This is a genomic window from Paenarthrobacter sp. NPDC089307, assembly GCF_040685055.1.
Taxonomy (GTDB): Bacteria; Actinomycetota; Actinomycetes; order Actinomycetales; family Micrococcaceae; genus Arthrobacter.
This window is the reverse complement of sequence record NZ_JBFBHE010000001.1, coordinates 749,242-859,015: the sequence shown is the minus strand read 5'-3', so window position 1 is coordinate 859,015 and position 109,774 is coordinate 749,242. Positions and strand designations below refer to the sequence as shown.

Annotated in this window: 105 protein-coding genes, 7 tRNA genes, 1 other RNA gene, 1 pseudogene and 1 riboswitch (1 of these 115 cut by a window edge); of the genes and pseudogenes, 74 read left to right on the top strand and 40 right to left on the bottom strand. The window is 62.3% G+C overall.

The genetic code is table 11. The features are described from left to right. Positions 1-493 precede the first annotated feature (493 nt). From AB0N72_RS03960 to AB0N72_RS03925, 8 genes are all read left to right on the top strand, one after another. Positions 494-913 (top strand): DUF3052 domain-containing protein, encoded by a 420-nt coding sequence (locus tag AB0N72_RS03960; protein WP_363931667.1) that lies wholly within the window; start codon positions 494-496, stop codon positions 911-913. After that, positions 910-1,413, top strand: a complete 504-nt coding sequence (locus AB0N72_RS03955) for a peroxiredoxin (protein ID WP_363931668.1) — start codon at positions 910-912, stop codon at positions 1,411-1,413. The genes AB0N72_RS03960 and AB0N72_RS03955 overlap by 4 nt, the downstream gene beginning before the upstream one ends. Next, the gene (locus AB0N72_RS03950) at positions 1,410-2,366 is read left to right on the top strand and encodes an NAD-dependent protein deacetylase (RefSeq protein WP_363931669.1); all 957 of its coding nucleotides are present in this window, start codon (positions 1,410-1,412) and stop codon (positions 2,364-2,366) included. The genes AB0N72_RS03955 and AB0N72_RS03950 overlap by 4 nt, the downstream gene beginning before the upstream one ends. A 66-nt stretch (positions 2,367-2,432) precedes the next feature. Then, positions 2,433-2,508 (top strand) — tRNA-Val (locus AB0N72_RS03945). Between the two features lie 103 nt (positions 2,509-2,611). Continuing rightward, on the top strand, positions 2,612-2,902 hold the full coding sequence (locus AB0N72_RS03940; protein ID WP_363931670.1) for a hypothetical protein: 291 nt from the start codon (positions 2,612-2,614) through the stop codon (positions 2,900-2,902). 208 nt (positions 2,903-3,110) lie between these two features. Then, positions 3,111-3,905 carry an IclR family transcriptional regulator gene (locus AB0N72_RS03935; protein WP_363931671.1) on the top strand — a complete coding sequence of 265 codons (795 nt, stop codon included), beginning with the start codon at positions 3,111-3,113 and terminating at the stop codon, positions 3,903-3,905. Between the two features lie 136 nt (positions 3,906-4,041). Next, the gene (locus AB0N72_RS03930; protein WP_363931672.1) at positions 4,042-5,394 is read left to right on the top strand and encodes an MFS transporter; all 1,353 of its coding nucleotides are present in this window, start codon (positions 4,042-4,044) and stop codon (positions 5,392-5,394) included. A 183-nt stretch (positions 5,395-5,577) separates the two neighbouring features. Then, positions 5,578-7,635: an acyltransferase family protein gene (locus tag AB0N72_RS03925; RefSeq protein ID WP_363931673.1), complete on the top strand. Its 2,058-nt coding sequence runs from the start codon at positions 5,578-5,580 to the stop codon at positions 7,633-7,635. Positions 7,636-7,642: 7 nt separating this feature from the next. Here the strand turns inward: AB0N72_RS03925 and AB0N72_RS03920 are convergent, their stop codons facing one another. After that, positions 7,643-8,710 (bottom strand): D-2-hydroxyacid dehydrogenase, encoded by a 1,068-nt coding sequence (locus tag AB0N72_RS03920; protein ID WP_363931674.1) that lies wholly within the window; start codon positions 8,708-8,710, stop codon positions 7,643-7,645. Positions 8,711-8,780: 70 nt separating this feature from the next. Here AB0N72_RS03920 and AB0N72_RS03915 point away from each other — a divergent pair, with 70 nt between their 5' ends. Genes AB0N72_RS03915 through AB0N72_RS03905 form a run of 3 tightly spaced genes read left to right on the top strand, consistent with a single transcriptional unit; the run spans position 8,781 to position 11,549 of the window. Then, positions 8,781-9,695: an NAD(P)-dependent oxidoreductase gene (locus tag AB0N72_RS03915; RefSeq protein ID WP_363931675.1), complete on the top strand. Its 915-nt coding sequence runs from the start codon at positions 8,781-8,783 to the stop codon at positions 9,693-9,695. Positions 9,696-9,729: 34 nt separating this feature from the next. Then, positions 9,730-10,500 (top strand): SDR family oxidoreductase, encoded by a 771-nt coding sequence (locus AB0N72_RS03910; protein WP_363931676.1) that lies wholly within the window; start codon positions 9,730-9,732, stop codon positions 10,498-10,500. Next, positions 10,500-11,549 carry an L-idonate 5-dehydrogenase gene (locus AB0N72_RS03905; protein ID WP_363931678.1) on the top strand — a complete coding sequence of 350 codons (1,050 nt, stop codon included), beginning with the start codon at positions 10,500-10,502 and terminating at the stop codon, positions 11,547-11,549. The genes AB0N72_RS03910 and AB0N72_RS03905 overlap by 1 nt, the downstream gene beginning before the upstream one ends. Here the strand turns inward: AB0N72_RS03905 and AB0N72_RS03900 are convergent, their stop codons facing one another. Next, a complete protein-coding gene (locus AB0N72_RS03900) occupies positions 11,550-12,278 on the bottom strand; it encodes an FCD domain-containing protein (protein ID WP_363931680.1) in 729 nt (242 codons plus the stop codon). Between the two features lie 253 nt (positions 12,279-12,531). Here AB0N72_RS03900 and gndA point away from each other — a divergent pair, with 253 nt between their 5' ends. Together gndA and AB0N72_RS03890 are read left to right on the top strand one after the other, a co-directional pair. Beyond that, positions 12,532-13,968: an NADP-dependent phosphogluconate dehydrogenase gene (gene gndA, locus AB0N72_RS03895; RefSeq protein ID WP_018777865.1), complete on the top strand. Its 1,437-nt coding sequence runs from the start codon at positions 12,532-12,534 to the stop codon at positions 13,966-13,968. A gap of 125 nt (positions 13,969-14,093) precedes the next feature. Then, positions 14,094-14,933, top strand: coding sequence for an oxidoreductase (locus AB0N72_RS03890; protein WP_363931681.1), 840 nt, complete (start codon positions 14,094-14,096; stop codon positions 14,931-14,933). Here AB0N72_RS03890 and epsC read toward each other — a convergent pair. From epsC to msrA, 3 genes are all read right to left on the bottom strand, one after another. Next, positions 14,930-15,514, bottom strand: a complete 585-nt coding sequence (gene epsC / locus AB0N72_RS03885) for a serine O-acetyltransferase EpsC (protein ID WP_144659071.1) — start codon at positions 15,512-15,514, stop codon at positions 14,930-14,932. The genes AB0N72_RS03890 and epsC overlap by 4 nt on opposite strands. 41 nt (positions 15,515-15,555) lie before the next feature. Further along, entirely contained in the window at positions 15,556-16,491 is a 936-nt protein-coding gene (gene cysK / locus AB0N72_RS03880; RefSeq protein WP_363931682.1) for a cysteine synthase A, read from the bottom strand. Positions 16,492-16,558: 67 nt separating this feature from the next. Continuing rightward, positions 16,559-17,083 (bottom strand): peptide-methionine (S)-S-oxide reductase MsrA, encoded by a 525-nt coding sequence (msrA, locus tag AB0N72_RS03875; RefSeq protein ID WP_018777861.1) that lies wholly within the window; start codon positions 17,081-17,083, stop codon positions 16,559-16,561. A 124-nt stretch (positions 17,084-17,207) separates the two neighbouring features. Here msrA and AB0N72_RS03870 point away from each other — a divergent pair, with 124 nt between their 5' ends. Together AB0N72_RS03870 and AB0N72_RS03865 are read left to right on the top strand one after the other, a co-directional pair. Continuing rightward, positions 17,208-18,134, top strand: a complete 927-nt coding sequence (locus AB0N72_RS03870; RefSeq protein ID WP_363931685.1) for a Nif3-like dinuclear metal center hexameric protein — start codon at positions 17,208-17,210, stop codon at positions 18,132-18,134. 57 nt (positions 18,135-18,191) lie between these two features. Continuing rightward, the gene (locus AB0N72_RS03865; protein ID WP_363931687.1) at positions 18,192-18,929 is read left to right on the top strand and encodes a C4-type zinc ribbon domain-containing protein; all 738 of its coding nucleotides are present in this window, start codon (positions 18,192-18,194) and stop codon (positions 18,927-18,929) included. Between the two features lie 13 nt (positions 18,930-18,942). On the opposite strand, the gene AB0N72_RS03860 is transcribed toward AB0N72_RS03865, so the two are convergent. Next, positions 18,943-19,707: a peroxide stress protein YaaA gene (locus AB0N72_RS03860; RefSeq protein WP_363931689.1), complete on the bottom strand. Its 765-nt coding sequence runs from the start codon at positions 19,705-19,707 to the stop codon at positions 18,943-18,945. 58 nt (positions 19,708-19,765) lie between these two features. On the opposite strand from AB0N72_RS03860, the gene rnpB reads away from it, so the two are divergent. The 4 genes from rnpB to AB0N72_RS03840 all read left to right on the top strand — a co-directional run bounded on the left by rnpB (position 19,766) and on the right by AB0N72_RS03840 (position 23,112). Next, positions 19,766-20,153, top strand: an RNA gene (gene rnpB / locus AB0N72_RS03855) — RNase P RNA component class A. A gap of 264 nt (positions 20,154-20,417) precedes the next feature. Next, complete coding sequence (locus AB0N72_RS03850) at positions 20,418-21,905, top strand: glyceraldehyde-3-phosphate dehydrogenase (protein WP_363931691.1); 1,488 nt, start codon at positions 20,418-20,420, stop codon at positions 21,903-21,905. A gap of 73 nt (positions 21,906-21,978) precedes the next feature. After that, a complete protein-coding gene (locus AB0N72_RS03845; RefSeq protein WP_363931693.1) occupies positions 21,979-22,188 on the top strand; it encodes a hypothetical protein in 210 nt (69 codons plus the stop codon). Positions 22,189-22,311: 123 nt separating this feature from the next. Further along, positions 22,312-23,112: an HNH endonuclease family protein gene (locus AB0N72_RS03840; RefSeq protein WP_363931694.1), complete on the top strand. Its 801-nt coding sequence runs from the start codon at positions 22,312-22,314 to the stop codon at positions 23,110-23,112. Here AB0N72_RS03840 and AB0N72_RS03835 read toward each other — a convergent pair. From AB0N72_RS03835 to orn, 4 genes are all read right to left on the bottom strand, one after another. Further along, the gene (locus tag AB0N72_RS03835; RefSeq protein WP_363931696.1) at positions 23,097-23,915 is read right to left on the bottom strand and encodes an acyltransferase domain-containing protein; all 819 of its coding nucleotides are present in this window, start codon (positions 23,913-23,915) and stop codon (positions 23,097-23,099) included. The genes AB0N72_RS03840 and AB0N72_RS03835 overlap by 16 nt on opposite strands. Positions 23,916-23,918: 3 nt before the next feature. Next, the gene (def, locus tag AB0N72_RS03830; protein ID WP_363931698.1) at positions 23,919-24,491 is read right to left on the bottom strand and encodes a peptide deformylase; all 573 of its coding nucleotides are present in this window, start codon (positions 24,489-24,491) and stop codon (positions 23,919-23,921) included. Between the two features lie 120 nt (positions 24,492-24,611). After that, a tRNA-His gene (locus AB0N72_RS03825) sits at positions 24,612-24,687 on the bottom strand. Between the two features lie 132 nt (positions 24,688-24,819). Beyond that, complete coding sequence (gene orn / locus AB0N72_RS03820; protein WP_363931699.1) at positions 24,820-25,455, bottom strand: oligoribonuclease; 636 nt, start codon at positions 25,453-25,455, stop codon at positions 24,820-24,822. 148 nt (positions 25,456-25,603) lie between these two features. Here orn and mptB point away from each other — a divergent pair, with 148 nt between their 5' ends. After that, positions 25,604-27,163 (top strand): polyprenol phosphomannose-dependent alpha 1,6 mannosyltransferase MptB, encoded by a 1,560-nt coding sequence (gene mptB / locus AB0N72_RS03815; RefSeq protein WP_363931700.1) that lies wholly within the window; start codon positions 25,604-25,606, stop codon positions 27,161-27,163. Here the strand turns inward: mptB and AB0N72_RS03810 are convergent. Beyond that, the gene (locus tag AB0N72_RS03810) at positions 27,156-27,839 is read right to left on the bottom strand and encodes a DNA alkylation repair protein (RefSeq protein ID WP_363931701.1); all 684 of its coding nucleotides are present in this window, start codon (positions 27,837-27,839) and stop codon (positions 27,156-27,158) included. The genes mptB and AB0N72_RS03810 overlap by 8 nt on opposite strands. A gap of 122 nt (positions 27,840-27,961) precedes the next feature. Next, complete coding sequence (ssb, locus tag AB0N72_RS03805; RefSeq protein WP_363931702.1) at positions 27,962-28,519, bottom strand: single-stranded DNA-binding protein; 558 nt, start codon at positions 28,517-28,519, stop codon at positions 27,962-27,964. A 219-nt stretch (positions 28,520-28,738) separates the two neighbouring features. Between ssb and AB0N72_RS03800 the strand changes: the two genes are divergently transcribed. After that, positions 28,739-28,814 (top strand) — tRNA-Arg (locus AB0N72_RS03800). Positions 28,815-28,859: 45 nt separating this feature from the next. Here the strand turns inward: AB0N72_RS03800 and AB0N72_RS03795 are convergent. Both AB0N72_RS03795 and AB0N72_RS03790 read right to left on the bottom strand, forming a co-directional pair. Next, complete coding sequence (locus AB0N72_RS03795) at positions 28,860-29,291, bottom strand: SRPBCC domain-containing protein (RefSeq protein WP_363931703.1); 432 nt, start codon at positions 29,289-29,291, stop codon at positions 28,860-28,862. Between the two features lie 90 nt (positions 29,292-29,381). Further along, positions 29,382-29,651, bottom strand: a complete 270-nt coding sequence (locus tag AB0N72_RS03790; RefSeq protein WP_364081173.1) for a hypothetical protein — start codon at positions 29,649-29,651, stop codon at positions 29,382-29,384. A 315-nt stretch (positions 29,652-29,966) separates the two neighbouring features. Here AB0N72_RS03790 and ettA point away from each other — a divergent pair, with 315 nt between their 5' ends. Further along, on the top strand, positions 29,967-31,649 hold the full coding sequence (gene ettA / locus AB0N72_RS03785; protein WP_363931705.1) for an energy-dependent translational throttle protein EttA: 1,683 nt from the start codon (positions 29,967-29,969) through the stop codon (positions 31,647-31,649). A gap of 77 nt (positions 31,650-31,726) precedes the next feature. Here ettA and AB0N72_RS03780 read toward each other — a convergent pair whose 3' ends face one another. After that, complete coding sequence (locus tag AB0N72_RS03780; protein ID WP_363931706.1) at positions 31,727-32,632, bottom strand: acyl-CoA thioesterase II; 906 nt, start codon at positions 32,630-32,632, stop codon at positions 31,727-31,729. Between the two features lie 63 nt (positions 32,633-32,695). Here AB0N72_RS03780 and AB0N72_RS03775 point away from each other — a divergent pair, with 63 nt between their 5' ends. Continuing rightward, positions 32,696-33,373, top strand: coding sequence for a hypothetical protein (locus tag AB0N72_RS03775; protein ID WP_363931707.1), 678 nt, complete (start codon positions 32,696-32,698; stop codon positions 33,371-33,373). Here the strand turns inward: AB0N72_RS03775 and AB0N72_RS03770 are convergent. After that, positions 33,370-33,852 carry a globin gene (locus AB0N72_RS03770; protein WP_363931708.1) on the bottom strand — a complete coding sequence of 161 codons (483 nt, stop codon included), beginning with the start codon at positions 33,850-33,852 and terminating at the stop codon, positions 33,370-33,372. The two genes, AB0N72_RS03775 and AB0N72_RS03770, sit on opposite strands and share 4 nt — an antisense overlap. Next, positions 33,845-34,543, bottom strand: coding sequence for a mechanosensitive ion channel domain-containing protein (locus AB0N72_RS03765; protein ID WP_363931709.1), 699 nt, complete (start codon positions 34,541-34,543; stop codon positions 33,845-33,847). Before AB0N72_RS03765 ends, AB0N72_RS03770 begins: the two co-directional genes overlap by 8 nt. Before the next feature lie 87 nt (positions 34,544-34,630). Here AB0N72_RS03765 and AB0N72_RS03760 point away from each other — a divergent pair. Next, positions 34,631-35,629 (top strand): annotated as a pseudogene (locus tag AB0N72_RS03760) (NAD-dependent epimerase/dehydratase family protein). Here AB0N72_RS03760 and AB0N72_RS03755 read toward each other — a convergent pair. Together AB0N72_RS03755 and pepN are read right to left on the bottom strand one after the other, a co-directional pair. Continuing rightward, complete coding sequence (locus tag AB0N72_RS03755; protein ID WP_363931710.1) at positions 35,626-36,105, bottom strand: OsmC family protein; 480 nt, start codon at positions 36,103-36,105, stop codon at positions 35,626-35,628. The pseudogene AB0N72_RS03760 and the gene AB0N72_RS03755 overlap by 4 nt on opposite strands. A gap of 66 nt (positions 36,106-36,171) precedes the next feature. Next, entirely contained in the window at positions 36,172-38,733 is a 2,562-nt protein-coding gene (gene pepN, locus AB0N72_RS03750) for an aminopeptidase N (protein WP_363931711.1), read from the bottom strand. A gap of 129 nt (positions 38,734-38,862) precedes the next feature. Between pepN and AB0N72_RS03745 the strand changes: the two genes are divergently transcribed. The 3 genes from AB0N72_RS03745 (at position 38,863) to AB0N72_RS03735 (ending at position 41,330) form a co-directional block, all read left to right on the top strand. Then, a complete protein-coding gene (locus AB0N72_RS03745; RefSeq protein WP_363931712.1) occupies positions 38,863-39,867 on the top strand; it encodes a hypothetical protein in 1,005 nt (334 codons plus the stop codon). A 93-nt stretch (positions 39,868-39,960) separates the two neighbouring features. Then, positions 39,961-40,443 carry a ribose-5-phosphate isomerase gene (locus tag AB0N72_RS03740; protein WP_363931713.1) on the top strand — a complete coding sequence of 161 codons (483 nt, stop codon included), beginning with the start codon at positions 39,961-39,963 and terminating at the stop codon, positions 40,441-40,443. Continuing rightward, positions 40,443-41,330, top strand: a complete 888-nt coding sequence (locus tag AB0N72_RS03735; protein WP_363931714.1) for a DNA-formamidopyrimidine glycosylase family protein — start codon at positions 40,443-40,445, stop codon at positions 41,328-41,330. Before AB0N72_RS03740 ends, AB0N72_RS03735 begins: the two co-directional genes overlap by 1 nt. 73 nt (positions 41,331-41,403) lie before the next feature. On the opposite strand, the gene AB0N72_RS03730 is transcribed toward AB0N72_RS03735, so the two are convergent. Then, positions 41,404-41,477: transfer RNA gene (locus tag AB0N72_RS03730), tRNA-Gly, on the bottom strand. A 128-nt stretch (positions 41,478-41,605) separates the two neighbouring features. On the opposite strand from AB0N72_RS03730, the gene AB0N72_RS03725 reads away from it, so the two are divergent. The 6 genes from AB0N72_RS03725 to AB0N72_RS03700 all read left to right on the top strand — a co-directional run bounded on the left by AB0N72_RS03725 (position 41,606) and on the right by AB0N72_RS03700 (position 46,862). Continuing rightward, positions 41,606-41,680 (top strand) — tRNA-Pro (locus tag AB0N72_RS03725). A 70-nt stretch (positions 41,681-41,750) separates the two neighbouring features. Then, positions 41,751-43,133 carry a trigger factor gene (gene tig, locus AB0N72_RS03720; RefSeq protein ID WP_363931715.1) on the top strand — a complete coding sequence of 461 codons (1,383 nt, stop codon included), beginning with the start codon at positions 41,751-41,753 and terminating at the stop codon, positions 43,131-43,133. 220 nt (positions 43,134-43,353) lie between these two features. Continuing rightward, positions 43,354-43,965, top strand: coding sequence for an ATP-dependent Clp protease proteolytic subunit (locus AB0N72_RS03715; protein WP_315973345.1), 612 nt, complete (start codon positions 43,354-43,356; stop codon positions 43,963-43,965). A 39-nt stretch (positions 43,966-44,004) separates the two neighbouring features. Then, positions 44,005-44,664: an ATP-dependent Clp protease proteolytic subunit gene (locus AB0N72_RS03710; protein WP_018777832.1), complete on the top strand. Its 660-nt coding sequence runs from the start codon at positions 44,005-44,007 to the stop codon at positions 44,662-44,664. Between the two features lie 182 nt (positions 44,665-44,846). Then, positions 44,847-46,136 (top strand): ATP-dependent Clp protease ATP-binding subunit ClpX, encoded by a 1,290-nt coding sequence (gene clpX, locus AB0N72_RS03705; protein ID WP_363931716.1) that lies wholly within the window; start codon positions 44,847-44,849, stop codon positions 46,134-46,136. Between the two features lie 81 nt (positions 46,137-46,217). After that, a complete protein-coding gene (locus AB0N72_RS03700; protein ID WP_363931717.1) occupies positions 46,218-46,862 on the top strand; it encodes a DsbA family protein in 645 nt (214 codons plus the stop codon). A 46-nt stretch (positions 46,863-46,908) separates the two neighbouring features. Here the strand turns inward: AB0N72_RS03700 and AB0N72_RS03695 are convergent, their stop codons facing one another. Both AB0N72_RS03695 and valS read right to left on the bottom strand, forming a co-directional pair. Next, positions 46,909-47,784 carry a DNA-formamidopyrimidine glycosylase family protein gene (locus AB0N72_RS03695; protein ID WP_363931718.1) on the bottom strand — a complete coding sequence of 292 codons (876 nt, stop codon included), beginning with the start codon at positions 47,782-47,784 and terminating at the stop codon, positions 46,909-46,911. Between the two features lie 337 nt (positions 47,785-48,121). Continuing rightward, on the bottom strand, positions 48,122-50,743 hold the full coding sequence (valS, locus tag AB0N72_RS03690; protein ID WP_363931719.1) for a valine--tRNA ligase: 2,622 nt from the start codon (positions 50,741-50,743) through the stop codon (positions 48,122-48,124). Positions 50,744-50,815: 72 nt separating this feature from the next. On the opposite strand from valS, the gene AB0N72_RS03685 reads away from it, so the two are divergent. After that, positions 50,816-51,595, top strand: coding sequence for an SDR family oxidoreductase (locus AB0N72_RS03685; RefSeq protein ID WP_363931720.1), 780 nt, complete (start codon positions 50,816-50,818; stop codon positions 51,593-51,595). Here the strand turns inward: AB0N72_RS03685 and AB0N72_RS03680 are convergent. Continuing rightward, the gene (locus AB0N72_RS03680) at positions 51,592-52,626 is read right to left on the bottom strand and encodes an endonuclease/exonuclease/phosphatase family protein (protein ID WP_363931722.1); all 1,035 of its coding nucleotides are present in this window, start codon (positions 52,624-52,626) and stop codon (positions 51,592-51,594) included. The genes AB0N72_RS03685 and AB0N72_RS03680 overlap by 4 nt on opposite strands. A gap of 330 nt (positions 52,627-52,956) precedes the next feature. Here AB0N72_RS03680 and ileS point away from each other — a divergent pair, with 330 nt between their 5' ends. The 4 genes from ileS to ndk are packed head-to-tail and all read left to right on the top strand — an operon-like array spanning position 52,957 to position 58,537. Beyond that, on the top strand, positions 52,957-56,256 hold the full coding sequence (gene ileS, locus AB0N72_RS03675; protein ID WP_363931723.1) for an isoleucine--tRNA ligase: 3,300 nt from the start codon (positions 52,957-52,959) through the stop codon (positions 56,254-56,256). Positions 56,257-56,259: 3 nt separating this feature from the next. Beyond that, a complete protein-coding gene (locus tag AB0N72_RS03670) occupies positions 56,260-57,621 on the top strand; it encodes a folylpolyglutamate synthase/dihydrofolate synthase family protein (RefSeq protein WP_363931724.1) in 1,362 nt (453 codons plus the stop codon). 1 nt (position 57,622) lies between these two features. After that, the gene (locus AB0N72_RS03665) at positions 57,623-58,075 is read left to right on the top strand and encodes a DUF4233 domain-containing protein (RefSeq protein ID WP_363931725.1); all 453 of its coding nucleotides are present in this window, start codon (positions 57,623-57,625) and stop codon (positions 58,073-58,075) included. Positions 58,076-58,117: 42 nt separating this feature from the next. Continuing rightward, the gene (gene ndk / locus AB0N72_RS03660) at positions 58,118-58,537 is read left to right on the top strand and encodes a nucleoside-diphosphate kinase (protein WP_363931726.1); all 420 of its coding nucleotides are present in this window, start codon (positions 58,118-58,120) and stop codon (positions 58,535-58,537) included. A 96-nt stretch (positions 58,538-58,633) separates the two neighbouring features. Here ndk and AB0N72_RS03655 read toward each other — a convergent pair whose 3' ends face one another. Next, positions 58,634-59,302, bottom strand: coding sequence for a vitamin K epoxide reductase family protein (locus AB0N72_RS03655; RefSeq protein ID WP_363931727.1), 669 nt, complete (start codon positions 59,300-59,302; stop codon positions 58,634-58,636). Between the two features lie 469 nt (positions 59,303-59,771). Here AB0N72_RS03655 and AB0N72_RS03650 point away from each other — a divergent pair, with 469 nt between their 5' ends. The 12 genes from AB0N72_RS03650 to AB0N72_RS03595 all read left to right on the top strand — a co-directional run bounded on the left by AB0N72_RS03650 (position 59,772) and on the right by AB0N72_RS03595 (position 72,860). Then, positions 59,772-62,978 carry an Rne/Rng family ribonuclease gene (locus AB0N72_RS03650; RefSeq protein WP_363931728.1) on the top strand — a complete coding sequence of 1,069 codons (3,207 nt, stop codon included), beginning with the start codon at positions 59,772-59,774 and terminating at the stop codon, positions 62,976-62,978. 88 nt (positions 62,979-63,066) lie between these two features. Continuing rightward, positions 63,067-63,165, top strand: a riboswitch (TPP riboswitch). Further along, positions 63,156-64,673, top strand: coding sequence for a bifunctional hydroxymethylpyrimidine kinase/phosphomethylpyrimidine kinase (thiD, locus tag AB0N72_RS03645; protein ID WP_363931730.1), 1,518 nt, complete (start codon positions 63,156-63,158; stop codon positions 64,671-64,673). Its footprint overlaps the riboswitch before it by 10 nt. A gap of 377 nt (positions 64,674-65,050) precedes the next feature. Beyond that, positions 65,051-65,359, top strand: a complete 309-nt coding sequence (gene rplU / locus AB0N72_RS03640; RefSeq protein WP_024816904.1) for a 50S ribosomal protein L21 — start codon at positions 65,051-65,053, stop codon at positions 65,357-65,359. A 62-nt stretch (positions 65,360-65,421) separates the two neighbouring features. Continuing rightward, the gene (gene rpmA, locus AB0N72_RS03635; protein ID WP_003803426.1) at positions 65,422-65,685 is read left to right on the top strand and encodes a 50S ribosomal protein L27; all 264 of its coding nucleotides are present in this window, start codon (positions 65,422-65,424) and stop codon (positions 65,683-65,685) included. A 135-nt stretch (positions 65,686-65,820) separates the two neighbouring features. Then, positions 65,821-67,407, top strand: coding sequence for a GTPase ObgE (gene obgE / locus AB0N72_RS03630; protein ID WP_363931731.1), 1,587 nt, complete (start codon positions 65,821-65,823; stop codon positions 67,405-67,407). Next, entirely contained in the window at positions 67,397-68,578 is a 1,182-nt protein-coding gene (proB, locus tag AB0N72_RS03625) for a glutamate 5-kinase (protein ID WP_363931732.1), read from the top strand. Before obgE ends, proB begins: the two co-directional genes overlap by 11 nt. Beyond that, positions 68,575-69,939 carry a glutamate-5-semialdehyde dehydrogenase gene (locus tag AB0N72_RS03620; protein WP_363931733.1) on the top strand — a complete coding sequence of 455 codons (1,365 nt, stop codon included), beginning with the start codon at positions 68,575-68,577 and terminating at the stop codon, positions 69,937-69,939. Before proB ends, AB0N72_RS03620 begins: the two co-directional genes overlap by 4 nt. Before the next feature lie 82 nt (positions 69,940-70,021). Then, positions 70,022-70,261: a hypothetical protein gene (locus AB0N72_RS03615; RefSeq protein WP_018777814.1), complete on the top strand. Its 240-nt coding sequence runs from the start codon at positions 70,022-70,024 to the stop codon at positions 70,259-70,261. Positions 70,262-70,265: 4 nt separating this feature from the next. Beyond that, complete coding sequence (gene nadD / locus AB0N72_RS03610) at positions 70,266-70,940, top strand: nicotinate-nucleotide adenylyltransferase (RefSeq protein WP_363932085.1); 675 nt, start codon at positions 70,266-70,268, stop codon at positions 70,938-70,940. Positions 70,941-70,949: 9 nt separating this feature from the next. Continuing rightward, positions 70,950-72,206: a hypothetical protein gene (locus AB0N72_RS03605; RefSeq protein WP_363931734.1), complete on the top strand. Its 1,257-nt coding sequence runs from the start codon at positions 70,950-70,952 to the stop codon at positions 72,204-72,206. 59 nt (positions 72,207-72,265) lie between these two features. Next, positions 72,266-72,670: a ribosome silencing factor gene (gene rsfS, locus AB0N72_RS03600; RefSeq protein WP_363931735.1), complete on the top strand. Its 405-nt coding sequence runs from the start codon at positions 72,266-72,268 to the stop codon at positions 72,668-72,670. Positions 72,671-72,787: 117 nt separating this feature from the next. After that, positions 72,788-72,860, top strand: a tRNA-Ala gene (locus tag AB0N72_RS03595). A gap of 135 nt (positions 72,861-72,995) precedes the next feature. On the opposite strand, the gene AB0N72_RS03590 is transcribed toward AB0N72_RS03595, so the two are convergent. The 3 genes from AB0N72_RS03590 to AB0N72_RS03580 form a co-directional block, all read right to left on the bottom strand. Next, positions 72,996-74,342, bottom strand: a complete 1,347-nt coding sequence (locus AB0N72_RS03590; protein WP_363931736.1) for an MFS transporter — start codon at positions 74,340-74,342, stop codon at positions 72,996-72,998. Between the two features lie 137 nt (positions 74,343-74,479). Further along, entirely contained in the window at positions 74,480-75,481 is a 1,002-nt protein-coding gene (locus AB0N72_RS03585; protein WP_363931737.1) for a PDR/VanB family oxidoreductase, read from the bottom strand. Positions 75,482-75,507: 26 nt separating this feature from the next. After that, positions 75,508-76,602: an aromatic ring-hydroxylating dioxygenase subunit alpha gene (locus AB0N72_RS03580; protein WP_363931738.1), complete on the bottom strand. Its 1,095-nt coding sequence runs from the start codon at positions 76,600-76,602 to the stop codon at positions 75,508-75,510. A gap of 165 nt (positions 76,603-76,767) precedes the next feature. Between AB0N72_RS03580 and AB0N72_RS03575 the strand changes: the two genes are divergently transcribed. Beyond that, the gene (locus AB0N72_RS03575) at positions 76,768-77,364 is read left to right on the top strand and encodes a PadR family transcriptional regulator (protein ID WP_363931739.1); all 597 of its coding nucleotides are present in this window, start codon (positions 76,768-76,770) and stop codon (positions 77,362-77,364) included. A gap of 96 nt (positions 77,365-77,460) precedes the next feature. Here AB0N72_RS03575 and AB0N72_RS03570 read toward each other — a convergent pair whose 3' ends face one another. Then, positions 77,461-78,039 carry a ScbR family autoregulator-binding transcription factor gene (locus AB0N72_RS03570; RefSeq protein ID WP_363932087.1) on the bottom strand — a complete coding sequence of 193 codons (579 nt, stop codon included), beginning with the start codon at positions 78,037-78,039 and terminating at the stop codon, positions 77,461-77,463. A gap of 361 nt (positions 78,040-78,400) precedes the next feature. On the opposite strand from AB0N72_RS03570, the gene AB0N72_RS03565 reads away from it, so the two are divergent. Further along, positions 78,401-78,473: transfer RNA gene (locus AB0N72_RS03565), tRNA-Ala, on the top strand. Positions 78,474-78,532: 59 nt separating this feature from the next. Here AB0N72_RS03565 and AB0N72_RS03560 read toward each other — a convergent pair. After that, positions 78,533-78,910 (bottom strand): cupin domain-containing protein, encoded by a 378-nt coding sequence (locus AB0N72_RS03560; protein WP_363931740.1) that lies wholly within the window; start codon positions 78,908-78,910, stop codon positions 78,533-78,535. 68 nt (positions 78,911-78,978) lie between these two features. Here AB0N72_RS03560 and AB0N72_RS03555 point away from each other — a divergent pair, with 68 nt between their 5' ends. Further along, positions 78,979-80,253 (top strand): methyltransferase, encoded by a 1,275-nt coding sequence (locus AB0N72_RS03555; RefSeq protein ID WP_363931741.1) that lies wholly within the window; start codon positions 78,979-78,981, stop codon positions 80,251-80,253. A 170-nt stretch (positions 80,254-80,423) separates the two neighbouring features. Further along, on the top strand, positions 80,424-81,674 hold the full coding sequence (locus AB0N72_RS03550; RefSeq protein WP_363931742.1) for an ROK family transcriptional regulator: 1,251 nt from the start codon (positions 80,424-80,426) through the stop codon (positions 81,672-81,674). Positions 81,675-81,709: 35 nt separating this feature from the next. On the opposite strand, the gene AB0N72_RS03545 is transcribed toward AB0N72_RS03550, so the two are convergent. Continuing rightward, entirely contained in the window at positions 81,710-81,943 is a 234-nt protein-coding gene (locus AB0N72_RS03545; protein ID WP_363931743.1) for a hypothetical protein, read from the bottom strand. Positions 81,944-82,062: 119 nt separating this feature from the next. Here AB0N72_RS03545 and AB0N72_RS03540 point away from each other — a divergent pair, with 119 nt between their 5' ends. From AB0N72_RS03540 to AB0N72_RS03515, 6 genes are read left to right on the top strand one after another with little or no spacing between them, the layout of a single operon-like run. After that, a complete protein-coding gene (locus AB0N72_RS03540; RefSeq protein ID WP_363931744.1) occupies positions 82,063-83,070 on the top strand; it encodes a MoxR family ATPase in 1,008 nt (335 codons plus the stop codon). 12 nt (positions 83,071-83,082) lie between these two features. Beyond that, complete coding sequence (locus AB0N72_RS03535; protein ID WP_363931745.1) at positions 83,083-84,015, top strand: DUF58 domain-containing protein; 933 nt, start codon at positions 83,083-83,085, stop codon at positions 84,013-84,015. Then, positions 84,005-84,466: a hypothetical protein gene (locus AB0N72_RS03530; protein ID WP_363931746.1), complete on the top strand. Its 462-nt coding sequence runs from the start codon at positions 84,005-84,007 to the stop codon at positions 84,464-84,466. Before AB0N72_RS03535 ends, AB0N72_RS03530 begins: the two co-directional genes overlap by 11 nt. Beyond that, complete coding sequence (locus AB0N72_RS03525; RefSeq protein ID WP_363931747.1) at positions 84,457-85,452, top strand: VWA domain-containing protein; 996 nt, start codon at positions 84,457-84,459, stop codon at positions 85,450-85,452. Before AB0N72_RS03530 ends, AB0N72_RS03525 begins: the two co-directional genes overlap by 10 nt. Continuing rightward, positions 85,449-86,480, top strand: a complete 1,032-nt coding sequence (locus AB0N72_RS03520) for a VWA domain-containing protein (protein WP_363931749.1) — start codon at positions 85,449-85,451, stop codon at positions 86,478-86,480. Before AB0N72_RS03525 ends, AB0N72_RS03520 begins: the two co-directional genes overlap by 4 nt. After that, positions 86,480-87,175 carry a hypothetical protein gene (locus tag AB0N72_RS03515; protein WP_363931750.1) on the top strand — a complete coding sequence of 232 codons (696 nt, stop codon included), beginning with the start codon at positions 86,480-86,482 and terminating at the stop codon, positions 87,173-87,175. Before AB0N72_RS03520 ends, AB0N72_RS03515 begins: the two co-directional genes overlap by 1 nt. A gap of 79 nt (positions 87,176-87,254) precedes the next feature. Here the strand turns inward: AB0N72_RS03515 and AB0N72_RS03510 are convergent, their stop codons facing one another. Together AB0N72_RS03510 and AB0N72_RS03505 are read right to left on the bottom strand one after the other, a co-directional pair. Further along, positions 87,255-87,758, bottom strand: coding sequence for a DUF2004 domain-containing protein (locus AB0N72_RS03510; RefSeq protein WP_363931752.1), 504 nt, complete (start codon positions 87,756-87,758; stop codon positions 87,255-87,257). A gap of 50 nt (positions 87,759-87,808) precedes the next feature. Further along, positions 87,809-88,774, bottom strand: coding sequence for a LysR family transcriptional regulator (locus AB0N72_RS03505; protein WP_363931754.1), 966 nt, complete (start codon positions 88,772-88,774; stop codon positions 87,809-87,811). A gap of 396 nt (positions 88,775-89,170) precedes the next feature. Here AB0N72_RS03505 and nrdH point away from each other — a divergent pair, with 396 nt between their 5' ends. From nrdH to AB0N72_RS03470, 7 genes are all read left to right on the top strand, one after another. After that, the gene (nrdH, locus tag AB0N72_RS03500) at positions 89,171-89,413 is read left to right on the top strand and encodes a glutaredoxin-like protein NrdH (RefSeq protein WP_363931755.1); all 243 of its coding nucleotides are present in this window, start codon (positions 89,171-89,173) and stop codon (positions 89,411-89,413) included. A 63-nt stretch (positions 89,414-89,476) separates the two neighbouring features. Next, positions 89,477-89,947 (top strand): class Ib ribonucleoside-diphosphate reductase assembly flavoprotein NrdI, encoded by a 471-nt coding sequence (gene nrdI / locus AB0N72_RS03495; protein ID WP_363931756.1) that lies wholly within the window; start codon positions 89,477-89,479, stop codon positions 89,945-89,947. A gap of 11 nt (positions 89,948-89,958) precedes the next feature. Further along, positions 89,959-92,100 (top strand): class 1b ribonucleoside-diphosphate reductase subunit alpha, encoded by a 2,142-nt coding sequence (gene nrdE / locus AB0N72_RS03490; protein ID WP_363932088.1) that lies wholly within the window; start codon positions 89,959-89,961, stop codon positions 92,098-92,100. Between the two features lie 116 nt (positions 92,101-92,216). Then, entirely contained in the window at positions 92,217-93,191 is a 975-nt protein-coding gene (gene nrdF / locus AB0N72_RS03485) for a class 1b ribonucleoside-diphosphate reductase subunit beta (protein ID WP_166840537.1), read from the top strand. A 261-nt stretch (positions 93,192-93,452) separates the two neighbouring features. Further along, a complete protein-coding gene (locus AB0N72_RS03480) occupies positions 93,453-94,511 on the top strand; it encodes an iron ABC transporter substrate-binding protein (RefSeq protein WP_363931757.1) in 1,059 nt (352 codons plus the stop codon). A gap of 49 nt (positions 94,512-94,560) precedes the next feature. Further along, positions 94,561-96,114 (top strand): iron ABC transporter permease, encoded by a 1,554-nt coding sequence (locus AB0N72_RS03475; RefSeq protein ID WP_363931758.1) that lies wholly within the window; start codon positions 94,561-94,563, stop codon positions 96,112-96,114. Beyond that, positions 96,111-97,277 (top strand): ABC transporter ATP-binding protein, encoded by a 1,167-nt coding sequence (locus AB0N72_RS03470; RefSeq protein WP_363931759.1) that lies wholly within the window; start codon positions 96,111-96,113, stop codon positions 97,275-97,277. The genes AB0N72_RS03475 and AB0N72_RS03470 overlap by 4 nt, the downstream gene beginning before the upstream one ends. Positions 97,278-97,282: 5 nt before the next feature. Here the strand turns inward: AB0N72_RS03470 and AB0N72_RS03465 are convergent, their stop codons facing one another. Continuing rightward, complete coding sequence (locus AB0N72_RS03465) at positions 97,283-98,635, bottom strand: HNH endonuclease signature motif containing protein (RefSeq protein WP_363931760.1); 1,353 nt, start codon at positions 98,633-98,635, stop codon at positions 97,283-97,285. Between the two features lie 268 nt (positions 98,636-98,903). On the opposite strand from AB0N72_RS03465, the gene AB0N72_RS03460 reads away from it, so the two are divergent. Further along, positions 98,904-99,101 carry a hypothetical protein gene (locus AB0N72_RS03460; RefSeq protein WP_363931761.1) on the top strand — a complete coding sequence of 66 codons (198 nt, stop codon included), beginning with the start codon at positions 98,904-98,906 and terminating at the stop codon, positions 99,099-99,101. A 126-nt stretch (positions 99,102-99,227) separates the two neighbouring features. Here AB0N72_RS03460 and AB0N72_RS03455 read toward each other — a convergent pair whose 3' ends face one another. Beyond that, the gene (locus AB0N72_RS03455) at positions 99,228-100,316 is read right to left on the bottom strand and encodes a PDDEXK nuclease domain-containing protein (protein WP_363931762.1); all 1,089 of its coding nucleotides are present in this window, start codon (positions 100,314-100,316) and stop codon (positions 99,228-99,230) included. Between the two features lie 61 nt (positions 100,317-100,377). Here AB0N72_RS03455 and AB0N72_RS03450 point away from each other — a divergent pair, with 61 nt between their 5' ends. Next, on the top strand, positions 100,378-100,860 hold the full coding sequence (locus AB0N72_RS03450; protein WP_363931763.1) for a DNA alkylation repair protein: 483 nt from the start codon (positions 100,378-100,380) through the stop codon (positions 100,858-100,860). 88 nt (positions 100,861-100,948) lie between these two features. Then, a complete protein-coding gene (locus tag AB0N72_RS03445; protein ID WP_363931764.1) occupies positions 100,949-102,457 on the top strand; it encodes an FAD-dependent oxidoreductase in 1,509 nt (502 codons plus the stop codon). Here the strand turns inward: AB0N72_RS03445 and AB0N72_RS03440 are convergent. Continuing rightward, positions 102,454-103,434, bottom strand: coding sequence for a hypothetical protein (locus AB0N72_RS03440; RefSeq protein ID WP_363931765.1), 981 nt, complete (start codon positions 103,432-103,434; stop codon positions 102,454-102,456). The genes AB0N72_RS03445 and AB0N72_RS03440 overlap by 4 nt on opposite strands. An 80-nt stretch (positions 103,435-103,514) precedes the next feature. Between AB0N72_RS03440 and AB0N72_RS03435 the strand changes: the two genes are divergently transcribed. From AB0N72_RS03435 to AB0N72_RS03425, 3 genes are read left to right on the top strand one after another with little or no spacing between them, the layout of a single operon-like run. Then, positions 103,515-104,003: a VTT domain-containing protein gene (locus tag AB0N72_RS03435; RefSeq protein ID WP_363931767.1), complete on the top strand. Its 489-nt coding sequence runs from the start codon at positions 103,515-103,517 to the stop codon at positions 104,001-104,003. A 31-nt stretch (positions 104,004-104,034) separates the two neighbouring features. Continuing rightward, positions 104,035-104,838 (top strand): thioesterase family protein, encoded by an 804-nt coding sequence (locus AB0N72_RS03430; protein WP_363931768.1) that lies wholly within the window; start codon positions 104,035-104,037, stop codon positions 104,836-104,838. Continuing rightward, positions 104,838-105,605 (top strand): lipoate--protein ligase family protein, encoded by a 768-nt coding sequence (locus tag AB0N72_RS03425; protein WP_363931769.1) that lies wholly within the window; start codon positions 104,838-104,840, stop codon positions 105,603-105,605. Before AB0N72_RS03430 ends, AB0N72_RS03425 begins: the two co-directional genes overlap by 1 nt. A gap of 157 nt (positions 105,606-105,762) precedes the next feature. Here AB0N72_RS03425 and AB0N72_RS03420 read toward each other — a convergent pair whose 3' ends face one another. The 3 genes from AB0N72_RS03420 to AB0N72_RS03410 form a co-directional block, all read right to left on the bottom strand. Beyond that, on the bottom strand, positions 105,763-106,401 hold the full coding sequence (locus AB0N72_RS03420; RefSeq protein WP_363931770.1) for an MBL fold metallo-hydrolase: 639 nt from the start codon (positions 106,399-106,401) through the stop codon (positions 105,763-105,765). Continuing rightward, positions 106,398-107,483, bottom strand: coding sequence for an S-(hydroxymethyl)mycothiol dehydrogenase (locus AB0N72_RS03415; protein ID WP_363931771.1), 1,086 nt, complete (start codon positions 107,481-107,483; stop codon positions 106,398-106,400). Before AB0N72_RS03415 ends, AB0N72_RS03420 begins: the two co-directional genes overlap by 4 nt. 153 nt (positions 107,484-107,636) lie before the next feature. After that, positions 107,637-107,894: a mycoredoxin gene (locus AB0N72_RS03410; RefSeq protein ID WP_018777778.1), complete on the bottom strand. Its 258-nt coding sequence runs from the start codon at positions 107,892-107,894 to the stop codon at positions 107,637-107,639. Between the two features lie 169 nt (positions 107,895-108,063). Between AB0N72_RS03410 and AB0N72_RS03405 the strand changes: the two genes are divergently transcribed. Further along, a complete protein-coding gene (locus tag AB0N72_RS03405; protein WP_363932089.1) occupies positions 108,064-108,810 on the top strand; it encodes an SOS response-associated peptidase in 747 nt (248 codons plus the stop codon). 4 nt (positions 108,811-108,814) lie between these two features. On the opposite strand, the gene AB0N72_RS03400 is transcribed toward AB0N72_RS03405, so the two are convergent. Next, positions 108,815-109,204, bottom strand: coding sequence for a hypothetical protein (locus AB0N72_RS03400; protein ID WP_363931772.1), 390 nt, complete (start codon positions 109,202-109,204; stop codon positions 108,815-108,817). A gap of 56 nt (positions 109,205-109,260) precedes the next feature. Further along, on the bottom strand, positions 109,261-109,774 hold the 3' portion of the coding sequence (locus AB0N72_RS03395) for a TetR family transcriptional regulator (protein WP_363931773.1). The gene runs 23 nt beyond the window's last position; 514 of the gene's 537 nt are visible here — the last part of the coding sequence; its start codon lies beyond the right edge, outside the window; its stop codon occupies positions 109,261-109,263.

The following is a 109,774-nucleotide window of genomic DNA, read 5'->3' as shown; positions in this document are numbered from 1 at the left end:
CACTCCGCGGTCTCTTCCGGATCACGATCAGGCAGCTGGGCAGTCAACCCGCTGAGGATGTGTGAGGTCTCTTCTCCTGCAGCCACGTCCAACCTTCCTTTTGGCGCATGCATCGGCGCCTCAGGTCCGGCAGGGTGACTGCCCGTCGTGAACGCGTCGTGTGCGACATCTCGGTTTCAACAGCCCGGTCGGATGCGCCGGGCAGGTCTTGTGAGCGCTTGGCTGCCCAGTAGAATTCTGCGGGGCGATCGCCCTGCAGCCATAGCGCTCATGGCCACTCTAGCTTTCGCGGCGCTGGTATGCGTAGCCGCGGACCCCGCAGGGCGTTGTATGTCACATCCAGAGAGCCTGCGTGACGCAAAGCACGCCAGTGGCGCGGCCCCGAAACACCCTTGGTGGTGCGGAATGGGGCCCTCTGCAGGGACAATGGCTTGAAGCAGGCGCCCAAAGGGTGTTGGCTGTTAGTAATGGAAGTCACTTCAAAGGAGGAAACGTGAGCGAGGCCGACGCCGCCACATCGGTAAATGTGGCGGAACGAATGGGTTTCAAAGATGGGGATCTGATTCAGGAGCGCGGCTACGACGACGACGTCGACTTCGACTTGCGTGACGATATTGAAGATGTCACGGGCTCCGAATTGTTGGATGAAGACGATCATGACGTCGTTGACGCAGTCATCTTCTGGTGGCGCGATGGCGACGGCGATCTTGTGGATGCCCTCATGGATTCGCTCACAACGCTGAAAGAAGGCGGAGTCGTTTGGGTCCTGACCCCCAAGTCGGGTCGGGATAACTACGTTTCTCCGGCAGACATCCAGGACGCCGCCCCCACGTCAGGCCTTCACCTGACTACATCTGCCGGGGTTTCGAAAGACTGGAGCGCCACCCGCCTGGTGCCAAAGAAGAACAAGTGACCGAAGTCCGGCAGGCTCCCGCTGCGGCGCGTGTCCCTCACGAGGGACAGGCGGCTCCGGATTTCGAACTGCTGAACCAATACGGTGAGCCTGTCCGGTTATCGGACTACAGGGGCCTCAACGTTGTCGTCGTGTTTTTCCCCTTTGCTTTTTCCGGCATCTGCACCGGGGAGCTGTGCGAGATCCGCGACAATATCGCTGAATTCCAGGACCTGAACGCCACTGTCCTGGCGATTTCGGTGGACAGTAAGTTCGCGCAGAGGGCATATGCAGAGCGCGAGGGTTTTGAGTTCGATCTCCTGGCGGACTTCTGGCCCCACGGAGCTGTGGCCCGGGACTACGGGGTGTTCGATGAAGCCAGTGGAATGGCGTTGAGGGGCACCTTCATCATCGACGCCGCTGGCATCGTCCGCTACGTTGTGGTCAATCCCCGCGGTCAGGCAAGGGACTTCGACCAGTACCGCATGGCTCTGGCGGCCTTGGGGGATCAGCGATCATGAGCAGCCACAGGCCCGGCGTTGGCATGACTGGATTTGCCAGCATGGCACCGGCGGACGAGGTCCGGCTGGACCCCCGGGAGCGGGAAGCCTTGGGGTCCGCGCTGAACATCCTCCAGGGTAAGCGCCTGGCTGTGCTCACAGGAGCTGGTTTAAGCACCGATTCCGGCATTCCCGATTACCGGGGACCGGGCTCGGCGCCAAGAAACCCCATGACCTACCAGGAATTCATCGGGAGTGAAGCCAACAGGCGGCGCTACTGGGCGCGGAACCATATCGGCTGGTCCCACCTCAGGCACGCCGACCCCAACGCCGGCCATGCCGCCGTCGCACTCATGGAACAGCGCGGCCTCATGACCGGACTGATCACCCAAAATGTGGACCGGCTCCACGAGGACGCTGGAAGCGTCAATGTTGTGGACCTGCATGGCCGCTTTGACCAGGTGATTTGCCTTTCACATGGGCATACATTCAGCAGGCAGCTGATTGCGGCCATCCTGGAGGAGATTAATCCCGGGTTCGTGGAAGCTGCTGTGGAGTCCGGGCTGGTGGAGATGGCCCCCGACGCCGACGCAACAGTGGAAGATCCCGAGCTCATCACCTCGTTCGTCATGGCCGTCTGTCCCATTTGCGGCGGGATCTTGAAGCCCGACTTTGTCTACTTTGGCGAAAATGTCCCCAAGGACCGGGTGGCACGCGCCTACGGCATGGTCGATGACGCCGAAGCGCTCCTGGTAGCGGGCTCGTCGCTGACCGTCCAGAGTGGTCTGAGGTTCGTCCGCCATGCTTCGAAAGCTGGCAAACCTGTTGTCATCATTAATCGGGGCACCACCCGTGGGGATGAATTTGCTGCGGTCAAACTCGAACTGGGGGTCAGCGGCGCATTGGACCATCTTGCCCGTACGTTGCCGGATCTCTCCGACGCCAGGGACTCGATTGGTGTTTCCGGCAGTTGATCATGTAGAGTCATTGTTCGTTGGTTGAAGCGCTCAGGAAGTCAGAAGGCGCGGAAACAGCGGTTTGGGTCTTTAGCTCAGCTGGTAGAGCGCCACGTTTACACCGTGGATGTCATCGGTTCGATCCCGGTAGGACCCACCAAACAAAACCCCGTCTCCATCCTTGGAGGCGGGGTTTTCCCTTTTCCATGTGGTCATTCCTGACGCTCCTAAAAATGTCGGGGCCGTGGCCTACGGTCTCTCCCATGGAGCACGTTTACATCCGCACAACAGCCCAGGGCGAGCCGGCCGTCGTCGTGAGGGGAGGCCGGGAGTGGCGGATTGCCGTGGAGCCTGTCCGCTGGTTCGAAAGGGTTGCCTGGTGGGAGGAATCCAGGCGAATGCCCAGGGGAGCAGGCCGAGTGGATGTTGAGGTTCTGCAGGTGCAGGTGCGCTTGGGAAACAACGCCCGTTCGGCTCTGGCCACCTGGGAACTTGTACGCGATGGGTCAGGAGGCGGCTGGTGCATCAGGGATGAGGGCGCCGTGGCAGCGTAGGCGTACCGGGCGGCGGGATCTGCTGATCGCAGGAAATGGATGAGCTCTCCACCGCGACTATTGGGGGATGCCGCGGTGGAGAGCTCGAAAATGAATATACAGCCAACTTTTGGGTTTGAAAAGCCGAACAGCCGGCGCGGACCAGCTTGCCACTATGATGGGTATTGTTCAGCGGATTGAACACCGATTTGGAAGACGAAGGAGAATCATGGCCGATTCCCGCACCACCCGCTCCGAGGGCTCGGGCGCTTCGTCGCCGGCCCCCGCCGTCACCCGCGCCGCGGCCGTTCTTGAAGCCCTGGCTGATTCCCCCTCCGGCCGCCTGACGCTAAGCGATTTGTCCCGGGAGTTGGGCATTCCGAAATCTTCCACGTCCAACTTGCTTTTGGCCCTTGAGGAAGCCCGGCTCATTACCAGGCAGGGTGCCGATTTTGCCTTGGGAAGGAAGTTGGTGGAATTGGGAGCGGCATACTTGAGCCGCCTCGATGAGGTGCAGGAGTTCTACAAGTATTGCGAGCAGGCGCCAACGCTCTCCGGAGAGACGGTACGGATTGCGATGCTCGACGGCGACCATGTGATCTATCTGGCGCGTTACGAGGGCCACCCCGCGGTCAGGCTGACCTCCAATATCGGAGACAAAATGCCGGTTTCCCTATGCAGCGTCGGTAAAGCCCTGGTGGCGCAATTGCATGATCACGACATCGAGGCCATGTTCCCTGATGGCACGGAACTGCCCACGATGACCGCCAACTCACTTCGAACTGCCGAGCAACTCAAGGCGCAGATCGCCACCATCCGCAAACAGGGCTTCGCCTTCGAGGATGAAGAGTCCACGGTGGGTGTCGTCTGCCTGGCCGTTCCAGTGCCCACCCATGGAGCCCACGGGCCCAGCCTGGGTCTTTCGGTGACAGCCCTGAAGGCAACGTATTCGGAGGAGCAGGGGGCCCTTATGGTCAAGGAACTCAAGGAGTTGGCCCGTTCCTTGGGCAACCCCATGGGGTAATCGCTCATAAATCTGATTTTAACCTTGGCAAGGCGTTCAGCGCACTGTACTCTGTTCATCATAGTGATCTTGGCGGTGATGCCATCACTATCTCACTGGGCCAACGGGGGCCCGGGGTGATTTTGAGGGAGTGCTTGTGACAACTCGTACTAAGACAAAGTTCGCGGCGGAAGCCGACGAAGCTGTCGTCGAACCGGAGCAGCTTCGGCGGGCGACGCTGGCCAGTTCCGTGGGTTCCGCCCTGGAATACTACGATTTCTACATTTACGGCCTGGCTTCTGCGCTGATTTTCGGGCCGTTGTTCTTCTCGCCACTGGGTCCGGACGGTGCTTTGATTGCTTCGTTCGCCACCTACGGCGTTGGTTTTGCGGCCAGGCCGTTCGGAGGCCTGATCTTCGGCTATATCGGGGACAGGTTCGGCCGGAAGATGGTCCTGATCCTGACAATTGCCCTGATGGGCACGGCCAGCTTCGCCATCGGCCTCTTGCCCACCTTTGAACAAGCGGGAATGCTTGGTGCGGTTTTGTTGGTCACCTTGCGCATCATCCAGGGTCTCGGCGCCGGTGCCGAGCAGGCCGGCGCTACCACGCTGATCTCCGAAGTGGCTCCGCGCCGCCGTCGTGGTTTCTTCGCTTCCTTGCCGTTCGTTGGCATCCAACTCGGCACCTTGCTTGGCGCCGGAACGTTCGCCCTGATCACTTTGGCCGACAAGTCCGTCCTGCAGGGCTGGTTGTGGCGTGTTCCGTTCCTTGCCAGCTTCGTTCTCATTGTCATTGCCGTCTTTATCCGGCTCAAGCTCAAGGAAACTCCTGCTTTCCAGGAACTGGAAAAGCACAAGAACGTGGTGAAGAATCCGATCGGCGCTTTGTGGAAGCACTCCAAGAAGAATGTCCTCATTGGTATTGGACTTCGCATGGGAGAGAACGGCAACTCGTCCATCTACTCCGCCCTGCTGGTCTCCTTCATGAGCATGCCTGCGGGAGTCTTCGCCGGCAATAACTCCATCGGCCCTGTCGGGCTCTTGATCGCCGCAGGATTTGCCGCCGTCATGGTAGTCACTTTCGGGGCTCTGTCCGACAGGTACGGCCGCGTCCCGGTCTACCGCTACGGCGCACTTTTCCAGGCAGTCATTGCAGTCCCGGCTTTCTACCTGGTCACCCTGGGCAACGTCACGTTGGTATGGGTGGTCATGGCAGTGGGAATCGCCATCGGCGTCCAATCGATGCTGGGACCCCAGTGCCCCCTCCTGCCTGAACTGTTCGGTTCGCAGTACCGCTTCACGGGTGTGGCGATGAGCCGTGAAATCTCGGCAGTCCTGGCAGGCGGGCTCGCGCCGCTGCTCGGAGCACTGATGCTGGCCGCCACGAACCACTCCTGGCTGGTGCTCGCCATATACTCCCTGGTCCTGGCCCTGATCTCATTCGTCACCACGTTCTTCACTCCTGAGACGGTGGGCCGCGATCTCGTCAGCACTGAAGACGCAAAATAACCGGCTCCCGTTCCGGGAAACCCCCAGCGCGGCGTCCCTCCACTTTGGAGGGGCGCCGCGCTGCTTTGGTTAATGCCCAGCTGGAACAGCCAATTCCGTGCTCTTCATGGTGCGTCCCGCCCAGGGTGCTGGAAATTCGGAGGGTGCGGTGCAGAATTGGTGCAGCGATAGAGGAGCGTGTCCATGACGGCAACCAAGGGCGTGGCATCGCCGGAAAGCCCCGGGCAGGTCCGTCGTGCCGGCGGTACCAGGTTCCGTCCCGAAATCCAGGGGCTCCGTTCACTGGCCGTACTCATGGTTGTCTCGTACCACATCTGGTTTGGCAGGGTTTCAGGGGGCGTGGATGTCTTCCTGCTGATCTCGGCATTCCTGATGACCCTCCAGTTCGTCAACCGTTACGAGGAGTCCCGGCCGGTATCACTGGTGCGGCACTGGCTGCACTTGTTCTGGCGGCTGCTTCCCGCCGTCGTCGTGGTTTTGACGGGTACCTTGGCGGCAACCTTCATGATCGTCCCCCGGACAAGGTGGACGGAGATCGTCAACCAGGCCTGGGCTTCGCTGTTCTATGTGCAGAACTGGCTGCTGCAAAAGCAGGTGGTCAACTACTACGCCGCCGACCACAGCCTGGCGAGTCCCATGCAGCACTTCTGGTCGCTGTCCATCCAGGGGCAGGTCTTCATCCTCTGGCCGGCGATCTTCGTCACCACCACGGCGTTGGTGTGCCGGAGGTTCGGGCTGCGCTACCGGTCAGTGTTGCTGGGAGTTTTCGGGCTGGTCTTCGTCGCGTCGCTGGGCTACTCGATCTACTTCACCGACGCCCACCAGGAACTGGCGTACTTCGATACCCTTGCGCGGCTGTGGGAGTTCGCGCTGGGCACGCTGGTGGCGTTGCTGCTTCCGTTCCTCCGTCCCGGACGGGGACTGGGCATCGTGCTGGGTTGGCTGGGCGTTGCTGCCATGCTCAGTTGCGGCATGCTGCTGCAGGTGCGGACGGCGTTCCCCGGCTACGTGGCGTTGTGGCCCACTCTGGCGGCGGTGGCTGTCATCATTGCCGGCCAGACAGGAAGCCGTTTCGGCGTAGATCGCATCCTGTCGTCCAGGCTGCTGGTGGGACTCGGGTCCACCTCCTACGCCCTTTACCTGTGGCACTGGCCACTCTTGGTCATCACACTTGTGTGGATCGGTGAAGACCATGCGGACGCGCTGACTGGCGCGGCTATCGTGGGTGTTTCCCTGCTGCTGGCTTACCTCACCACCAGGTTTGTTGAGCAGCCGTTGCGCTCATGGCGTTGGCCGGAGGCAAAGCGGCGCCGCTTGGCCGCAGCGGTCCTGGTTTGCCTTGCTGTGGGAGCGACGCCGATGACGGTGTTCGGGGTCCAGCAGCAGCAGGAGAAGAACGCCATTGCCGGCCAGGATTCCGATGACAACCCGGGTGCCAGGGCGTTGCTGCCAGGCTATGTCAACCGGGTGGGCAAGGACGCCAGGACCCTCCCAACGCCAGAGGAGCTACCGGCGGACTGGGGGAAGCTCGACGGACCGTGCACGGGCGAACTGCGGCCCAAGGACCCGGTGCTGTTCGCGGAGTGCCAGCAGAATGACGTCGGAGCAGGTGCCGGGAAGACCATCTTCGTTGTGGGCCAGTCCCATTCACTTCAATGGCTCGGGGCGATCGGTCCATTGGCCAAGGAGCACAACTGGCGGGTCCAGGCCATCACGTTTGGGGCTTGCCCTTTCATGACCCAAACGGATGAGGTGGGCGAGGAATGCAATGCCTTCAACCGGAATGTCCGTGAGCACATACGGCTCCACCGCCCGGATGCGGTCTTCCTTGTCGGCACTGCGGCCGTCCCGGATTCACCGGACGAGGACCTTACGTGGGGGCTTGATGAACTGGTCGGGGAAATGACCGATCAAGGAGTGGAGGTCATCGCGATGCGGGACAACCCGCGCTTCTCCTTCAGTCCCAGCGAATGCGCCATGGCTTCGGGCGTCGACGATCCCCGCTGTCGTCCCGCCCTGTCCTCCGTGTTGGCTGCCGACAATCCGCTCGATCAGCTGGAAGGAACCTTCACGGGGCTGTCCATCCTGGACATGACGGACTTGATCTGCGACGGTTCCTCCTGTCCCGGGATCATTGGGAACGTCTACGTGTACCTTGACGACAACCACCTCTCGAGCACGTACACCAGAAGCATGGCCGATGCATTGTCCGAGAGGTGGCTCAGCGCCACGGGGTGGTAGTCCGGTTTTAGTAGAAGTGGACCGGATCAACCAGGTGGGGGAGTTCGCCACCGGCCAGGAAGATGCGCAGGTTGCTGCAGAAGCGCTCTGCGATGAGCCTGTTCTCGGCCGCGCTCAGGGCCGAGGTGTGCGGGGAGACAAGGACGCGGGGGTGGTTCCAGAGCGGACTTTCCTGCGGCAGGGGTTCCACCGCAAAGACGTCCAGGCATGCGTAACCGACCTGGCCGTTGTCCAGGGCCTCGAGGAGGGCGTCCTCGTCTACAACTGTTCCGCGTCCGACGTTGACGAACACCGTCCCAGGCTTCATGGCCGAGAAGATGTCCCTGTTGAACAACTTTTCCGTGTAGGGCGTGCCCGGCAGGGTGTTCACCACGGCGTCAGCGTCGGCCACCAGTTCCGCGAGGCCCTCGTTGGTGGTGACCTTCCCGATTCCCTCAATAGCGCCGACGTTGCGCTTGGTTCCACTGACGTTCATGCCCAGGGCCCGGGCAAGACGGGCTGTTTCCATGCCAATCTCACCGAGGCCGGCAATGACTACCTTGGAACCGTTGGCCAGCTTGGTGGGCGTCCGGAGCTCGGGCCAGACTTTGGCGGCTTGATCCTTGGCCATTTCGGCGCTGCGCTTGAAGCCGTTGAGAATGCCGAAGACCGAGAACTCGGCCAAGGGCAATGCGTGGACTCCGGCGGAGGTGGTGACGTGGAATTTGCGGAGCGTCTCCGTGTCGAGGCCCGAGGCCTTTACCGCTCCGCCGGCCCCTGCTGCCATGGCATGGATCCACTGCAGGTGGGGGTTGCTTGTTGCGATTCGCGCCAGTCCCGCGGGGCTTTCGTTGGGGAAGCCGTACAGGATCCGGGCGCGGTTCAGCATGGCCCAATAGCGTTCTTCCTGCTCGGGCGTCCTTGCGAAGGCAGGGTCGCCGGCGTGGTCAGCAGGATAGCGCTCCGGTGGGAGCAGCTCGGGTTCGTAGAGAACTGTTACGGAAGGGTCCACAGCGCGGATCTGCTCTACGTACTCGGCTTCGAGCGGTACAGCGATGGCGATGGTAAGTTCATCGGTCGTCATAGTGTTCATCATACTGAATGGCGGCTAGGATATTGAACAGAATTTCCGTAGATGACCACAACGAAGTGAGGTGTTACCTGCCATGACCACCAAACGCGCGGGTTTCGTCGGCCTGGGACTGATGGGGGCGCCCATGGCCTCAAACATGGCCAATGCCGGATGGAGCGTCACTGCCTGGAACCGTTCAGGCACCGTTTTTGAAACACTCCCAGGCATCACCCGGGCCGCCAGCGTTGCCGCGCTGCGGGACGAAGAGGCCATCATCTTCATGCTCCCGGACCTTCCACACATAGAGGAAGCAGCGGCGGAACTGCTTGACTCCTGGCGGAACCGGCCGCCCCGCGCGGGTACCGCCGTCGTCGTGATGAGCAGTGTCTCGCCAACGGGAGTCCAGCGGTTTGGCCAAGTGGTTGATCAGGCAAGCGGCGGCAACGCCGTGGTGGTGGACGCGCCCGTCAGTGGCGGGACCGCCGGAGCGCGCAGCGGAACGCTCGCCATTATGGTCGGGGCCACCGAAAGCACCTTTGAGCAGCTTGAACCGCTCCTGGGCACGATGGGAACCACCATCCGGCGAATGGGTCCACTGGGTTCGGGGTCGCTCGCCAAGGCATGCAACCAACTGATTGTCGGAACTACGACGGCGGCCCTCGCCGAAGCTGCCGAACTCGCCGAACGTTCCGGGATGGATGTCGGGGCGCTCTTCGACGTGCTGTCCGGAGGATTGGCAGGAAGCAAGGTCCTGGACAACGTGGGCCCGCGCCTGGCCGCCAAGGACTACGAACCCACGGGCCCCGCAAAGTTCATGCACAAGGACCTTGGCTTCGTCCTGGCCAGTGCTGAGGCCACTGGCTCCGCCGTACCCATGGCAGCGGCGGCCATCGATCTTTACGCCGAGCTCAAACGCCAAGGCCTCGGCGACCAGGACCTCGCCGTCGTCCGGCAAGCCATCGCCAACCTGGGCCGGACACCGGCCGTGACACCGTCCACCAGCAACTGAACCGGCGCAGCCGAAGAAGGATTACGAACACACCATGAGTACACTTTTCGATCTCACCGGGCAGGTGGCCCTGGTCACCGGTTCCAGCCGGGGGATAGGCAACGCCCTTGCACGGGGCCTCGCGGATGCCGGCGCAACGGTAGTCCTGAACGGCATCAACCCTGAACGGCTTGAAGCAGCCCATCAAGCGATGGCCGCCGAATACCCCGAAGGAAGGGTCCACAGCCGGGCTTTCGACGTGACCGACGCAGGCTCCGCTGCTGCGGGGGTGGCCTGGATTGAAGAGAATGTTGGGCCCCTGGGCATCCTGGTGAACAACGCCGGGATCCAGCACCGGGTCCCCATGCTGGACCTCGACGTCAAGGACTGGGACCGCGTCATCACCACGGACCTCACCAGCGCCTTCCTGGTGGGCAGGGAAGCCGCGAGGCACATGATCCCGCGTGGACAAGGCAAGATCATCAACATTTGCTCCGTCCAGACCGACCTCGCGCGCCCCACCATTGCGCCCTACGTTGCCGCCAAAGGCGGGCTGCGCAACCTGACCCGTGCCATGACGGCTGAATGGGCTGCCTCCGGCTTGCAGATCAACGGAATTGCGCCCGGGTACATCCACACGGAAATGACCCAGAACCTGGTGGATGACGCCGACTTCAACTCCTGGATACTGGGGCGCACTCCGGCCAACAGGTGGGGCACCACGGCCGACCTTGCCGGCCCCACAGTGTGGCTCGCATCCCAGGCATCCAACTTCGTGAACGGCCAGACGATCTTCGTTGACGGCGGAATGACGGTGGTGGTCTGATGGGCGTCCGTCTTCCAACCTCCGGCCCTGCAGTAGTGGCCCACGGCAAGGGCGATCTTCGCATCGAAGACATCCCCCTGACCGCACCGGCCGCGGACGAATCCATCGTGGAGATCGCCTACGGTGGCATTTGCGGTTCGGACCTCCATTACTGGCTGCACGGTGCAGCCGGAGAATCCATCCTCAAGGAGCCCATGGTCCTGGGGCATGAAATCGTCGGCGTGGTCATCCAGCAAGCAGCCGACGGCACCGGCCCGGCTGCCGGAACGCCCGTGGCCGTCCACCCGGCAACGCCTGCGCCCGGCGACGTCAGATACCCCGAGGACCGGCCCAACCTTTCCCCGGGCTGCACCTACCTGGGGAGTGCGGCGCGGTATCCCCATACAGATGGCGCATTCAGCCGCTACGCCAACCTGCCCTCCAGAATGCTCCGCCCGCTGCCGGAAAGCCTGGACCTCCGCACGGCGGCGTTGGTGGAACCGGCCAGCGTGGCCTGGCACGCAGTCTCCCGTGCCAGCGATGTCAAGGGAAAGACGGCACTGGTGATCGGCAGCGGTCCGATTGGTGCGCTCGCAGTGGCGGTACTGAAGCGGGCCGGCGCCGCCCGGATTGTCGCCGTCGACATGCATGACAGGCCGTTGGAGATCGCCCTGTCCGTGGGCGCTGACGCCGTCCTCAAGGGTGACGAGGCGGATGCGATCGCGGCGGTTGACGCCGACGTCGTCATTGAATCCTCGGGGAGCCACTACGGCCTGGCGTCGGCCATCAAAGGTGCCACACGCGGCGGCAAAGTGGTGATGGTGGGGCTTTTGCCCTCCGGACCGCAGCCGGTGTTCATTTCCCTTGCGATCACGCGCGAGTTGGAGCTGCTGGGCTCGTTCCGGTTCAACGACGAGATCGACGACGTCATCGCGGCCTTGGCTGACGGCTCCCTGTTTGTAGACCCCGTGGTGACCCACGAATTCGATCTCGCCCACGGCCTGGAGGCTTTCGAGGTCGCGAAGAATTCCGCCGAATCCGGCAAAGTCCTGCTGGACTTCCGGAAATAGCTAGTTCTTTGAGACCGGGACGAAGACGCGGGGCTGGTCATCCCAGCTGGGTGCCAGCTCCGCGATCGTCTGGCGCATGATCTTGGCGGCGGCGTCGCGCGCAACGGAACCATTTCCGGCGTCAATGGCGTGGGCCACGTCCATATGCCATTGGAGTGCTTCCTTTTGCGGATGCTCGGGCATGAGGCCATGGACTGTCCGGCCGGTAAGGGTTTCGGTGACCTGGCCGATCAGGTTGGCGAACATTTCATTACCGGATCCTGACAACACGAGCGCGTGGAAGCGGATGTCGAGGTCAAGGAATTTTGCCATATCCCCGGCGTCGCCCGCCTCCTTCATGGCGAGGGAGATGCCCACCAGCTCCTGCCGGAGGCTTTCCGGTGCGTTGCCTGCGGCAAGTTCGGCGGCTACGGGCTCGACGGCGGAGCGCAACTCCGCGAGCGACCGCAGCTGCGCGCCGCGGCCATCGCCGGCGAGCCGCCAACGAATGACCAAGGGATCGAAGGGATTCCAGCGATGGGCGGGCAGTACGCGGATGCCCACCCGCTTGATCGTTTCCACGAGCCCGAGCGATTGGAGGACACGGACGGCTTCACGCACCACGGAACGGGAAACATTGAGTTCGTCTTCCAAATGCTCAGCCAGCATCACATGTCCGGTGGGAAGGGCGCCACCCACGATCCGGGTTCCCAAATGCTCAACGGCGCGGTGGTGAAGGCTGGTTGACATAGAGGCAAGCATACTGGCGCGGGTGGGCGGCTGCGCGGGTATCCGGGCCCGTGAAGGGATTCCGTGCCGCCTTTATGGAGGCTGGGCATCATAGACTGTTTATGACGCGGCAGCTTCCACAACGTGGGCGCCGCTTTCCCGTCCACCGTTTAAATACGTATGGTTTATTACAGCCCCTGGTTTTGAAATCGCTTCCTGCATGCCCCCTACGGGCACGTCGGGACTGTTTGTACACGAACGAATTGGAGTTTTGATGTCAGCACACATCGGTGTCACCGGCCTTGCGGTGATGGGCGCCAACCTGGCCCGCAACCTCGCACGCAACGGCTTCACCGTGGCTCTCCACAACCGCTCCGTGGAAAAGACTGACGCCCTGCTCGAAAAGCACGGCACGGAAGGCGACTTCATCCGAACGGAAACGCTGCAGGAACTCGTCGACTCCCTCGAAAAGCCCCGCCGAGTCCTCATCATGGTCAAGGCAGGCGCTCCTGTTGACAACGTCATCGAGCAGCTCGAACCGTTGCTCGAGGCCGGCGACATCATCATTGATGCCGGCAACTCGCACTACGAGGACACCCGCCGCCGCGAAGCCGCACTGGCCAAGAAGGACCTCCACTTCGTAGGTGTCGGTGTATCCGGCGGCGAAGAAGGCGCGCTGAACGGACCTTCCATCATGCCCGGCGGTTCACGTGAGTCCTATGACGCCCTGGGCCCGTTGCTGGAGAAAATCTCCGCCAAGGTCGACGGCGAACCCTGCTGCGCCTGGATCGGTACCGACGGCGCCGGCCACTTCGTCAAAATGGTCCACAACGGCATCGAATACGCCGACATGCAGGTCATTGGTGAAGCCTTCGACCTCCTTCGCTCGGGTGCAGGCATTGAGCCGGCTGAGCAGTCCAAGATCTTCGCAGAGTGGAACAAGGGGGATCTGTCCTCCTTCCTGATCGAAATCTCCGCCGAGGTCCTGGGGCACGTAGATGCCAAGACGGGCAAGCCGTTTGTTGACGTAGTCGTTGACGCCGCAGGCCAGAAGGGCACCGGCCGCTGGACGGTCATCTCCGCCCTGGAACTCGGATCACCGGTCTCCGGCATCGCCGAGTCGGTTTTCGCCCGCGCCCTGTCCTCCCAGACCGAGCAGCGCAAGCTGGGCCAGGAGCTGCTGGCCGGCGAAGAAGCTTCCGTGGAAATTCCCGAGACCTTCGTCGAGGACGTCCGCCAGGCACTCTACGCCTCCAAGCTCGTCTCCTACGCCCAGGGACTGGACATGCTGACCTCCGCTGCCAAGGAGTACGGCTGGGACCTCAAGCTGGACGAGATCGCTTCCCTCTGGCGCGCCGGCTGCATCATCCGCGCGGAGCTGCTCAAGGACATCACCAAGGCCTATGCTGCCGACGAGAAGCCCGCCAACCTGCTGTTCGCACCGGCCTTCACCAAGGCCATTGCCGAGGCACTTCCGGCTTGGCGCCGCGTTGTGGCAACCGCCGTGCAGCTGGGCATCCCGGTACCTGTCTTCTCATCTTCCCTGGCGTACTACGATGGCCTCCGCCGCAAGCGTGTTGCCGCTGCCCTGATCCAGGGCCAGCGCGACCTCTTCGGCGCCCACACCTACGGCCGCGTGGACACCGAGGGCACGTTCCACACGCTGTGGGGCGAAGACAAGTCTGAAATCTCGGCGGTCGACACCCACTAGCAAAAGCCCGTGGCCAAGTAACACCACCGCGCACAAGGCCGGTTCCTTCCTATTACGCTGGGAGGAACCGGCCTTTGCCGTACGGAGGTCCCGTTCACATGCCCGGCCACCACGAAGGATGATCCATGACAGCCCGCATCGCACTTGTCACCGGCGCCTCCACCGGTATTGGATTCGAAACGGCTGTTGCCCTGGCATCCGCGGGGTTCACCGTTTATGCGGGTGCGCGCCGCGTGAACAAGATGGAGCCACTGACGCGCCATGGCATAACGGTGATGCCGCTTGACGTGACGTCCGAGGCATCGATGGCTTCAGCGGTGGCACTGGTGGAGTCCTCCCACGGCCATGTCGATGTCCTGGTCAACAACGCGGGTTATGGGTCCTACGGATCCCTGGAGGAAGTGCCCCTGGCTGAGGGGAGGCGGCAGTTCGACGTCAACGTCATGGGGCTTGCGAGGATGACCCAGTTGGTTATCCCCGGAATGCGCGCGGCTGGGACAGGGCGGATCATCAATGTCACCTCCATCGGCGGCAAGATCTACGAGCCGCTGGGCGCCTGGTACCACGGCACCAAGTTCGCCGTCGAGGGAATCAGTGATTCGCTGCGCCTGGAACTGAAACCCCATGGGATCGACGTCGTCATTGTCGAGCCTTCCGGAACGGACACCGAATGGGGCACCATAGCCGGCGAGGGTCTGCTCGCAACCTCAGGTCAGGGTCCCTACGCCGACCAGGCGCATGTTGTGGCCGCAGCCCTGGCGTCAACGTCGGGGGCAGGCCACGTACTGTCCACTCCCGCAAGCGTGGTGGCAAAGACCATTGTCCGGGCCGCAACGGCAAAACGCCCCCGAACCCGTTACCCGGTGGGCAGGGGTGCGTGGGGCGTTCTGGCCATGCGCAGGATTCTTCCGGACCGCGCTTTTGACGCCGTATTCCTGAACTTCTACAAAAGACTGGCCGGCTAGATCCGGTATTCGATGTAGTACTCGGCCGGATCCACTGCCGGCTTGGTTTCAGACCTCGCATCACGGTGACGCCACGTGGCTGGGATGCCGGTGATGATCGACTCCGGTGGAGCGTCCTTGACCACAACGGCATTCGCGCCGACTGCACTGTCCGCTCCAATGGTGATTGGACCGAGTACCTTGGCGCCGGCACCAATGGTGACGCGGTCGCCAATGGTGGGGTGGCGCTTGACCTTGGCAAGTGAACGGCCGCCGAGTGTAACGCCGTGGTAGATCATCACGTCATCACCAATCTCGGACGTCTCTCCGATGACGACACCCATGCCGTGGTCGATGAAGAACCTGCGGCCAATCGTGGCGCCGGGATGGATTTCGATGCCGGTCAGGAACCTCGCGAGCTGCGAAATCAGGCGCGCAGGAAATCGAAGCGCCGGGTTTTGCCAGAGCTTGTGCGTGACGCGGTGGGCCCAGATGGCATGCAATCCGGAGTATGCGAAAAAGTTCTCGAAAGAACCTCGCGCCGCCGGGTCGTGTGACCGGGCGGCGTCGAGATCTTCCTTAAGTCTTGCGAAGAAGCTCACAAAGACCTTTCTACAGGAAATGAAGGTGCGCGGGCGTTCTGTTAGCCGCGAATGTCATCGAACAGCACGGTGGAGATGTAGCGCTCACCGAAGTCGCAAACGACAGCCACGATCAGCTTGCCGGCGTTCTCGGGACGCTTGGCCAGCTCCAGGGCGCCCCAGACGATCGCACCGGAGGAGATGCCGCCAAGGATGCCTTCACGGGCGCCAAGTTCACGGGCGACGCGGACGGAGTCTTCAAGCGTTGCGTCCAGGACTTCGTCGTAGACATTGGTGTCGAGGATTTCGGGGACGAAGTTGGCGCCGATTCCCTGGATCTTGTGGGGACCGGGAGCTCCGCCGTTGAGGATTGCTGAATCCTTGGGTTCGACGGCGACAATCTGGACGCCGGGCTTGCGCTCCTTGAGGACCTGGCCCACACCGGTGATGGTGCCGCCGGTTCCAATGCCTGCAACGAAGATGTCTACTTCGCCGTCGGTGTCTTCCCAGACTTCCTCGGCCGTGGTGGCGCGGTGGATCGCAGGGTTGGCCTCGTTGGCGAACTGCTGCGCCCAAATGGAGTTCTCCGTGTTGGCCACGATCTCCTGGGCTTTTTCGACCGCGCCGCGCATGCCTTCGGACCCGGGCGTCAAGACGATCTCGGCACCGTAGGCGCGCAGCATGACCCGACGTTCAGTGGACATGGTCTCCGGCATGGTCAGGATGACCTTGTAACCGCGTGCTGCGCCCACGAGGGCGAGGGCGATTCCTGTGTTGCCGGAGGTACCCTCAACGATCGTTCCGCCTGGCTTCAAGGCGCCCGACTTTTCTGCGGCATCAATGATGGCCACGCCGATGCGGTCCTTGACGCTGTTGGCCGGGTTGTAGAACTCAAGCTTGACTGCAACCTGGGCGTCGAGGCCTTCAGTCAACCGGTTCAAACGAACCAGCGGAGTGCGGCCTACCAGCTGCGTGACGTCGTCGTAGATCCTTGCCATGAAAATTTACGCCTATCTCTGAAGAGGGAATGCTGAGGTCAGCCTAACCAGCCGGATCGAAACCCTGCTAAGCAGTAAGCCACGCAGAGTAATATTTCCTGGCCTTTGCCAACTTGGGGTTAATGATCACTTGGCAGTATCCCTGGTACGGAAACTTTGCATAGTAGTTCTGGTGGACTTCCTCGGCTTCGTAGAAGTCCGGAAGGGGGACCACTTCAGTCACAATCGGATCGGACCACAAGGCCTGTGCGCGCTCGATCGCTTCCTCGAACAGCACCTTTTCTTCCGTGGTGGTGTAGAACATCGAGGACCGGTACTGGGTCCCGACGTCGTAGCCCTGCCTGTTCAGCGTGGTGGGGTCGTGGAGGGCGAAGAACATGTCGAGGATGACTTCTTCGGGGACAACGGTTTCATCGAATGTCACCGCCACGACTTCCGCGTGGCCCGTGGTTCCCGAGCAGACCTCGTAGTAATCAGGATTGCGGACATGGCCGCCCGTGTAGCCGGATACAACCGAGCTGACGCCGCGGGTCTTCTGGTAGACAGCATCCAGGCACCAGAAGCAGCCGCCGCCAAGTACGAAAGTTTTCATGTTCTCTTCAATGGTCGGGAAGGCCTGATGATTCCCGCTTCACCTTACGGGAGAATTACGGCCCTTGGCAGGTGGTGGACGCGCTGGGACTGCCCGAACCCGCCCGGTAGTGAAGAATAGGAATATGGAAGCAGTAAACACTGGCATTTCTGATGCGGATTCCGTCGAAGGCGACGAAATGGAAGACGAGCAAACCATGGGGGCCAGCGCGGAGCCTACTCTGGGCCAGGTGTTGCTGGCTGTCGAAGAACTATGGCCGGAGTCCCTCGCCGAGGATTGGGACGAGGTTGGCCTCGTGGTGGGGCGGCCCACGGTGCCGGTGACCAAGGTGCTCTTTGCCGTGGACCCAACTTTGGCCGTCATCGACGAGGCCATTGAATGGGGCGCTGAGCTTCTCATTACGCACCATCCCTTGCTGCTCAAGGGCGTGAACTCGGTGGCGGCGACCTCGGCAAAAGGGCTCGCCGTCCACCGGCTTATTGAGGCCGGCACCGGTCTGCTCACTGTGCATACAAATGGTGACTCAGCCGTTGGCGGGGTCTCGGATGTCCTGGCTGACGCTTTTGGATTGGAGAATGTCTCGCCCTTGACTCCGGCATCGAACGGATTGCCGGAAGAAGGCATCGGGAGGGTGGGTGACCTTCCGGAGCTGGAAACCCTGGGTGACTTCGCGGCCCGGGTTTTTGAAATGCTCCCTGCGGTTGCCGGTGGAGTGAGGGTGGCTGGCGACAAGGACGGGCTGGTGCGGCGGGTCGCCGTTTGCGGTGGTGCGGGCGACAGCTTGTTCGACGCCGTCCGGGCCAACCACGCCGACGTCTACGTCACAGCGGACATGCGGCACCATCCGGCATCGGAAGCGCGCGAAGGAGCCACCAACGGGCGGCCCTACCTGATTGACGTGTCGCACTTTGCCAGCGAATGGTTGTGGCTCCCTGCCGCCGCCGACGCCTTGGGCAATGTGCTCTCGGACCAAGGCTACGACGTCGATATCCGCGTCAGCAGTACCAACAGCGACCCCTGGGACTTCATACTGACTCCCGGCGGCGACTAGAGTCTAGGGAAGAGCCGGACCTGATCTCCAGGCCGGCGGCGACAAGCGGAGGTAAGCGTGGCGAAAGCAGCACCGGCAGAACAATTGAAATTGCTTGAACTGCAGGGGCTCGATGCCAAGCTCAAGTCGTTGGCCGGCCGCCGGAAAGTGCTGGAAAACGACCCCCGCATCACTGACCTGACGGACGCCCTCAGCGTGGCCAACGGTGAACTGGGGGCCGCCAAGGTCGCCGTCCACGACGCCGAGGCAGAACTGCGCCGCGCGGAAGCGGACGTCGAACAGGTCGCCTCGCGAATCGAGCGCGACGAAACCAGGCTTAACAGCGGAACCGGACTGTCCAAGGACCTGGTAGCGCTGCAGAACGATATTGCCTCTCTCGCCAAGCGCCGTTCGGACCTTGAAGACGTTGAGCTTGAAATTCTGGAACGGCTGGATAAGCTTCGCGAACGCCAAGCCGCCCAGCAAGCCATCGTTGATGACATCCAGGGCTCCTTTGGCAGCATCCGGGCTGAGCTGGATGAGGCCATAGCGGAGATCGCGGCTGAAGAAACGGTGGTTCGAGGACAGCGGGCAGCTTTCGCCGAAGCTCTGGACGCCGGAATGCTGGCGGTTTACGAAAAAACCATTGCCAAGAGGGGAGTCGGCGCTGCCCGGCTGTTCCACGGTAAATCCGAAGGTTCCGGGATGATGCTTAGCCCCGGAGACCTTGCCGAGGTCAAAGCCGCGGCTGACGACGACATCGTCTTTTGCCCGGACTCGGGCGTTATCCTGGTCCGTTCTGCGGAGTGGAACTGACCCGGAAAGGCTCTTAGCTGGACAGGATGATGTTCAGCGCGTGCGGCTTGCGGGCGCTGCCTTCCACCAGTTCGGCGGTCCAGATTTCGCTTGCGGCTTTCAGGAGCTGCTGCGGTGTTGCCGGCGCCTTGCCGCGCCTCGTCAGCAAGTGCCGTGCCAGTTCACCCCGTGTGTGCTTGGCGAAGTGGCTCACGACCGTTCGCTTGCCGTTGGCCTCGTTGAAGACATTGACGGTGACCGTCTGTTCCGCCGGGGGAGCCCAGGCCGCGGCGTAGGTGCTGGAGCGGCAGTCCACCAGTAGTTCACCTTCAGCCCGCTGGCGTAGGGCGGCGGCAAGTTGCGGCTTCCAGTATGAGGCGAGGCGTCCGACGTCGGGCAGTGCTGTTCCCATCGACAACCGGTAGGCGGGCACGTGGTCGCCAAAACCGATGGCGCCCCACAGCGCGGAGACTACGAGGATGGACTCGCTGGCCTTGCGTCGTTGTGCGGGAGTCATGCTCTTGTAGCCCAGCGCGTCATAAAGGACTCCCGAATACACCTGGTGCGCCGGGGCTGCAGGTTCGGCGTGCAGGCGGGTATTGCGTTCGACGTCGTCACGCAGGGAGGCGCCGACGCCCAGCAGCGCCAGGGCGTCCTCGTGCGCGCTTACCGTTCCCAGTGCTTCGAGGACCTTGGCCCGGCAGGGATTCAGTTCCGGAAAGCTCAAGGACTCCCAGTCGATGGCGGGGCCTTTGACGGCGGGGGTCTTGCCTTCGGACGGCGGCAGCAGAATCAGCACCAGTCGATATTACCGTCGGATTTTGGTGGCCCCCAACGCCGGTAGACTGGTCCGTGGATGGGTTGACCAGGCGGCCGCGCGTCACGAAAGTGGCTCGAGGAACGTCCGGGCTCCACAGAGCAGGGTGGTGGGTAACGCCCACTCGGGGTAACCCGCAGGCCAGTGCCACAGAGAACAGACCGCCTGCGTTTCCGGTGTTGCACCGGTTGCTGCAGGTAAGGGTGAAACGGTGGTGTAAGAGACCACCAGCTCCCTGGGTGACCGGGGAGGCTAGGTAAACCCCACCCGGAGCAAGGCCAGACAGGACACGTTCGAGGGCTGCTCGCCCGAGTGTCCGGGTAGGCTGCTGGAGGGCGTCGGCAACGGCGTTCGTAGATGGATGGCCGCCACTCCCTTTTCGGTAACGAGGGGGAGTACAGAACCCGGCGTATCGGTCAACCCATCCATTTATGACTCCCCGGATCGCGGGCGTGTGAGTGATTTCACGCCTCCGGGACGGCCATGCCCCCTCCTTCCGCCTTAGAATGGTTACTGAACGTAGAGGTTCTGCCGCCGGGACTGCGTTCGCAGCCGGCGGATTTTCTTTGCTCTCGTTCAAGGCGCTGTGGGTGGACCGAAGCCCGCCGGCGCATGTGCCGCAGGACTACTCCGGGCGGCCGCTGCCATCTGCATACGAGGACGTATGTGGTTGACCCAAGGAAGGTAGTTCTGTGAGCCAGACGTCAGATTCTTGTCTTGATAAGTGGATGGGCCGGGAGGCTCTCGCCGAGGCCATGATTCCGGTGATCGGCCGGTTGTACCGGGAAAACAACGTGGTCACCAGCATCCACGGCCGGAGCTTGATCAACAAGTCCACCATGAACATCCTCAAGGCCCACCGCTTTGCACGCCGGATGAGCAACCACGAGCTCCTGCTCGAAGAAACCGCACCCCTGCTGAACGCCCTTTCCGAGCTGGAGCTGGGCGCCGCAGCCATTGATATTGCACGTTTGACCGAGAAGTACCGGGCAGAAGGCAACGGCGCCTCCCTGGACGAGTACTTGCGCTCCGAGCTCGCCGAGATTGTTGGCAAGCGCGGCGCTGACGACCGGACCAGCACCGATGTCGTTCTTTACGGCTTCGGGCGCATCGGCCGTCTGCTGGCACGCATCCTGATCGAAAAGGCCGGTGGCGGCCACGGCCTCCGCCTGCGCGCCATCGTGGTCCGCAAGGGTGCCGACAACGACCTCGTCAAGCGAGCCAGCCTGCTGCGCCGCGACTCCGTCCACGGTTCCTTCGAAGGCACCATCCGCGTGGATGAAGAAGCAAACACCATCACGGCCAACGGCGTCCAGGTCCAGGTCATCTACTCGGACAACCCCGCGACAGTCGATTACACCGCATACGGCATCAAGGACGCCTTGGTTGTCGACAACACCGGTCGGTGGCGCGACGCCGAAGGCCTCTCCCAGCACCTGCAGAGCAAGGGTGTTGCCCGCGTCCTGCTCACGGCGCCGGGCAAGGGCGACCTCAAGAACATTGTTCACGGCATCAACCACCGCGACATCACCGACGACGACAAGATCGTCACCGCGGCATCCTGCACCACGAACGCGATCACCCCGGTGCTGAAGGCCATCAACGACAAATTCGGCATCATCCACGGCCACGTCGAAACGGTCCACTCGTTCACCAACGACCAGAACCTCATCGACAACTTCCACAAGGGTGACCGTCGCGGGCGCTCCGCTGCACTGAACATGGTGATCACGGAGACCGGTGCTGCAAAGGCTGTGGCCAAGGCGCTTCCCGAACTGCAGGGAAAGCTCACGGGCAACGCCATCCGCGTACCCACCCCTGACGTGTCCATGGCCATCCTGAACCTCAACCTGGAGAACGGCACCACGCGGGACGAAGTCAACGACTTCCTCCGCGAAATGTCCCTTCACTCGGATCTCCGCAAGCAGATCGACTACATTGATTCCCCTGATGTTGTCTCCACGGACTTCGTTGGTTCCCGTCGGGCCGGCATCGTGGACGGCCTTGCCACGATCTCCAACGACAAGAACCTCGTTCTCTACGTCTGGTACGACAACGAGTTCGGTTACTCCTGCCAGGTTGTCCGCGTGATGGAGGAAATGGCCGGTGTGAACCCGCCGTCGTTCCCCGCCCGGGACGTCATCGCTCCGATCGCCGTACTGGAAACTGCTGACGCGTAGGCGCAATCAGTAATCAGGGGTTTCCCGGCCGGGTCACTGGAATCGGCCGGGAAACCTGACCAGAATGGGACTCATGGACAACGAATCAACGATCGAACATGAGACCACTCTGGAACACGCCTTGGACGTCGCCAAGGCCAACCACAAGCAAGCCCAGAAGCTCCTGGACCAAGCCGTAGCTGCCAATGCTGCCGGAGACGTCACCGACGAGCGCGTGGAACAACTGCGCGGGCTTCTGGCGCTAGCTACAGAGGACCTGCAGCGCGTCATGCGCGAGCAGTAAACCCTGAAGGCTTTACGCGTATTCGCTGTGTGACTTCTCCTACACACTGTGGATATCGACTCTGACTGTCGGGGCCTTGTCTTACGCTCGTAGGACACTGCCTGCCCCAATGGATGGAGTCCCTTGAGTATCACCTGGTCCGCCTACAGGCGCGCCCGCCGCCGGTCACGCCAAGCATGGGCGGTCCTGGCCCTGGTGGCAGTTACCATCGTCGCCGGGCTCGCCTGGTTCTTCACCGCCGGCCAGTTCGAGGTCGCACAGCCGCCGCAGTCCGGGCCCAGCGAAGCCCCTGTCTACAACCCGGGGTGGATGAAGCCGGTGCGCGGCGCGGCTCCTGTAGCTGCAGAAAAGGCCGTTGATGCCTTGGAGCACTTGCAGGTCAAAGGCCGGGCGCCTAAAGCCGACTATGACAGGGCGGCATTCGGGCAAGCATGGGCCGACGCGGATCGGAACGGCTGCGACACCAGGAACGACATCCTGCGCCGTGACATGACAGCGGTGCAGTTCACGGAAGGTTCCACCTGCAAAGTGGCATCCGGAACCTTGAATGAACCCTACACAGGACGGCAAGTATCGTTTTCAAGGGGGCAGGAAACCAGCTCTGCGGTGCAAATCGATCACGTCGTGGCCCTGGCCGACGCCTGGCAGAAGGGGGCCCAGCAGCTCACGGCCCAGCAGAGGCAAACCCTCGCCAACGACCCCCTGAACTTGATCGCAGCTGATGGCCCGGCCAACGTCAAAAAGGGAGCGGGCGACGCCGCGACCTGGCTGCCGGCAAACAAGAACTTCCGCTGCCACTACGTTGCGCGGCAGATCTCCGTGAAAACCGCGTACCGCCTTTGGGTTACCCAGGCAGAGAAGGATGCGATGAAGGGCGTCTTGTCCTCATGCCCCGAACAGCAGACGATCTACAGTTCCAGGTGACCGTGCCCGAGCTGCCAGGTGCCGCCGTCGTCGATCCTCTCAAGGACCACGCGCTGAAGTGACGTATCCCGGGGGAGTTTCTCCAAGTCCTGGAGTCCACGCTGCCGGAAAGTGAAGTACACGGCATCTGACTGCGCGTCCGTGCAACCGTCCAGGGTGAAGCGTCGGGCAAAGGACGCGATGTTGCTGTTCGGGAGCCGCTCAGAAAGATACGGATCCAACATCCATGAATCGCAGGTGGCGACGGCAGCCGGCTTGTCGGGAAAGTGTCGGGGGAAGAAGGAACGGGCTTCCGCGAAACTTTCATCCACCAGGGCGGGGGAGAGGCCGCCGTCCTCAGGAATGTGTACGCCCAACGCCCATCCTGAGGCAGAAACGGAAACATCGGCTGGAACCAGATGGAACTGCAGCCTGCCAAGCCGAAACAGATTGCCGGCCATGTGGAGCGTTAGCCAACCCCAGGTGTCGAGTCCGAAACGCCCATGGACCCGTCGGTTAATCCGCAACTGCAGGCCAACATCTGCCAGGGACGCCGCAGACACCACAGGGCTGATGCCCAGCTCCAGGTGGTAGGCGTGAACCGACGGGGCGAAGCGAAGCAGGGCTTCGATCCAGCTCGCTTCCGATGCGTTCCCGTCCGTGATCCCGTCCCGCGGAAAGCTGCCAAGCCGCGCTTTCAAGGCGTCCAGTGCTTGGACCACTTCCGAGTCCGGAGGCGTGGCCAGCAGTTCGGCGCAATCGTGCGCGTCCTCGGAGCTGATGTCCAGGAGCCTGAACAGCTCGGAATGGGACCCGGTCGCCATGCCCTAGTGCCCGAAGGGGTCCGGGTCGACGCCGGGCATCCAGGTCAGGCCAGGCACGCCCCAGCCGTTCTTCTTGGCCTGCTTCATCGCTTTTTTGGAGTATCGGTCCATCAAGCGGTTCACGTAGAGCTTGCCATCGAGATGATCGAACTCATGCTGGATTATCCGGGCAAACCAACCGGTTGCCTCGAATTCCACGGGCTTGCCATCGCCATCGAAGCCTTGGACCCGCGCCCATTCGGCGCGCTGCAACGGGTAGTACTCGCCGGGGAAGGACAAGCAACCTTCCACGTCTTCGTCAGGATCCGGAAGTGCGCCCGACACCTTGGAGAGGGTCAGCACCGGGTTGACCAGTACGCCTTGCGTCGGGACGTCGTCGTCGTTCTCGTACTTGTAGACGAAGATGCGTTTGCCTACGCCCACCTGTGGAGCAGCCAGGCCCACGCCGTTCGCGGCATCGTTCGTCTCGAACATGTCAGCGATCAAGGTGCGGAGTTCGTCGTCAAAGACTTCTACTTCGCTTGCCCGGCGGTGCAAAACAGGTTCGCCCCAGATAGTGACTGGCAGGACCGTCATGTCAGTTCTTCCTTTGTTGATCGCTATGGTCCGGGGCGTTCCGGAACCGGGTTAAAAGCAAAGGCCGCACCGGATAACCGGTGCGGCCTTTGTGGAAACCGGCTCTTAAGCCAATCTCGGTGGGGTGAGCTACGGGGGTTGAACCCGCGACCTCCTGGACCACAACCAGGCGCTCTGCCAACTGAGCTAAGCCCACCATGTGCCTTTTTCGTTCAGTCCGTATGACCGGCTTTCCTCGAAGGCAACGACAAATAGCTTACCTGCTGTTTTGGGGTGCAAAGTCCACTTTTGCCGGTTTTGGCGAAAAAACCTTCAAAAATGGCGCAGATCACACCGTTTCGCTGGATCCCAGGGTTTCGGCGCTGGCCATGATGTCCTTGGAAATGCGCTGGGCGGTGGCTGTGTCGGGTCCTGGCGCGGCAACAAAGACGGCCTCGCGGTAGTAGCGGAGTTCGTCAATGGAGTCCTTGATGTCACCCAGTGCGCGGTGGCCACCGTGCTTGGCAGGTGACTGGAAGTAAGCGCGCGGGAACCAGCGCCGGGACAGTTCCTTGATGGTGCTGACATCAATAACGCGGTAGTGCAGGTGCTCGACAATGTTCGGCATGTCCCTGGCCAGGAACATGCGGTCCGTTCCTACGGAGTTTCCGCCCAAGGGGGCCTTGCGGGGATCCGGAACCCACTTCTCGATGTATTCCAGCACCTGCGCTTCGGCCTCGGCCATGGTCTTCCCAAACGGGAGCTCGTCCAGGAGCTTGGAACGGGTGTGCATGTCCCGCACAAAATCATTCATTTGTTCCAGCGCGGCATCGTCCGGCTTGATCACGACGTCGACTCCGTCACCCAGGATGTTGAGCTCGGAATCCGTCACCAGCGCGGCCACCTCGATCAGGGCGTCGTTCTTGAGGTCCAGTCCGGTCATTTCGCAGTCGATCCAGACGATTCGTTCATTAGTAATAGGCACGCGCCTAGCCTATCCTTCAGGCGGTTCCAAGTGCTCCGATGGTACGATTTTTGAGCGCGGCAGTGTCGTTTTCTTCCTGCTGCTGAAGCCCCGAAGACGCAGAACCTTTGACCCGTATTCACCGGGTGAACGATTGGATGACGACTACATGACGGTGCCCGTACCCGCCGCCCAGAAGGCAGGGACAGCAGCGCCGGCGGCGGATGCTGCTGCAGCCAGCGAGGTCGATAACGCACGTTCGCCTCTGATTGCCGGTTTCATCGGTTCGATGTTCATGGTGATCGGCTCCTTGGGTGTGGGATGGCTGGCTCCGGTGTCCGAACTGCGGCGGTTGCCGCTGTTTATCTGGATGCGGACCGAGGGCGCGGGTGTCGCCATTTCCATCGTTCTGCTGGCCATCGGCGGCATGTTGCTCGTCCGGGCCTGGCTCCGCCTGGGACAACGCGTCCGGGTGTGGGGCCTGGAAGCCCGCAAAGCAACCCTGCAGGCCGTTGTCGCTTGGGGCCTGCCCATGATGTTTACGGTTCCGCTTTTCAGCCGGGACGTTTACGCATACATCGGCCAGGGCCGGTTGATGGTCGAAGGGATGAATCCGTACAAGAACGGCATCTCAGCGCTGCCCAACTATTTCCAGCTGGGTGCGGACAAGATGTGGACCGAAGCGCCGGTTCCGTACGGGCAGCTGTTCCTGTGGATTGAACAGTTCGTTGTCTGGGTTACCAACGTCCAACCGGAAGCCAGCATCATGCTGTTCCGGCTGGTGGCCCTGGTGGGGATCGTCCTCTGCATCATCTATGTGCCCAAGCTGGCCGAGCTTCATGGCGTTAATCCCCACAGGGCGCTGTGGCTGACCGCCGCAAACCCGCTCTTCCTCACAAACTTCATCGCCAGCGTCCACAACGACGCATTGATGATCGGGCTGGCCCTGGCAGGCCTCTACTACTGCGCTACCCGCCGCGTCATCCTTGGCATCGTTCTGGTCACTTTGTCGATATCAGTCAAGCCCATCACCATTGTTTTCCTGCCGTTCATTGGCCTCCTGTGGGCGGGCAAGGGCGCATCCTGGCCCCGGAAGTTCCTTTACTGGTTCCTCACTGCCGGCCTCAGCTTCGGATTGCTGTACGCGCTGAGCCTGGTCAACGGTTTCGGTTTCGGCTGGATCAACGGCCTTTCCGCTCCCGGCAGCATCTGGATCTGGTACGCGCCCGTGGGATTGATCGGCCTCGTTGTGGCCTCAATTTTCAATGTCTTTGGCTTGGACGGCTGGGGCATGGCCAAATGGGTTTACGACGCCGGCAAGGTCCTTATGGTCGGGGCTGTCGCTTGGCAGATCTTCCGCGGCGACTACGACCGCCTGATGCGGCGGCTGACCCTTGCGTTCGCCGCCATCGTGATCCTGGCGCCGATGATCCAGTCCTGGTACGTGGTGTGGTTGATTCCACTCTTTGCCGTGACGGGCATCCGCAACGACTGGCAGGTCAAGGCCGTCTACTTCATCGTGTCGTTCTTCATGGTCTATGCCATCTCCGACCAATTGGACGTCTTCCCGTACCTGCAGAGCGAAGACCTTGGCCTCGCACTCACACTGGCCAGGAATGCCGCTGCGATCATCGCGCTCCTCTTTGCCGTGTACCTGATCTTCGTGGACCCCAAGACCAAGAGCCTGTTCCGCAAGCGTGACGAACCAGGGCTGCGTCCCATCATCTAAGCAGCAAGCGGGTTGCCTCGCGGGAGGATAACGGGCTGAGTGCCCCTGCGTTTTCTTCCACAAAGGCCTTAACCCATTCAGGATCAGTCTTGCTGTACTCCCGCAATGCCCAGCCGATGGCCTTACGGATGAAGAATTCCTTGTCCGCCAGGTTGGCTGTGATCACCCGGGCCAGCAAGGCTGTGTCCGTTGCTGATTTCGCACCGAGCTGGGCAGTGATGGCCGCCCGGCGGATCCACATGTCACCATCTACGGCCCAATCGAGCAACACCGGGGTCATCGCGTCCCTGTGGGCTGAAAGAAGCACGCAGATACGGTGCGACACGCCGTCCACGAGGTCCCACCAGGAACCAGTTCGGATGATTTCCTCGTAGACCGGCATCATCAGCAGATCGTCCCTGACCATCCGCAGGCCGGTGAGATCGATGGCTGCGTAGCGCTCCTCCCGTGCATCGGCCTCGCGCCACAGTGTCATGACGGCGTTGCGCAACTCTTCGGGCGACGACGGGGGAAACGCCTTCGCCGCAGCTTTAACAATCCTTCGCACCTCGGGCACCCTGACGCCGTGGGAAGGCATCTCGGACTTCATGTACGCCTGGGCGCCCCTTGCCCGATCGGCGTCTCCCGCCGAACGTAACGCGGAACGAATGGACTCAACGAGCTCTGCAGTGGACATGCCCCAACTTTAAGGTGGTTTCGGCGGCAAGGGCGGACCTCGTGCTCCCGAGCTGACAGGGTCCGTCCTTGTCCCGAAACGCCCCGGCATCCATCAGCAGCACGGGGATGCCAGGGGATCGTTCAAGCCCCGGCACCCACCAGCTCGCCAGTGGAGGTATTTACCAGAACGGAACTGCTGCCGTCAGCATCATCCAGCGTGGCCGGAATGGTTACATCTTCCGGGGGGACCCCGTCCTGGTCATCGGCATCCCAGTCGCTTTCACCTGGCGGACCGCTTTGTTCCTCCACCGAGGGAGCAGCCTCCACGGGCGCCGCCGAAGCTCCGTTCATGCGTGTGAAGTTGGCAGAGCCCCACATCAGGTCATGCCCGACGGATTCGGCATCGATTTCCGCCACGTGGTACACGCGGCCCTCGTGCTCCCACTGCCTCAACCGTAGCTTCCCTGACACCAGGACCCGCTGCCCTTTCTTGACGCTGCAGCCAACATGTCCGGCAAGGTACCGAAACGACTGCACCGTATACCAGTTGGTGTTGCCGTCCACCCAGGTATTGCTGGCGCGGTCGTAGCGCCGTTCAGTTGTTCCGAGGCGGAATGACGCAGTCGCTGTGCCACGGGCAGTGGTGGAACTCTTCACGTCCGAGGCCACGAAGCCCCTGACGGTGATCATGTCGTTCATTGGTGGTCCTTCACGATGTAGGGAAGTGCCTGTCCGGCCCCTTCAGCTTCATCGAGGGACGTTGGCCATGGGAGTCCTGTCCTTGGCTATGTGTATAACTTCAGCCAAAGGGCGGTTGTTGAGGAATAGAGGCAGTCAGCGTGGAGATGGCAGGGGACCCGGCGATCGCATGTAAACTCTTTGTGGCGCGAGCGGCCCACGTGGTCATCGATCCAGCGCGCCCCAGTAGCTCAGGGGATAGAGCAGCGGCCTTCTAATCCGCCGGTCGGGGGTTCGATTCCCTCCTGGGGCACCAATTCACCCTCCTTGGACCAACGTCCAGGGAGGGCGTTTTTTATGGCTATGACTCCAGGAACTCCTTCAGGTTGCCGAGTACCAGTTCCCACGTGGAGGTGGAAGAGGCAACTTCTTCTTCACTGGAGTTGTTTCCCTGGGTTATGGTCACGGTGGTTCCGGTGGGATCCCCGGCCAGGAGGTATTCCACCGTGTGGTGGTTTTCCGGCAGGTCCGGAAGCCCTGAGGCAGGGCTGAAATGGGTCGTTTTGAGCCTGGCAGGTGGATCGAAGACCAGGATCGTTCCCTTGTCTTTGTAGGCCTTGCCTTTATATTCGCCCGAGTAGGTGATCTGGTCACCCACGCGCCAGGTGGTGGTGACATTGGTCCCCAGGAAGTACTGCTTTATCAGGGCTGGATCGGTCAGGGCTTCCCAGACTTTTTCCGGGGGTGCCCCGATGGTGGTTGACGCAACGGCATCCGGGGCCTGTCCACTCATGGCGTGTACTCCCATACCTGTTCCGGCGGTTCGGAAACCCTCCGATGCACACGATACGCCGGTGGCAACCACGTGTGAATGGCACAATGGCTAGGTGATAAGCAGGGGAACCGCATCGAAACACGGCAGGCCGGCAAAGGCATCCACCACCAATGTCCGCCTGGCAGGGTGGTCGCTGATGATCGCCGCCGCCGTCATGATGACAGGCTGTACAGCGGCGTCCACTCCTCCAACGACGCCGGCGGCAGGCACGTCAACCCCGGCCGCCAGCCCTTCCAATCCGCCAGCAAGCGCAGCCGGGAGCCCCTCCACCAGTGCTGATCCCGCCGTGTCGGCAACGGCTTCGGCCGTTGAGTCCACGCTGAAGACTCTTGTGGCCGGTAACCCCAAGCCGGATAGGCAAGCCCTCCGTGCGGCGTTGGCATCTGCCGGAATACCCCAGGAAAATATCGAAGTCTCCGTCAGCCGCACGCCGACCGGCTTGGACGTTGACGCCATGGAGGCGGCCGCCCTGTCCGGGAAATCCTGCATCATGGGCCAGATACGTGACGGTGGGGTCGTTGTCAGGGTTCTGCCCGCCCTGTCAACCGGGAAATGCTTCGTAGGAGACTCCCGCTAGCTCTGCCGTGGGCCGCGAATGTGAGTTAAGTCCGCCTACCCATTAGATTTAAGGGCATGGCGGAATTCATTTACACGATGACCAAGGCTCGCAAAGCCGTTGGCGACAAACTTATTCTGGACGATGTCAGCATGTCGTTCTACCCTGGCGCGAAGATCGGCGTCGTGGGACCGAATGGTGCTGGCAAGTCCACCATCCTGAAGATCATGGCCGGCCTGGACACCCCTTCCAACGGCGAAGCCCGCCTGAGCCCCGGCTACACAGTAGGTATCCTCCTGCAGGAACCGCCGCTGAACGAGGAAAAGACCGTTCTGGGCAACGTCCAGGAAGGCGTTGGCGAGATCTACGGCAAGATCCAGCGTTTCAACGAAATCTCCGAAGAGATGGCCAACCCTGACGCGGACTACGACACTCTCCTGGATGAGATGGGCAAGCTTCAGGAAGCCATCGATGCTGCTGATGCCTGGGATATCGATTCCCAGCTCGAACAGGCCATGGACGCACTGCGTTGCCCGCCTGCAGATGCAGACGTCACGGTTCTTTCAGGTGGTGAGCGTCGCCGCGTAGCGCTGTGCAAACTCCTGCTGCAAAAGCCCGACCTCCTGCTCCTCGATGAGCCCACCAACCACCTGGACGCCGAAAGCGTGCTGTGGCTTGAGCAGCACCTCTCCCAGTACCCCGGCGCTGTCCTCGCCGTCACCCACGACCGTTACTTCCTGGATCACGTGGCTGAATGGATCGCAGAAGTGGACCGTGGCCACCTCTACCCGTACGAGGGCAACTACTCCACGTACTTGGAGAAGAAGAAGGCACGCCTTGAGGTCCAGGGCAAGAAGGACGCCAAGCTTTCCAAGCGCCTCAGCGAAGAACTTGAGTGGGTGCGCTCCAACGCCAAGGGCCGCCAGACCAAGTCCAAGGCCCGTCTGGCCCGCTACGAGGAAATGGCTGCGGAGGCCGAGCGTACCCGCAAGCTTGACTTCGAAGAGATCCAGATTCCGCCGGGACCGCGCTTGGGATCCCTGGTGATCGAGGCCAAGGACCTGAAGAAGGGCTTCGATGACCGCGTTTTGATCGAAGACCTGTCCTTCTCCCTGCCGCGCAACGGCATTGTCGGCGTTATCGGACCCAACGGCGTGGGCAAGTCCACGCTGTTCAAGACAATCGTGGGCATGGAGCCTTTGGACGGCGGTGAGCTCAAGGTCGGGGAGTCCGTGAAGATCTCCTACGTTGACCAGTCCCGCGGTGGCATCGACCCCAACAAGTCCCTCTGGGAGGTTGTTTCGGAAGGCCACGACTTCATACAGGTCGGCCAGGTCGAAATGCCGTCGCGTGCGTACGTTTCGGCGTTCGGTTTCAAGGGACCGGACCAGCAGAAGAAGGCCGGCGTCCTCTCCGGTGGTGAGCGCAACCGCCTCAACCTGGCGCTGACGCTGAAGCAGGGTGGCAACCTCCTTCTCCTCGACGAACCCACCAACGACCTCGACGTCGAAACCCTAAGCAGCCTTGAGAACGCCCTTCTCGAATTCCCGGGCTGCGCCGTGGTGGTTTCCCACGACCGATGGTTCCTGGACAGGGTTGCCACGCACATCCTTGCCTACGAAGGTGACGACGAGAACCCGTCCAAGTGGTACTGGTTCGAGGGCAACTTCGACTCGTATGAGGAGAACAAGGTGGAGCGCTTGGGCCCCGATGCTGCCAAGCCGCACCGTGTAACCCACCGTCGTCTCACCCGCGACTAATTACCGCCCCCGGGAGGTAAGAACGTAGAAAGGCCGGTCCCATGGGACCGGCCTTTCCACGTTCAGGCGCCCGCGCCCTAGGGAATCCTCACCATGCCTTCTTGCGCCACGGTCGCAACGTGCAGGCCCTCGCGGTTGAAGATCCTGCCCGTGGCCAGCCCGCGTGCTCCCTGGGCGCTTGGGGACTCCTGGACGTACAGCATCCACTCGTCCACCTTGACGGGCCGGTGCCACCACATGGCGTGGTCGAGGCTGGCTACGCTCATGCCGGGGGTCATCCAGGAGAGGCCGTGCTTGCGGAGGATGGGTTCGAGCAGCGTGTAGTCGCTGGCGTACGCCAGGGCGGCGATGTGCAGCTTGGGGTCATCCGGCAGGGGGCCCATGGTTTTCATCCATACCGCGTTGGTGGCCACGTGCTCAGTTGGTGGCGAAACGTAAAGTGCGGGGTCGATGTGACGGACGTCGAAGGGCCGCTCCGAGGACATATGCCGTGCCAAAGGGTGGTCGAAGTGGGACAACAGCTCCGCAGTGCTGGGCAGCGTTTCAGGGTCCGGAATGCCTTCGGGCATGGTTGCCTGATGGTCCAGGCCGTCATCTCCCACCTGGAACGAGGCGATCATGGAAAGGATCGGGACGCCGTCCTGGTAGGCGTGGACGCGCCGGGCGGAGAAGGACCGGCCATCGCGCAGCCTTTCCACGCCGAAGGTAATGGGCTTGTTGGCATCGCCGGGACGCAGGAAGTAGCCGTGCATGGAATGTGCCACCCTGTCCGGTTCCACGGTGCGCATTCCGGCCATCATTGACTGGGCCAGGACCTGTCCGCCAAAAACGCGGTGCCGTGGCTGTTTCTGCGACGGGCCCAGGAAGATGTCCTCGTTGGTCCGTGCTCCGTCGAAGTCACCGAGGTCCAGCAGGCCGATCAGCACTTCCGTGGGGTCTTCTGTGGGTGCTTCCACCTGGAGGCCAGTGTTCGTCTCAGTCATGGTTCGACTTTAGACGCCGCCCGGACCCCTCTCAACCGGAGACATGCCGGTAGAGTCGATGATGTGACAGACGTGCTGACCCAGTCCTTCCGCTTCGCCGATCCCCGGGACCTTGCCGACCTGCGGACCTTCGCCAACCGGGCGAAAAGCATTGACGACGGCGCCATTCGCCTCCAGGCTGCCGGTAACGTGCTGGCCGCATACGTGTGCGTTCTCAGGCCGCGGATACTCGGCGAATCAACCCCCACCATCCTTGGCCTGCGCACCATTGCCCTGGCGGAGCCGGCGCACGCCGATGTGACTGTGACGCTGGCATCCGTCACTGACCGCTTGGCACGCTCAGGTGCCGATGACGTGGAACTGCCCATCCCGCCGTCGACCGTTTCTGAATCCTGGGCCGGAGTGGGCGCACCTCGAAGCGGCTGGGAGCCGCAGGGAACAATACCCGACGCCGACCTCAAGGCAGCGGCGGAAGCCGGAATTGCGGAGGTGGCCGGCGTTATTCCGACCTCGGCGGGCGCTGCCGTGGTCAACACCGCAAGGGCCGCCGTGTGGGGCAGGGAACTGGCGGGGGAGGGCGAACTCCCAGCCGGTGCTGCGTTTGCGGCTTTCGCCCTCGGATTCCTGGGTGACGACGCCCAACAGCTCTTCCGGAACGGCCGATGGTACCGGTTGAGCGGACCCCGCGGCCACGTGCTGGTACGCACGGGCGCGGGGCTTGGGCTCGGTTTCCCGGGTTAGTTCCGGGGCCCCGTGGAGGGGCTGTTGACCATGGTCAGGGCTGCCCGTTCCATGTAGTCCCACAGCGTCCCCTCATGCAACGGGGACAGTCCCAGTGAGTCCACGGCTGTGCGCATGTGGAACAGCCACCGGTCCTTGGCCTCCGGGGTCACCTGGAAGGGCATGTGGCGCATGCGCAGGCGAGGGTGGCCGCGCTCTTCGCCGTAGGTGGTGGGGCCTCCCCAATACTGCTCCAGGAACATGAGGAAGCGGCGCTTTGCGGGGCCAAGATCCTCTTCCGGGTACATCGGACGCAGCAGCGGATCGGTTGCCACGCCGTCGTAGAACACATCGATGAGCTTCACGAACGTCTCGTGTCCGCCGACTGCGGCGTAGAAGCTGTCCGTGTAGGCCGGCTGGCTGAAGGGATCGTTCTGCATCAACTGGCGCCGGGGACCTGCCGGCAGTGACTGGGGTTCTCCGCCCGGGGTGTTATTCATTGGACTTCTCCTCGGCTTTGGCGACGCGCGGCGCGCCGGCTGTGACAGGCGCGGCTGAGGCACCTGGTTCGTTGCCGGTATCGGGTGACTCCAGCGGTACGTAGTCTCCTTGGGAACGGTTTCCAACCCGCAGGATTTCGCCGTTCCGCAGGTACCAGATGGCGCCATCTTCGGCACGGACGCGCGTGATGCGCAGGCCCACCGACTCCACGGTACCAATCACTTCACTGGTGACGATCACGTCCCCGATCCCGTACTGGTCTTCGATGGTGATGAAAATACCTGCGAGGAAGTCGCGTATCAGCTGCTGGGCGCCGAAACCTATGGCGACACCCAGGATGCCGACGCTGGTCAGCAATGGTGCAACGTCCACGTTCATGAATTTGAGGACGTAGATGATCACGATCACCACCACGATGACGCTCACCAGGCTCGTCAGCAGCGAGCCGATGGTTTCGGCGCGTTGCGAGCGGCGTTCGTGGTCCAGCGCGCGGATGGCAGGTTGCACCCATTTGAAGTGCGGCTTCTTGAAGAAGGAGCTGCCCGCGGAAACACGCCGCGTAATCCGCAGGATGATGAACCGTGCCACGATCCACACAGCCAGGCCAACGCCCATGGTGATGAGGATCGAGACGAGGTCGATCTTTTCAGGTTCGATGTTGATGGCTTCCGCAAGGGGGATAAAGGTCAAAGTGGAATAACTCCTTGTGGTCGGCCCGTGTTCGCCGGGCGCGGAACACTCTGTCCACGTTTAACCCTATCGCCGTAGCGTGTCGGTATGCGCATCCTGGTCCTCGGTGGTACCGCCTTCCTGTCGGCAGAGATCGCCCGGCAGGCCATTGCCGCCGGGCATCACGTCACCTGTTTTGCCCGGGGTACTTCGGCGGACCCGCCCGACGGCGCCACCTGGGTAAGGGGCGACCGCACCTTGGGAGCGGCGGCCTTCAAGGACGTCCGCGGCGACTGGGACGCGGTGGTGGATGTCTCCAGGGACCCCGTGCAGGCGCTGGCTGCGTTGGAAGCACTTGGATCCGCTGCCAAGCATTGGACGTTCGTTTCAAGTTGCTCCGTATATTCGGATCCTTCGACCCCCGGCGCCGATGAGGGTGCTGACCTTCTGGATCCTTTGCCCCCAGGGCAGGCCGGCACCCCGGAAACGTACGGGGAGTCGAAGTCTGCCATCGAGCAACAGACCATGGCTTTGGTGGGGGAGAAGGCGCATGTGGTTCGGGCAGGACTGATTGGCGGCCCAGGCGACGGCAGCGACCGTTACGGCTATTGGCCGGCTCGTTTCGCTCTCCAAAGCGGCGAGGTCCTGGTGCCGGCCATCGCTGATGCGGCCACCCAGGTCATCGATGTACGGGACGTGGCGGCGTGGATACTCCAGGCAGCCGAGGATGGCGTGACGGGCGCCTACAACGCGGTGGGAGATGTTGTGAGGTTCGGGGACTACATCGACGAATGCCAGGCAGCGTCAGGATGGGAGGAATCGATCATCACCCGTCCCGATGCGGGCTGGCTCGCGGACCAGGGCGTGGAGTACTGGTCCGGACCGGATTCCTTGCCGCTGTGGCTGCCGCCTGACCATGCCGGTTTCCAGGCGCGCTCCAACAGGGCGGCCCGGAGCCTTGGCATGCTATTGCGGCCTTAGCACGAAACCCTGGCGGCCACACTGGAGGATGAGCGTATCCGGGGATTGGACAGGCCCCGGAAGGCGGGCCTGGACCGGGAAACAGAGCAACGGCTCGTGGCTCTTTGGCGTGAGCAGCAGCGTTAGGCCACTGCCGCCGTCGTGATTGGTTCGTGGTGAACGGGGAAGTTGACGCTTCTGGCGATGAAACAGACCTGGTTGGCTTCATGATGCAGCTGCGGCATCAAAGACTCGTGGGCGGGATCAACAATGGTGACGCGCGGTTTGAGCGTCACGCTTTCGAATTGCCCGCTGCCGTCCCGGTTGAGCTTCATGAGGCCTTCGGCGTTGTCCTCGTACTCCGTCACCACCACCCCGTGCTTCACGGCGACGTGGAGGAAAGAGAGCATGTGGCATTGGGAGAGTGCAGCCAGCAACAGCTGCTCAGGGTTGTAGCGGGTGCGGTCTCCATGGAACGTCGGGTCCGCTGAACCCTCCAAGGTGGGGAGGCCGGGGATTTCGACGTCATGGTCCCGCGAATACGCACGGTATCCGGCTGTGCCCTCCCCGAGGTTTCCAGTCCAGCGGACAGTCAGCGCGTAGTGGTGTTCGTTGAGGGCCATGCGGACAGTTTAGCCAGAGGTGTTCAGGCCCAGGCCAGGGACTGTCCGCACGGGTCCTGTTGCGGCTTAGATGTCGGCTGCCCGTGCGCGAAGGGCGCGGGCGACGCCGTCGCGGTTTTCCAGCATCATGCGGCGCAGTGCTGCGCTTTCTTCCGGAAGTCCCGCCAGGAATTCGTCCGTACGGTCCACCGTGGCCTGCGTGGTGAGTTGGGCCGGGTAGAGGCCCACCACGATCTGCTGGGCAAGGGCGTGTGTGCGGTCCTTGACTATCCCCGGCACGGCCTGGAAGTACTTCTCCGCGTAGGGTTCCAGCAAGCTGGTGTCGGGCACCCTCATGAAGCCGGCCACGGCTGATGCCTGCAAGGCGTTGGAGAGTTCCCCCTTGACCACGATCGACTCCCAGGCCGCGGCTTTGGCTTCGGCCGTCGGGATGGCAGCCTTGGCCTGCGCCGCGGCGTTCTGCCCGGTGGAGGTGTTGTCCCGCGCGAGCTCGGCGTCAATCCGGTCCTGGCCCTCGCGTCCCCCGGCAACGAGGGCTGTCAGGAGCTCCCACCGCATGTCCTGGTCTACCGTGAGGCCGTTGAGGGTGTCCGTTCCGTCCAGCAGCGCCTGCAGGCGGTCGAACTGCGCAGCACTGCGGGCGAGCTGTGCGTAGGACTTCGCGAACTGCAACTGGGCGTCCGAGCCCGGCTCGACCGTGGAGGCAAGGTCCCACAGCCTGTCAGCAGCTGCCATTGTGGTGTCCATCTTGTGCTCGGCCGCAACGTAGTAGGTCAAGGTGGTTGCGAGCTGGCGGAGCTGGACAAGGATGACCGACGAGTCTGTCTCGTGGGCGATGTTGGCCAGGATCAGGTCAACGTAGCCGCGGGCGGGCGTTTCGCCGTCGCGGGCAGCATCCCATGCTGAACCCCATACCAAGGTGCGCGGCAGGCTCGCGGCGAAGTCCTTAAGGTGGGTCTTTGCGGTTTCGAGGGAGTGCGGGTCCAGCCGGACTTTGGCATAGGCGAGGTCGTCGTCGTTGAGCAGGATCAGGTCCGGGCGGGTGAGGCCGACCAAGGCCGGGACCTCTGTGCGCGGGCCGTCGACGTCGAGTTCTTCGCGGTGGGTGCGTTCCAGCGTGCCATCGGCGGAGAGGCTGTAGAAGCCGACGGCGAGGCGGTGCGGGCGCAGGGTGGGTTGCTCCTCGATCGCGGTCTGCAGGATCGCGAACCCGGTAATAGTGGTATCCGCGTCGACAGTCAACTCCGGTGAAAGGGTGTTCACTCCGGCTGTTTCAAGCCACAGCTTGCCCCACTGGTCAAGGTCCCGGCCCGAGGCAGCCTCCAGTTCCACCATGAGGTCGGCAAGCTCGGTGTTTTTCCAGGCGTGCTTGCTGAAGTAGGTCCGGACACCGGCCATGAACTGCTCCGGGCCTACCCATGCCACCAGCTGGCGAAGGACGGAGGCGCCTTTGGCATAGGTGATGCCGTCGAAGTTGACCTCGACGTCTTCAAGGTTGTTGATCTCGGCGAAGATCGGGTGGGTCGTGGGAAGCTGGTCCTGCTTGTAGGCCCAGGACTTCTCCACGGAGGCAAAGGTGGTCCAGGCGCGGTCGAATTCGGTGTTTTCCACTGCGGCCAGGTGGGACATGTACTCTGCGAAGGACTCATTAAGCCAGAGGTCGTTCCACCAGCGCATGGTGACGAGGTCTCCGAACCACATGTGGGCGAGCTCGTGAAGCACGGTGATAGCGCGCCGTTCGATCTGCGCACCCGTGACCTTGCCGCGGAAGACGTACCCTTCCAGGATGGTCACGGCGCCGGCGTTCTCCATGGCGCCGGCGTTGAATTCCGGGACGAACAGTTGGTCGTACTTCTCAAAGGGGTACGGGCAGCCGAACTGGGCCTCGAAGAACTCAAAGCCCTGCCGGGTGAGCTCAAAAATATTTCCGGCGTCCAGGTATTGCATCAGGGACTTGCGCGCGAACACTCCCAGCGGGATCACGCGGCCATCCGAACTGGTGACCTCGGATCGCACGGACTGGTACGGCCCGGCAATCAGGGCGGTGACATACGAGGAAATCCTGGGTGTGGGAGCGAATTCCCATACGGAGCGGGCGCTGCCATCTTCAGCCGGCGGAGCCTCAACGGGAAGCGGAGTGGGGGAGTTGGACACAACGTCCCAGTGCGACGGCGCCGTGACCCTGAACGTGAAGCTGGCCTTCAGATCGGGCTGCTCAAAAACGGCGAACATCCGGCGGGAGTCAGGAACCTCGAACTGCGTGTAAAGGTATGCCTCCCCATCCACGGGATCCACGAACCGGTGGAGTCCTTCACCGGTGTTCATGTAGGGGGCCTCCGCCACCACCGTGAGCTCGTTCTCCGCGGCAAGCCCAGGCAGCTGGATACGAACACCGTCGGACACTTCCGCTGGATCGAGTTGGGTTCCGTTGAGTGTCACGCTGTGCACCGTGTGCGTGATCGCATCAATGAAGGTCGATGATCCCGTTACGGCAGAAAACTTCACCACGGTGGTTGATCCGAAGACTTCCGGGCCCTTCGTCAGGTCAAGCGTGACGTCGTAGGAGTCGACGGTGAGCAGTTCGGCGCGGTTCGCGGCTTCATCGCGCGTGAGGTTCAGGCCTGGCAAGTGGTGCCTCCGGAGATCGGGATGACCGGCCGGTCCGCCGGCCGCTGGTATGAAGTCATTCTTTCACTCCGAGGACGGAAGGCAAGGAGCGCGCCCCACAGTGTCGCTCCCACGGAGTAGCGTTGGATCATGGGAAAGATCCGGGAAAACGTCGACTTCCGCGCCTTGAGGTTTGCGGTGGCCTTTCCTCTGCTGCTCGCCATCGGCTTTGTGGTGTGCGCCCAGATGCTGCGCAACGATCTGCCCAACCCCGTGGCGGTCATGTGGAGTTCCGACGGCGGCACGTCCTTCGCGCCGTTCGGCGCCTATGTGGCAGGCGGCGCAGCCCTCATCGCCTTCTGCGGGTGGGCGGTGTTCCTGCAGGCTGTTTCCATTTCGCGCCCCGTGATCATGCGTCGGGTGATGATGGGCGTGGGCCTGATGGTCAGCCTGTTCATTACCACTGTGCTGGCGGCCGGACTCGTGGGCCAGAGTGGAGTCGCCGACGCCCGCGAGTCCCATGTTGACCCGATCGTGCTCGCCATGGGCAGCGGAGCCGCCTTGGCCCTTGGCGTCGTGATGATGTTCGCTTTCAAGCCCGACCCCCGCTGGACCAGGGAAGATGACGTAGCCCTCCATGAAGAGCTGCGGCTCCTTGAGGACCCGGACCTTGCCCGTGACAGTCTCAGAATGTGGGTGCATGCCCGCAGTTCAGTGTTTGTCATGATCATCGTCTCGGCCGTGTTTCCTGCTGCCTTGATTGCCATTGCCGTGCCTTGGTTGGGGGCTTTGGTAGCGGTGGGAGCATTGGTTGGCGCGGGGTTCCTCTTTGCCAGGGTCCGCGCTGACAGGGGAGGCCTGCAGGTCTTCGCGGGGGGCATCGTGCGGGTCCTGGCCGTCCCCGCCGTCGAGATCGCTGCCGCTGCTCCGGCGGAGGTCAAGGCCGCCGACTATGGCGGCTGGGGTTTGCGGCACCATGATGACGCCACCGCCATGTTGGTGGGAAGTGGCCCAGCCGTGGTGGTAAGGAAACTCAACGGTGGCAGGGTCGCCTTGAGCGCCGGCACGCAGGCTTCTGCGGACATACTTGCCGGAATCCTCAACAGGGCCGCGCATCGGGCCCAAGATGACGGTCAGGCCCAACAATCCCGGTAGCGGTAACCTAGTAGCGCATCCCTCAACGCCGCGCCCCGCGGTACTGTGCTGCTGCCCAGTGCCCCCACGCGCCAGAAAAGAAATGGACTTTCCGTGACTACACCCCGCGTCCACATCGCAACGGACCACGCTGGTATGGAACTGAGCGCCCACCTGGTCAACCACCTGACCGCGAAGGGCTATGAAGTGGTGGACCACGGGCCCACGGAATACGACGCATTGGATGACTACCCGTCGTTCTGCATCAACGCCGCCGTTGCCGTCGTAGCCGACCAGCAGGCAGGAGTTCATGCCCTGGGCATCGTCCTGGGCGGTTCCGGAAACGGCGAGCAGATTGCTGCCAACAAGGTGAAGGGTGTCCGCGCCGCACTTGTCTGGAACCTCTCAACCGCAAAGCTGGCCCGCGAACACAATGACGCCAACGTGGTAGCCGTTGGAGGACGCCAGCACACGGTGGAAGAAGCCACCGCGCTTATTGAAGCTTTCTTGCAGGAACCCTTCAGCAACGATGAGCGCCACGTCCGGCGCATCGGCAAGATCGCCGTGTACGAAACCACCGGCGAAATCGTCCAGTAGTGCCGGAGGGGCATTCGGTCCACAGGCTGGCACGCCAGTTTCAGGATGTTTTCGGCGGACAGCGACTGGAGGTTTCCAGCCCCCAGGGCCGTTTTCTGGCCGGGGCAAGGCTGCTGACCGGACACACCATGGTGGAAGCAACCGCCCATGGGAAGCAGTCCTTCCTCAGGTTCGACCACGGGCTGTTCCTTCATGTCCATCTGGGGCTTTATGGCGCCTGGAGCTTTGGCGGTGACAGTACTTTTACCGGTGCCTCCAGCATTGGAGCTCCCCGCCGGATTGGCGAAAAGGAGATCGGCGCAGACCAGGAGGACGGGTTGTACGCCGGTCCGCCGGCGCCGGTGGGTGCCGTCCGTGTCCGCCTTGTCTCGGACCACGGCTGGGCCGACCTCCGGGGCGCCACTACCTGTGCAGCCATCACGGCGGCAGAGGCAGATGCAGTGCTGGATCGACTGGGCCCGGATCCCCTCCATAACAGGATCGGCGACCGCGAGGAATTCATCCGCCGCCTCCGCCGCCGCAAGACTGCCGTCGGCCTGTTGATGATGGACCAGTCCGTGCTGGCCGGCGTAGGCAACATCTACCGGGCCGAAGTGCTGTTCAGGCAGGCTGTGGATCCTTGGACTCCTGGCAGCGGCATCGACACGGAAACGGCGGGCCGCTTGTGGGACGACACCGTGGCGACCATGTCCGACGGCGTCCGGGATGGCCGGATTGTTACGACGCCGCCGTCCCTCTGGAGCGGCGGTGCGGCCTTGGCCTCCGACGCCGATGCCCACTTTGTCTATAAGCGCGAGGGGCTGCCCTGCCGCGCCTGCGGGACGTTGGTGGGCGTAACGGAAGTAGGCGCACGCAAGCTCTATTGGTGTCCTGGCTGCCAGGTTTAGGCAAATGTCCGGTGCTTCCGGGGTTTCCACCGGAAATACGAAGGGCCCCGATCCGTGGATCGGGGCCCTTCAGTGGAGGGGACGACGGGAATCGAACCCGCGTAATCAGTTTGGAAGACTGAGGCTTTACCATTAAGCTACGTCCCCAGGAGGAACATCCTGTTTCAGGACAACTTCCCGGCGGCTGTTCAAGCCGGGTACAACTAAACCTAATTCCGGCGGCGGTGTCAAATGTGCAATCTCGGCCCGCTTGCCCGTAGACTGTCCTGTGCATTCGGGGTGTAGCTCAGCTTGGCTAGAGCGCCTGCTTTGGGAGCAGGAAGTCGCAGGTTCAAATCCTGTCACCCCGACTCTGTGTTTTGTGTCCGTTTCCGGGACACGACAGAACCCCATACCCACAAAATCAGGAGTACTTAGACTGTGAAGAGCGCTGTCGAGAACCTCACCGCAACGCGGGTCAAGCTCAACGTTGAGGTTCCCTTTGAGGAACTGAAGCCGAGCATCGATGCCGCGTACAAGACCGTTGCTTCGCAGATCCAGGTTCCCGGATTCCGCAAGGGCAAAGTTCCCTCCAAGCTCATCGACCAGCGCGTTGGCCGCGGCTACGTCCTGGAGACTGCCATCAACGATGGCCTCAATGGCTGGTACCAGGCTGCAGTTCAGGAAACGGGTGTCCGCCCCCTGAGCCGTCCCGAGGTTGAAATCACCGAGGTTCCGGATCCTTCCGCAACCGACGGCGAACTGAAGTTCCAGGTGGAGATCGACGTCCGCCCCGAAATCGAACTGCCGGACTACGCAGGCATCAAGGTTGAGGTTGCTGCCGCAGAGTCCTCCGACGCCGACGTCGACAAGTCCCTCGACGAGCTGCGCGGCCGCTTCGGCACGTTGAAGTCGGTTGAGCGTCCTGCCAAGAACGACGACTTCCTCACCATCGACATCACCGCCACCATTGACGGCGAAGAGATCGACTCCGCTGCTGGCCTGTCCTACCAGGTCGGCGCCGGAACCATGCTTGAAGGCCTCGATGAGGCCGTAACCGGCCTGTCCGCCGACGAAGAAGCAATTTTCGACACCACGCTGGTTGGTGGCGACCACGCCGGCGAAGCCGCCCAGGTGAAGGTTGTAGTCAAGGCCGTCAAGGAGCGCGAACTCCCCGAGGCCGACGACGACTTTGCCCAGCTCGCTTCCGAGTTCGACACCCTTGCCGAGCTCCGCGAGGACCTCGCCAAGCAGGCTGCCGACTCCAAGGTTGTGGAGCAGGGCGTCGAGGCCCGCGACAAGGTCCTGGACAAGCTTGTTGAGCTCGTTGAGGTTCCGGTTCCGGACTCCGTCGTCGAAGAGCAGCTCGAGGCGCACTTCAACCCGGAGAACGCCCACGGCGAAGGTGACCACGACACCGAGGAACACCGCGCCGAGGTCAAGGCCAACACCGAGCGTGCCTTCCAGAACGAAATCATCCTTGATGCCATCGCAGACAAGGAAGAAGTGGAAGTCAGCCAGAACGAGCTGATCGACTACATCGTCACCACCGCAAGCCAGTACGGCATGGACCCCAACCAGTTCGCCCAGATCATTGATCAGAGCGGCCAAGTTCCCATGATGGTTTCCGAGGTTCGCCGCCGCAAGGCCCTGGCAGTTGTGCTGGGCCAGGCCGAGGTAGTCGACTCCGAGGGCAACAAGGTTGACCTGACGGACTTCGTCCGCCCTGCCGGTGAAGCAGCAGCCGACGAAGCTGCAGCTGTCGAGGCATCGGAAGAAGCAGAGACCGCTGCAAGCGACGACCCCGCAGCAGTGAAGTTCTGATTTACAACGCAAACCGACCCCGGATCACGTGATCCGGGGTCGGTTTTCTTTAAGGCCGGACCCAGGTGCCGTGCGCAGACGTGCGCCGTCAGCGAACAGTGCGATTCCGGCGAACAAATCGCCCCGGAAAACGGTTAGTGTCCAAGTAGTGAAGTTCAGTGAGGTCACTGGCACCAGCGAGAGGTAAGTACTTATGTCACAGCAATCAGAGGCTCCCCGGATGGCAACTGTCGATCCCGCAGCCCAGGACAACTACATCTACAACCGCCTGCTGAAAGAGCGCATTATCTGGCTCGGCTCTGAAGTGCGTGACGAGAACGCCAATGCCATTTGCTCCCAGCTCCTCCTTCTCTCGGCAGAAGACCCGGAGAAGGACATCTACCTGTACATCAACTCGCCGGGTGGTTCCGTGACCGCAGGTATGGCCATCTACGACACCATGCAGTTCATCCCGAACGACGTCGTTACCGTAGCTACCGGCCTCGCGGCATCCATGGGCCAGTTCCTCCTTTCGTCCGGCACCAAGGGCAAGCGGTACGCGACCCCCAACGCGCGTATCCTCATGCACCAGCCCTCCGGCGGTATCGGTGGAACGGCTTCGGACATCAAGATCCAGGCAGAACTGATCCTGCACATGAAGAAGGTCATGGCCGAACTTACTGCGGAGCAGACCGGGCAGACCGTGGAGACCATCCTCAAGGACAATGACCGCGATAAGTGGTTCACGGCCACCGAGGCCTTGGAATACGGCTTCTTCGACAAGATCTCGGCACATGCCGGTTCTGTTGCTGGTGGCGGCGGTACGGCCAACCAGTCGAACTCCGAAAACTAATCCGGCACCAAAGAACCACTGAAACCCAGGAGCAACAAAATGAACTACAACTTCGGATGGTCTGCCGGTAACCTCCCGTCCAGCCGTTACGTCCTGCCCCAGTTCGAAGAGCGCACGCCCTACGGCTTCAAGCGCCAGGACCCCTACACCAAGCTGTTCGAGGACCGCATCATCTTCCTCGGCGTGCAGGTTGACGACGCTTCCGCCGACGACATCATGGCCCAGCTGCTGGTCCTCGAGTCCACGGATCCTGACCGCGACATCACGCTCTACATCAACTCGCCCGGTGGTTCCTTCACCGCCATGACGGCGATCTACGACACCATGCAGTACATCCGTCCGGAAATCCAGACGGTGTGCCTGGGCCAGGCAGCCAGCGCCGCCGCGGTGCTGCTCGCCGCCGGTACCCCCGGCAAGCGCCTGGCATTGCCGAACGCGCGCGTACTGATCCACCAGCCGGCCCTCTCCGGCGGCCAGGGTGGCCAGGCCTCGGACCTCGAAATCCAGGCCGCGGAAGTCATGCGCATGAGGACTTGGCTTGAGGACACGCTGGCCCACCACTCGGGTCGTACCTCCGAGCAGGTCAACAATGACATCGAGCGCGACAAGATCCTGACGGCGGCCGAAGCCATGAACTACGGCCTTATCGACCAGGTTCTGGACTCCCGGAAGATCAAGCCGCAGGCAATCGCCCGGTAGCACACGGAATACGACGCCGGTGCGGTTCGCGAAATATGGACCGCACCGGCGTTCTGTTTCCACGCAAGCAGCCCATTGTGACCTAGAGTGGATGGTGTCACGGTGGTGCCAACCGCGGCTTGGCCGCACACTTGAGTACGGCGCGGAGCCGCATCACCCGCATGCAACGAAGGGATTCCCACATGGCTCGGATTGGTGAGAGCACGGATCTGCTGAAGTGTTCTTTCTGCGGAAAGAGCCAAAAGCAGGTGCGGAAGCTGATTGCCGGGCCCGGTGTGTACATCTGTGACGAATGCATCGAGCTGTGCAACGAAATCATTGAAGAAGAGCTTGCTGAGGTCTCCGATCTCGGTAGCTTCGAGTTGCCCAAGCCCCGTGAGATCTTCGATTTCCTGCAGGAATACGTCATTGGCCAGGAACCCGCCAAAAGGTCCCTCGCGGTAGCGGTGTACAACCACTACAAGCGAATCCAGGCCGGACACGCACCGAAGACAGGCAGCCTGGGCGAGGGTTCCCATCACGAGGATGTGGAGATCGCCAAGTCCAACATCCTCCTGATCGGCCCCACGGGTTGCGGCAAGACGTACTTGGCCCAAACCCTGGCGCGCCGCCTCAATGTACCTTTCGCCGTTGCGGACGCGACGGCCCTGACTGAAGCCGGCTACGTCGGCGAAGACGTCGAGAACATCCTGCTCAAGCTCATCCAGGCCGCTGACTACGACGTAAAAAAGGCCGAGCAGGGCATCATCTACATCGACGAGATCGACAAGATCTCGCGCAAGAGCGAAAATCCCTCGATCACCCGTGATGTCTCCGGCGAGGGCGTCCAGCAGGCACTCCTGAAGATTCTTGAAGGCACTGTAGCTTCCGTCCCGCCCCAAGGTGGCCGGAAGCATCCGCACCAGGAGTTCATCCAGATCGACACCACCAATGTCCTCTTCATCGTGGCAGGCGCATTCGCCGGCCTGGAAGACATCATTGGCTCCCGGTCGGGACGTAAGGGCATCGGCTTCGGGGCTCCGCTCAACGAAGCCCGCGACACCGTTGATACCTATGGTGAAGTCATGCCGGAAGACTTGCTGAAATTCGGGCTTATCCCGGAGTTCATCGGCCGGCTCCCCGTCATCACCACCGTGTCCAGCCTTGACCGTCCCGCGCTGATCCAGATCCTGTCCACACCCAAGAACGCGCTGGTGAAGCAATACCAGAAGATGTTCCAGCTCGATGGCGTGGAGTTGCAGTTCGACCAGGACGCCCTGGACGCCATTGCGGACCAGGCCCTTGAGCGCGGCACCGGCGCCCGTGGCCTGCGGGCCATCATGGAGGAAGTACTCCTGCCGGTCATGTTCGATCTCCCCAGCCGTGACGACATCGCCACCGTCGTCATTACGGCGGATGCGGTGTCGAAGAAATCCCAGCCCACCATGATTGCCCATGACGTGGTGGCCAAGCGCCGGAATAAGTCCGCCTAAGCTGCCGTTGGCCTAAGAAGGAGCGGTTTTCCATAACGAGCCGCCTGAAAGCCACGATTCCACTCTCCCGAGGAGTTTCCTGTGTCCGAACAGCTTGTGACTGAAGTGACTGCGCCCGAAAACACCGTCAACACTGCAGATTTTTGGTTTGACCCCGTGTGCCCGTTCGCGTGGATTACCTCGCGCTGGATTGGCGAGGTCGAGCAGGTGCGCGGCATCGAGACCGACTGGCATGTGATGAGCCTTTCGGTCCTGAACGAGGACCGCGAACTTCCCGCCGACTACCGGGCGATGATGGATGATAGCTGGGGTCCGGTGCGTGTGATCATCGCCGCCCAGGAGTTGCACGGCAGCAGCTATGTCAAGCCCCTTTACGACGCCATGGGGGAGCAAATCCACCATGAGGGCAACAAGGACCGCGCCTCCGTGATCCGGAAAGCCCTGGCCGAGACAGGACTTCCAGCTGAGCTGGCACGTTTTGCTGAGTCGGACGAATATGACGCCCAGCTGCGCGCAAGCCATGAAGCCGGTATCTCGCTGGTGGGGCAGGACGTGGGGACCCCCGTGGTTGCCGTCAACGGCACCGCATTCTTCGGGCCGGTACTCACCCGTATTCCGCGCGGCGAGGAGGCAGGGAAGATCTGGGACGCGACCGTAACTTTGGCCGGCTACCCGCACTTCTTTGAACTCAAGCGCAGCCGCACTGAGAGTCCTGAATTCAACTAGCCTGAATTCAACCAGCCTGATTTCGGCCGGGCAGGAACGTACAGCGTTACTTCAGGAAGCGTGACGTCCGCCGGTCGGCCAGGATCTTCCCGTTCGTCTGGCAGTGCGGGCAGTATTGGAGGGAGGTGTCCGCGAAGGACACCTCCCTTACTGTTTCTCCGCACACGGGGCACGGAAGGCCCGTCCTGGCATGGACCCGAAAGTTGCTGCGTTTGGTGTCCTTTAGCTCGCTGGAGGGTTTTCCGGCGGCTGCGTTGACGGCACCAACCAGGATTTCCTGCATTGAGTCATACAGCCGTGCAACCGTTTCATGGTCCAGCGATTTGGCAATGGCAAAGGGGGAGATCTTGGCCGCGTGCAGGATCTCGTCGCTGTAGGCGTTCCCGATTCCGGCAATCACGCTTTGGCTGCGCAAAAGGCCCTTGATCTGCTGGGGGCTGGACTTCAGGATCGCGGCGAACGCGGGCTCATCGAAGTCCGGGCTCAGTGGCTCCGGGCCCAGTGTCGCGATGCCTGGAACGTCCTGTGGGTCGCGGACCACGTAGATGGCCAGGCTTTTCTTTGTTCCGGCCTCGGTGAGGTCCACCCCGATGTGGGCGTCGTCGCTGGGGCGATGGAACAGGAGCCTCGCCGAGATGTTGCTCTTGCCCATCCGCAAACCGGCCGAGGACGGGTGCTCCGTATATCGAACCCAGCCTGCCTTGGCCAGGTGGAAGACGAAGAAGAGGCCATCAAGGTTCAGGCAAACGAACTTTCCGATCCGCTGAGCTCCCTGCACTGTCCTGCCCTCCAGCGCGCTGTAGGGCGGATCGGCAGTCTTGAGGGCAGAGAAGGAGTTGATGCGGACTTCGGTCAGCGTGGCTCCATGGAGTTGCGTGTCCAGGTACATGCACAGGCCGTGCACTTCGGGGAGTTCCGGCATGGTCATTACTTTGCCATACGTGGTTCCGGATAGGCACGATAACTACAGGTTTGTAGTTATCGCAGAGCCCTTGTGCACGGGCGTGGACGGGACAACAATGGTTCTTACCCACTTCGAAAGAAGAGGGACACGGAAACCAAAGATTCAGTGATATGCGACCAACGCAGCCTTTGGCACAGTTGGAAGCGAGCTACCTGTGACGAGGTAGGAAGACCTGAAATTCCAAGGATTCCGCCAGACTGTCAAGTCGTCACCAGACAGCCGAAAAGTCGAAGCCCCACCAACGGCAAAACGCTGATGGGGCTTCCCCTTTGCCCAAAAACGGGCTTGACCTGAATCAGGACGCTGGCGTCTCCTCGGCAGGCGCCAGGACGACATCGCTGACGGTCAGTTCACCTTCGCCGGATTGCAGGGTGATTTCCTGCGCGTTGGCGGCTGCCTTCAAGTCGCCCAGGCCGGCCTTCAGCTGCGAAACCAGGACCTCGGAGGCAGTGATGGACGCTGAGAGAACCTCGGTGCGCTGCTTGACCTTGGCCTCGGACTTTGCCTTCCGGATGCCGCTCAAGGCGATCCCGACCGTGCCAAGCATGGTGGTATCGCCGTCGGTGATTTCCAGGGCCGCAGGCCATTGCGCGCGGTGGACCGAACCTGCACGCCACCAACCCCAAACTTCTTCGGTGGCGAAGGGGAGGAACGGGGCGAACAGGCGGAGCAAGGAGTCCAGGGTTGTTGCCAGCGCGGCCAGGACGGATGCCTGCTCGGACTCTCCGGCTGCACCATAGGCGCGGTCCTTGATGAGTTCGACGTAGTCGTCAGTGAACTGCCAGAAGAACGATTCCGTGATCTGCAGCGCACGGGCGTAATCATAGTTGTCGAACGCCTTGGTGGACTGGGCCACGACGTCGGACAGCTGGGCCAGCAGCGCACGGTCCAGTGGGTTGGTCAGTACCGAGAGGTCCGTGGTCACCACGGAGTTCTCGGTGGCACCCAGGTTCAGCACGAACTTGGAAGCGTTCAACAGCTTGATGGCCAGGCGCCGGCCGATCTTCATCTGTGCGATCTCGTATGCGGTATCCGCGCCGAGTTTCGCCGAAGCGGCCCAGTAACGCACGGCATCTGAACCGTACTCGTTCAGGACATCCGTGGGGACAACGACGTTGCCCTTGGACTTGGACATCTTCTTGCGGTCCGGGTCAAGGATCCACCCGGAGATGGCTGCGTGCTTCCACGGTGCACTGTTCTGCAGCGCATCTGCGCGGACCGCCGAAGAGAACAGCCAGGTGCGGATGATGTCGTGGCCTTGGGGCCGGAGGTCGAAGGGGTAGACCTTGGAGAAGAGTTCTTCGTCCCGGCTCCATCCGCCAACGATCTGGGGGGTCAACGATGACGTTGCCCAGGTGTCCAGGACGTCCGCATCTCCGGTAAAGCCATTGGCCTGGTCACGCTGTGATTCCTCGAAACCGGGGGCGGCGTCGGCTGCCGGGTCAACGGGCAGCATGTCGTCCGAGGGCAGGATGGGGTTGTCATAGTCCGGGTTGCCCTGGGCGTCCAGCGGATACCAGACGGGGATGGGCACGCCGAAGAAGCGCTGGCGGGAAACGAGCCAGTCGCCGTTGAGGCCGGCGATCCAGTTCTCATACCGGGAGCGCATGAAGGAGGGGTGGAAATTGATTTCCTGCCCGCGGCCAATCAGGCGCTGGCGGCGTTCCTCGTCACGGCCACCGTTGCGGATGTACCACTGGCGCGACGTGACAACCTCAAGGGGCTTGTCGCCCTTCTCGAAGAAGTTCACCGGGTGGCTGATCTTCTTGGGTTCGCCATCAAGCAGGTCCGCGGCCTTCAGCAGCTCAACCACGGCTTCCTTGGCGGAGAAAGCCGTCTTGCCGGCGATGGCAGCGTAGGCTTCCTTGCCGGCGTCAGTAGTGATCCAGTCCGGAGTCTCGGCAATGATGCGGCCGTCGCGGCCCATGATGGCGCGCGTGGGCAGCTGCAGTTCGCGCCACCAGGTGACGTCCGTCAGGTCACCGAAAGTACAGACCATGGCGATGCCGGAGCCTTTGTCCGCCTTGGCCAGCGGGTGGGCCTTGACCTCGACCTCGACGTCGAACAACGGGGACTTGACGGTCTTGCCGAACAGCGGCTGGTACCGCTCGTCGTCGGGATTTGCCACCAATGCGGCACAGGCAGCAAGAAGCTCCGGACGCGTGGTCTCGATGAAGATCTTTTCGCCGTCTTCGGTGAAGAACGGGTAGCGGTAGTAGGCGCCCGGGACTTCACGGTCCTCAAGTTCGGCCTGCGCCACAGCGGTGCGGAACGTGACATCCCACAGCGTGGGTGCCTCGGCCATGTAGGCGTCGCCTGCAGCCAGGTTGGCCAGGAAAGCGCGCTGGGAGACCGCACGGGATGTGTCGTCAATGGTGCGGTAGGTGAGGTCCCAGTCCACGGACAAGCCAAGGGTCTGGAACAGGTTTTCGAAGACCTTCTCGTCCTCAACCGCGAGTTCCTCGCACAGTTCGATGAAGTTCTGGCGCGAAACGACGTCGAAATCGCGCTGGTTCTTGGCCGGCTGGGCCGGGGGAGTGTAGTCAGCCTTGTACGGGATGGCGGGATCGCAACGCACACCGTAGTAGTTCTGCACGCGGCGCTCGGTGGGGAGGCCGTTGTCGTCCCAACCCATGGGGTAGAAGACGTTCTTGCCCGTCATGCGCATGTAGCGGGCCTGGACGTCAGTCTGGGTGAAGGAGAACATGTGGCCCACGTGGAGCGAGCCGGAAGCCGTGGGAGGGGGAGTGTCGATCGAGTAGACCTGCTCCCGGGTGGTGTCCGGATTGAACTTATAGGTCCCTTCCTCAAGCCAACGCCGCGTCAAGGCAGCTTCAAGGCCTTCAAGGGCCGGCTTGTCGGGGACATTAATGGGGGCGGTGGCGGGCGTGTCTGTACCCTGCGTTGATTCAGCCATGGACCAATTGTTTCATGGCCCGGCGTTACAACCCGCCGCCGGCTGCTCCCGCATGCCGGATATGGTGGTGGCATGACTTTGGCAGCGCACAACACCCCCGCAGTTCAAGACAAGACGGCCGTAGTGACCGGTGCCAGCACCGGCATCGGTGAGGCCACCGTGAGGGCCCTGGTGTCCACCGGATGGAAAGTCTTTGCAGTCGCCCGCCGGGCGGACAGGCTCGGCGCCCTCGGTGCCGAAACCGGCGCCGTGCCGTTCCCGGCAGATATCACCAACGACGACGACGTTGCGGCATTGCTCGCGGCCGTCACCAAAGCAGGTGGTGCTGACACGCTCATCAACATCGCCGGAGGCGCAAGGGGCGCCGATACCGTTGCCAACGCGGACACCGAAGACTGGGAGTGGATGTACCAGGTGAACGTACTGGGCACCATGAAAATCACCCGGGCATTCCTCCCGATGCTCCGTGGGAACGGCGAGGGAACTGTCCTCAACCTGACGTCCACTGCCGGGCTTTCGGCCTATGAAGGCGGCGGAGGCTACAACGCCGCCAAGTTCGCCCAGCACGCCATGACCAATGCCCTGCGGCTTGAAGAAGTGGGAAACAACGTCCGTGTCATCGAGGTCGCTCCCGGCCTGGTGTACACAGAAGAGTTCGCCCTCAACCGGCTCGGCGACAAAGAAGCGGCCGCGAAGGTCTATGCCGGGGTAGAGAAGCCGTTGACCGCCGACGACGTGGCGGACGTCGTCAAGTACGCGGTCTCACTGCCGCACCACATCAACCTGGACCAGATCGTCGTGCGTCCCGTGGCCCAGGCGGCCAACCACAAGCTGATCCGCAAACAGGATTAGCCCGCAGGAACACTCAAGGTTGCCAGTATGGCTGCATGGTCTGAACCAGGAACTTTTTGGACCATGTAGCCGCTGCTTCCAATACGCGGCGAGGTCACTATGTGGTCCAGGACGGTCCCGGGCAGCGCTGGTCCTTCCATGGGCCATGTGGGGGAGGTCCGCCCGGCCGTGGCCGTTCCGACGTCCACCAACTTGGTAGCGTCCGGACCGGAGTCAAGCATCGCCCGGAACTCATGGTGGTCATAAGAGGAATTGAAGTCGCCCATCAGCAGTTGGCTCCCGGCGCTTGAGGCCTGGCGTCCGATCTTGACCAGATCGCTTCGCCACTGCTCGATCCTCTCGTCCACCGGCGGCAACGCATGGACGTTCGTCAGGTCCAATGCGGACCTGTTCCCTGTCTGTGCATCTGTTACCAGGACCCTTGTTACGGCCATGTGGAACGGAGTGTCCGGAAGGAGCCCATCAGGCTCAAGTGCGAAGGTCGAGTACACAGCACCACCGCCAGCGTCGTCACGGGGCTCGCTCACGCGGTGCGGGAGGAGATCCTCCAAGCCCCCAGCCCGGAGCCTGTCCTCCAACGCTTTCGTGTGCTCCTGCAGCGTCAGGAGCTGGACGCCGTTCTCCCGGACCAGTTTCACAATGGTCGCGGCATCGGCCTCCCCATATTCGGAGTTCAGGCTCATGACCTTCACCGACACCGTGGGCGTCCCCGCGGGCAGCTCCGTTGGCTTCCCGGCATCCAGCGGAAACAGCCAGAACAACTGGCCGGCCAGCAGGGCCGCCGTCGTGATGATGGCCAAAAGCCGACGTCCCACCACGGCCAGTATCAATGCAATGGCTGCAGGGATGACGAGCCACGGCATGAACGACAACAGCTGAACCACGGGCAAGGGCCACTGGGCAGGAACCGCGCGGAAGATCGAAATCCCTGCAGTTGGCAGCGCGAAGAGCAGCGCGAACACAGTCCATGCAAGGGAAGGCCGGCGTTTTGCCTGGATGGCGGCCGGCGTGGCAGGAGCGGGGTTGGACATGGACCCGAGTCTATGCAGCCCTGCCGTCGCGGACCGTCCTCCTCAAGGATGACTCTGTGAGTGGAGCAGGACGCACGGCTGCCGTTAGACTAAAGAGACCAGCGTTGACCCGGCCATCACCGGTGAGCTTCCGGAAGAACAGCAGCGAACGCCCGCAACGGCGGATGGTGCCCAGTAGAACCGGACGGGTAAGCCCGTCACAGCAGTAATGAGAGGCCGGAACATCGCGTTCCGGTAAGTGAGGTGGTACCGCGGTACCTGCGCAGCCGACAGGCAGCACAGACGCCGTCCTCGCATCCTGACAGTCAACCAGCTATCACAGGATATGAGATGACCCACTACCCCAAGGCCTCAGCGTCTTCGTCCGGCGCGCATGGCGTGTCCGCCTCCGTGAAGTTCCCGGAAATCGAAGAGCGCATCCTCAAATACTGGGATGAAGACGGCACCTTCCAAGCCAGCATCGACCAGCGCGATGCAGGCAAAGATGGCAGCAACGAATTCGTCTTCTACGACGGCCCTCCCTTCGCCAACGGACTGCCGCACTACGGCCACCTGCTGACCGGCTACGCCAAGGACCTCGTAGGGCGCTACCAGACCCAACGGGGCAAGCGCGTTGAACGCCGCTTCGGCTGGGACACGCACGGCCTGCCGGCGGAGCTCGAAGCCATGAAGCAACTCGGCATGACGGACAAAACACAGATCGAAGCCATGGGCATCGACAAGTTCAACGACGCCTGCCGTGCCTCCGTGATGAAGTACGCCAACGAATGGAAGGCCTACGTCACCCGCCAGGCACGCTGGGTGGACTTCGACAACGACTACAAGACACTCAACGTCGAGTACATGGAATCGGTCCTCTGGGCCTTCAAGCAGTTGCACGAAAAGGGCCTGACCTACAACGGCTACCGCGTCCTCCCGTACTGCTGGAAGGACGAGACACCACTGTCCAACCACGAACTGCGCATGGACGACGACGTCTACAAGAACCGCCAGGACCAAACCGTCACGGTGACCTTCCCCATCAAAGCCGGGGACTCCGAGCTCTCCAAGGAACTCGAAGGCGTCCAGGCGCTTGCCTGGACCACCACTCCGTGGACCCTGCCCACCAACGCTGCGCTCGCCGTCGGGCCCGGCATCACTTACGCCGTCCTGCCCGCAGGACCCAACGGCGTCAAGGCCGCTTCTGCGGAAGCTCCCGTGACGGGCAGCTTCCTGCTGGCGGCAGACCTCCTGGGTTCCTACGCCAAGGACCTGGGGTACGACGACGCCGCTGCCGCAACCGCCGCCGTCGTCTCCACCTTCACGGGCGCCGAGCTGGCAGGCCTTGAGTACCAGCCGCTGTGGGACGACTTCGCCGATGCCGAGAAGTACGGGACGCAGAACGCCTGGCGTTTCCTGGTTGCCGACTACGTGACCACCACCGACGGTACGGGCATCGTCCACCAGGCCCCGGCCTACGGTGAAGACGACCAGAAAGTCTGTGAAGAGGCCGGTATCCCGGTGGTCCTCTCCGTGGATGAAGGCGCAAAATTCCTTCCGCTGTTCGCCCATGGCCGGCTCGCGGACATCGTTGGCCTGCAGGTCTTCGAAGCCAACAAGCCCATCACCCAGGTCCTGCGCGCCGATGGCCGCCTGGTCCGCCAGGCCAGCTACGAGCACAGCTATCCGCACTGCTGGCGCTGCCGCAACCCCCTGATCTACCGTGCCGTCTCCTCTTGGTATGTAGAAGTCACCAAGTTCAAGGACCGCATGTCCGAGCTGAACCAGGAGATCAACTGGATCCCCGGGAACGTCAAGGACGGCCAGTTCGGCAAGTGGCTGGACAACGCCCGCGACTGGTCCATCAGCCGCAACCGCTACTGGGGCTCACCCATCCCGGTGTGGCAGTCCGATGACCCCGAGTACCCGCGTACCGACGTCTACGGTTCACTGGCCGACATCGAGGCCGATTTCGGGCGCTTGCCCGTCAACAACGAGGGACAGGTTGACCTGCACCGCCCGTTCATTGACGAGCTGACCCGCCCCAACCCGGACGATCCCCGTTCTCCGGAAGAAGGGCAGTCCACCATGCGCCGCGTGGAGGACGTCCTTGACGTCTGGTTCGATTCCGGGTCCATGCCGTACGGGCAGGTGCACTATCCGTTCCAAAACCAGGAATGGTTCGACACCCACAACCCTGCGGACTTCATCGTGGAGTACATCGGCCAAACGCGTGGCTGGTTCTACATGCTCCACATCCTGTCAACGGCGCTGTTCGACCGCCCGGCGTTCCGCAATGTCATCAGCCATGGCATCGTGCTGGGCTCCGACGGCCAAAAGATGTCCAAGAGCCTGCGCAACTACCCGGACGTCTCCGAAGTCCTGGACCGCGACGGCTCGGACGCCATGCGCTGGTTCCTCATGTCCAGCCCGATCCTCCGCGGCGGAAACCTGATCGTCACCGAGCAGGGCATCCGCGACGGCGTACGCCAGGTCATCCTCCCGCTGTGGAACGTGTACAGCTTCTTCACGCTGTACACCAATGCCGCCAACAGTGGCGCCGGCTACGAGGCAAAGCTGCGTTACGACGGCTACACCGACACCTTGGACCAATACCTGATGGCCAACACCGGCGATCTCGTGCACAAGGTCACCGTGAGCCTGGACAGCTATGACATCTCCGGTGCCTGCGATGAACTGCGCAGCTACCTGGACATGCTCACCAACTGGTACGTGCGCCGTAGCCGGCAGCGGTTCTTCGACGAGAACGTTGATGCCTTTGACGCCCTCTACACCGCCTTGGAAGCAGTGTGCCGCGTGTCGGCGTCGTTGCTCCCGTTGGTGACCGAAGAGATCTGGCGCGGATTGACCGGCGGCCGTTCCGTGCACCTTGCCGATTGGCCGGAGGCATCGCTGTTCCCGTCCAACCCGGAGCTTGTGGAAGCCATGGACCGCGTCCAGCAGATCTGCTCCACGGGTTCTAGCCTCCGCAAGGCTGCGAACCTGCGTGTGCGCCTGCCGCTGCAGGAACTGACCGTGGTGGCACCCGGTGCGGACGCGCTGGAAGGCTTTGCCGCCGTCGTCGCCGATGAATTGAACCTGCGTTCTGTACGGTTGCTGGACGCCGCCACCGCCTCGCCCGAGGAATTCGGCATCGAGCAGAAGCTCGTGGTCAACGCCAGGGCCGCAGGTCCTCGCCTCGGCAAGAACGTGCAGCAGGCCATCAAGGGCTCCAAGTCCGGCGATTGGTCTGTCAACGACGCCGGCGTCGTCGTGGCTGGTGGTTTGGAGCTCGAGCCCCAGGAATACACGCTGGAGACAGTGGTTTCCGATTCGGTCGACGGCGGTTCGGCGTCTGTCGCGGTGCTGCCCGGCGGCGGCTTCGTGGTCTTGAACACCGAAGTCACGCCCGAGCTGGCCGCAGAAGGCCTTGCCCGCGACATGGTCCGCGCCATCCAGCAGGCGCGCAAGGACGCCGGACTCAACGTCAGTGACCGTATCCGGACCTCCGTAGCAGCTGCCCAGGATGTGGTGGACGCACTCGAAGCGAACGCGGAGCTCGTAAAGACCGAAACGTTGACCCTGGAACTGGAGGTTCTTTTGGCCAGCGTCGACGAACCGCAGGTGACAGTTGCAAAGGCAGGGGCTTGAGACATGACCGACGAATTTTCCGTTGAGAGCGTCTACGCCGAACTCCTTGGGCGTGCGCCGGAAAACAAAATGGAACCGCGGCTCGCTCCACTGTTCCGTGCCATGGACGTGCTGGGAGAGCCCAACAAGGCCTTCCCGATCATCCACATCACGGGCACGAACGGCAAGACCTCCACTGCCCGCATGATCGAGGCCGGCCTGCGTGCGCACGGACTGAGCACCGGGCGTTACACCAGCCCGCACCTGTCCAAGGTCACCGAACGGATCAGCATCGACGGCGAACCGGTGCCGGATGCGACGTTCGTGCGGATCTGGGACGAGATCCGTCCCTATCTGGAAATCGTGGACAACGAGCTCGTTGCGGATGACCAGCCGAAGCTGACGTACTTCGAGTGCTTGACCATCCTTGGCTTTGCCGTGTTCGCTGACCAGCCAGTGGATGTTGCGGTCATCGAGGTCGGGCTGGGCGGTATCACGGATGCCACCAACGTCGGCGACGGCCAGGTTTCCGTGATCACGCCTATATCGCTGGACCACACGGATCTGTTGGGCGACACTACCGAGGAGATCGCTTACGAGAAGGCCGGCATCATCAAGCCCGGTGGCTTCCTGGTCAGTGCAGCCCAGCCCGTGGACGCGGCCCAGGTCCTGCTGGAAAAGGCGCGGGAAGTTGACGTGCCGTTCCGCTTCGAGGGTGTCGAATTCGGCGTGGAATCCCGCAGCGTGGCTGTCGGTGGCCAGGTAGTAACCATCCAGGGACTCGCTGGTCGCTACGAGGACCTGTTGCTGCCGTTGCACGGTGCACACCAGGCTGAAAATGCTGCCGTTGCCGTGGCTGCGCTGGAGGCCTTCTTCGGCGGGGGAGAGAAAGAACTCGACGCCGACGTGCTGAAGGAAGCGTTCGGCGGGGTAACTTCTCCCGGGCGGCTGGAAGTGGTGCGCACCGCGCCCACCGTGGTGGTGGACGCGGCCCACAATCCGGACGGCATCCGGGTCACCGCAGAAGCGATCCAGGAAGCTTTCACCTTCAGCAAGCTCGTGGTTGTGGTCGGCGTGCTGCGGGAAAAGGATGCTGAAGAAATACTGAAGACCCTCAAGGAATCCCTCGGCGGACTCGCTGAGGAATTCTGCTTCACGCAGTCCAACTCCGCCCGCGCCGTTCCGGCAGCGGAACTGGCCGAACTCGCCGTCGACCTTGGCTTTGGCGAGGACAACGTCCACATCGCCGAGAAGCTGGACGATGCCATTGAGTGGGCTGTTGAGCGCGCTGAATCAAACGACGACCTCGCGGGCGGGGTCCTGGTAACCGGTTCCATCACAGTGGTTGCCGAGGCCAGGATCCTGCTGGGAAAGGCAAGTGCGTAGCATGGCAAAAATGACCAAAGCGCAGCGCGAATGGCGGCCCGGCATGCCCAAAAAGCGGCGCTCCACCAAGGTGATGTTTGCTTCCACGGTGCTCCTGCTCGAAGCTTTCGTGGCGTTTTTCGGAACCCTGGCCGTCTTTGGCCTGAAGCGCGGTGAAGTCGATCCGGGCATCATCCTGGGTGTGGGGATCGCCCTGAGCGTGGTCCTGGTTCTTGCCTGTGCCGTACTCTCCAAGCCGTGGGGCATCGCCTTGGGGTGGGTCCTGCAGTTGGTGCTCATCCTGACCGGCCTGGCCGAACCCATGATGTTCATCGTGGGCGTGCTGTTTGCGATCTGCTGGTGGTATGGCCTGCGCGCCGGCATGAGGATTGATCGCGAGGTGGCCCAGCGTGACCGTGAGCAAGCCGAATGGGACGCCGCGCACAGTGAAGAAGCCGGTCCGCAAACCCCGTAAACTGGCTGGGAAAACCACCAAACACATCACATTGGAGCAACTGTGAGCATTGAACGGACACTCGTCCTGGTCAAGCCCGACGGCGTCGCCCGCAACCTGGGCGGCAGCATCCTGGCCCGCATCGAAGCCAAGGGCTACACCTTGGCCGAGTTGAAGAAGGTCAACGCCACCCGCGAGCTGCTGGAGCAGCACTACGAGGAACACGTCGGCAAGCCCTTCTACGAGCCGCTGGTCGAGTTCATGCTGAGCGGACCTGTCATCGCCGCTGTTTTCGAGGGCCACCGCGTCATCGAAGGCTTCCGCTCGCTGGCCGGGACAACGGATCCGACGACGGCGGCGCCTGGCACCATCCGCGGCGACTTCGGCCGTGATTGGGGCTTGGCTGTCCAGCAGAACCTCGTTCACGGCTCGGACTCCGTTGAATCGGCGGAGCGCGAGATCAAGATCTGGTTCGCAAGCTAGCCTCGTCCACCGAGACGACAGTTTCACCGAGATGACAGTAAAGGCCAATGTTCACCACGAACATTGGCCTTTACTGTCATCTCGCGAAGGGTTCTGTCAGTAGCCCGACGTTCCGGCGAAGACGTGGATGAAGGCGAAGAAGATGGTTGCGATGACCGCCACGTACAGCAGCGCCACAATGATCCACCCGGAATCACCAAGCAACTTGGCCAGTGCCGGGGGTGCCTTGATGACCCCGTGGGAGATGTTGCGGATGGTAACCCACACGAAGAGCGGGATCATGACGGCCCACACCACCATGCAGAAGGGGCACAGCACATTGATCACGTAGAGGGCTTGCGACCACAACCAGACAACGAACGCAAAGCCCAATGTCACGCCAGCCTGCAGCCCGAGCCAGTAGCCACGCGAGAACCGGGCTCCTGCGAGCAGGCCCATGGCGGTGGTGATGATGATGGCGAAGGCAACGATGCCGATAAACATGTTGGGGAATCCAAACACGGAGCTTTGCGGGGTCTGCATCACAGCACCGCAGGAGATCCATGGATTCACATCGCAGACGGTCACGTGGTTGGGGTCCTTGAGAACCTCCAGTTTTTCCAGGACCAAGGCGCCGGAGGCCAACCAGCCGATGACCCCTGTGGCCAGCAGCAACCATGCGAACGGCTTGTCCCGCGCAGTCCTCGGCAATTTTTCCTCGTGTGTGGACGATTCCTCCGCTGTGGAGGCGTTCTTGGCCAGGTTTTCCCTGGCGGTGCTCGGCATCGCGGATCTGATCCTTTTCGACAGTGTGCCCGGCAGGCCGGGAAGGGCTCTTGGGAGGATTCTAACTCCGCAGGCTGGGCACCGCGCCCAGCTTGGCCTTGGCCGTGCGACACAGCACCCTTACAGGCGAACGCGCGCGGGTGTGAGAGAATAGACATGGCTGGAAGCCGACCCACATTCGGATTCCGGTCCGGTGACTTGTTCCCAAGACCGCCAGTATGAGCTGGGCATGCCCGGATCACGTCGATCCTCGGTAGGCCCGCCATGACAATGGACGGCACCTGGTTGTGGCAGCAGAACAACGGGTTTCAGAATCAAGGCACCGGCCTTCCAGGGCTGCCGCACCCCAATGATGGTGCGAACCGGAAGGCATACTACCGACTTCTGTCAACGCCTGCGGGTTTTGACAATATTTGCCCCACTGGGCGCCGGATGTGGCGGCGTCGCTGGGGCAGGAGTGTTGCCACATATGGATAATGACCAGGTTGTAGCCGTTAATGACGAGGCAGCTGACGCGGAAACTGCGGAGGCGCCCAAGAAAACCACCCGGACCCGGCGCAAGGCTGCGCCCAAGGCATCGGCCGATGTAGAGACGCCTGCTGCTGGGGAACCTGCTGCTGGCACGCCAGCTGTGGATGAAACACCGGAAGCCGCCACGAAGCCCGTACGCCGCACGCGGTCCCGCAAGAAGGTGGAACCGGCCGAGCCCCTCCCGGGTCTCGGCGAAGAAACCGCAGGCAGCCAGGAAGCCGCCGTCGAAGCCCTTCCCGACGCCGTCGCCGAAGCGGCCCCCGAAAAGCCGGTCCGCCGTCGTCGTGCTGCCAAACCCAAGGTTGACGCGGAAGAAGCCAAGCCGGCAGAAGTGAAGGCAGAAGAAGTGCCTGCGGCTGCCGAAGCAGTGGAAGAAACCACGACGCCGGACGCCGGCACCCAGCCCGCGGAGCCCGCCGCCGAGGAAGAGGCGCCCGCTGAGGACGCCGCACTTGCCGAAGAAGCAGCTCCCGCTGCGACATCCTTGTTCATGGAACCCGTTTCCATCACTTCCATGATCTTCCAGGCCCCGGACCTCACCACGGTCCCGCGCGTTGCGGCCGTGGAAGAGAAGGACGACGAGCCTGAAGATGATGCCGAAGCAGGCGCTGACGGTGAGCTGGATGAGGCCGGCAGTCGCCGCCGTCGCCGGAGCCGCGGACGCCGTGGGCGCCGCGGAACTGAGCGCGAAGAGAACGAGGCCGAAGACAGCAACGATTCCGGGGATGAAGAAGCCCCGGCAGCCGAAGCCCTCGAAGAAGGCGTAACCTCGCGCCGTCGTCGTCGTCGCCGCCGTGGGGACCAGGACCTTGAACTGACCGGCGGAACGGATGACGACCCGCCCAACACTGTGACCCGTGTGCGGGCTCCCCGGCCCATCACGGAAACTGCGCCGTCAAACCGCGTCGCCAGCGTCAAGGGCTCCACCAGGCTCGAAGCCAAGAAGCAGCGTCGTCGCGAGTCCCGTGAGACCGGACGCCGCCGCCAGGTGATCACCGAAGCCGAGTTCCTGGCACGCCGCGAGTCGGTTGACCGGCAGATGATCGTCCGCCAGCGCGACGACAGGATCCAGATCGGTGTCCTTGAGGACGGCGTGCTGGCCGAGCACTTTGTGTCCAAGACCCAGCAGGATTCCCTGATCGGCAACGTCTACCTGGGCAGGGTCCAGAACGTCCTGCCGTCCATGGAAGCTGCCTTTGTGGACATCGGGCGCGGCCGCAACGCCGTGCTGTACGCCGGTGAAGTCAACTGGGACGCGGTCAACCTTGAAGGGCAGCCCCGCCGGATCGAGAACGCGCTGAAGTCGGGCGATTCCGTCCTGGTCCAGGTCACCAAGGATCCCGTCGGCCACAAGGGCGCCCGCCTCACAAGCCAGATCTCGCTTCCGGGCCGCTACCTTGTCTATGTGCCCGGCGGCTCCATGACCGGCATCTCCCGCAAGTTGCCCGACGTCGAACGCAACCGCCTCAAGCGGATCCTGAAGGACCGCCTGCCGGAAAACGCCGGTGTCATTGTCCGCACGGCCGCCGAAGGTGCGTCGGAAGAGGAACTGACCCACGACATCAACCGCTTGCGCGCGCAGTGGGAAGGTATCGAAGGGCAGGCTTCCTCCACCAAGGTTCTTGCACCGGAACTGCTTTACGGCGAACCGGACCTCACCATCAAGGTTGTCCGCGATGTCTTCAACGAGGACTTCTCCAAGCTGATCGTCTCCGGTGACGACGCCTGGGACACCATCGAAGCCTACGTAACCTACGTTGCTCCCGATCTGGTGGGCCGCCTTGAGAAGTGGACCAAGGACCAGGACATCTTCGCCGCCTGGCGCATCGATGAGCAGATCCACAAGGCACTCGAACGCAAGGTCTTCCTGCCCTCCGGTGGTTCGTTGGTCATCGACCGTACCGAAGCCATGACCGTGGTGGACGTCAATACAGGCAAGTTCACCGGCAGTGGTGGAAACCTGGAAGAGACCGTCACCAAGAACAACCTTGAAGCTGCCGAGGAAGTAGTCCGTCAACTGCGCCTGCGTGATATCGGCGGCATCATTGTCATCGACTTCATCGACATGGTCCTCGAATCCAACCGCGACCTCGTTCTCCGCCGCATGGTGGAGTGCTTGGGCCGCGACCGTACCAAGCACCAGGTCGCCGAAGTGACGTCATTGGGCCTTGTCCAGATGACCCGCAAGCGCATGGGCACCGGCCTCCTTGAGGTCTTCGGCGAGCAGTGCGAGCACTGCGCAGGCCGCGGTGTCGTGACGCATGACGAGCCCGTGGAGCACCGGCGTGCCAACGTCGTGGCAGCCGAACAGCACCGGCCCCACGCCGAGGCCCAGCAGCCTACGGCCCGCACGGAGCGCAAGCGCCGCCGCGGCAAGGGCGGAGCCCAGGGAGCAGTCGAAGCGCCAGCCCAGGTACATACAGCACCGCCTGCCCCTGCAGCGCCGGCAGCTCACCCGGAAACCCAGGATCCCGCGCGCCAGGCAAAAGCTGAAGCAACAAGGGCGGCTTTGGCAACGATTGCCGCCGCGGCCCATGCTGCCCACCTGCACGACGACGAGATCCACAAGGCAGAAGAGCAGGCCCGGGCAGCCGGACAGCACGACGCCGGTACCGCGCCGGCGGCAGCCCCGGATGCCCTGCCGCACCAGGACACGGCGGCTCACGACGCCGCCATCCACGAAGCACGCTCCACTCCGGTGCTGCGTTTTGGCGGCGAAGAGGTGGCACTTCCGTTTGTGGAACACCACGACGAGCCCCAGGCAGCTGCGCCGGCCATGAGCCTGGATCGTTTGGCTGAAGCCTTCTCGCACCTTGGCGCCGCTCCGGCGGCCCAGGAGCGCGACGTTCCGGAAACGGCCTCGAACCCGGAAGCTGCCCAGGCTCCCAAGGCTGCTCCAGCATCTGCCGCCAAGGAAGAAGCCGACGTTCCTTCAGCGTCGCGTGGCCGGCGGGGGCGCCGGAACCGCAGCGCTAGCAGGGCCCAGGGTGCGGCCAACGAGACCATCGTTGAGCACCACAACGAGGCTGCCACGGCCTCAAGGGGTTCAGCCCACGAATCCAAGGCGCCGGTGGAGCCGGCCAGGAAAGCAGCATCGAACGAACCGATTATTCTGGGCGTCGGCGTTCCGGCTTCCGAACTCTAATCGTCCATAGCGGTTTCGAGGGCCCTGTAATATCCGCTCGCAGCGGGAATTGCAGGGCCCTTTGCCGTGCGCTGTTGCGTTAGGCTGGGGGACTGACACGGGGTGCCAGGCATTGGGCCAGGCTGAGATCCAAACCCGTTGAACCTGTCCGGTTAGCACCGGCGAAGGGATGTCCTCATGGCCGCATTGTCACATTCTTCCGTGTATCCGTTGGTGACGGACCGCAGGCAGACCCCACGAGTACTGAGCATCGCCGGCTCGGACCCTTCAGGGGGAGCCGGGATCCAGGCTGACCTGAAGAGCATCGCCGCCCATGGCGGATATGGCATGGCTGCCATAACTGCTTTGACGGCCCAGAACACCCAGGGTGTCAGCGCAGTGCACGTACCGCCGGTAGAGTTCCTGCGGCAACAGTTGGACGCGATCAGCAGCGACATTGCCATCGATGCCGTAAAGATCGGAATGCTTGGCGATGCTGAAGTGATCAGCGAGGTCCGCAGGTGGCTCCTCGAGGCGCGTCCCGCCGTCGTGGTCCTTGACCCGGTGATGGTGGCAACCAGCGGCGACCGCCTCCTGACGGAGTCCGCCGTGGAAGTATTGCGCTCGGTGCTGCCCTTGGCGGACCTCATTACTCCCAATCTTCCCGAGCTGGCCATCCTGCTGGGCGAGCCGGAGGCCGCCGACTGGGCGTCAGCACTGGACCAAGGCAAGCGACTGGCCGGCGAATGTGGGAACACGGTACTGGTGAAGGGAGGGCATCTCCCCGGCGCCGAATGCCCTGACGCGCTGATTAACACCAGCGGGTTGCTGCAACAGGACATCGTGGAGGTCGGGGGTCCCAGGATAGAGACCAGGAACAGCCATGGCACGGGGTGCTCGTTGTCGTCAGCGCTGGCCACTGTCCAAGCACGCACAGGTGACTGGGAGGCCTCGCTGCGCGAGGTAAAGCCATGGCTCCTTCAAGCCCTGCGGGATTCAGCAGCACTGGAAGTGGGCCAAGGCAACGGGCCTGTGGACCACTTCCACCACCACCGCGTCCTCAGGCCCGGCGCTTTCGCGGCCACCTTGTGGAATGAAGCCGGCCCGGAGCTCGGAAGAATCCACGAACTCAACTTCATCAAGGAGCTGCAGTCGGGGGAGCTGCCGGAACCTGCGTTCAGCTACTACCTTGCGCAGGACGCCATCTATTTGAATGGCTATTCCCGGGTGCTCGCCAGGGCCGGTGCCTTGGCGCCCACAGAGGAGGAGCAGCTCTTCTGGGCCAAGGGTTCACGCCAGTGCTTGGAGGTGGAATCGGAACTGCACCGGAACTGGTTGAGTACCCGTGAGGCATCGGGAGTCGCAGGCCCTGTCACCAAGTCCTATGTGGATCATCTGCTGGCCATCTCCGCCGCCGGCAGCTACGCAGTTGTCCTTGCGGCGATCTTGCCCTGCTATTGGCTGTATGCAGAGGTGGGCCAAAAGCTTCATGCCGCTTTCGTGGATGCCGGCGCCTCCGCAGGCCATCCCTACGCGGAGTGGCTTCGGACGTATGCCGACGAGGACTTTGCCGCCGCTACCCGGGCTGCGATCAACTTCACAGACGCGGCGGCGGTGGCAGCTTCTGAACGTGAGCGCGCCGATATGATCGAGGCCTTCAGGCAGTCCTGCGGCTACGAGACGGCGTTTTTCGACGCGCCCCGGCTGTATGCCTAACCCTTCCGGGCTCTTCAGGTGCGGGGCAAAAACCTGGCTCGCTCCGCGCGTCGCGGGCAGGATCGCGTTAATTGTGGCCAAACCCTGTAGGCTGTATGGGCACGGTGCCGGGAGAGTCCGTTACGACTCGTGATGCAAGTCACGTGGTAGCCTCCGGACCCGGCCTCATTTGCAGCCGAGGGTCAAACTAGCGTAATCTTGATCTTCGGTGCTTACGCCAACACTTGGGTTATGCCCCTTGGAATTGTTCATGGGATGACTCGCGGACTTCGAACAGAAGTCCACGGCGTTGAGGCACAGCGCGAACCACGCCTGATTCCGGTGACAGGTTCCGCACGCAAATTTAGTTATAAACGTCGAGAGAAGTGAGTACCCAAGTGGTGTACGCGATTGTCCGCGCAGGCGGCCGCCAAGAAAAAGTTTCCGTTGGAGACTACGTAACGCTTAACCGCGTCCCCGGTGGAGCCGGCAGCACGCTTGAGCTGCCCGCCTTGCTCCTGGTTGACGGCGAGAAGGTCACCTCCGCAGCTGCGGAACTGGCCAACGTCAAGGTCACGGCTGAGATCCTCGAAGACCTCCGTGGTCCGAAGATCGTCATCCAGAAGTTCAAGAACAAGACCGGCTACCGGAAGCGTCAGGGTCACCGTCAGGAACTGACCAAGATCAAGATCACCAGCATCGCGTAACTTTCGTTACCCGCTGTTCCGATTTTTCAGTTTCCCCAGAAATTTAGAGGCAGGCATTTCACATGGCACACAAAAAAGGCGCGAGCTCCACTCGCAACGGTCGTGACTCCAACGCACAGTACCTGGGCGTCAAGCGCTTCGGTGGTCAGGTAGTTTCTGCTGGCGAGATCATCGTCCGCCAGCGTGGCACCCACTTCCACCCCGGTGCAGGCGTCGGCCGCGGTGGCGACGACACCCTGTTCGCCCTGCAGGCCGGTGCGGTTGAGTTTGGTACTCGCCGCGGCCGTCGCGTAGTGAACATCGTTGCTGCTGCAGCTGCAGAGTAACAACAAGTTCTGAACCGGTGGAGCGGGCCAAACGGCCCGCTCCACCGTTCTTTTAACCGCATTACAATCGACTAGGGCGCCCCAGGCGCACTGGTTTTGCAACAACGCTGGAAAACAGCAACTGAGGAGATCCACGTGGCGAGCTTTGTAGACCGGGTAGTCCTGCACGTATCCGGCGGAACCGGCGGCCACGGCTGTGTCTCTGTAAAGCGGGAGAAGTTCAAGCCGCTCGGCGGTCCCGACGGCGGCAATGGCGGCAATGGCGGCGACGTCATCCTCCGTGTATCCGCCCAAACCACCACGCTGTTGGACTACCACCACGCTCCCCACCGCCACGCCACCAATGGCGGCCCGGGCATGGGCGATTGGCGCGGCGGCAAGAACGGCGAAACCCTGATTCTTCCGGTACCGGACGGCACTGTGGTCAAGACCAAGGACGGCGAAGTCCTGGCTGACCTCGTAGGCGAAGGTACTGAGTACGTTGCCGCTGCCGGCGGCCAAGGCGGCCTCGGCAATGCCTCCCTCTCATCCCAAAAACGCCGCGCCCCGGGTTTTGCCCTGCTCGGAATTGAAGGCGAATCCAGCGACATCGTCCTGGAGCTGAAGTCCATTGCCGACATCGCTCTGGTTGGATTCCCTTCCGCGGGCAAATCGAGCCTCATTGCGGCAATGTCCGCTGCGCGGCCGAAAATCGCGGACTACCCCTTCACTACCCTCATCCCCAACCTGGGCGTCGTCGAGGCAGGTGACGTCCGCTTCACCATCGCCGACGTCCCGGGCCTGATCGAAGGAGCCAGCGAAGGAAAGGGCCTGGGGCACAACTTCCTGCGCCACGTGGAGCGCTGCGCCGCGCTGGTGCACGTCCTTGACTGCGGCACCCTTGAGTCGGACCGCGACCCTCTTTCGGACCTGGCCATCATCGAAGCGGAACTTGAGAAGTACGCCGTCGATATGAGTTATGCCGGTGTTGATGGTGAAGTTGTTCCCTTGAACGAGCGGCCCAAGCTGGTTGTCCTCAACAAGGTGGACCTTCCTGATGGCAAGGACATGGCAGAGTTTGTCCGTCCTGACCTCGAGGCCCGCGGTTACCGCGTCTTCGAAGTCTCCGCGACAAGCCACGAGGGCCTGCGCCAGCTTGGATTCGCCATGGCGGAAATCGTCAAGGCTGCACGCGATGCTGTCCAGGCTGCCCCGCCCAAGGTGGCGGCACCCGTCCTGCGTCCGCGCGCCGTCAATGAGCCGGGCTTCAAAATCCGCCGTGAGGAAAAGAACCTCGAGCCGCTGTTCCGCGTCCTGGGCGAGAAGCCCGTGCGCTGGGTCAAGCAGACCGACTTCACCAACGAAGAAGCCATCGGCTACCTGGCGGACCGCCTTGCCAAGCTGGGCGTGGAGACCGAACTGTTCAAGGTTGGTGCCAAGCCCGGGGATACCGTGGTCATCGGTGAGGATGACGGCGTCGTCTTCGACTGGGAGCCCACCATGATGGCCGGCGCCGAGCTTCTGGCGACTCCCCGGGGCACCGACATCCGTGTTGCTGACATTGGCGACCGCCCCACGCGTTCGCAGAAGCGTGAAGAGCAGATCGAGCGCCGCGAAGCAAAGGCCGCCGCGCGTGCCGAGCTGGAAGCCGAGCGCAAAGCGGGCATTTGGACCGAGTCCGTCAGCGGCCGCCGTGCGCGGACCGTGAGGGAGAGCACCCTGGATTCCGGTGATGACGACTAGGACCGTCGAAGCTCCCGGGGACGCTGCAGGGCTGGAACGCCAGGGCATAGCTGCCGCCAAACGGATCGTGGTCAAGGTGGGGTCTTCCTCCCTGACCAGCATCAAGGGCGGCATTTCAGAGAAATCCTTGACCCAATTGGTCAACGCCCTCGCCGCCAAACGAAACGCCGGGACTGAGATCATCCTGGTGTCCTCGGGCGCCATTGCGGCTGGCCTGGCTCCCTTGGGCCTGGCGAAACGGCCCAAGGACCTCGCCACCCAACAAGCGGCAGCGAGTGTTGGCCAGGGCCTCCTGATGGCGCGCTACACGCAGGCCTTCAATGCGCATGGGGTTACGGTGAGCCAGGTCCTGCTGACGGCCGATGACCTGATGCGCCGTACGCAGCACACCAACGCCTTCAGGGCACTGGACCGCTTGTTGAACCTGGGCGTGGTGCCTGTAGTCAACGAAAACGACACCGTGGCCACGCACGAAATCCGGTTCGGTGACAACGACCGCCTGGCGGCGCTGGTGGCGCACCTGGTCCGCGCCGACGCGCTGGTGCTGCTGTCCGACGTCGACGCCGTCTATGACGGTCCGCCTTCCCAAGGCGCCCGCCGCATCCCGCTGGTCCGCGGACCCCAGGACCTGGAGGACGTGACCATCGGGAAAGCCGGCAAGGCCGGTGTTGGAACCGGTGGAATGATGACCAAGGTCGAGGCCGCGTCGATCGCTGCAGGCTCCGGGATTCATGCTTTGGTCACCTCCACCGCGAACGCCGCGGCGGCGCTTTCGGGGGAGGACGTGGGAACGTGGTTCGCAGTCAATGGCGACCGCAAACCCGTCCGCCTCTTGTGGCTGGCCCACCTTGCAACCGTCCAGGGACGTTTGGTTCTCGACGACGGCGCAGTGAAAGCCGTGCGCGACAGGCACCGTTCGCTCCTGCCCGCCGGCATCTCGGAGGTAGGTGGCGATTTTGAGGCCGGTGACCCGGTGGAGATGGTGGGACTGGACGGAACCCTCGTGGCCAGGGGCCTGGTGAACTACTCATCGCAGGAACTTCCAAGAATGCTGGGCCGGACTACGCAGGAGCTGGGGCAGTCCCTGGGCAGTGGCTATGACCGCGAAGTTGTTCATGTTGACGATCTGGTACTCCTGCGGGGACCGCGCTCATCTAAACTGGATGCATGACTGAAGCGCTGACCCCTGAAGCCCCCGTGATCTCCGACGTTTCCGGTACTTCCGGCCACACGCCGGAGAGCCCTGTGGCCGGAAGCGTTCCGTTGTCGCCGGAGGAACTTGAGGCTGCTGTCCACGCCATTGCCGACCGTTCCCGGAAAGCCGCGCGTCGCCTGGGTCAGGCCAACCGCGCGTGGAAGGACCGCGCACTTCGTGCCATCGGCTCCGCCCTGTTGGAGAACCGCAAGCAGGTGTTGGAGGCCAACGCCAAGGATGTCGCCGATGGCCGTGCCAACGGAACGTCAGCGGCACTGCTGGATCGTCTTACGCTGACACCTGAGCGTATTGACGGACTCGTGGCAGCGCTGGAAAACCTCGCCGGCCTGCCCGATCCCGTGGGCAACGTGGTACGCGGCCAAACGCTGCCGAACGGTCTTCGCCTCCGGCAGGTCAACGTGCCCATGGGAGTCGTCGCCGCCATTTACGAAGCACGCCCCAACGTCACCGTGGACATCGCGGGCCTGGCCCTCAAGAGCGGTAACGCCGTCATTCTTCGGGGCGGTTCCGCTGCCGCACATACCAACGAGGCATTGGTGCGGATCCTCCGGGATGCCTTGGATTCCGTCGGGCTGCCGGCTGATGCAGTGCAGACCGTGGACCAGTACGGCCGCGAAGGGGCAAACGTCCTGATGCGTGCACGCGGACGTGTGGATGTTCTCATACCCCGCGGGGGGCGCGAGTTGATCCAGACAGTGGTGAACAACTCTGCGGTGCCCGTTATCGAAACCGGCGAGGGCAACGTCCATATCTTCATTGATGAGTCGGCAAGCGAAGAAATGGCCGTGGAGATCCTCCTCAACGCCAAGACCCAGCGACCCAGCGTTTGCAACACCGTGGAGACGCTGCTGGTGCACTCCAAGTCCACCGTGCTTCCCGCCGTTGCGTCCGCGTTGCGGAAGGCCGGAGTAACGCTCCACGTCGATGACCGGATTGCCGCTGCCTTGGGCGCCGGCGTTGACACTGTTCCCGCGGACGACGACGACTGGGCCACCGAGTACATGGACCTGGACCTCGCCGTGGCCATGGTGGACAACCTTGACGACGCCGTGAAGCACATCCGTAAGTGGACCACGGGGCACACGGAAGCGATCCTGACGAACAACCTCGCCAACGCCGAGAAGTTCATCGCCGAAATCGACTCCGCTGCCGTGATTGTCAATGCTTCCACGCGGTTCACTGACGGCGGCGAGCTCGGACTTGGTGCCGAGGTTGGCATCTCCACGCAGAAGCTTCACGCACGTGGTCCCATGGGCCTTACCGAACTGACCACCACAAAGTGGATCGTGCAAGGTGAAGGCCAAGTCCGCGGCTAGCAACGCGGTAACATAGAACAGAAGTCCGGAACGGCGGGGAGTCCCGCTGTCGAAATCCTTTGAGAACCAACTAGGGGAGAAGATGCTGTTTCAGCAGATCGCCACGTCCATTGCCGCCGAGACAGAAGGCGGCCACGAGGAACTCGCCCCGTTGTGGGCCGAGCCGTGGGTCTTCGGCGTCTCCATGTTCGCCTTGCTGCTGGTTCTCATGTTCGTAACCTTGTCCTACACCAACCTGGGCAACCGCCACGAGGCAGTGGAAGAACACGCCGACCCGCACCGCCAGCACCCGAACAAGCACACACACGGCCAGGGCCACTAACATTATTGCCGCAACACCTCGCGGGGAGTCGGAGCGCAGGCTTCGGCTGGGCGTGATGGGTGGAACCTTTGACCCCATTCATCACGGCCACCTTGTGGCTGCAAGTGAAGTAGCAGCCAAGTTTGACCTCGACGAAGTCGTTTTCGTGCCTACGGGTCAGCCGTGGCAGAAATCGCACAAACTGGTCAGCGAGCCCGAGCACCGGTACCTGATGACCGTGATTGCCACCGCATCCAATCCCCGGTTTACTGTCAGCCGCGTTGATGTGGACCGGCCCGGCCCCACGTTCACCATTGATACCCTGCGGGATCTGAGGGCGCAGCGTCCGGACGCCGACCTTTTCTTCATCACTGGCGCGGATGCGTTGGCCCAGATCCTGTCCTGGAAGGACGTGGACGAGCTCTGGTCCTTGGCACACTTCGTGGGAGTGACCCGCCCTGGACATGAGTTGAACGACCTCGGGCGGACTGACGACGTCAGCCTGCTCGAAGTTCCGGCCATGGCCATTTCCTCCACGGATTGCCGTATCCGCGTGGGTGCGGGCAACCCCGTGTGGTACTTGGTGCCGGATGGCGTGGTGCAGTACATAGCGAAATATGGACTGTATGCACCCAACGCCGTATCAGGAGAACTGTCCCCGGCACTTTCCGGATCAGACGACCAAGCACGTACTGAATGAGTTTGTAATATGAGCAGCCAGGAACAGCGACCCATCCGCAGCAGGCGCGAACTTCGCCGTGCCCGGGAAGAGAACCCGGAAGCCCAGGCGGAGGCAATTTCCCCACAGGACACAGAGCCTGCTGGGGACGCGGAGCCTGCAAACGCGCGCAATCGTCGGGCGGCAGATGCTCCCGTAGACGCCGTGGGTGCTGCGGCCCAGGAACGTTCGTCCCAGATCCGGGCACGCGACCGTGCCGCGCTGCGCACCATCAAGGAGCTCGCTGACAAGGAAGAGCAGCTCTCGGGTGGCGGTCCCCCCACTCGCCGCCAGCTCAGGCTCCAGCAGCTTCAGGCAGAAGTTGCCACGTCCATGAACCCGATTGTGCCCATGCCGGGCGCCAAGCCCGATGCCATGGCCAAACCCGGTTCCATGGACAAGGAGGCTGTCAAGCAGCAAGGGCCCGCCAAACAGCCAGCACCTGCCAAGGAGCAGGCACCCGCCAAGCAAGGAGGGCCTGCACAGCCGAACCAGGCGGCTGCATCCGATGCCTCCAAGGGCCCGGCCGAATCTGAAATGTCTGTGGAACAGGCTCTTGCCGTTCGCGAACTGATTGCCGCCCAGGTTCAAAACCAGACCTCCAAGCTCGAACATATTGCCGAGCAGGATCCGCTTGCTGTCGATCCCGACGTCCTGGCCCAGCAAATTGCCCTGGCGGAGCGTGCAGCAGTCCTGAACAAGCGCGCCGCAGCAAAGCAAAAGCTGGCCGAGCAAAACCAGGCTGGACCGAACCCGGCGGGCCCGAACACTCCCGGTCCGAACCAGGCTGGCACGGGCAAGTCTCCCTCGGCGTCGGCTGGTCCTTCAACGGCCAATAACCTTGCCATGGTGACTCCCTTGGAGTTCGTCAAGGTGCCTGGCGTCGAGCGCCCGGTCATGAAGCGGCCCAGCACCACTTTCGTCCCTTTGGTCACTTCGTCCGGCCCGAAGCTCGATTCCGGACAGGCTCCATCAAAAGAACGCGCCCCCCGTGGCCGTGCCGGAGTCCTCGCCAGGGCCGAAGCAGTAGCCAGGTCAGCCAGGAACAAATCCGTTCCGAGGCCCGAGGCCAGTGAAGAAACCCAGAGGCCTCCAGTTTCCGCCAGTACTGCCTATGGGCTGGATCCGTTGGACGCCAACACCGCGGGCCTGGCCAGGGCACAGCGGAACCGGCTGTTCCAATACGGGGTTTTGGCACTGGGCCTTGTGGCCCTGATTGTCGGCATCATCATGATTACCAGCGGATAGTTCCGCAACAAAAACGGCTTACGCCATTCCCGGCCACGAGCCACAACCAGGAGTTCCCTATGTCTGCACACGAACAATCCATCACCCTCGCCCGTCATGCTGCCCGTGCCGCGGCCGACAAGCTGGCAGAAGACATCGTTGCCCTTGATGTCAGCGAGCGTTTGGCCCTTACCGATGTCTTCCTGATCGCCTCAGCTCCCACTGAGCGTCAGGTCAACGCAATCGTTGACGGAATCGAAGAAGAACTGCTGAAGCAGGACCTTCGCCCGGTCCGCCGTGAAGGCCGCTCGGAAGGCCGCTGGGTCCTCCTGGACTACGCCGACATCGTCATCCACGTCCAGCATGCGGAAGACCGCGTCTTCTATGCACTGGAGCGTTTGTGGAAGGACTGCCCCGTAGTGGACCTCGAACTGGGTGACGACGCCTCGGCCAAGGCCACAACCTCGGAGGACTCCGAGGCCTAGGAACTGCGCGGCAACCGAATATGCCGGATTTGGAATTTTCGGAAATGCTGTTCTAAGATATTTGAGTTGCTTCGGCGCGGATGGCCTCAAAGGCCAGGCGTGGAGCGGCAAAGATATGGGGCTGTGGCGCAGCTGGTAGCGCACCTGCATGGCATGCAGGGGGTCAGGGGTTCGAGTCCCCTCAGCTCCACATATCGGTTCTGCAGTAAACAGATCGAAAAAGGAGAGCTGCCAATTTTGGTAGCTCTCCTTTTTGTTTCCTTGGAGTCCTCCGGAGGGGAGGATCATTTCCTTCAGGGTATTTTCGCCGAATCACCCACAACCATCAGCGTGCTTCGCTCGGTTCGCTTACGGGTGTCCGTGAATTGTTTTCCCCTTCTGTGGGCGCTGAGTCCATGGAATCGCGTCGGCCAAGCACCCTGCCCAATGCGACACAGCAAAGGGCTGACAGGAACAACGGGACTGCGAACAGGTAGAAGATTGTTACGGGCGGCATGCCGGCAGCGATCAGATATCCCACCAGAATCGGGGCAACGATGGAGACCAAGCGTCCCACGCCGATCATCCAACCGAAGCCTGACGCCCGTGCCTTCGCGGAATACAAGGGCGGCACAATCGTGTAGTAGCCGGCTACTCCTGCGTTTGTGAGCATGCCGACGAGCGTCGCCAGGGCCAAGGCAAGGCCGGTGGCGCCGAACGACCCCGCGAAGGCGATGTAGGCGATGCCTGCAACGACCAGGCAGAGGGTGTTCAGGAGACGACTCTTTACCCAGGTCGAAAGTACGCCAAATCCCAGGGCGCCCACGATGCCGCCGGTACTGACAAGTATCCCTGCGGTAACACCGAGCTGGTTGTTGCCTGCTGCTTCGGCCATGATCTTGGGTGTCCACGTGTTGGCGAAGTAGAACGCTGCGATTAGGAACGCGTAGCCGGTCCACACAAGGAGTGTCCTGCTCAACATCTTTGGCCCGAAGACCTCCTTGAAGACACTTCCGGTATTTTGCTCCAGGGAAGGGGCAGCTGGAAGCTCGCTCAGATGGGGGCGGCCCATCCTGCCGAGAATTTTGTTAATCGCCGGGAGCGAGCGGTTGCTGCCCTTTTCGGCCAGGTATTCAAGCGATTCCGGCAGCAAGAACCAACTGGCAATTAACATCGCTACGCTCACGACGGCTCCGAAGGCAAAAGCCGCCCGCCAGCCGTATGCCGCAATCAACGACCCGGCGATGACACCGCCGACGGCGCCGCCAATCGGGTAGCCCGCGGAGAAGATTCCCATGGCCATGCCGCGCCGGCGGTCTGAAGAGTATTCGGAAACGAGGACGCTGAGGTTGGCGATCATGCCGCCAATGCCCAATCCGGTGAAAACCCTGTAGGCGATCAGCTGCGGGACATCAGCTGCCGTCACGGACAAGATCATGCCAACCGAAATAATGGACAGTGCAAGCAGTGTCAGGTTCCTGCGTCCGATCTTGTCGGCCAGGGGCGTCAACAGAATGGAGCCGGCCGACATCCCGAAGAGGCCGGCGCTGAGAAGATAGCCCAGTTCTATCGGCGGTACTTTCCATTCGGCTGAAAGCGTCGGGGCTGTGAATGACATGACCAGGACGTCGAAGCCGTCGATCATGATAAGGACGAGGCAGATAGTTACTGTCACTATCTGAAAGCGACTCATTGATGAGTTCTTGATCTCACTCTTTACGTCCACGGTTAACCTTTCTTATGGATACTTCGTCGTATCGTGCCGTCCACCTACGGGGCGTGGAGCGGATAGGGCATCGAGACGGGCTGATGTCCGGGGGTAAACAGGGTTCAGGAAACGTCGATGGTCAGGACCGCCGGGGATCCTGGTGACTTGGCGGCGGCAGGGGAGCCGACGGCGCGGGAAACGCAGCAACACATCTTTTCGGTCGCATGTTGTTGTCGCTCGCTGTAGAACACGTCGCGGTGATCGAGGGTGCCTTGGAGATTCAGGATCCGCACTTCGCACAGCCCACATTCGCCTTTGCGGCAATCAAACATCATGTCGACGCCTGCGTCCTCAAGTGCTTCAAGCATGGAGCGTCCAGGACCGACGGTGGTTTCCACGCCCAGACGCGGGATGCTGACGAGGAACTCTTCCGGGTCATACCAGCCGGAGTTGCCAAAGGTCTCGTAGCGCAGGTTGGGCAAGGCGAGGTTGCGCTCTCCCCACGCGCGCCGTACAGCGTCCATCAGACGGATGGGACCGCACATGTATAGCTCTGTCATCGCGTCGACTCCTCCAACGAGGTTGCCGACGTCCAGGCCGTTGCCTTCGTCATCGACATGGACCTGCAGTTTGTCTCCGTGTGAGGTGCGCAGATCTTCCAGGTACGCCATTGCGGTGCGGCTGCGGCCAACATAGATCAGTGTGTAATCGGCCTTGACGCGGCGGAGGACGCCCGCCATGTTCATGATGGCGGTAATGCCTATACCGCCTGCCAGAAGCACGTAGCGCTGTGCCCCGATGCGGAGAGGGAAGTTCTGCAGCGGTTGGGTTATGCGTAGCGTGTCGCCTGCCTTGAGCATGTGCATGAAGACAGAGCCGCCCCGGGAAACGGGAGCCCTCAGAACGCTGATGACCAGTCGGTCGCCGTCCTCGGTGCACTCTACGACCGAGTAGGAGCGCTTCTCCTGCGCGCCATCAATTTCGACCATCACATCGATGTGCGATCCCGGCTCGGCGGGCATGGGCAGGGATGGCGTGATTTCAATCCGCCTGATGCCTTCGGCGACATCGACCACTGCGGTGACCGCTGCGGATTGCCAGACCTCGGTGTTGTTTGCTGCCATTGTTCTTCCTTCTTGGAGCCGGGTGCTCAGAGGGCCGCGGCCAGGCGGCCCTCGGCGTCGAGCATCCGCTCTATCATTCGGCGCACCCACATTCCGCCGGCATCGATGTTGAGGCTGTAGAACTCGTAGTCGGGATTGGCGTCGATGGCTTCCTGCTGTGCGGTCAGCATGGCCTCGTCTTCGGCAAAGACGCCGTCCACTCCGTTGCGCAGTTGCGTGGTGATCAGCTGGCTGTCCAGGCAGTAGTTGCGCATGAAGGCCCAGAAGTAGTGGCAGGTCTTGTCTGTCTCCGGGCTGATGGTGTTCATGACGTAGCCATTGACGCCCTGGCTGCGGTCGCCCTCAGGGGCACCGGTACCTGCCTTGGCGACGCCGACATCGATGCGGATCGTCGAGGGTGCCTCGTAGCGGATGATCTGCCACCGGTCCACTTTGCCGCTGAACCCCGGGAACTTGTCCCGCATGTTCTTGAGCCAGAAGGGCGGTGCATCGATATTGAGCATCCAGCGGGTAACCGTGACGGTCCGACCCTCGTGGGTGACAACGAAATCCGACTCACTCAATTCCTCCTGTCCGATGCTGGAGGAGTGAACAAATTCTTCATGGGTGAGGTCCATTAGGTTATCGAGGACCAACTGGAAGTTGCATGGAGCGTAGATCAGTTGTCCGTCGCCGGCCCATTCAGGACTGTCCATTTGGTGCATGTCCGGAACGAGGTCAGGGTCCGCCTTGCTGGGATCTCCCAGCCACACCCAAACGAACCGGTACCTCTCGATCACGGGAAAAGAGGGCACAGTGGCCGAGGGATTGATGGTCTCCTGGGCAGGCATGGAAGTGCAGCGGCCCGCGGAGTTGTACCGGATGCCGTGGTACGGGCACTGGATTTCGTCCCGCCCCACCGTCTTCCCCATGGATAGGGGCGCCAACCGGTGCCAGCAAGCGTCGGCAAGAGCCACGGCTTTCCCATCTTCGGTGCGATAAAGGGCAAGCGGCCTGTCGGCTATCCGGCGTGCCATGGGCTTGCGGGTCACTTCGTGATCCCAAGCGGCGGCGTACCAGGCATTCGCAGGATGCCTGAGGACTTTGCCGGTGGTGGAACTGCTGGACTGAACCACAGTCATCGTTGACCTTCTTTTCGTCGACTCACAGTGCACCAAGGCAGGCTGCAAGCGGGGATGTTCGCAAGATTTACAGATCCTCCCAACTATCTATGTCCATAGATGGTGGAGTGCGTCACACACTATCTATAGATATAGTTATTGGCAAGACCTTGAAAGGAACTTCTCATGAGTCTCCGCCACGCCCTCCTGGCCTTGCTTTCCGTTGAGCCGATGACCGGATACGACCTCGCCAAACGCTTCGGATCCTCCGTGGGCTTCGTATGGCACGCCCCCGATTCCCAGATCTATCCGGAACTGCGCAAGATGGAAAAAGCCGGTCTGCTCACGGCAGAGGAAGTGTCGTGGGGCCCGCGGGGAAAGAAGACGCAGTATCGGATCACCGACGACGGCAGGGCCGTCTTCCGGGACTGGATGTACTCACCCTTGGAATACTCCCGCGAGCGGGACCCTGTCCATTTGAAGGCCGCATATCTTGAATGGGTTGAACCAATCGCGGCCAAAGAACACATGCAGGCGCATATTGACTATCACCTCATGCGTCGCGAGCAATGGGCGCTCATGATCGAGGAGTTGAAGTCAGGCACCAATGAGATGTTGAATAAGCGGTTGGCCGTAACTCCCAAGGCGGATCACCAGCGAACCATTCAATACAAGATTTTTACCTACGAAGGCCTCGTTGCGCGCGCGGAGACAGAAATTGAATGGGCGAAGCGAGGACTGAAGCTCATCGAGTCCTTGGCGCAATCCGAGCAGTCCGAATAATCCGAGCAACCCCAGAGGCCCAGCAGGAACCACCGACATCGCGGCTGCTTGCAGGTTCCCAACGATGCCCAAACGGCTACCTGCAACTGCCTGTCCCTAGGCTGCAATGGCAGGCAGCATGAACTCCCACATTTGCTCTATCCGCTGCAGCACGTCTTCACGTCCGGTCAGTACGTCTGAGACCATTTGGACGCCGGTAAAGGATGCGACGAGGTATCGGCTGAAAGCGGCAGGATCGAGCTCCGCCCGGACCGTTCCTTCGGCTTTTGCTTGGAGCAAGAGGCGCTCCACCGTTGCGATCCAATCCTCGTAACGGCCTGACACGTCGGCTTCGAATGCCGAGGCTTCAAAAGTGAGCCGGATGCCGGCTTGGACGATTGGCTTGTCCAGCAATTGCCGGCCGAACATCCTGCAGAGCCCAATGATCTTATCCAGTGCGGGGGATTCGGAGCTGAGGATTTCTGCTCCGGCGGCCAGGACAATGGAGTGTTGTTCCTCGATCACTGCCAGGGCCAGGTCCCGCTTGGACGTGAAGTGGAAATACAGGGCGCCCTTGGTCACCGCGGCGCGCTTGATGATGTCTGACAGGCTGGCGTTGCCGTAGCCAGTCGCGGCGAAGACCCGGGCGGCGCCTTCAATGACCGCCAATCGGGTTTCTTTGGCGCGTTGTTGCATTGGCAAGGGCGGGCCTCTCGAACTGTGTGGGCAACGGAGCGGCGGGCCGCCGTCGAGACTTCACAACGCTACCACCGCATCGGCGCGCTCAGTGCGAGAAACCGACTGGACGGTTTTGTTTTTCCGACGCGGAGATTCTAGACTTCCTAAGAGCACGTCTTTTGGAAGGTCCGTGCGGCCCGTTTTGGGGGGAGGTGCGGTGGAGTGATCCACGCACCTCGGCTGCGCGGGCCTTCCAGAGGGTAGCGTGCAGCGTGACGCACCTCACCTTCCGGCAATTTCTCTTCCGGTGGGATTGTGGTTACTATTGACGAGTTGCTTCGGCCGGAAGGGAAAAATTTCCAGTTGAAGTCGCAAATCCGGGGCTGTGGCGCAGCTGGTAGCGCACCTGCATGGCATGCAGGGGGTCAGGGGTTCGAGTCCCCTCAGCTCCACTCCGGAAAAGACCCCGCTCAATTGAGCGGGGTCTTTTGCTTTTCCGCAAGGGCTTCCTTTACTTGAGGGCTTCGGCGAATTCGGCGCCGCTGACGAACTCCACCCCTTGGAACGGCTGATCTCCGACCACCCGGGCGTTGTGTCCGGGGGGAATTGAATAGGAGGCTCCGGGGGAGATGCTGATCTTTCCGCCGTCATCCGTCTCCACTTCCAATGAGCCGGAAACGCAGAATCCGACGTGGCTCAACTGGCAGGAATCGGTGCCCACTGCCGGCTTGATGCAGTCGGCCCAAGTCCAGCCCGGTTCAAACGTCATGCGGGCGATGGTGTAATCTCCCACAGTGACCAGGTCCAACACGGTTTTGTCCGCGTGGCGGGTTTCGTCGGGGGAGTTGTGGGACTTCACGTCCAGGTTCGTGACAACATTGACACTCATGGTTTCTCGCAAGGGACTGGGAGCCTACGGGTGGTCCCGGCGCCTGGCTCCTGGGGTCGCCGTGACGTATGCCGGCCACCTTCGGGATGATCTCACGTCCGGAGGAGGTCAGGTGTTTACGTGATGCAAGCTTAAGCTTCCTCCGAAGCACCCCTAAAGTCGATACGCCGGTCAAGCCCGGATACGGAAGCAAGGAAAGCGGGAACCTCATAGTGGCGGTACTGGATCTTGAGGCGCTCTTCGGCTCGCTGAGCAGGTTGCCCGACGTCGAAGCCGATAACCTGCAGGCCTTCGACGCTACGGACAGGCTCCTGCTCGAAAAGGCAGTGGACTTCTGTTCTCCCGACACCAGGATCGTCGTCGTTGGCGACCGCTACGGCGCGTTGACCCTGGGCACTTTGGCCGGGCTCGGCGTCGAACATGTCCGCGTGCACCAGGACCTTTTCAGCGGAAGGCTCGCGCTGGAGCGCAACGCGCGCAACGCAGGGCTGGAGGGGCAATACAGCCCCCACGAGCTCGGCAAGGATCTTCTGGAGGGGGCGGACCTTGTGCTGTTGCAGTTACCGAAAGCCCTGGCTGAGTTGGAGGAAATCGCCGACGCCGTTGCGCGGTTTGCTGCCCCGCGTACTGTCCTGTTGGCCGGCGGCCGCGTCAAGCACATGTCCGTGGGCATGAACAGTGTGCTGGAAAAGTACTTTTCGACAGTCCAACCACAGCTGGCCCGGCAGAAATCCCGGGTGTTGGTCGCGCGGGACGCCAAGCCGGGCGATCCTGAGCCGCCCTTCCCTGTTGTTGAGCCCTTGCCCGAACTGGGGATCAACGTAAGTGCCCAAGGCGCGGTCTTCGCCGGGGCGCGCCTGGATATTGGTACCCGGTACTTGTTGACGTTTCTTGACCGCATGCCGCGGGCTCATCATGTGGTGGATCTGGGATGCGGGACAGGCATCCTCGCCACCATGATTGCCAGGCAGCAACCTGACGCTCAAGTCATTGCCACCGACCAATCAGCAGCAGCTGTGGCATCGGCCAAGGGCACCGCAACGGCCAATGGGCTGGGGGACCGGATAACCGTCCTCCACGACGACGCCATGTCCTCATTCCGACCTGGCAGCGCCGACCTCATCCTGTTGAACCCGCCCTTCCACCTGGGTGCCAGTGTGCATGCCGGTGCTGCCCTGAAGATGTTCGAGGCGGCGGCCCGCGTCCTGGCGCCGGGAGGGGAACTGTGGACCGTATACAACAGCCACTTGCAATACAGGCCCGCGCTTGAACGGCTGATCGGTCCCACGCTGGAAGAAGGACGGAACCCAAAGTTCACGGTTACGCGGAGCCGAAAGGCCTGAAGGGCTGGTGGAGCCGCCTTGGCTGACCGTGCTCGCACACAATGCAGTGTCATCGTTACCAACCCCTGACGTTGGAGCCAGCGTGTGCTCGTATCCGTGGGACCAGTGGTGTCGTACGATGCAGACAAAGACCAATTCGACGAAGATTTTCCGAATGACTAGGGGTATCAGTGACTGAGATCCGGCAGCCGACACCGAGGCGCGGAACCAACCTACCCCGCATGGGGGACTTCAACCTGACCGTCATTCTGGAGGCGATCCGGCGGTCTTCTGGCGGGCTCAGCCGCGTGGAACTGGCTCAGATCGTGGGGCTGTCCCCGCAGACGATCTCGAACATCTCCCGGCGCCTCCTGGATCAGCAGCTCATCGTCGAGGCAGGCAAGGAGGGCTCCGGACCTGGAAAGCCGCGCACCATCCTTCGCCTCAACCCTGCGGGGATGTACGCCGTGGGAGTGCACCTGGACCCTGCCGTCATCACCTTTGTTGTCCTGGACCTGCTGGGCGACGTCGTCAAACACTCCCGGATGGCTACTCCTGGCGGGGACCCTGCAGGTGTCATCACCAGCATCGCCGAGCAGATCAAGGCATTGATCGATGAGTCCGGCGTGGATGTGGCAAAGATTGCCGGCTTGGGAGTTGCTGTCCCGGGGCCGATCGACCTGGATGAAGGTTCCGTAGTGGAGCCGCCGCTTCTGACGCGGTGGAACAGGGTCCGGATCCGGGAGGCGTTGGCCGACGCCACTGGCCTGGAGACGCTCGTGGACAAGGACGTGACCAGCGCAGCGGTGGCCGAAACCTGGGCTGGCGGCGCGAGCGGCGCCGGCAGCTTCGTTTTCATGTACATGGGAACGGGTATCGGTTGCGGCATCGTGCTCAACGACGAGGTAGTGCGCGGAACCTCGGGCAACGCCGGCGAGATAGGCCACATCGTTGTTGATCCGGAGGGCCCGCAGTGTGATTGCGGCCTTCGGGGATGCGTCAAATCGTCCTGTATTCCGCAAGTGTTGGTGGCAGAAGCCGAGGCCGCAGGTGTCCTCAACGGGCACCGGCACGGGGCGGACGGTCCCGAAGTGCAGGAACGGTACGCGGAGTTGTGTGATAAGGCCGACGCCGGCGATGAACGGGCCATCGCGATTTTGGACAAGTCGGCCACGCTGGTGGCACGGGCGGTGTCGGTGGTGACGAACACCCTGGACGTGGAGCGCGTGGTCTTTGGAGGCCCGTTCTGGGGCCGCATGGCACCGTATTTCCTGGAGCGCGTTCCAGACCTCCTGGACAAGAACAACGCTGCCCGCATGATCCACGGACTGGAAGTTGTGGGTACCGGGGTGGGCGAAGACGTCGGTGCAATCGGCGCCGCTTGCCTGGTCTTGGAGCACATGCTGGCCCCGCGCGCACAACGGCTCCTGCTGGAGGGCTGATCGGCCGGGGCATGGATCCTTGCGGACCATGCCCGTCAGTCGATGTCTTCGATGATTTCGCCGTAGGGAATGGATTCGTCCACGCGTGCCTGGTGCCCGGTTGGCCCACGGTTGAAGGTAATGCGTACACCGTGCCTCTGGTCCGCTGCTGACTGGAGGAGTACGGGGCGGATGGCGTCGATGACATGCTGGTCCTGCGATGCCAGGTAACTCTGATAGGCGGCTGGTAGCTGATGCATGGCAAAAGGATAGACCTCAGGCGCCCCCATGGGGAGGGGTACCCATTGCGGCCTGGAGCGTGTGCCGTTTGGATAGAGTGGCCGATGCAGGCGGAAACACTAAGCCCACCGCTTGCCGCATGACTCATAACGCCAGCGAGGGGACCCCAGTGCACCAGATCACAGCCACGGCCGGAATCGATGCACCGGACATGGTGCGAGCCCAGCAGTTGGTTGCCGGCATTGTCCGCAGTTTCGAAAACAAGGTGGTGGGGCAGGCCCGGTTGAGGGAGACCCTCATGATCGGACTGCTGACGGGCGGCCATGTGTTGCTGGAAAGTGTTCCAGGACTGGCCAAGACCACAGCTGCCCAAGCAATCGCTGAATCGGTCAGTGCCGATTTCCGACGAATCCAGTGCACCCCCGACCTGCTTCCCAGCGACATCGCGGGAACGCAGATTTTCGACGCCGCGAAGGGAACCTTCGTGACGCAGTTGGGACCTGTCCACGCCAACATTGTGTTGCTTGACGAGATCAACAGGTCCAGCGCAAAGACGCAAAGCGCCATGCTCGAGGCCATGCAGGAAAAGCAGACGTCCATCGGCGGTGAGTCCTATCCGTTGCCGCAACCGTTCCTCGTGCTGGCCACCCAGAACCCGATCGAGCAGGAAGGTACCTACCGCCTCCCTGAAGCGCAGATGGACAGGTTCATGCTCAAAGACGTCCTCGACTACCCCAGCCCGGGCGAAGAAGCCGAGGTGATCAGGCGGATCGACGCCGGAGTGTTCAGTGCCGGGCAGAAGCCGCCCGCTGCCGCTTCCCTCGACGCCGTGGTCCAGGTCCAGGAGTTGGTGCGTCGCGTGTACATCGACCCCGCCATCGTCCGCTACATCGTCGGCCTCGCCTACGTCACCCGCAACGCCTCCCAGTACCTCGAACCACACCTGGCCAACCTGGTGGAATTCGGGGCCAGCCCACGGGCCAGTATCGCCTTCAGCCAGGCGGCCAGGGCCCTGGCCTTGCTCAACGGGCGCGACCACGTCATCCCCGAGGACGTGAAGAACCTGGCACACCGGGTCCTGCGCCACCGCATCATCCTCGGCTTCGACGCCGTCGTGGAGGGCGTCGCCGTGGAGACCGTCATCGATGCCGTCCTGGCGTCTGTCCAGACGCCTTAGCGGGGCCAGCAGGTGCCCAGCCTTATCAGAGGCGTTAAGTCGAAGATGTTCATCTTCGCCCATCGCAGGACCCTCGCCCTGCTTGAGGGTGAATACGGTTCGGTCTTCAAAGGCCGCAGCCTGGATTTCGACGAGCTGCGCACCTACGTCCCCGGTGACGAGGTACGAGACATCGACTGGAAAGCCACGGCACGGCACGGCTCACCCTTGGTCAAACGCTATGTGGCAGTCCGGCGCCACTCGGTGCTGTTGGTCGTCGACACCGGGAGAAACATGGCCGCGGAGGCTTTCTCGGGGGAGATCAAGAAGGATATTGCTGTCCACGCGGCCGGCGTCGTTGGATACCTCGCGTGCCGTCACGGCGATGACGTGGGCCTCGTGCACGGAAATGCGAGCGCCTCCCGGTACCGGCCTCCCAAAGCCAGCGAGGAACATCTTGAGCGGCTGCTTCAGGAGATTGATGGCGCCAGCGTGCTCGATGGCCATCCCAGCGACATCGCCGATCAGCTCAACTACGTCCTGCGGTACATCAAAGGTCGAATGCTGGTGGTGGTCGTGGCCGACGAGTTTCTTCCAGATGCCAGGACCGAGGACCTGATGCGCAGGCTACGGGTACGGCATGAAATTTTGTGGCTGACTGTCCGGGACGCCGACCTCGCACCGGACACGGAGGCGCCAGGACATCTGGACAGTACGGACGTCGGCACGGGCAACGGTATCCCGCTGCCGCTGGCCTCGGACGAGGCGGTACGGGCAGCCTACGCGCGCGCAATGACCCAGCGCACGGCCAAGCGGAAGGACTTGTTCCGTCGCTTGGCTGTCGCCGAGGAAGAAGCCACCAGCACCAACGACGTCGTGACGACCGTGTTCGCCCTGTTGGAAAAGCACCGCTCGGGAGCACTCACCTCACGGGGCGGGGCGAAAAGGGGCCGGCGTGCCAACTGACTCCACCTTCTATGCACCCCTTCAATACCAGGCCCACTGGATGTGGCTCGGAATCCTCCTCATCGTGCTTGTTGCCGGATGGTATGCGTGGCTCTTCCGTCCCCGGCGTGACCCCGTGACCACAGGGCGCCAGACTGAAAGGCCCGATTTGGAGACGCTGCGGTCCCGCTGCTTGTCAGCGATAGAGGCCACGGCCATGGACGCCGACGCCGGTACGGTACCCGAGCGCGACGCCCACCAGAGGCTCAGCTTCCTCGTGCGGGAATTCGCCGGGGCAGCCACAGGTCTTTCCGTCACCTCCATGACGCTCGATGAGCTGCGCCGCGAAGGCTTCACCGGGTTGGCTGAGGGAATAGCCCGTATCTACCCCAGCGAATTCTCCACCCTGCCTGTCCAGCCTGTACGCCACTCGGCTGATATCGCCCGCGAGGTGGTCCAGGAGTGGAACTGACCTACTGGTGGATGCTTCCGCTGGCAGCGGCGGTGGTGGCGGTCAGCGCCTGGCTGCACTTCCGGCGTCGCAAGCCCCCACAGACCCGCGTCGTCGCCCACGGCGAGCGGCTTACGGAGCTCCCCGAATACCAGGAGGCCCTTCGCCGCTACCGCACCGGGCTTCTGCTCACCACACTGCTGGCAGCGGTCTTGCTGATTGCCGCGGCCATCACTGCCGCCCGTCCGGCCATGCGCTCCACGGAACAACCGGAGATCCGCAACAGGGACATCGTGCTGTGCCTCGATGTCTCCGGTTCAATGACAAGCACCGACGCCGCCTTGGTGGGCGTCTTCAAGGACCTCGCCAAGGAGTTTGACGGCGAGAGGATCGGCATGGTCATCTTCGATAGCAGCAGCGTGCAACTGTTTCCCCTCACCGATGATTACGACTATGCCCAGGAGCAACTCACCCACGCCGAAAAGGCCCTGGCCGACGGGGCGGGAGCGTTCTTTGAGGGCACGTGGAACGCGGAGGGCTCATCACTCATCGGTGATGGCCTGGCCTCCTGCGTCCAGAGCTTCCCGGACACTGACAGCGGCGGAACCGGCGCGGGGGACAGCAAGCGCTCGCGGTCAGTGGTCCTGGCCACGGACAACTTCGTTTCCGGGGTGCCTATTTTCACCTTGTCAGAAGCCAGCGCTCTGGCCACCAGCAAGAACGTGAAGGTGCACGCCCTGAATCCCAGCGATATGGACTACGGCGATCAATCCGATCAGCCGGGCGCCCAGCTCAAGGCGGCCGCGGAGGGAACAGGCGGGACGTATTCCCGTCCGGACAGCCCGGAAGCGGTGCCAGCCATCGTCAGGCAGGTGCAGAAAACCGAAGCCACCAGTTACCTGTCAGCTCCGCAGGCGGTCGTGTCCGACGCCCCCGTCTGGCCCCTTGGTGTCGCACTGCTGGCCGGACTGGGAATCCTGGTGCTGGGACGGAGGCTGGAGCAATGACAAACAGCGCCCTGACCATGGCCCCGATCCTGCCTTGGCCCGTGCTCGCTGCAGCCTTCCTGGGGGTCATCGCGTTTACCGTCTGGACCATCTCCACCCTCATCAAGGGGTCCGGGGGCCAAAGGGGAGCGAAGCCACGGCGATACCTGCGTGCCGCAGTAATCAGGTGTGTCGTCGTCGTGCTGCTGCTGCTCGCTGCCCTGCGTCCGGGTTGGGGCGGTGGACAGGCCAACACCGCAAGGTCGGATCTTGATGTCTTCTTTGTTGTGGACACCAGTACCAGCATGGCCGCCGAAGACTACAACGGGACCCGCACTCGGTTGGCTGGAGTCCAACAGGACGTCATGGCGATCGCGAAAGAGCTGGCCGGAGCCAAGTTCTCCTTGATCACCTTCGATGACAAAGCCACGGTCCGGATGCCGTTGTCCCAGGACGCCACAGCGCTCCATACCAGCATGGCCACCCTGCAGCCCCAGAACCCCCGCTACGCCAAGGGCAGCAGCGTCACCGGAGCAGGGCAGCTCCTGAAGGAACGCCTTGCAGCCGCACAAGAGCAACACCCCGGCCGGCCCGCGCTGGTTTTCTACGCGGGCGACGGCGAAAACACCAGTTCCGCGGCCATGCCGCCGATGGACGGGGCGAACGTAGCCGGGGGAGCAGTGCTTGGCTACGGAACATACGCCGGCGGCCGGATGAAGGACTCCTCCAAAAACACCACCGCCTACGTGAAGGATCGCTCAAGAGCTGGCGAGGACGCCGTTTCAACGATCGACGAAGCACAGCTCCGCGCCATTGCCGGGCAACTCAACGTCCCTTACGCCCACCGGACCGGGACAGAGCCCGCCTCCCAGATGTTCGGCAAGGCTCAGCCTGTCTCTGTCTCCGTCAATACCGAGGACGGGCCAGGAAGAGTCGAACTGTATTGGCTGCTCGCGCTGGCCGCTTTCCTCCTCGCCGTGCCCGAACCCCTCAGGCACCTCACCGCCTTGCGGGCCACCGGCAGAACACAGTCGAAGGAGCGGAGCTGATGGCCGCCATGGATCCACGACGGCGACGTCGCCGCCTTGCGCTCTTGTCGGCACCGGCTGCCCTCTTGGCGCTCGCCGCCGCTGCGAAACTCCTGAGCGTTGGCTTGCTGGGCGGGTCCGCTGAAAGTTCCTTCACGGCGGGAAGTCATGACGGGGTGGCGCAAGCGGCATCGTGGCTGGGAGCAGTCAACGTGCTTGAACCCCATAAGGCCCCGTTCGCGTCCGGGGACGCGAACGTCCTGGCAGGGGATTTTGCTGCGGCGCGGGCGGATTTCGAAGCGGCCTTGAGGGCCGGCGGCGGAGTGGACGAGTGCAGGATCCGCGTGAACCTCGTGCTCAGCGTGGAGAAGCTTTCCGATTCTTCCGCTGAGCCGGGGGTCAAGGACAGGCTGGTCCGGGAAGCACTGGCCCTGATTGACGCCGCGCCGACCCAGTGTCACGAACCAGGACCTGCGAACTCAGCGGGAGAGGGGGCCGCACTTGAGGCAGCCAAGGACCGGCTCAATGGCCGGTTGGCCCCAAGCGAACCTGGACAGGACAAGTCGACGCAACCCCCTGCGACGCCGCAGGACAAGCAACTCCAGCAGCTCGAAGAGAGCGCCCGGAAAGCGCAACTCGAGCGTGGCGAAGGGCAGGAACGTGACGAGTACCTGCGCGGACCGGACGATAGCTCAGGCGTGGACAGGCCATGGTGACCATTCGGCGAAGAATATTCGGTATCCGGGGGCTGGTCACCCTACGTGACCTGCCGCCGTCGTGCGTTAACCGGCGGTGCTACTCCCACAGTATTTCGTCATCCACCACGCCGTCTTCATCGGCAGCGGCTACCAGCAGTTCGTCCGTGAAGTGCGAACCGAGGGTGAAGTCGAGGACGAAATAGCGTTCAGGCTGCCCGGGATAGATGGCCACATGGCCGAGCTTGAGGGCTTTGAGGAAGACATCGTTGGTGAGCTGGTCCTTGTCGCGGACGCCAAAGACCGATTCGAGTTGCTCTTCCTTGAGCTGGGAGCTGTGGAAATGCAGGAATTGTTGGGGATTGGTGCCGTCCTGGCCCAGCTCGTCGGCAATCATCTCGCGGACCTGGTCCACGAGTTCGGGAAGGAAGCGCAAGCGGTAGTCCACCTTGCGCATGGCGGCCTCGTCAAAATGGTCGTGTGCGGCGACGTTCAGGTCCAGCTCAAGCTGGTTGCCGCCGAGCTCGTGTCTTGCGACGAAGCAATGTTCACGCCCGTGATTGAGCTCTATCTCCCCAAAATGCTTGCTCGCTACCTTGCCCATGTGATCAATCTAACCCCTACATCCAGCGGGTTCCAGCACTTGGGCATATTTCACTTGCGCCGCTGCGGACCCTTGACAGGAGCGGTTTTCAAGGGATGCAGGCCGCTCTTGCCTGCAGTGCCGCGGAGGGTATCAGCCAGCAGTTGCGTGAAGAGTTGAACCTGGGCAGTCCGCTTTTCATTGATCAGCAGGGCGAACACGTTTCGTGCCAGCCGGATGTCCGGAACGTCCAGCACCACGACCCCGGGTGGCCGGTTGCGCAGGGCCAGTTCCGGTACCAGGGAGGCACCAAGACCGGCGGCGGTCATCTCGAGGCTCGCGTGGAAGTCGTCACTGTAGGCAACCACCCTGGGATGGAGGTTGCAACTGGCGAACAGTCGCTCGATCACCAGCGCATCGCTGGTCCCGGGATGGTGGACGATCCATGGCATGTCGGACAGATGGGCGGCCTCGATCTCGGCATCCTCGCGGATTTTCCAGGACGCCGGCAGGACCACGCGGAAGTCGTCGTCGCCGATCCATTGGCGCTCCAGCGAATGCGGCCAGGCCAAACCGGACTGCCCCACCTGGTAGACCAACGCGACGTCCAGTTCGCCGCCGCTGCGCAGGCCCTGGATGGTCTGGGCAGGTTCTGCCACGGATACCCGCAGCTCAATGCCCAGTCCGTTCCACCGTTCATTCCGGAGGATATCCGGCAGTACATAGGTGGCCAGGCTGGGGAAGATGCCAAGGCGCAGTTCCTGGGCGGGGGAGTCGTTGGTCCTGGAGGCGGCCGCCATCAGGGCCTCAACATCCGTGAGGACCTTGGAGGCGTGCCGTGTCATGGTCAGGGCAGCTTCGGTTGGGACAACGCTGCGCGCCGAGCGCTGGAAGAGTTCGACGCCGGTATCACGTTCCAGCGCGGCCATCTGTTGGGAGACCGCGGAGGCTGTGTAGCCAAGCTGTGCTGCGGCGGCAGCGAACGAGCCAAGGCGGGTCACCTCCATGAGTGTTCGGAGGTGGAGGAGGTTGACCATCAGCCGATTTTAGCTGTTCGCCACGCCACATTTTCAAAGTGTCACGACACGCCGTATCCACGCGACACGCTGAAGATTAAATGTGGCTAAGTAGTCCACAGGGTGTGGATGACATCTCTCATTTTGGCGGAATCACGGACATTTTGAAGGCCCTGTCCTGTGGACGAGCGGTGGATTGAATGACATACTTGTAATACATCATCTTGGGGTTCCGGCGAGGCGCTTGCACTACATGTAGTATCGATTTACGGATTGAGCGGGAAACCAGCACAAGACTAAATAAGAGCGTGTTGGCTGTCACGGCAGCCTGCGGGCCGGTATCGGATTCAGTAGTCAGTTCCGGTTGAGCCCGCCAGATACGAAGAGAACCAGACTTCAACTTAGGGGACAGGGATCATGACCGTAACGGTTTACACGAAGCCGGCCTGTGTTCAGTGCAACGCAACCTACCGGGCACTCGACAAGAAGGGCATTGCCTACCAGAGTGTCGACATCTCCCAGGACGCCGAGGCACTTGAGCGCCTCAAGGCACTGGGTTACATGCAGGCTCCGGTTGTCGTGACTGAGCAGGACCACTGGTCCGGATTCCGCCCGGACAAGATCGAGGAACTGGCCCAGACCGTTTCTTCCGTGGCCTAAGTTTCCATTCAAACTTCGCCACCACAGCACGCCAAGAATTCCTATGTAGTTGAGGTGACTCCCATGGCACCGTTGGCAGCGGCAACCGTACGTGATGTGACGGAAGCTGTCACCACCAGGAGTCACCTCATCTACTTTTCCTCGACATCCGAGAACACCAAAAGATTCGTCCAGAAACTGGGCAGGGACGCGGCACGCATCCCGCTCTACGCCCAGGACGCTCCGCTTCAAGCGCTTGAACCTTTTGTCCTGGTACTTCCCACCTATGGCGGAACGAACGGCGAAGGCTCAGTGCCCAAGCAGGTCATCAGATTTCTGAACGATCCCCGGAACAGGGAACTGATCCGCGGTGTTATCGGAGCAGGGAACACCAATTTCGCGGACAACTACTGCGCAGCGGGAGACATCATCTCCGTTAAGTGCAAGGTGCCGCATCTTTACAAATTTGAACTCATGGGGACGCCGGAAGACGTTCAACGGGTCAACGAAGGGCTGGAAAAGTTTTGGACACAACTGTCGCAGAAACAGAAGTAACCGGGGGCGCTGTGGACACGGCCAAGAAGCCGCTGCCCGAGGCCTACAAGGGCCTGGGCTATCACGAGCTCAATGCCATGCTCAACCTGTATGGCCCGAACGGCGAGATCCAGTTCGAAGCCGACCGCGAAGCTGCGCACCAGTACTTCCTGCAGCACGTGAACAACAACACTGTGTTCTTCCACGATCTCGAAGAGAAGCTCGACTACCTGGTCAAGAACCAGTACTACGAGCGCGAGACCCTTGACCAGTACACGATGAACTTCATCCGCGAGCTCTTCAACCGCGCGTACAAGAAGAAGTTCCGTTTCGAAACCTTCCTCGGCGCTTTCAAGTTCTACACCTCCTACACGCTGAAGACTTTTGACGGCAAGCGTTTCCTTGAGCGCTACGAAGACCGCGTCTGCATGGTGGCCCTGCACCTTGCCCGCGGTAACGAAGAACTGGCCAACCGCCTCGTTGACGAAATCATCGACGGCCGCTTCCAGCCGGCCACCCCGACGTTCCTGAACGCCGGCAAGGCCCAGCGTGGCGAGCTCGTCTCCTGCTTCCTGCTCCGCATTGAAGACAACATGGAGTCGATCGCCCGCGCCATCAACTCCGCCCTCCAGCTGTCCAAGCGTGGCGGCGGCGTGGCCCTCTCGCTCACCAACATCCGTGAGCACGGCGCCCCGATCAAGCAGATCGAAAACCAGTCCTCCGGTGTCATCCCCGTGATGAAGCTCCTCGAAGACAGCTTCTCCTACGCCAACCAGCTCGGTGCCCGCCAGGGCGCAGGTGCCGTCTACCTGCACGCCCACCACCCGGACATCCACCGCTTCCTGGACACCAAGCGTGAGAATGCCGACGAGAAGATCCGCATCAAGACCCTCTCCCTGGGCGTTGTGGTTCCGGATATCACGTTCGAGCTCGCCAAGAAGAACGAGGACATGTACCTCTTCTCCCCGTACGACGTCGAGAAGGTCTACGGTGTTCCGTTCTCCGATATTTCGGTGACCGAGAAGTACTACGAGATGGTCGATGATTCCCGGATCAAGAAGACCAAGATCAGTGCCCGCGAGTTCTTCCAGACCCTCGCGGAGATCCAGTTCGAATCCGGCTACCCGTACATCATGTTCGAGGACACCGTGAACCGGGCCAACCCGATCGACGGCAAGATCACCATGAGCAACCTGTGCTCGGAGATCCTGCAGGTTTCCTCGCCGTCCGTCTACGCGGAAGACCTGAGCTACGAGACCGTGGGCAAGGACATTTCCTGCAACCTAGGTTCCATGAACATTGCCAAGACCATGGATTCACCGGACTTCGGTCTCTCCATCGAGACGTCCATCCGCGCCCTCAGCGCCGTGTCCGACATGTCTTACATCAATTCGGTACCGTCCATCGCCCAGGGCAACGCCCAGAGCCACGCGATCGGTCTCGGCCAGATGAACCTCCACGGCTACCTTGCCCGCGAGCACGTCCACTACGGTTCCGAAGAGGGCCTGGACTTCACCAACATCTACTTCTACACGGTGCTGTTCCACGCGCTGCGCGCCTCCAACCGCCTGGCCATCGAGACCGGCCAGAAGTTTGGCGGCTTTGAGAAGTCCACCTACGCTTCCGGTGAGTTCTTCGACAAGTACACGGAGCAGGAATGGGTTCCGGCAACGGAGCGCGTCCGCGAGCTCTTCGCCGGCCACCACATCCCCACCCAGGATGACTGGCGCGAGCTGAAGGCGTCCGTCATGGAGCACGGTATCTACAACCAGAACCTCCAGGCTGTTCCGCCTACCGGTTCCATCAGCTACATCAACAACTCCACCTCGTCGATCCACCCGGTGGCAGCCAAGATCGAAATCCGCAAGGAAGGCAAGATCGGTCGCGTTTACTACCCGGCCCCGTACCTGACCAATGACAACCTGGAGTACTACCAGGATGCCTATGAAATCGGCTACGAGAAGATCATCGACACCTACGCCGCTGCCACGCAGCACGTGGACCAGGGCCTGTCCTTGACGCTGTTCTTCAAGGACACTGCCACCACGCGTGACATCAACAAGGCGCAGATCTACGCATGGCGCAAGGGCATCAAGACCCTCTACTACATCCGTCTCCGCCAGCTCGCGCTGGAAGGCACGGAGGTTGAGGGTTGCGTTTCGTGCATGTTGTAACCGATATCGGTTGAATTAGCGGCAGCTGTCGCTTACACAACCAAAGAGCACGACGGCGGGTTCCCACCCGCCGTCGTAGGCTTATCTCAAGAAAACCATCGCTTAAAGGGGATGAAATGACCGAAAAGGTCAAGCTGCTGACACACGTCGAGGCCATCAACTGGAACAAGATCCAGGACGACAAGGACGTGGAAGTCTGGAACCGGCTGGTCAACAACTTCTGGCTTCCGGAGAAGGTGCCGCTGTCCAACGACGTCCAGTCGTGGCACACGCTGACGCCGGAAGAGCAGCAGCTCACCATGCGCGTTTTCACCGGCCTCACCCTGCTGGACACCATCCAGGGCACGGTCGGCGCCGTTTCGCTGATACCGGATGCGATCACCCCGCACGAAGAAGCTGTGTACACCAACATCGCCTTCATGGAGTCGGTGCACGCGAAGTCCTACTCGTCCATCTTCTCCACACTGTGCTCCACCAAGGAGATTGACGACGCTTTCCGCTGGTCGCTCGAGAACGAGAACCTGCAGAAGAAGGCGCAGATCGTCATGGACTATTACCAGGGCGACGACCCCCTGAAGCGCAAGGTTGCTTCCACGCTGTTGGAGAGCTTCCTGTTCTACTCGGGCTTCTACCTGCCCATGTACTGGTCTTCGCGCGCCAAGCTCACGAACACGGCTGACCTCATCCGCCTCATCATCCGCGACGAGGCCGTGCATGGCTACTACATCGGCTACAAGTTCCAGAAGGGCCTGGAGAAGGTTTCCGAGGCCCGCAAGCAGGAGATCAAGGACTACACGTTCGAACTCCTCTTCGAGCTGTACGAAAACGAAGTCCAGTACACGCACGACCTCTATGACGGCGTCGGCCTGGCCGAGGACGTCAAGAAGTTCCTGCACTACAACGCCAACAAGGCCCTCATGAACCTCGGCTACGAGGCCATGTTCCCGGCTTCCGTCACCGACGTGAACCCGGCCATCCTCTCCGCCCTGTCCCCGAACGCCGACGAGAACCACGACTTCTTCTCCGGATCGGGCTCCTCCTACGTGATTGGCAAGGCTGTCAACACGGAGGATGAGGACTGGGAGTTCTAGTTCGCTGTTGGGCCCGGGGTTGGTTGCAAAATGCAGCCAACCCCGGGCTTTTTTGGCTTAAGTCCTCTTGGGGGTTCGCCTACGCCGTGCTAATACGTCACGCAAGAATTGCGTAATTATCGTGATCCTTGTCACTATTGGTCTGTTCAGCTTTGCGCATAGGCAAGCCTTACCTACTCTTACATGAGCAAGCCTTCCCAACACCCAGGCCTGCACGGACGAAGGTCCCCCAAGAGTTTTTGTTCGCAGAAAGAAGTCCCCATGAACATCCCCAAGAAAGCGTTGGCCGGAATCGCCCTTGCGGCAACCGCAGCACTTGGCCTCAGCGCCTGCGGCTCCAACGCAGGCAGTGCCCCCGTTGCGTCCGGTTCTGCATCCGGAGGCGCGGTCTCCGGTGAAATCACGGTGTACAACGCCCAACACGACACCCTGACCAAGGAATGGGTTGACGCCTTCACCAAGGAGACCGGCGTCAAGGTCACCATCCGTCAGGGCTCGGACACCGAACTGTCCAACCAGATCGTCCAGGAAGGCCAGGCCTCCCCGGCAGACGTGTTCCTGACCGAGAACTCTCCCGCAATGGCGCAGGTAGAGAACGCAGGACTTTTCGCTGACGTGGACAAGGCAACCCTGGACCAGGTGCCCGCAGAATTCCGTCCCTCCACCGGGAAGTGGACCGGCATCGCCGCCCGCTCCACCGTCCTGGTGTACGACAAGAACAAGATCAGCGACGACCAGTTGCCCAAGTCCATGCTGGACCTGGCCAAGCCGGAGTGGAAGGGCAAGTGGGCCGCTTCGCCCTCCGGCGCCGATTTCCAGGCAATCGTTGCAGCGCTCCTTGAACTCAAGGGTGAAGCGGCAACCGAGGAATGGCTCAAGGGCATGAAGGATAACTTCAAGGCTTACAAGGGCAACAGCACGGCCATGAAGGCAGTCAACGCCGGTGAAGTCGACGCCGCCCTGATCTACCACTACTACTACTACGGCGACCAGGCCAAGACTGGCGAGAACTCCAAGAACGTCACGCCGTACTTCTTCAAGAACCAGGACCCGGGAGCATTCCTCTCCGTCTCCGGCGGCGGTGTCCTCAAGTCGGCCAAGAACGCTGCGGCGGCCCAGGCATTCCTGAAGTTCATCACCGGCAAGCAGGGCCAGGAAGTCCTGAAGAACGGTACGTCCTTCGAGTACGCGATCGCCTCCCAGGTTGATGCCAACGCCAAGCTCGTCCCCATCAAGGACCTGCAGGCTCCCACCGTGGACCCGGCCAAGCTGAACTCCGCCAAGGTCACCGAGCTGATGACCAAGGCAGGACTCCTCTAGTTCTGTGACTACTGACCTATCGGCTTCCCGACCGCAAGGAACGGAAAGCATGACGACGGCGGGCAGGGGCAAGCGCCCTCGCCCGCCTTTCGGCGTTTCCACAGTGTCCCTCCTGGCAGTGTTGATCGCCCTGTTCTCGCTCCTTCCGTTGGGTTACGTGGTCTACATGACCATCACGACCGGCTGGGAGACCGCCGTCGAACTCATCCTTCGTCCGCGCGTTGGTGAGCTGCTGCTCAATACTGTTCTGCTGACAGTGGTCACCATTCCGCTCTGCCTGCTGTTCGGCGTGGGTGGTGCTTGGCTGGTGGAACGCACCACACTGCGCGGGCGGCGATGGTGGGCTGTTGCGCTGGCAGCGCCGTTGGCTATCCCGGCCTTCGTCAACAGCTATTCGTGGGTTTCGGCCGTTCCGTCGCTGGAGGGCCTCTGGTCCGGGGTGCTGATAGCGACCCTTTCGTACTTCCCGCTGGTCTACATACCGGCCGCCGCCACCCTCGGCCGCCTGGACCCCGCCATCGAGCAGTCCGCTGCCTCTCTTGGACTGGGTCCGTGGGCCGTGTTCTTCAGGGTGGTCTTGCCGCAACTTCGCATCGCCATGACCGGCGGAGCCTTGCTCGTAGGCCTGCACCTCCTGGCTGAATACGGCGCGTTCGCCATGATCCGTTTTGATACCTTTACGACGGCGATCATGGTCCAGTTCCAGTCGACGTTCAATGGAACCGCCGGCAACATGTTGGCCAGCGTTTTGGTGGTGCTCTGCCTTTTCCTGCTCCTCGCCGAGGTCAAAAGCCGCGGTACGGCGCGGTACGCCCGTATCGGATCGGGAGCCCAGGGCAAGACCACGCAGTTGCCACTGGGCGCGTACCAAGTGCCGGCACAGCTCGGCCTTCTGTCACTCTCGGCCTTGGCTTTCGGCCTGCCACTTTGGTTTGTCCTCAAATGGGTGATCGCCGGCGGCGCCGACATCTGGGCCGCTGAGGAATTCCTGCCGGCACTGCTCCAGACCCTGCTGTACGGGGCGGTGGGCGCGGCTGTTACCACTGTGGTTGCTTTCCCCATGGCCTATCTGGCCGTCAGGCACCCGAGCTGGTTCAGCAAGCTGCTTGAACTTTCCAATTACGTCACGAGTTCCCTGCCCGGAATTGTAGTTGGCCTGGCTTTTGTTACCGTCAGCATCCGGGTGGTGCCAGGCGTTTACCAGACTGCCGGAGTCCTGATCGCCGCCTATGTGTTGCTGTTCCTTCCCCGGGCGCTGGTCAATATCCGCTCAGGCCTGGCCCAGGCCCCGAAGGAACTCGACGAAGCTGCGCAATCCTTGGGCAAGGCCCCGTTGGTGTCCTTCTTCAGGGTGACATTGCGGCTGACCGCCCCGGCCGCTGCCGGGGGAGCCGCACTCGTGTTCCTTGCCATTGTCAATGAATTGACGGCCACTCTGCTTCTTGCGCCGAATGGCACGCGAACCCTGGCCACGGAATTCTGGAGCAAGAGCAGCGAAATCGACTACACCGGGGCAGCTCCCTATGCCTTGCTGATGATCCTGCTCTCGGCACCCATGACTTACCTGCTTTTCCAACAGTCCAAGAAAGTAGCCGGACAGTGACAGAACAAGCCCCTTCCCGACTCCCGTCGCCCCGGGTGGCCCCCTCCGTGGCTCCGACCACGAACTCCCACCTGGACATTTCCGAAGTCACCAAGAACTTCGGCTCCCAGGCTGTCCTCAAAGGAGTGAACCTCTCGGTGGCCCGTGGCGGGACCACCGCCATCGTCGGCCCATCAGGCTCCGGAAAGACCACCTTGCTCCGGCTCATCGCAGGCTTCGAACACCCGAATACCGGGTCCATCAGCCTGAACGGCACTCCTGTGGCGGGCGACGGGGTCCAGGTCCCTGCCCACAAGCGCCACGTCGGTTACGTCGCACAGGACGGAGCACTGTTCCCGCACCTGACTGTCGGACAGAACGTCGCTTTCGGGTTGGATGCCGGCAAGCTCGACGGCGGTCGCCGGGCCATAAGAGCCCGCGTTGAGGAACTGTTGGACATGGTTTCCTTGGACCCCGCCATGGCGAAGCGACGCCCGCACCAGCTTTCTGGCGGCCAGCAGCAGCGTGTGGCCTTGGCCCGCGCACTGGCTCGGGAGCCGGAATTAATGCTCCTGGACGAGCCATTCTCTGCTCTGGACGCAGGCCTGCGGGTGGCCACCCGCCGGGCCGTGGCAAAGGTCCTGAACGCCGCCGGGGTGACGACCATACTGGTCACCCACGACCAGGCTGAAGCGTTGTCCTTCGCGGATCAGGTAGCCATTATGCGCGGTGGGAAACTTGCGCAGATCGGCAACCCCTTTGTGGTCTACACCCGTCCTGCGGACCGGGCGACGGCCGAATTCCTGGGAGAAGCTGTGATTCTCGATGCCTGGATGGAGGGTTCCCTGGCGACGTGCTCCCTGGGAGGGATTGCCGTTCGGCGCCCACCCGCCCAAGGCAAAGTACAGCTCATGCTGCGCCCGGAACAGATCCGCATCGCACCGGATGGACCAATCCGCGGCGTAGTAGTCGATACCGACTACTTTGGGCCGGAAACGACTGTCCGAATCAAGCTTGGTGCGTACACAGCGCTGGACGGTGCGGGGCAGGGGAAAGGCCACCGTTATCCGGGCGGCGGCGAGATCATCACCATCCGGCACTGGAATGCTTCGATCACCAAACCGGGCACGGAACTCTGCCTCCGCGTGGTGGGTGAAGGAGTTGCTTTTCCTGTAGGGGAGTAGCCGGCTCAGGTGCCACTTGCCGCGACACTATGGTGCCCAGGCAGAGGAGGAGCTTGTGAGCGGTAGCTATGCCCCGTTGGCGTCCTGAGCTCCACTGTATGGACGTCGCCGGGGACTGTTCTGCTGCTCCAGCCGGGGTGCTCTTTGGTGTGGTTGCAGGCTTCACAGAGCCCGGCGCCGTTGTCCAAGGAAGTAGGTCCGCCGTGGCGCCAAGGGATGACGTGGTCCGTATGGCGGATCGGCGCGTCGCAATATGGGGTCCGGCACAGGTTGTCGCGCGCTTCCATGAGCCGGCGCATACCCGGCGGGAAGAAACGAGCCCGCGAGTCCGTGGCGAGCAGCTCTCCGGTTGCAGGGGCGGTGTAGAGGCGACGTAGCCAAATGTTGAAGTCACTGCCGGGATCGCCGTTAGCCTTCGTTGTGGACACAAGCCTTCTGGCCCACTCAGCGGGGACAATTCCATAGCCGGTCAGTCGCGCCGGTTCGGAGTCACCAGCGAGGAGGGTGCGGTCGGTCATCACCAGCTGCAGGTCTATTCCTGAATAACCGGCAGAAGAACCCGTGATCCGCTCAACCAGAGTGTCGGCCATGACCTGGCCTCGGCCACGTTCCTCACCTCCGGGACGGGACCGGGCTGCGTCAGCGGCACGGGTGAGCGCCGCGTTGGCAGCGACGCCTTGGGCCACCGGAAGCAAAGCGGTCAGGATGGTCATGGTGTCCGGTGCGGGGCGGAGACTCACGGTCCTCTCGTTCGCGGCATGTGCAGCCCGTTGGGTCACCGAACGCGGATCACGCCGATAGGCGGCTGCTTTCGTGGCGGCGACGATCGCCTTGTCTCCGGCGCCGTCGAAACTTCCGGTATCGGGTGCGAGTTCTTCGTCCACAGCCGCCCGGTCTTCGACGGACAAGCACGCTGTCTCTTTAACGATCAGCGTAGCCCGCCACTCATTCAACAGCCCTGCGTCCACAGCGGCCATCGTGTGCGGCATCTCTTTGACCAAGGCCTTGGCCAAACCCAGGAGCCGGGAGCCACGGTTCGGGGATTCCCGCCGGGCAAGCGCCACCTGCGCTCCTACACCCTTGCCGCGTTCCGAGACCGGCACTCCGGCCTCGGCCCGCTCAGCACGCTGGGCAAGATCGAAGGCGACCGTGATCTTGGCTTGCAACCCCGAAATGGCCGACTTCATGTCTTCCAGCACCCGGAGTTGGTTAATCAGGTCTCTGCTTATGGTGCCGGGACTTGCAGGGGATGGACTGAGATCGGCCGCTACAGCCGCGGACACGGTACTGGCCGGAAGAGCAGGCAGCACGGCAGCACTGGGTCCTGCACCCACTCGTCTCTCCGGCTTGTGTCCCATGTTCTTACTCTGCCAGCAGGCCCGGATATTATTAGAGATCCCCGAAGGGGCGCCGAAAGTGGCCGTGGGCCCGGGACCCCTGGGCTCAGCCAGCCAAATATGACGAGTCCATCTGATCCCGAGGTCGGGACGCGCCGCGCTAAACTTTGGGTTGTGAAGATCGGGATGGTGCTGGACGCGATGCGCGGCACAAATTGGAAGGCTTACCCGACCGCCCCTTGATCCGCTTGTTCTCCTTCGCCCGATACAGGGAAAGGGGGTGGATGAAATGGACGATCAGTTTCTGGCGGCCGGTGACGTGGTCACGGTGACCGTGACGAAGTCATTGCCGTTCGGTGTTCTCGTGGAGTACGCCGATGTGCCGGGCCTCGCCAAGGGCGTTGCTGGCGCACCTGGCGAGAGGTTGAGCATGCGTGTTCTCGAGTTCGACTCGACACAACACCGGTTCTCGGCAGAACGAGCGTAGGCCAGGGGGCGGGCGCTCAGATGATGCGTGCCCGCCCTTGGCAGCCAACACCTCGTTCTTGGTCTCATGACGGGACCTCCAAGGGCTCGCCGTTTGGGGATCGAGCCACTCACTGCGGTTGGAAACTTACCCTAGCCGTGCCGCCTCGCTGGCCAGCTCGGCCTCCAAGGTCTCGATACTCGGAAGGCTAGCCACCAACTCATCAGGCAGGGAATCCGCGACGGAAGTCCGCCACTCTGCGATGCCTACAGGTGCATGGAATCCCCGCAGGGCATACTCAGCGACCACGCTGTTCTTCTCTTTGCACAGCAGCAAGCCGATGGTGGGCTTGTCGTCGGGGTGTGCCATGAGGTCGTCGACGGCCGCCATGTACATACCCAGCTGGCCCAGGAATCCGGGCTCGAACTTTACGGCTTTCAGTTCGATCACCATGTAGCAGCGCAGCTTCAGATGATAGAAGAGCAAGTCCGCAAAGAACTCATCACCTGCAATTTCAAGCCGGACCTGCTCGCCAACGAAAGCGAATCCCTGACCCAGTTCCAACAGGAATTTCTCAACGTGTTTGACCAACTGCAACTCCAGGTCCCGTTCGGTGTGACGATCGCTCATGGATAGAAAGTCAAAGACATAGGGGTCCTTGGTGGCCTGCTGTGCCAAATCCGAGTCGGCCGGGACCATAGTGGCCTTGAAATTGGTGATGGCTTGCCCTGACCTCTCGTGGAGACGGGTAGAGATTTGATGCACCAGCAGGTTGCGCGACCAGCCATGCTGGGCAGCCGCCGCTGCGTACCAGAGGCGCGTGGCGGCGTCGTCGAGCTTTTCAAGCAGGGCGATCTGGTGGTACCAGGGCAATGTTGCAAGCGGCGCTTGCAACATTGGAAAGTCGGGCCAGGCCTGCGCGAAACTCTTCATATAGCGCAAGTTCCTGGGGGAGAAGCCCTTTGCCTCGGGGAACCGTGCTCGGATATCCGTGGACAAGCGCGTGACCACTTTCGCACCCCAACCTTGCTCCGATTCCCGCTCGGCAAGCTGACGGCCTATGCTCCAATACGAGTTCAGGACCTCGCTGTTGGCAGCCGCCATGGCACGCGTACGGCCCACCTGGACTTCCTTGGCGACGATGGTGAGCAGTGCCGGATACCAGTCGGGCATCGATGAGGCAGCCGGTACGCCCGGAAACGTTGCCTCGGTCGAGAGCTGTTGGGACGGCTGCATATCTCTCCTGTCATGTGCTGTTGGCAACAACGCTATGGTCAGGGACTGACAAAATAGGCACGTGAGCGAAGCCGGTGAATTCGTGGACTACACGCTGCAGCGTGAGTCGTCGTGGGAGAAAGCTGCTGAAGCCAGTGAACGTCTTGGCGAGAGCATGAAAGTCTATGGCGCGTCAGTCGGTGCTGTCCGGGGAACGATCCGCGACGCCTTGAACAAGTACAGGAACCTCGGCCACGACGAGATCACTGCCCTGAGTTCAGAGTTGTGGGCTGAGCCGGTCTTCGAACGGCGGCTGGCGGCGGTTGTTCTGCTGCAAACCAAGGTGGGACTGCTCGTTAACACTGACCTCACGCGCATTGAGGGCTTCTTGAGGCAGGTGGGAACCCATGAGTTGGTGGATCCACTCGCCACGGATGTGGTGAAGCCGATGCTTGCCCGGCTGGAGGGCGTCGTCAAGGACCGCGCCGACCGGGTCCTTGATCGTTGGGCAACAGATCCGGACCCGGAATTGCGCCGCGCAGCTGCCTTGGTGATCGCGCCATAGGCCCTTGATAAGCGCCGTTGACCGGCCTACCGTTTCCATCAACGCATGCCCGATGCCAATTTTCGTGAATTGAGAGGCAGGTTGTTCGATGAAATCCCTGTGGTTGGACCGAGATTCCGCCTTCACATCCGATCCAGTTCCCGACGAAAAACACTTCGACACGATAGTCGTAGGAGCCGGCCTCACCGGAATGGTGACAGCGCTGCTGTTGTCCCGGTCCGGCCAGAGGGTGGTGGTGTTCGAAGCAAGGACACTTGGCGCGGTGACAACAGGCAACACCACCGGAAAGCTCAGCCTCCTGCAGGGCGGTGCGTTGTCGGCCCTCCGCGGCCAGTACTCCCTCAAAGTGGTTCAGGCGTATGTCGAAGCAAACAGAACGGGACAAGCCTGGCTTATGCAATACATGGAGCAGCAGGGCGTCCCCTTCCAGCGCCGGACAGCGGTTACCTTCGCAACCAGCGACGACGGCGGCCAGCGGCTCCGCAAGGAAGCTGCGGTATCGCGCGACGCCGGTTTGGATGTCCACTTCAGCCGTGATCCGGGGCTGCCGTTCCCCGTGGTGGAGGCACTGGAATTGGAGGACCAGGCGCAGATCCACCCGATGGAAGTGCTGGACACCCTTGCCCGGGACATCCGTGAACACGGAGGCCTGGTTGTGGAGGGCGTGCAGGTGCAGAACGTCGGCTCGGACCTCCCTGTCGAAGTAGCCACCCGGAAAGGTGCTTTCACAGCCGACACGGTGGTGGTGGCAACGGGGACGCCAATCCTGGATCGGGGCCTCTACTTCGCCAAGCTCGAACCCAACCGTTCCTACGCGGCTGCCCTTCGACCGCAACAAGGAGCACCCATCCCGCTGGGCATGTACCTGTCCATTGACGCCCCCACCCGCTCCCAGCGGACACAGCCAACCCCTGAGGGGGAGCTGCTGCTTGTAGGCGGGTACGGGCACACCGGCGGCAGGGCCAGTTCCCCCAAGCAGCATCTTGATGACCTGCTTGGATGGGCAAGGCAGCATTACCCTGGCGCTGAAGTCACGCACACGTGGTCGGCCCAGGACTACCAGCCGACCAACTTGATGCCGTTCTTTGGCAAGATGCCCCGCGGCCACGGCCGGATCTTCTTCGGCACCGGTTACAACAAATGGGGCATGAGCAATGGAGTGGCCGCGGCGCTGTCCATAACTTCGGACATTCTGGGTGGTCAGTCCGATTGGTCGAAGGTCATCCATCACCGGGTCACGTCTCCGCAGGGGGCGCTCCGGGCGGTCCAGCTCAACGCGAGCGTCGCAAAGCGCATGGTTGAGGACAAAGCCAAAGTCCGGAACAATCCTGAAATCACGGACGAAACCCGCCCGCCGGAGGGGAGCGGCGTCGTCGGGCTTTACAAGGGTGAGCCAGCGGCTGTGTCTACTGTTGACGGCAAGGTGTGCATGGTTTCGGCGAGTTGTGCCCACCTCGGGGGCTTGCTGAGCTGGAACGACGCCGAGAAGTCGTGGGACTGTCCCTTGCACGGTTCCCGGTTCACGCCGGAGGGCAAATACCTGGAGGGACCGGCGACGCATCACCTGCAAAAGACGGTGGGCAAGAAGAAGGACTAACGCAGGCGATCGACGCGCCGCTGGGCTTGGTCAGCGGTGCGCCGGAGCTGGGTGGCAGCCCTGACGGCGAGCTTCTTGTCCGATTCCGCGGCTTCCGTGTCGCGGGTAAGTCCCATCAGCTCAGCCTCCAGGGAGGCGAGCTGCTTTTTGACGTCTTCGATTCCGGCCTGGACACTGGATCGCCTGTCTGCAAGTTCCTTAACGGCGTCCCATGCCCTGGAAACTTCCTCTTCGGCGTTCCGCGCCTCTTCGTCTGCGGTCTTGAACTCGTCCTGGGCTTCCTTCAACGCGGCCTGCCGCTTCGCGGCCCGGCGATCGGCCAAGGAAGTGGCTTGGTCCTTCGGGTCCTTGCCCTTGGCAGGTGCTGGCTCTTTGGTAGGCGCTGGCTCCTTGGGAGAGGATGCTTTCGGCTTTACGGGCTTGGACGCCCTTTCAGAGGCGGGGCGTTGGTCGGTACCAACGGCATCGTCCGGACCTGCCGCCGCAATGGCATCCGTCAGGTCGACCGACTCGAAGCCGCTCCCGCTGAGGCCCCGCACCAGCCGGCCGGTAGCTACGGCACCCGCGGCCCCGGCATCGGCCATTGCAGCCCTCAGGGTTTGTTCAACATCTGCTGCCGCCGCGGCACTAAGCGGCGCCCCGAGCTCGGCGGCAAGGTCTTTGGCGGCATGAACGGCCGACGTCAAATTCCCCTGGCGCTGCTGGCTGAGCTCCCGGAAGGCCTCAGAATCGCCTTCCTCCTGCGCGGTCCGGAGGGACAAACCGAAACGCACGACGCCGTCAATCACCTCGGGTCTATGGACTGACAGCATGTTGATGGCCCAGGCGCCGGCGGCCGGCTTGGGAAGGCGGCTGATCTCCTGCGCGAGGTCTTTGTGTCCGGCGTCTTTGGCTTTGCGTACCCGGGCTGTCCGTTCGGAGGTGAAGTCGCGCGGCAGCACGGCGTACAGCTCCTGGGCAGCCTCGCGGAGATCCATGAACCCATCCTAGGGTTCACCTGCTGACCTTGCCGGGAGCGAGTCTTTGTCTGGGCGCGGCTTAGGGTAGCCTAAGTCGAGTGGACCAGATCATGAGTTTGCCATTCGGCGTCGCACTGGCGGCGCTTTTCGCCATTGTCATGATCCGTGTCAATGTCACGTACTGGATTGGCCGGGGAGCAGTCGTCGGGTTCGCCCACACCCGCTTCGGCAGTTCGCTTGAACGACCCAAAGCAGCCCGCGCCCAGGCTCTGATCCAGCGCTGGGGACCGTACGCCGTCGTGCTTTCCTTCCTGACGATCGGCCTCCAGACGGCCATCAACCTGGCGGCGGGTGCGGCCCGCATGCCCTTGCGCCGCTATTTGCCTGCCGCGATGGTTGGCTCGGCCATCTGGGCACTGCTTTATGCGACGATCGGGCTCGCGGCGCTGGAGGCGTGGCTTGCTGTCGCGGCAGCCTCACCGATTGGAGCCGTGCTGGGTGTAGCTGTGCTGGCAGCTATTGTGGTCTGGTTTGTTGTGATCCGTAGGCGTCGGGCAGCGGCCAGATCAGCGGATACAGTGGTCTGAGTTCTACTGCTGGATCGGCGAAAGGCTCGGGTTGACTACTGCATTACCGGAACTGGCGGACGGCGACTTCTACTACGAATCGTTGGGTGAGGGCCGTTTCCGCTCCACGATCCACGCCCAAGGGGCCTGGAATCCGCACGAACAACATATGGCGCCGGCATCGGGCATCCTCGCAGACGCCCTGTTGCGGCATGAACCCAGGGACGATGTCCGTATGGCGCGGATCAGCTATGAAATCCTCGGGCTCATTCCTGGTGGGGAATTCCAGATCAGCACCTCGACGTTGAGGCCGGGAAGAACCATAGAGCTCATACAGGCTGAACTCTCCGCGGGCGGAAGGGTAGCCATCCGTGCTTCCGCCTGGCGCATGATCACCAGCGACACCAGCGCCGTGGCCGCCGTGGAGGACGAGTCCATGCCCGCGCCGGACGAATGCAAGCCGTGGGACGGTGCCAGCGTTTGGCCCGGCGGATACATCCGGTCCTTGGAGATGCGCATCGCCGAGGGGCACCGCCCAGGATCGGGAAGAATATGGATCCGGACGTCGCACCCCCTTACGCAGCACGCAGACAGCGCTGACCTTGCCCGGTTGACTGGCCTCATTGATACCGCCAACGGTATCGCTGCCCGTGTCCCGCCTGGCGAAAACAGCTACATCTTCCCGAATGTCGACCTGCAGATCCACATGTACCGCGCGCCGTCCGGTGAATGGCTGGGACTGGACAACAAGGTGTCCTTCGGTGGCGACGGAATCGGTTTGACCTCCACTGTGCTTCATGACATCCACGGACCATTCGGCAGGGCCGAGCAGATCCTGACCTTGAGGAAGAGCTGATGCCTGTGGCTGCCGAAGCGCCAAAACAGCTCACGGTGTATCGGCAGGAGGACTCATTCGGCGCCGCCGGGGATCTCGACTTCGCCTTGGAACTTCTGCAGCGGGCCCGCGGCGGCCAACTGGGTCCCTCCCTTCGCCTGTACCGTCCGCAGCCAACGGTGGCATTTGGCCAGCGGGACGCGAACCTGCCGGGATTTGCCGCTGCCGGGGAGGCGTGCAGGCGGCTTGGATTCGAGCCGCTCGTGCGCAAGGCCGGAGGCCGGGCTGCCGCCTATCATCAAGGCACCCTGGTGATCGACCACATCGAGCCGCACCCGGACGCAATAGTCAGGGCAAAGGCGCGCTTTTCGGAGTTCGGCGAGTTGCTGGCTGGTGCGCTGCGCAGTGTTGGCGTCCATGCCGCCGTCGGGGAAATCCCGGGGGAGTACTGCCCCGGCGAGTTCAGTGTCCACGGTGAAGATCCCGATTTTCCTGCCCACCGGATCAAGCTCATCGGCACTGCCCAGCGGGTAGTGTCCGGGGGTTGGTTGTTCAGTTCGGTGATCGTGGTGGAGAACTCCCAACCCATCCGTGATGTCCTGACGGCAAGTTACGCAGCACTGGGCCTGGAGTGGGATCCCGCGACCGCCGGGGCTGCCAACGACTTGTTGCCGCATCTGGATGTGGCCACCGTGGAGGCGGCGGTGGTGGAGGCCTACCGAGGATATGCAGAGGTGGTCGACGGCGACTTCCGGACTCTCGTAGGCGGGTCGGCCCCACTCCGTTGAGCCGTTCGGAACCAGCCCGCGCGGCCTCGCATAAACGGGGCCGGAGGGCCTGGAAAACTGAACCAAAAAGACGCGTGTACTGCGAGGCAGACGGCAGTGTGGACTGCCGTCTGCCTCTATGTTGCGCTTGATCTAGTACCTGCGGGCCGAGCTGGGCCTAGTGGCCGCGTGCTATCCATTCTTCGAGCTGCGGCTTCTCCGCGCCGATGGTGGTGGAGTCTCCGTGCCCTGTCCGGACCACGGTCTCCTCCGGCAGTGTCAGGAGTTTGGTCCTGATGGATTCGATGATGGTGGGGAAATCGCTGTAGGAGCGTCCTGTTGCGCCGGGTCCGCCCTGGAAGAGGGTGTCTCCGCTGAAGAGCGTGGCTTCGCTGGGGAGGTGGAATGACACCGAGCCGGGCGAGTGGCCGGGAGTGTGGATCGCTTCCAGGGTTGCGCCGGCGACGTCGAAGGTGTCCCCGTCCGCGATGGAGTTCTCCGGATCAACTCCGGGGAAGACGTCGTGCCAAAGCATCCAGTCGTCCTTGTGGAGGTATACAGGTGCTTTGGCGAGCTCGCGGAATTCGCCTGCATAACGGATGTGGTCGTCGTGGCCATGAGTGAGCAGGATGGCTTTGACCGTCCGGCCCTCCAGGGCGTCCATGATCGCGGCCGGGTTGTGGGCGGGGTCGATGACGATGCACTCGGAGTCGTTCCCGATGATCCAGACGTTGTTGTCCACATCCCAGGTGCCACCGTCCAGGGAGAACGTCCCGGAGGTGACGACGTTGCTGATGGTGAGGTTGTCCGGGCTCACAGTTCCACCACCGATCGCAGCACTGCGCCGTGGTGCATCTTGTCGAAGGCCTCTTCCACCTGGTTGATGGTGATGCGCTCGGTGACGAAGGCGTCGAGGTCCAGTTTTCCTTGCTTGTAGAGGTCTACCAGCATGGGGAAGTCCCGGGAGGGCAGGCAGTCGCCGTACCAGGAAGACTTGAGTGAGCCACCGCGGCCGAATACGTCCAGCAGGGGAAGTTCCAGGGTCATCTCGGGCGTGGGGACGCCCACCAGGACAACGGTGCCTGCGAGGTCGCGCGCGTAGAAGGCCTGCTTGTACGTTTCGGGACGTCCGACGGCGTCAATCACCACATCTGCGCCGAAGCCACCGGTGAGTTCCCGGATGGCTTCCACGGGGTCGCCGGCAGAGGAATCCACTGTATGGGTTGCGCCGAGGTCCTTGGCCCGCTCGAGCTTCTTGGCGTCGATGTCCACGGCGATGATGGTGGTGGCACCGGCGAGTGCCGCGCCCGCGATGGCTGCCACGCCTACGCCGCCGCAGCCGATGACGGCGACCGAGTCGCCGCGCTTGACGCCACCAGTGTTCAGTGCGGCGCCCAGGCCTGCCATGACGCCGCAGCCGAGCAGCCCCACAGCGGCGGCATCGGCGTCGGGGTCTACTTTGGTGCACTGCCCGGCAGCTACCAGGGTCTTTTCGATGAAGGCCCCGATGCCCAGCGCGGGCGAGAGTTCGGTGCCGTCTTCGAGGGTCATCTTTTGGGTGGCGTTGTGGGTGTTGAAACAGTACTGTGCCTGGCCGCGGTTACAGGCGCGGCAGTTGCCGCAGACGGCGCGCCAGTTCAGGACAACGCGGTCGCCGGGAGCGACGTCAGTGACGTCAGGTCCAACAGCGCTGACGACGCCGGTTGCTTCGTGGCCCAGCAGGAACGGGAAGTCGTCGCTGATGCCTCCGAGCTTGTAGTGGAGGTCGGTGTGGCAAACGCCGCTGGTGAGGATGTCGACCAGGGCTTCGCCCGGGCCGGGCTCGGGAACAAGGATGGTTTCGAGGGTTGCGGGTGCGCCCTTGGATCGGACGACGACGCCTTTGACTGCGTGGACCATGGAGTGGTTCCCTTCGGGCTCGCGGACGGCGGGCCCGGTTAATGCAATCGGTTAATGCAAGAGGGCCCGCTACGGATTCCCATTCTGTCTATCACAGGTGGCAGACAGTATGCGGATTGTTCCGGCGGGCCCAGCAGCGATGAGCGAGGATGCCTAGGCGGCGAGGCGGCTCTCAACTTCGGAGGCGGAGGGGTTGGTGGCTGCCGTTCCATCCGGGAAGAGCACGGTGGGAACGGTGCGGTTTCCTCCGTTGAGTTGCTCGACGAGCTCGGCGGTGCCGTCTACTTCTTCGATGTTGATCTCCGTGTAGCCGATGCCTTTGGCGTCCAGTTGCTTCTTCAGGCGGTTGCAGTAGCCGCACCAAGTGGTCGAGAACATGGTGATGGTGCCGGAGTCGGGGGTGAAGTCCACGGAGCTCTCCTGGGATTTTGTTCGGTTGGACGGACGGTTTCGTTGGTAACAACGGTAACCCGGCGCAGAATAATTCCCGACCGGCTGCGAAGCAGGGTTACGTCACACGGGTGCGCTGGTGTGTTTTCGGGGGAAAGGGCAGACTGTTGGCATGTGTGGACGTTACGTAATGGCCCGTGCGGTGGGTGACCTGCTCGCCGACTTTGACGCTGAGCTTGAAAAAGAGATTGCCTTGGAGAAGTCGTGGAATGTTGCGCCGACTGACGCGGTTCCCATTGTCTTGGAGCGGCTCGTCGACGACAGTGTGAAGAGGCAGTTGCACGTGGCCAAATGGGGGTTGGTGCCGTCCTGGGCGAAGGATCCGAAGGGCGGTGCGCGGTTGATCAATGCCCGTAGTGAAACCCTTCTGGAGAAGCCGTCCTTCAAGAAGGCTGCCGTGGCCCGGCGCTGCGCGGTCCCCGCGGATGGCTATTACGAGTGGAAGAAGGGCGAGGGCAAGAACAAACAGCCCTATTATGTTCACCCCGGCGACGGTCATGGCCTGGTTTTCGCCGGCTTGTATGAATGGTGGCGGGATCAGTCGGCTGCCGAGGACGATCCGGGCCGCTGGTTGCTCTCGATGTCCATCCTCACCGCTGATACCCCCACGGCGGATTCGGCGCGGACGCGGCGCAGCGCTTCGGTATTCGACGAATTGACCATGCTCCATGACCGCGTTCCCCTGCCCATGAGCACGGAGACCATGGAAGCGTGGCTGGATCCGCGGGAAAAGGACGCAGCCGGCCTCGTGGACCTGGTCCGGTCCAGGGCGCACGACGCTGCGGCCGATTGGACGCTTGATCCGGTGGGCGCGGCCGTCGGCAATGTCCGCAACAACTCACCGGAACTCATCGAACCGGTGGAAGGCCTCTTCTAGCTCTTCAGAGGGCTTCGTTCACTGGCACGCCGGACTGGAACTCACGGCCGTCGGCTTCGCTGAAGGCTGTCATGACGTGCCCCTTGCTGAGTCCGTGGATGGCCGACATCGGAAAGTTCCCGGTGATGACATTGCCGGAGTGCTCCACGCCCTTGATGTCGTAGTTTTCCTCCGCGCTGAGGGAATGGTTGAACGAATAGAACGAGATCGCCTCACCGTTCATGAACTCGATGCCGAGCCGGCGCTGCGAGGAGTAGTCTTCGCTGGCAGCAACAAGGCCCACGACGTAAGCGCCGGAGCCTGGGATGTTGCCGTCAATTTCGAACCGTGCCACGAGGTTGTCCTCCGAGGCGGAGATGTCGACCTGCTTCAGGAGTGCGTCATTGGTGCTCATGCCACAATCCTGCTCTGTGGACCGGCTGCCGTCCACCCCTGCGGGCCAACCTTCGTTCACCCCTCCAGGAGTCGTTGGATGGTCCGTGCCACGGCTGCCTTGTCAACGTCCTGGCCTTTCCGGGCGGTCAGCAGGTGCAGCGCCAGGCCGTCGCTGTAATCGGATACTGCTTCTGCACGAGCCCGGGCATCGGGTATCCCCATGCCTTCAAGCAGATGCGCAAGGGCCGATACAAGCCGCTCGTGTCCGGCTGCCACAACCTCCGGTTGGTCCAGCGCGAAAACGAAACGCGCCCGGGTCAGCCCGGAGTTTTCCTGCGCAAGTCCCATGACCGCTGTGGCGATTTGCTCCGATAAGGCCGCAACCGACGTCGGGAGTTCCAGCCCGCCTTGCTGAAGCAGGCGGCTGTCCAACTCTTCAACGCGGTCGACGGCGGCACCCACCAAGGCGGCGCGGTTGCGGAAATAGTTCGAGGTGGTTCCGACGGAGACCCCGGCCTGTGCGTCGACGGCACGGTGGGTAAGGCCTTTGAGGCCCTGCGTGGCGACCACGGCGAGCGCGGCATCGGCT

Excerpts from the sequence above, each read along its gene's own strand:
- AB0N72_RS03560 (WP_363931740.1), bottom strand. The coding sequence starts at position 78,910 with ATGAGTGTCAATGTTGTCACGAACCTGGACGTGAAGTCCCACAACTCC.
- AB0N72_RS03575 (WP_363931739.1), top strand. The coding sequence starts at position 76,768 with ATGAGTCTCCGCCACGCCCTCCTGGCCTTGCTTTCCGTTGAGCCGATG.
- AB0N72_RS03570 (WP_363932087.1), bottom strand. The coding sequence starts at position 78,039 with ATGCAACAACGCGCCAAAGAAACCCGATTGGCGGTCATTGAAGGCGCC.
- AB0N72_RS03515 (WP_363931750.1), top strand. The coding sequence starts at position 86,480 with ATGGCCGCCATGGATCCACGACGGCGACGTCGCCGCCTTGCGCTCTTG.
- AB0N72_RS03950 (WP_363931669.1), top strand. The coding sequence starts at position 1,410 with ATGAGCAGCCACAGGCCCGGCGTTGGCATGACTGGATTTGCCAGCATG.
- clpX (WP_363931716.1), top strand. The coding sequence starts at position 44,847 with ATGGCTCGGATTGGTGAGAGCACGGATCTGCTGAAGTGTTCTTTCTGC.
- ettA (WP_363931705.1), top strand. The coding sequence starts at position 29,967 with ATGGCGGAATTCATTTACACGATGACCAAGGCTCGCAAAGCCGTTGGC.
- rpmA (WP_003803426.1), top strand. The coding sequence starts at position 65,422 with ATGGCACACAAAAAAGGCGCGAGCTCCACTCGCAACGGTCGTGACTCC.
- AB0N72_RS03910 (WP_363931676.1), top strand. The coding sequence starts at position 9,730 with ATGAGTACACTTTTCGATCTCACCGGGCAGGTGGCCCTGGTCACCGGT.
- msrA (WP_018777861.1), bottom strand. The coding sequence starts at position 17,083 with ATGAAAACTTTCGTACTTGGCGGCGGCTGCTTCTGGTGCCTGGATGCT.
- gndA (WP_018777865.1), top strand. The coding sequence starts at position 12,532 with ATGTCAGCACACATCGGTGTCACCGGCCTTGCGGTGATGGGCGCCAAC.
- AB0N72_RS03665 (WP_363931725.1), top strand. The coding sequence starts at position 57,623 with ATGGCAAAAATGACCAAAGCGCAGCGCGAATGGCGGCCCGGCATGCCC.
- AB0N72_RS03655 (WP_363931727.1), bottom strand. The coding sequence starts at position 59,302 with ATGCCGAGCACCGCCAGGGAAAACCTGGCCAAGAACGCCTCCACAGCG.
- AB0N72_RS03695 (WP_363931718.1), bottom strand. The coding sequence starts at position 47,784 with ATGCCGGAACTCCCCGAAGTGCACGGCCTGTGCATGTACCTGGACACG.
- ileS (WP_363931723.1), top strand. The coding sequence starts at position 52,957 with ATGACCCACTACCCCAAGGCCTCAGCGTCTTCGTCCGGCGCGCATGGC.
- AB0N72_RS03440 (WP_363931765.1), bottom strand. The coding sequence starts at position 103,434 with ATGGATCTCCGCGAGGCTGCCCAGGAGCTGTACGCCGTGCTGCCGCGC.
- AB0N72_RS03810 (WP_363931701.1), bottom strand. The coding sequence starts at position 27,839 with ATGTCCACTGCAGAGCTCGTTGAGTCCATTCGTTCCGCGTTACGTTCG.
- AB0N72_RS03900 (WP_363931680.1), bottom strand. The coding sequence starts at position 12,278 with ATGTCAACCAGCCTTCACCACCGCGCCGTTGAGCATTTGGGAACCCGG.
- AB0N72_RS03455 (WP_363931762.1), bottom strand. The coding sequence starts at position 100,316 with ATGCAGCCGTCCCAACAGCTCTCGACCGAGGCAACGTTTCCGGGCGTA.
- AB0N72_RS03425 (WP_363931769.1), top strand. The coding sequence starts at position 104,838 with ATGCCTGTGGCTGCCGAAGCGCCAAAACAGCTCACGGTGTATCGGCAG.
- AB0N72_RS03545 (WP_363931743.1), bottom strand. The coding sequence starts at position 81,943 with ATGGGGGCGCCTGAGGTCTATCCTTTTGCCATGCATCAGCTACCAGCC.
- AB0N72_RS03465 (WP_363931760.1), bottom strand. The coding sequence starts at position 98,635 with ATGGGACACAAGCCGGAGAGACGAGTGGGTGCAGGACCCAGTGCTGCC.
- nrdF (WP_166840537.1), top strand. The coding sequence starts at position 92,217 with ATGACCGAAAAGGTCAAGCTGCTGACACACGTCGAGGCCATCAACTGG.
- AB0N72_RS03940 (WP_363931670.1), top strand. The coding sequence starts at position 2,612 with ATGGAGCACGTTTACATCCGCACAACAGCCCAGGGCGAGCCGGCCGTC.
- AB0N72_RS03710 (WP_018777832.1), top strand. The coding sequence starts at position 44,005 with ATGAACTACAACTTCGGATGGTCTGCCGGTAACCTCCCGTCCAGCCGT.
- AB0N72_RS03475 (WP_363931758.1), top strand. The coding sequence starts at position 94,561 with ATGACGACGGCGGGCAGGGGCAAGCGCCCTCGCCCGCCTTTCGGCGTT.
- AB0N72_RS03780 (WP_363931706.1), bottom strand. The coding sequence starts at position 32,632 with ATGACTGAGACGAACACTGGCCTCCAGGTGGAAGCACCCACAGAAGAC.
- AB0N72_RS03845 (WP_363931693.1), top strand. The coding sequence starts at position 21,979 with ATGGACAACGAATCAACGATCGAACATGAGACCACTCTGGAACACGCC.
- AB0N72_RS03770 (WP_363931708.1), bottom strand. The coding sequence starts at position 33,852 with ATGAATAACACCCCGGGCGGAGAACCCCAGTCACTGCCGGCAGGTCCC.
- AB0N72_RS03905 (WP_363931678.1), top strand. The coding sequence starts at position 10,500 with ATGGGCGTCCGTCTTCCAACCTCCGGCCCTGCAGTAGTGGCCCACGGC.
- AB0N72_RS03745 (WP_363931712.1), top strand. The coding sequence starts at position 38,863 with ATGGGAAAGATCCGGGAAAACGTCGACTTCCGCGCCTTGAGGTTTGCG.
- AB0N72_RS03920 (WP_363931674.1), bottom strand. The coding sequence starts at position 8,710 with ATGATGAACACTATGACGACCGATGAACTTACCATCGCCATCGCTGTA.
- AB0N72_RS03520 (WP_363931749.1), top strand. The coding sequence starts at position 85,449 with ATGACAAACAGCGCCCTGACCATGGCCCCGATCCTGCCTTGGCCCGTG.
- AB0N72_RS03935 (WP_363931671.1), top strand. The coding sequence starts at position 3,111 with ATGGCCGATTCCCGCACCACCCGCTCCGAGGGCTCGGGCGCTTCGTCG.
- AB0N72_RS03620 (WP_363931733.1), top strand. The coding sequence starts at position 68,575 with ATGACTGAAGCGCTGACCCCTGAAGCCCCCGTGATCTCCGACGTTTCC.
- valS (WP_363931719.1), bottom strand. The coding sequence starts at position 50,743 with ATGGCTGAATCAACGCAGGGTACAGACACGCCCGCCACCGCCCCCATT.
- mptB (WP_363931700.1), top strand. The coding sequence starts at position 25,604 with ATGACGGTGCCCGTACCCGCCGCCCAGAAGGCAGGGACAGCAGCGCCG.
- ssb (WP_363931702.1), bottom strand. The coding sequence starts at position 28,519 with ATGAACGACATGATCACCGTCAGGGGCTTCGTGGCCTCGGACGTGAAG.
- AB0N72_RS03795 (WP_363931703.1), bottom strand. The coding sequence starts at position 29,291 with ATGAGTGGACAGGCCCCGGATGCCGTTGCGTCAACCACCATCGGGGCA.
- AB0N72_RS03670 (WP_363931724.1), top strand. The coding sequence starts at position 56,260 with ATGACCGACGAATTTTCCGTTGAGAGCGTCTACGCCGAACTCCTTGGG.
- AB0N72_RS03510 (WP_363931752.1), bottom strand. The coding sequence starts at position 87,758 with ATGGGCAAGGTAGCGAGCAAGCATTTTGGGGAGATAGAGCTCAATCAC.
- AB0N72_RS03580 (WP_363931738.1), bottom strand. The coding sequence starts at position 76,602 with ATGACTGTGGTTCAGTCCAGCAGTTCCACCACCGGCAAAGTCCTCAGG.
- AB0N72_RS03680 (WP_363931722.1), bottom strand. The coding sequence starts at position 52,626 with ATGTCCAACCCCGCTCCTGCCACGCCGGCCGCCATCCAGGCAAAACGC.
- cysK (WP_363931682.1), bottom strand. The coding sequence starts at position 16,491 with ATGGCAAGGATCTACGACGACGTCACGCAGCTGGTAGGCCGCACTCCG.
- AB0N72_RS03590 (WP_363931736.1), bottom strand. The coding sequence starts at position 74,342 with ATGAGTCGCTTTCAGATAGTGACAGTAACTATCTGCCTCGTCCTTATC.
- AB0N72_RS03585 (WP_363931737.1), bottom strand. The coding sequence starts at position 75,481 with ATGGCAGCAAACAACACCGAGGTCTGGCAATCCGCAGCGGTCACCGCA.
- AB0N72_RS03400 (WP_363931772.1), bottom strand. The coding sequence starts at position 109,204 with ATGAGCACCAATGACGCACTCCTGAAGCAGGTCGACATCTCCGCCTCG.
- rsfS (WP_363931735.1), top strand. The coding sequence starts at position 72,266 with ATGTCTGCACACGAACAATCCATCACCCTCGCCCGTCATGCTGCCCGT.
- AB0N72_RS03555 (WP_363931741.1), top strand. The coding sequence starts at position 78,979 with ATGCCGGCCACCTTCGGGATGATCTCACGTCCGGAGGAGGTCAGGTGT.
- AB0N72_RS03755 (WP_363931710.1), bottom strand. The coding sequence starts at position 36,105 with ATGGCCCTCAACGAACACCACTACGCGCTGACTGTCCGCTGGACTGGA.
- AB0N72_RS03890 (WP_363931681.1), top strand. The coding sequence starts at position 14,094 with ATGACAGCCCGCATCGCACTTGTCACCGGCGCCTCCACCGGTATTGGA.
- AB0N72_RS03915 (WP_363931675.1), top strand. The coding sequence starts at position 8,781 with ATGACCACCAAACGCGCGGGTTTCGTCGGCCTGGGACTGATGGGGGCG.
- nrdH (WP_363931755.1), top strand. The coding sequence starts at position 89,171 with ATGACCGTAACGGTTTACACGAAGCCGGCCTGTGTTCAGTGCAACGCA.
- AB0N72_RS03615 (WP_018777814.1), top strand. The coding sequence starts at position 70,022 with ATGCTGTTTCAGCAGATCGCCACGTCCATTGCCGCCGAGACAGAAGGC.
- AB0N72_RS03480 (WP_363931757.1), top strand. The coding sequence starts at position 93,453 with ATGAACATCCCCAAGAAAGCGTTGGCCGGAATCGCCCTTGCGGCAACC.
- AB0N72_RS03925 (WP_363931673.1), top strand. The coding sequence starts at position 5,578 with ATGACGGCAACCAAGGGCGTGGCATCGCCGGAAAGCCCCGGGCAGGTC.
- AB0N72_RS03715 (WP_315973345.1), top strand. The coding sequence starts at position 43,354 with ATGGCAACTGTCGATCCCGCAGCCCAGGACAACTACATCTACAACCGC.
- AB0N72_RS03415 (WP_363931771.1), bottom strand. The coding sequence starts at position 107,483 with ATGGTCCACGCAGTCAAAGGCGTCGTCGTCCGATCCAAGGGCGCACCC.
- AB0N72_RS03460 (WP_363931761.1), top strand. The coding sequence starts at position 98,904 with ATGGACGATCAGTTTCTGGCGGCCGGTGACGTGGTCACGGTGACCGTG.
- AB0N72_RS03445 (WP_363931764.1), top strand. The coding sequence starts at position 100,949 with ATGAAATCCCTGTGGTTGGACCGAGATTCCGCCTTCACATCCGATCCA.
- nrdI (WP_363931756.1), top strand. The coding sequence starts at position 89,477 with ATGGCACCGTTGGCAGCGGCAACCGTACGTGATGTGACGGAAGCTGTC.
- proB (WP_363931732.1), top strand. The coding sequence starts at position 67,397 with ATGACGACTAGGACCGTCGAAGCTCCCGGGGACGCTGCAGGGCTGGAA.
- AB0N72_RS03405 (WP_363932089.1), top strand. The coding sequence starts at position 108,064 with ATGGCCCGTGCGGTGGGTGACCTGCTCGCCGACTTTGACGCTGAGCTT.
- AB0N72_RS03835 (WP_363931696.1), bottom strand. The coding sequence starts at position 23,915 with ATGGCGACCGGGTCCCATTCCGAGCTGTTCAGGCTCCTGGACATCAGC.
- AB0N72_RS03605 (WP_363931734.1), top strand. The coding sequence starts at position 70,950 with ATGAGCAGCCAGGAACAGCGACCCATCCGCAGCAGGCGCGAACTTCGC.
- thiD (WP_363931730.1), top strand. The coding sequence starts at position 63,156 with ATGGCCGCATTGTCACATTCTTCCGTGTATCCGTTGGTGACGGACCGC.
- AB0N72_RS03505 (WP_363931754.1), bottom strand. The coding sequence starts at position 88,774 with ATGGTCAACCTCCTCCACCTCCGAACACTCATGGAGGTGACCCGCCTT.
- AB0N72_RS03870 (WP_363931685.1), top strand. The coding sequence starts at position 17,208 with ATGGAAGCAGTAAACACTGGCATTTCTGATGCGGATTCCGTCGAAGGC.
- AB0N72_RS03650 (WP_363931728.1), top strand. The coding sequence starts at position 59,772 with ATGGATAATGACCAGGTTGTAGCCGTTAATGACGAGGCAGCTGACGCG.
- def (WP_363931698.1), bottom strand. The coding sequence starts at position 24,491 with ATGACGGTCCTGCCAGTCACTATCTGGGGCGAACCTGTTTTGCACCGC.
- AB0N72_RS03685 (WP_363931720.1), top strand. The coding sequence starts at position 50,816 with ATGACTTTGGCAGCGCACAACACCCCCGCAGTTCAAGACAAGACGGCC.